At 70.1% G+C, this 110780-nt stretch carries 111 protein-coding genes and 3 tRNA genes (2 of these 114 running past the window's edge); 38 read left to right on the top strand and 76 right to left on the bottom strand.

Annotated features, from left to right (window positions below; translation table 11 throughout):
- Both ASF28_RS21345 and ASF28_RS02865 read right to left on the bottom strand, forming a co-directional pair.
- Positions 1-360, bottom strand: the 5' portion of a protein-coding gene (locus ASF28_RS21345; protein ID WP_162239973.1) for a beta strand repeat-containing protein. 3285 nt of this gene lie to the left of the window's left edge; 360 of the gene's 3645 nt are visible here — the first part of the coding sequence; its start codon is at positions 358-360; its stop codon lies beyond the left edge, outside the window.
- Positions 361-998: 638 nt separating this feature from the next.
- Entirely contained in the window at positions 999-1466 is a 468-nt protein-coding gene (locus ASF28_RS02865; RefSeq protein ID WP_056087378.1) for a MucR family transcriptional regulator, read from the bottom strand.
- Positions 1467-1771: 305 nt separating this feature from the next.
- Here ASF28_RS02865 and ASF28_RS22175 point away from each other — a divergent pair, with 305 nt between their 5' ends.
- Entirely contained in the window at positions 1772-1945 is a 174-nt protein-coding gene (locus ASF28_RS22175) for a hypothetical protein (RefSeq protein ID WP_157085293.1), read from the top strand.
- 507 nt (positions 1946-2452) lie between these two features.
- Here ASF28_RS22175 and ASF28_RS23530 read toward each other — a convergent pair.
- From ASF28_RS23530 to ASF28_RS02855, 7 genes are all read right to left on the bottom strand, one after another.
- The gene (locus ASF28_RS23530; RefSeq protein WP_274533117.1) at positions 2453-2620 is read right to left on the bottom strand and encodes a hypothetical protein; all 168 of its coding nucleotides are present in this window, start codon (positions 2618-2620) and stop codon (positions 2453-2455) included.
- Positions 2574-3383, bottom strand: a complete 810-nt coding sequence (locus tag ASF28_RS22170) for a hypothetical protein (protein WP_157085292.1) — start codon at positions 3381-3383, stop codon at positions 2574-2576. Before ASF28_RS22170 ends, ASF28_RS23530 begins: the two co-directional genes overlap by 47 nt.
- Positions 3384-3385: 2 nt before the next feature.
- Positions 3386-3856 carry a hypothetical protein gene (locus tag ASF28_RS22165; protein ID WP_157085290.1) on the bottom strand — a complete coding sequence of 157 codons (471 nt, stop codon included), beginning with the start codon at positions 3854-3856 and terminating at the stop codon, positions 3386-3388.
- Positions 3857-4080: 224 nt separating this feature from the next.
- Positions 4081-5439, bottom strand: coding sequence for a phage/plasmid primase, P4 family (locus tag ASF28_RS21335; RefSeq protein ID WP_082475956.1), 1359 nt, complete (start codon positions 5437-5439; stop codon positions 4081-4083).
- A 4-nt stretch (positions 5440-5443) separates the two neighbouring features.
- Positions 5444-5656 carry a helix-turn-helix domain-containing protein gene (locus ASF28_RS21330; protein WP_082475955.1) on the bottom strand — a complete coding sequence of 71 codons (213 nt, stop codon included), beginning with the start codon at positions 5654-5656 and terminating at the stop codon, positions 5444-5446.
- A gap of 96 nt (positions 5657-5752) precedes the next feature.
- On the bottom strand, positions 5753-6469 hold the full coding sequence (locus tag ASF28_RS22160; RefSeq protein WP_157085288.1) for a hypothetical protein: 717 nt from the start codon (positions 6467-6469) through the stop codon (positions 5753-5755).
- A gap of 53 nt (positions 6470-6522) precedes the next feature.
- Entirely contained in the window at positions 6523-7692 is a 1170-nt protein-coding gene (locus ASF28_RS02855) for a tyrosine-type recombinase/integrase (RefSeq protein WP_056087371.1), read from the bottom strand.
- 452 nt (positions 7693-8144) lie between these two features.
- Here ASF28_RS02855 and ASF28_RS02850 point away from each other — a divergent pair, with 452 nt between their 5' ends.
- The 3 genes from ASF28_RS02850 (at position 8145) to ASF28_RS02840 (ending at position 11515) form a co-directional block, all read left to right on the top strand.
- Positions 8145-9281, top strand: coding sequence for an alpha/beta hydrolase (locus ASF28_RS02850; RefSeq protein ID WP_082475954.1), 1137 nt, complete (start codon positions 8145-8147; stop codon positions 9279-9281).
- A gap of 370 nt (positions 9282-9651) precedes the next feature.
- The gene (locus tag ASF28_RS02845; RefSeq protein ID WP_056087368.1) at positions 9652-10323 is read left to right on the top strand and encodes a haloacid dehalogenase type II; all 672 of its coding nucleotides are present in this window, start codon (positions 9652-9654) and stop codon (positions 10321-10323) included.
- A gap of 325 nt (positions 10324-10648) precedes the next feature.
- Complete coding sequence (locus tag ASF28_RS02840) at positions 10649-11515, top strand: GGDEF domain-containing protein (RefSeq protein WP_162239972.1); 867 nt, start codon at positions 10649-10651, stop codon at positions 11513-11515.
- Between the two features lie 123 nt (positions 11516-11638).
- On the opposite strand, the gene ASF28_RS02835 is transcribed toward ASF28_RS02840, so the two are convergent.
- The 19 genes from ASF28_RS02835 to ASF28_RS02750 all read right to left on the bottom strand — a co-directional run bounded on the left by ASF28_RS02835 (position 11639) and on the right by ASF28_RS02750 (position 36555).
- The gene (locus tag ASF28_RS02835) at positions 11639-12130 is read right to left on the bottom strand and encodes a YidB family protein (RefSeq protein ID WP_056087363.1); all 492 of its coding nucleotides are present in this window, start codon (positions 12128-12130) and stop codon (positions 11639-11641) included.
- A gap of 303 nt (positions 12131-12433) precedes the next feature.
- A complete protein-coding gene (locus ASF28_RS02830) occupies positions 12434-12871 on the bottom strand; it encodes a CsbD family protein (RefSeq protein WP_056087360.1) in 438 nt (145 codons plus the stop codon).
- 76 nt (positions 12872-12947) lie between these two features.
- The gene (locus tag ASF28_RS02825) at positions 12948-13151 is read right to left on the bottom strand and encodes a CsbD family protein (RefSeq protein WP_056087357.1); all 204 of its coding nucleotides are present in this window, start codon (positions 13149-13151) and stop codon (positions 12948-12950) included.
- Positions 13152-13245: 94 nt separating this feature from the next.
- Complete coding sequence (locus ASF28_RS02820; RefSeq protein ID WP_244474952.1) at positions 13246-14103, bottom strand: PhnA-like protein; 858 nt, start codon at positions 14101-14103, stop codon at positions 13246-13248.
- 203 nt (positions 14104-14306) lie between these two features.
- Entirely contained in the window at positions 14307-14810 is a 504-nt protein-coding gene (locus ASF28_RS02815; protein WP_056087352.1) for a CsbD family protein, read from the bottom strand.
- A 59-nt stretch (positions 14811-14869) separates the two neighbouring features.
- Positions 14870-15031 carry a CsbD family protein gene (locus tag ASF28_RS22155; RefSeq protein ID WP_157085286.1) on the bottom strand — a complete coding sequence of 54 codons (162 nt, stop codon included), beginning with the start codon at positions 15029-15031 and terminating at the stop codon, positions 14870-14872.
- Between the two features lie 119 nt (positions 15032-15150).
- On the bottom strand, positions 15151-16608 hold the full coding sequence (locus ASF28_RS02810) for a helix-turn-helix transcriptional regulator (RefSeq protein WP_056087349.1): 1458 nt from the start codon (positions 16606-16608) through the stop codon (positions 15151-15153).
- Between the two features lie 323 nt (positions 16609-16931).
- Positions 16932-19151 carry an aldehyde oxidoreductase molybdenum-binding subunit PaoC gene (gene paoC / locus ASF28_RS02805; RefSeq protein WP_056087346.1) on the bottom strand — a complete coding sequence of 740 codons (2220 nt, stop codon included), beginning with the start codon at positions 19149-19151 and terminating at the stop codon, positions 16932-16934.
- Positions 19152-19154: 3 nt separating this feature from the next.
- Complete coding sequence (locus tag ASF28_RS02800) at positions 19155-20105, bottom strand: FAD binding domain-containing protein (protein ID WP_056087343.1); 951 nt, start codon at positions 20103-20105, stop codon at positions 19155-19157.
- Positions 20102-20701, bottom strand: coding sequence for an aldehyde dehydrogenase iron-sulfur subunit PaoA (paoA, locus tag ASF28_RS02795; RefSeq protein WP_056087340.1), 600 nt, complete (start codon positions 20699-20701; stop codon positions 20102-20104). The genes ASF28_RS02800 and paoA overlap by 4 nt, the downstream gene beginning before the upstream one ends.
- Positions 20702-20864: 163 nt before the next feature.
- Positions 20865-21887 carry a substrate-binding domain-containing protein gene (locus ASF28_RS02790; protein ID WP_056087339.1) on the bottom strand — a complete coding sequence of 341 codons (1023 nt, stop codon included), beginning with the start codon at positions 21885-21887 and terminating at the stop codon, positions 20865-20867.
- A gap of 14 nt (positions 21888-21901) precedes the next feature.
- The gene (locus tag ASF28_RS02785) at positions 21902-23092 is read right to left on the bottom strand and encodes a YncE family protein (protein WP_056087336.1); all 1191 of its coding nucleotides are present in this window, start codon (positions 23090-23092) and stop codon (positions 21902-21904) included.
- A gap of 82 nt (positions 23093-23174) precedes the next feature.
- Positions 23175-24170 (bottom strand): cellulose biosynthesis protein BcsN, encoded by a 996-nt coding sequence (gene bcsN, locus ASF28_RS02780; protein ID WP_244474868.1) that lies wholly within the window; start codon positions 24168-24170, stop codon positions 23175-23177.
- On the bottom strand, positions 24167-26164 hold the full coding sequence (locus ASF28_RS02775) for a hypothetical protein (protein WP_056087333.1): 1998 nt from the start codon (positions 26162-26164) through the stop codon (positions 24167-24169). The genes bcsN and ASF28_RS02775 overlap by 4 nt, the downstream gene beginning before the upstream one ends.
- A complete protein-coding gene (locus ASF28_RS02770) occupies positions 26149-27402 on the bottom strand; it encodes a glycosyl hydrolase family 8 (RefSeq protein ID WP_200912636.1) in 1254 nt (417 codons plus the stop codon). The genes ASF28_RS02775 and ASF28_RS02770 overlap by 16 nt, the downstream gene beginning before the upstream one ends.
- The gene (locus ASF28_RS02765) at positions 27399-30017 is read right to left on the bottom strand and encodes a cellulose biosynthesis cyclic di-GMP-binding regulatory protein BcsB (RefSeq protein ID WP_056087330.1); all 2619 of its coding nucleotides are present in this window, start codon (positions 30015-30017) and stop codon (positions 27399-27401) included. The genes ASF28_RS02770 and ASF28_RS02765 overlap by 4 nt, the downstream gene beginning before the upstream one ends.
- On the bottom strand, positions 30017-32464 hold the full coding sequence (bcsA, locus tag ASF28_RS02760) for a UDP-forming cellulose synthase catalytic subunit (protein ID WP_056087327.1): 2448 nt from the start codon (positions 32462-32464) through the stop codon (positions 30017-30019). The genes ASF28_RS02765 and bcsA overlap by 1 nt, the downstream gene beginning before the upstream one ends.
- Positions 32465-33084: 620 nt before the next feature.
- Entirely contained in the window at positions 33085-33861 is a 777-nt protein-coding gene (bcsS, locus tag ASF28_RS02755) for a cellulose biosynthesis protein BcsS (RefSeq protein ID WP_056087324.1), read from the bottom strand.
- 240 nt (positions 33862-34101) lie between these two features.
- Positions 34102-36555: a response regulator gene (locus tag ASF28_RS02750; protein ID WP_056087322.1), complete on the bottom strand. Its 2454-nt coding sequence runs from the start codon at positions 36553-36555 to the stop codon at positions 34102-34104.
- A gap of 215 nt (positions 36556-36770) precedes the next feature.
- Here ASF28_RS02750 and ASF28_RS02745 point away from each other — a divergent pair, with 215 nt between their 5' ends.
- On the top strand, positions 36771-37814 hold the full coding sequence (locus ASF28_RS02745; protein WP_056087319.1) for a zinc ribbon domain-containing protein: 1044 nt from the start codon (positions 36771-36773) through the stop codon (positions 37812-37814).
- A gap of 12 nt (positions 37815-37826) precedes the next feature.
- Here the strand turns inward: ASF28_RS02745 and ASF28_RS02740 are convergent, their stop codons facing one another.
- Positions 37827-38657: a 3-keto-5-aminohexanoate cleavage protein gene (locus tag ASF28_RS02740; RefSeq protein WP_056087316.1), complete on the bottom strand. Its 831-nt coding sequence runs from the start codon at positions 38655-38657 to the stop codon at positions 37827-37829.
- 258 nt (positions 38658-38915) lie between these two features.
- Between ASF28_RS02740 and hemP the strand changes: the two genes are divergently transcribed.
- The 5 genes from hemP (at position 38916) to ASF28_RS02715 (ending at position 44241) form a co-directional block, all read left to right on the top strand.
- Positions 38916-39128 carry a hemin uptake protein HemP gene (gene hemP, locus ASF28_RS02735; RefSeq protein ID WP_082476109.1) on the top strand — a complete coding sequence of 71 codons (213 nt, stop codon included), beginning with the start codon at positions 38916-38918 and terminating at the stop codon, positions 39126-39128.
- Positions 39125-40006 (top strand): heme/hemin ABC transporter substrate-binding protein, encoded by an 882-nt coding sequence (locus ASF28_RS02730; protein WP_056087312.1) that lies wholly within the window; start codon positions 39125-39127, stop codon positions 40004-40006. The genes hemP and ASF28_RS02730 overlap by 4 nt, the downstream gene beginning before the upstream one ends.
- Before the next feature lie 61 nt (positions 40007-40067).
- A complete protein-coding gene (locus tag ASF28_RS02725; protein WP_443189723.1) occupies positions 40068-41087 on the top strand; it encodes a FecCD family ABC transporter permease in 1020 nt (339 codons plus the stop codon).
- Complete coding sequence (locus ASF28_RS02720) at positions 41080-41904, top strand: heme ABC transporter ATP-binding protein (protein ID WP_056087310.1); 825 nt, start codon at positions 41080-41082, stop codon at positions 41902-41904. The genes ASF28_RS02725 and ASF28_RS02720 overlap by 8 nt, the downstream gene beginning before the upstream one ends.
- Positions 41905-42087: 183 nt before the next feature.
- A complete protein-coding gene (locus ASF28_RS02715) occupies positions 42088-44241 on the top strand; it encodes a TonB-dependent hemoglobin/transferrin/lactoferrin family receptor (RefSeq protein ID WP_056087308.1) in 2154 nt (717 codons plus the stop codon).
- A gap of 10 nt (positions 44242-44251) precedes the next feature.
- On the opposite strand, the gene ASF28_RS02710 is transcribed toward ASF28_RS02715, so the two are convergent.
- Positions 44252-44650, bottom strand: a complete 399-nt coding sequence (locus ASF28_RS02710) for a VOC family protein (RefSeq protein WP_056087304.1) — start codon at positions 44648-44650, stop codon at positions 44252-44254.
- A 139-nt stretch (positions 44651-44789) separates the two neighbouring features.
- A complete protein-coding gene (locus tag ASF28_RS02705) occupies positions 44790-45095 on the bottom strand; it encodes a hypothetical protein (RefSeq protein ID WP_056087301.1) in 306 nt (101 codons plus the stop codon).
- 124 nt (positions 45096-45219) lie between these two features.
- On the opposite strand from ASF28_RS02705, the gene ASF28_RS02700 reads away from it, so the two are divergent.
- Positions 45220-45507 carry a hypothetical protein gene (locus ASF28_RS02700; RefSeq protein ID WP_056087298.1) on the top strand — a complete coding sequence of 96 codons (288 nt, stop codon included), beginning with the start codon at positions 45220-45222 and terminating at the stop codon, positions 45505-45507.
- A 60-nt stretch (positions 45508-45567) separates the two neighbouring features.
- Complete coding sequence (locus tag ASF28_RS02695; RefSeq protein WP_056087295.1) at positions 45568-45918, top strand: 4-fold beta flower protein; 351 nt, start codon at positions 45568-45570, stop codon at positions 45916-45918.
- A 19-nt stretch (positions 45919-45937) separates the two neighbouring features.
- Here the strand turns inward: ASF28_RS02695 and ASF28_RS02690 are convergent, their stop codons facing one another.
- The 8 genes from ASF28_RS02690 to ASF28_RS02660 all read right to left on the bottom strand — a co-directional run bounded on the left by ASF28_RS02690 (position 45938) and on the right by ASF28_RS02660 (position 51830).
- Positions 45938-46312 carry a YciI family protein gene (locus ASF28_RS02690; protein ID WP_056087292.1) on the bottom strand — a complete coding sequence of 125 codons (375 nt, stop codon included), beginning with the start codon at positions 46310-46312 and terminating at the stop codon, positions 45938-45940.
- Positions 46313-46708: 396 nt separating this feature from the next.
- Positions 46709-46960, bottom strand: coding sequence for a hypothetical protein (locus ASF28_RS02685; RefSeq protein WP_056087289.1), 252 nt, complete (start codon positions 46958-46960; stop codon positions 46709-46711).
- A 4-nt stretch (positions 46961-46964) separates the two neighbouring features.
- Complete coding sequence (locus ASF28_RS02680) at positions 46965-47303, bottom strand: hypothetical protein (RefSeq protein WP_056087287.1); 339 nt, start codon at positions 47301-47303, stop codon at positions 46965-46967.
- Positions 47304-47355: 52 nt separating this feature from the next.
- Positions 47356-48609, bottom strand: a complete 1254-nt coding sequence (locus tag ASF28_RS02675) for a DUF2254 domain-containing protein (protein ID WP_056087283.1) — start codon at positions 48607-48609, stop codon at positions 47356-47358.
- Positions 48610-48723: 114 nt separating this feature from the next.
- Entirely contained in the window at positions 48724-49698 is a 975-nt protein-coding gene (gene cysK / locus ASF28_RS02670; RefSeq protein ID WP_056087281.1) for a cysteine synthase A, read from the bottom strand.
- A gap of 135 nt (positions 49699-49833) precedes the next feature.
- Entirely contained in the window at positions 49834-50958 is a 1125-nt protein-coding gene (locus tag ASF28_RS02665) for a glycosyltransferase (RefSeq protein ID WP_056087278.1), read from the bottom strand.
- Positions 50959-51010: 52 nt separating this feature from the next.
- A complete protein-coding gene (locus tag ASF28_RS22150; RefSeq protein ID WP_157085284.1) occupies positions 51011-51184 on the bottom strand; it encodes a hypothetical protein in 174 nt (57 codons plus the stop codon).
- A 142-nt stretch (positions 51185-51326) separates the two neighbouring features.
- On the bottom strand, positions 51327-51830 hold the full coding sequence (locus ASF28_RS02660) for an META domain-containing protein (protein ID WP_056087276.1): 504 nt from the start codon (positions 51828-51830) through the stop codon (positions 51327-51329).
- A 287-nt stretch (positions 51831-52117) separates the two neighbouring features.
- On the opposite strand from ASF28_RS02660, the gene ASF28_RS02655 reads away from it, so the two are divergent.
- Positions 52118-52468 (top strand): helix-turn-helix domain-containing protein, encoded by a 351-nt coding sequence (locus ASF28_RS02655; RefSeq protein ID WP_244474867.1) that lies wholly within the window; start codon positions 52118-52120, stop codon positions 52466-52468.
- A gap of 3 nt (positions 52469-52471) precedes the next feature.
- Here ASF28_RS02655 and ASF28_RS02650 read toward each other — a convergent pair whose 3' ends face one another.
- Genes ASF28_RS02650 through ASF28_RS02640 form a run of 3 tightly spaced genes read right to left on the bottom strand, consistent with a single transcriptional unit; the run spans position 52472 to position 56007 of the window.
- Entirely contained in the window at positions 52472-53803 is a 1332-nt protein-coding gene (locus tag ASF28_RS02650; RefSeq protein WP_244474866.1) for a Fic family protein, read from the bottom strand.
- 30 nt (positions 53804-53833) lie between these two features.
- The gene (locus ASF28_RS02645; RefSeq protein ID WP_056087270.1) at positions 53834-55054 is read right to left on the bottom strand and encodes an NAD(P)/FAD-dependent oxidoreductase; all 1221 of its coding nucleotides are present in this window, start codon (positions 55052-55054) and stop codon (positions 53834-53836) included.
- Positions 55051-56007, bottom strand: coding sequence for a LysR family transcriptional regulator (locus ASF28_RS02640; RefSeq protein ID WP_056087266.1), 957 nt, complete (start codon positions 56005-56007; stop codon positions 55051-55053). The genes ASF28_RS02645 and ASF28_RS02640 overlap by 4 nt, the downstream gene beginning before the upstream one ends.
- Positions 56008-56197: 190 nt before the next feature.
- On the opposite strand from ASF28_RS02640, the gene ASF28_RS02635 reads away from it, so the two are divergent.
- The 4 genes from ASF28_RS02635 (at position 56198) to ASF28_RS02620 (ending at position 59642) form a co-directional block, all read left to right on the top strand.
- On the top strand, positions 56198-57256 hold the full coding sequence (locus ASF28_RS02635) for a class 1 fructose-bisphosphatase (RefSeq protein ID WP_056087264.1): 1059 nt from the start codon (positions 56198-56200) through the stop codon (positions 57254-57256).
- A gap of 23 nt (positions 57257-57279) precedes the next feature.
- Positions 57280-58140, top strand: a complete 861-nt coding sequence (locus ASF28_RS02630) for a phosphoribulokinase (protein WP_056087262.1) — start codon at positions 57280-57282, stop codon at positions 58138-58140.
- A gap of 72 nt (positions 58141-58212) precedes the next feature.
- Positions 58213-58890 (top strand): ribulose-phosphate 3-epimerase, encoded by a 678-nt coding sequence (rpe, locus tag ASF28_RS02625; protein WP_056087258.1) that lies wholly within the window; start codon positions 58213-58215, stop codon positions 58888-58890.
- Positions 58884-59642: an HAD-IA family hydrolase gene (locus ASF28_RS02620; RefSeq protein ID WP_056087255.1), complete on the top strand. Its 759-nt coding sequence runs from the start codon at positions 58884-58886 to the stop codon at positions 59640-59642. Before rpe ends, ASF28_RS02620 begins: the two co-directional genes overlap by 7 nt.
- Before the next feature lie 49 nt (positions 59643-59691).
- On the opposite strand, the gene ASF28_RS02615 is transcribed toward ASF28_RS02620, so the two are convergent.
- The 3 genes from ASF28_RS02615 to ASF28_RS02605 all read right to left on the bottom strand — a co-directional run bounded on the left by ASF28_RS02615 (position 59692) and on the right by ASF28_RS02605 (position 61137).
- On the bottom strand, positions 59692-59955 hold the full coding sequence (locus ASF28_RS02615) for a hypothetical protein (protein ID WP_056091103.1): 264 nt from the start codon (positions 59953-59955) through the stop codon (positions 59692-59694).
- A gap of 295 nt (positions 59956-60250) precedes the next feature.
- The gene (locus ASF28_RS02610; RefSeq protein ID WP_056087251.1) at positions 60251-60628 is read right to left on the bottom strand and encodes a hypothetical protein; all 378 of its coding nucleotides are present in this window, start codon (positions 60626-60628) and stop codon (positions 60251-60253) included.
- Positions 60629-61061: 433 nt separating this feature from the next.
- Positions 61062-61137: transfer RNA gene (locus ASF28_RS02605), tRNA-Thr, on the bottom strand.
- A gap of 386 nt (positions 61138-61523) precedes the next feature.
- Between ASF28_RS02605 and ASF28_RS02600 the strand changes: the two genes are divergently transcribed.
- The 6 genes from ASF28_RS02600 (at position 61524) to ASF28_RS02575 (ending at position 66041) form a co-directional block, all read left to right on the top strand.
- Positions 61524-61820: a NepR family anti-sigma factor gene (locus tag ASF28_RS02600; RefSeq protein WP_056087248.1), complete on the top strand. Its 297-nt coding sequence runs from the start codon at positions 61524-61526 to the stop codon at positions 61818-61820.
- Entirely contained in the window at positions 61817-62398 is a 582-nt protein-coding gene (locus ASF28_RS02595) for a sigma-70 family RNA polymerase sigma factor (protein WP_056087245.1), read from the top strand. The genes ASF28_RS02600 and ASF28_RS02595 overlap by 4 nt, the downstream gene beginning before the upstream one ends.
- A 185-nt stretch (positions 62399-62583) precedes the next feature.
- A complete protein-coding gene (locus tag ASF28_RS02590; RefSeq protein ID WP_056087243.1) occupies positions 62584-64359 on the top strand; it encodes an ABC transporter ATP-binding protein in 1776 nt (591 codons plus the stop codon).
- 221 nt (positions 64360-64580) lie between these two features.
- Complete coding sequence (locus tag ASF28_RS02585; RefSeq protein ID WP_056087240.1) at positions 64581-65048, top strand: MarR family winged helix-turn-helix transcriptional regulator; 468 nt, start codon at positions 64581-64583, stop codon at positions 65046-65048.
- A gap of 330 nt (positions 65049-65378) precedes the next feature.
- Entirely contained in the window at positions 65379-65837 is a 459-nt protein-coding gene (locus ASF28_RS02580; protein WP_056087235.1) for an NUDIX hydrolase, read from the top strand.
- A gap of 129 nt (positions 65838-65966) precedes the next feature.
- Positions 65967-66041: transfer RNA gene (locus tag ASF28_RS02575), tRNA-Thr, on the top strand.
- Between the two features lie 507 nt (positions 66042-66548).
- On the opposite strand, the gene ASF28_RS02570 is transcribed toward ASF28_RS02575, so the two are convergent.
- The 4 genes from ASF28_RS02570 to ASF28_RS02555 all read right to left on the bottom strand — a co-directional run bounded on the left by ASF28_RS02570 (position 66549) and on the right by ASF28_RS02555 (position 68759).
- A tRNA-Pro gene (locus ASF28_RS02570) sits at positions 66549-66625 on the bottom strand.
- A 104-nt stretch (positions 66626-66729) separates the two neighbouring features.
- Entirely contained in the window at positions 66730-67428 is a 699-nt protein-coding gene (locus ASF28_RS02565; RefSeq protein WP_056087233.1) for a 4'-phosphopantetheinyl transferase family protein, read from the bottom strand.
- A gap of 89 nt (positions 67429-67517) precedes the next feature.
- A complete protein-coding gene (locus ASF28_RS02560; protein ID WP_056087231.1) occupies positions 67518-67760 on the bottom strand; it encodes a hypothetical protein in 243 nt (80 codons plus the stop codon).
- Positions 67761-67886: 126 nt separating this feature from the next.
- Complete coding sequence (locus ASF28_RS02555; RefSeq protein ID WP_056087229.1) at positions 67887-68759, bottom strand: RNA polymerase factor sigma-32; 873 nt, start codon at positions 68757-68759, stop codon at positions 67887-67889.
- Here ASF28_RS02555 and ASF28_RS22145 point away from each other — a divergent pair.
- The gene (locus tag ASF28_RS22145; protein WP_157085283.1) at positions 68749-69021 is read left to right on the top strand and encodes a hypothetical protein; all 273 of its coding nucleotides are present in this window, start codon (positions 68749-68751) and stop codon (positions 69019-69021) included. The two genes, ASF28_RS02555 and ASF28_RS22145, sit on opposite strands and share 11 nt — an antisense overlap.
- 12 nt (positions 69022-69033) lie before the next feature.
- Here ASF28_RS22145 and ASF28_RS02550 read toward each other — a convergent pair whose 3' ends face one another.
- From ASF28_RS02550 to ASF28_RS02525, 6 genes are all read right to left on the bottom strand, one after another.
- A complete protein-coding gene (locus tag ASF28_RS02550; protein WP_056087226.1) occupies positions 69034-69630 on the bottom strand; it encodes a CarD family transcriptional regulator in 597 nt (198 codons plus the stop codon).
- Positions 69631-70185: 555 nt separating this feature from the next.
- On the bottom strand, positions 70186-70524 hold the full coding sequence (gene fdxA, locus ASF28_RS02545) for a ferredoxin FdxA (protein WP_056087222.1): 339 nt from the start codon (positions 70522-70524) through the stop codon (positions 70186-70188).
- Between the two features lie 214 nt (positions 70525-70738).
- Positions 70739-71014, bottom strand: a complete 276-nt coding sequence (locus ASF28_RS02540) for an RNA-binding S4 domain-containing protein (protein WP_056087220.1) — start codon at positions 71012-71014, stop codon at positions 70739-70741.
- A gap of 84 nt (positions 71015-71098) precedes the next feature.
- Entirely contained in the window at positions 71099-74575 is a 3477-nt protein-coding gene (locus ASF28_RS02535; protein WP_056087217.1) for a helicase-related protein, read from the bottom strand.
- Between the two features lie 68 nt (positions 74576-74643).
- Entirely contained in the window at positions 74644-74982 is a 339-nt protein-coding gene (locus ASF28_RS02530) for a hypothetical protein (protein ID WP_056087214.1), read from the bottom strand.
- A gap of 7 nt (positions 74983-74989) precedes the next feature.
- A complete protein-coding gene (locus tag ASF28_RS02525; RefSeq protein ID WP_056087210.1) occupies positions 74990-75868 on the bottom strand; it encodes a DUF3108 domain-containing protein in 879 nt (292 codons plus the stop codon).
- Between the two features lie 284 nt (positions 75869-76152).
- Between ASF28_RS02525 and rpmB the strand changes: the two genes are divergently transcribed.
- The 3 genes from rpmB (at position 76153) to ASF28_RS02510 (ending at position 77656) form a co-directional block, all read left to right on the top strand.
- Positions 76153-76458, top strand: a complete 306-nt coding sequence (gene rpmB, locus ASF28_RS02520) for a 50S ribosomal protein L28 (protein WP_056087207.1) — start codon at positions 76153-76155, stop codon at positions 76456-76458.
- Positions 76459-76628: 170 nt separating this feature from the next.
- Positions 76629-77102 (top strand): nuclear transport factor 2 family protein, encoded by a 474-nt coding sequence (locus tag ASF28_RS02515; RefSeq protein WP_056087204.1) that lies wholly within the window; start codon positions 76629-76631, stop codon positions 77100-77102.
- A complete protein-coding gene (locus ASF28_RS02510; protein ID WP_056087201.1) occupies positions 77099-77656 on the top strand; it encodes a TetR/AcrR family transcriptional regulator in 558 nt (185 codons plus the stop codon). The genes ASF28_RS02515 and ASF28_RS02510 overlap by 4 nt, the downstream gene beginning before the upstream one ends.
- 46 nt (positions 77657-77702) lie before the next feature.
- Here the strand turns inward: ASF28_RS02510 and ASF28_RS02505 are convergent, their stop codons facing one another.
- The 5 genes from ASF28_RS02505 to ASF28_RS02485 form a co-directional block, all read right to left on the bottom strand.
- Positions 77703-78395 carry a DUF2268 domain-containing putative Zn-dependent protease gene (locus ASF28_RS02505; protein WP_244474864.1) on the bottom strand — a complete coding sequence of 231 codons (693 nt, stop codon included), beginning with the start codon at positions 78393-78395 and terminating at the stop codon, positions 77703-77705.
- A gap of 119 nt (positions 78396-78514) precedes the next feature.
- Positions 78515-80422 carry a cobaltochelatase subunit CobT gene (gene cobT, locus ASF28_RS02500; protein ID WP_056087198.1) on the bottom strand — a complete coding sequence of 636 codons (1908 nt, stop codon included), beginning with the start codon at positions 80420-80422 and terminating at the stop codon, positions 78515-78517.
- Positions 80419-80925 carry a DUF29 domain-containing protein gene (locus tag ASF28_RS02495; RefSeq protein ID WP_056087196.1) on the bottom strand — a complete coding sequence of 169 codons (507 nt, stop codon included), beginning with the start codon at positions 80923-80925 and terminating at the stop codon, positions 80419-80421. Before ASF28_RS02495 ends, cobT begins: the two co-directional genes overlap by 4 nt.
- A gap of 22 nt (positions 80926-80947) precedes the next feature.
- Positions 80948-81931 (bottom strand): cobaltochelatase subunit CobS, encoded by a 984-nt coding sequence (gene cobS, locus ASF28_RS02490; RefSeq protein WP_056087193.1) that lies wholly within the window; start codon positions 81929-81931, stop codon positions 80948-80950.
- Positions 81932-82174: 243 nt separating this feature from the next.
- Positions 82175-82801 (bottom strand): J domain-containing protein, encoded by a 627-nt coding sequence (locus ASF28_RS02485; RefSeq protein ID WP_056087190.1) that lies wholly within the window; start codon positions 82799-82801, stop codon positions 82175-82177.
- Between the two features lie 151 nt (positions 82802-82952).
- Between ASF28_RS02485 and ASF28_RS02480 the strand changes: the two genes are divergently transcribed.
- Both ASF28_RS02480 and arfB read left to right on the top strand, forming a co-directional pair.
- The gene (locus tag ASF28_RS02480) at positions 82953-83228 is read left to right on the top strand and encodes a BolA family protein (protein WP_056087187.1); all 276 of its coding nucleotides are present in this window, start codon (positions 82953-82955) and stop codon (positions 83226-83228) included.
- 24 nt (positions 83229-83252) lie between these two features.
- A complete protein-coding gene (gene arfB / locus ASF28_RS02475) occupies positions 83253-83675 on the top strand; it encodes an alternative ribosome rescue aminoacyl-tRNA hydrolase ArfB (protein WP_056087184.1) in 423 nt (140 codons plus the stop codon).
- Between the two features lie 17 nt (positions 83676-83692).
- Here arfB and ASF28_RS02470 read toward each other — a convergent pair whose 3' ends face one another.
- Together ASF28_RS02470 and ASF28_RS02465 are read right to left on the bottom strand one after the other, a co-directional pair.
- On the bottom strand, positions 83693-84430 hold the full coding sequence (locus ASF28_RS02470) for a YoaK family protein (RefSeq protein WP_147709810.1): 738 nt from the start codon (positions 84428-84430) through the stop codon (positions 83693-83695).
- A 210-nt stretch (positions 84431-84640) separates the two neighbouring features.
- Positions 84641-85579, bottom strand: a complete 939-nt coding sequence (locus ASF28_RS02465) for a class I SAM-dependent DNA methyltransferase (RefSeq protein WP_056087179.1) — start codon at positions 85577-85579, stop codon at positions 84641-84643.
- Between the two features lie 55 nt (positions 85580-85634).
- Between ASF28_RS02465 and ASF28_RS02460 the strand changes: the two genes are divergently transcribed.
- The 3 genes from ASF28_RS02460 to ASF28_RS02450 are packed head-to-tail and all read left to right on the top strand — an operon-like array spanning position 85635 to position 89046.
- On the top strand, positions 85635-86675 hold the full coding sequence (locus ASF28_RS02460) for a ligase-associated DNA damage response exonuclease (RefSeq protein WP_056087176.1): 1041 nt from the start codon (positions 85635-85637) through the stop codon (positions 86673-86675).
- Complete coding sequence (locus ASF28_RS02455) at positions 86672-88579, top strand: cisplatin damage response ATP-dependent DNA ligase (protein ID WP_056087174.1); 1908 nt, start codon at positions 86672-86674, stop codon at positions 88577-88579. Before ASF28_RS02460 ends, ASF28_RS02455 begins: the two co-directional genes overlap by 4 nt.
- Complete coding sequence (locus tag ASF28_RS02450; RefSeq protein WP_056087172.1) at positions 88576-89046, top strand: secondary thiamine-phosphate synthase enzyme YjbQ; 471 nt, start codon at positions 88576-88578, stop codon at positions 89044-89046. The genes ASF28_RS02455 and ASF28_RS02450 overlap by 4 nt, the downstream gene beginning before the upstream one ends.
- A gap of 105 nt (positions 89047-89151) precedes the next feature.
- Here ASF28_RS02450 and ASF28_RS02445 read toward each other — a convergent pair whose 3' ends face one another.
- The 5 genes from ASF28_RS02445 to queE form a co-directional block, all read right to left on the bottom strand.
- Entirely contained in the window at positions 89152-89541 is a 390-nt protein-coding gene (locus ASF28_RS02445; protein ID WP_162239971.1) for a helix-turn-helix domain-containing protein, read from the bottom strand.
- A gap of 10 nt (positions 89542-89551) precedes the next feature.
- Complete coding sequence (locus ASF28_RS22810; RefSeq protein WP_162239970.1) at positions 89552-89893, bottom strand: hypothetical protein; 342 nt, start codon at positions 89891-89893, stop codon at positions 89552-89554.
- A gap of 75 nt (positions 89894-89968) precedes the next feature.
- Entirely contained in the window at positions 89969-90673 is a 705-nt protein-coding gene (queC, locus tag ASF28_RS02435) for a 7-cyano-7-deazaguanine synthase QueC (protein WP_056087162.1), read from the bottom strand.
- Positions 90670-91035 (bottom strand): 6-carboxytetrahydropterin synthase QueD, encoded by a 366-nt coding sequence (gene queD, locus ASF28_RS02430; protein ID WP_056087159.1) that lies wholly within the window; start codon positions 91033-91035, stop codon positions 90670-90672. Before queD ends, queC begins: the two co-directional genes overlap by 4 nt.
- Positions 91036-91088: 53 nt before the next feature.
- Positions 91089-91727, bottom strand: coding sequence for a 7-carboxy-7-deazaguanine synthase (gene queE / locus ASF28_RS02425; protein ID WP_056087156.1), 639 nt, complete (start codon positions 91725-91727; stop codon positions 91089-91091).
- Between the two features lie 273 nt (positions 91728-92000).
- Here queE and ASF28_RS02420 point away from each other — a divergent pair, with 273 nt between their 5' ends.
- The 3 genes from ASF28_RS02420 to ASF28_RS02410 all read left to right on the top strand — a co-directional run bounded on the left by ASF28_RS02420 (position 92001) and on the right by ASF28_RS02410 (position 95708).
- Complete coding sequence (locus ASF28_RS02420; RefSeq protein ID WP_056087153.1) at positions 92001-93524, top strand: serine hydrolase; 1524 nt, start codon at positions 92001-92003, stop codon at positions 93522-93524.
- Between the two features lie 62 nt (positions 93525-93586).
- Positions 93587-94708 carry a CobW family GTP-binding protein gene (locus tag ASF28_RS02415; RefSeq protein ID WP_056087150.1) on the top strand — a complete coding sequence of 374 codons (1122 nt, stop codon included), beginning with the start codon at positions 93587-93589 and terminating at the stop codon, positions 94706-94708.
- Positions 94709-94832: 124 nt separating this feature from the next.
- Complete coding sequence (locus ASF28_RS02410) at positions 94833-95708, top strand: hypothetical protein (protein WP_056087147.1); 876 nt, start codon at positions 94833-94835, stop codon at positions 95706-95708.
- A 65-nt stretch (positions 95709-95773) separates the two neighbouring features.
- Here ASF28_RS02410 and ASF28_RS02405 read toward each other — a convergent pair whose 3' ends face one another.
- The 5 genes from ASF28_RS02405 to ASF28_RS02385 all read right to left on the bottom strand — a co-directional run bounded on the left by ASF28_RS02405 (position 95774) and on the right by ASF28_RS02385 (position 99835).
- Positions 95774-96094 (bottom strand): HPr family phosphocarrier protein, encoded by a 321-nt coding sequence (locus ASF28_RS02405; protein WP_056087144.1) that lies wholly within the window; start codon positions 96092-96094, stop codon positions 95774-95776.
- Positions 96095-96261: 167 nt separating this feature from the next.
- Positions 96262-96663 (bottom strand): PTS sugar transporter subunit IIA, encoded by a 402-nt coding sequence (locus tag ASF28_RS02400; protein WP_056087142.1) that lies wholly within the window; start codon positions 96661-96663, stop codon positions 96262-96264.
- A 125-nt stretch (positions 96664-96788) separates the two neighbouring features.
- Complete coding sequence (locus tag ASF28_RS02395) at positions 96789-97283, bottom strand: HPr kinase/phosphorylase (protein WP_056087138.1); 495 nt, start codon at positions 97281-97283, stop codon at positions 96789-96791.
- Between the two features lie 7 nt (positions 97284-97290).
- Positions 97291-99003, bottom strand: coding sequence for a sensor histidine kinase (locus ASF28_RS02390; RefSeq protein WP_147709821.1), 1713 nt, complete (start codon positions 99001-99003; stop codon positions 97291-97293).
- A 121-nt stretch (positions 99004-99124) separates the two neighbouring features.
- Entirely contained in the window at positions 99125-99835 is a 711-nt protein-coding gene (locus ASF28_RS02385; protein WP_056087136.1) for a response regulator transcription factor, read from the bottom strand.
- Between the two features lie 314 nt (positions 99836-100149).
- Between ASF28_RS02385 and ASF28_RS02380 the strand changes: the two genes are divergently transcribed.
- Positions 100150-100968: a HugZ family pyridoxamine 5'-phosphate oxidase gene (locus tag ASF28_RS02380; RefSeq protein ID WP_082475948.1), complete on the top strand. Its 819-nt coding sequence runs from the start codon at positions 100150-100152 to the stop codon at positions 100966-100968.
- On the opposite strand, the gene ASF28_RS02375 is transcribed toward ASF28_RS02380, so the two are convergent.
- Positions 100965-101261 (bottom strand): hypothetical protein, encoded by a 297-nt coding sequence (locus ASF28_RS02375; protein WP_244474863.1) that lies wholly within the window; start codon positions 101259-101261, stop codon positions 100965-100967. The two genes, ASF28_RS02380 and ASF28_RS02375, sit on opposite strands and share 4 nt — an antisense overlap.
- Before the next feature lie 216 nt (positions 101262-101477).
- Between ASF28_RS02375 and lepA the strand changes: the two genes are divergently transcribed.
- On the top strand, positions 101478-103283 hold the full coding sequence (gene lepA, locus ASF28_RS02370; protein ID WP_056087133.1) for a translation elongation factor 4: 1806 nt from the start codon (positions 101478-101480) through the stop codon (positions 103281-103283).
- 148 nt (positions 103284-103431) lie between these two features.
- Here lepA and ASF28_RS02365 read toward each other — a convergent pair whose 3' ends face one another.
- Positions 103432-104919, bottom strand: coding sequence for a methyl-accepting chemotaxis protein (locus ASF28_RS02365; protein ID WP_056087131.1), 1488 nt, complete (start codon positions 104917-104919; stop codon positions 103432-103434).
- Between the two features lie 275 nt (positions 104920-105194).
- Between ASF28_RS02365 and ASF28_RS23525 the strand changes: the two genes are divergently transcribed.
- On the top strand, positions 105195-108269 hold the full coding sequence (locus tag ASF28_RS23525) for an N-6 DNA methylase (protein ID WP_056087128.1): 3075 nt from the start codon (positions 105195-105197) through the stop codon (positions 108267-108269).
- A gap of 628 nt (positions 108270-108897) precedes the next feature.
- On the opposite strand, the gene ASF28_RS02355 is transcribed toward ASF28_RS23525, so the two are convergent.
- The gene (locus ASF28_RS02355; RefSeq protein ID WP_443189722.1) at positions 108898-110586 is read right to left on the bottom strand and encodes a response regulator; all 1689 of its coding nucleotides are present in this window, start codon (positions 110584-110586) and stop codon (positions 108898-108900) included.
- Positions 110587-110606: 20 nt separating this feature from the next.
- Positions 110607-110780, bottom strand: partial view of a response regulator gene (locus ASF28_RS02350; protein ID WP_056087121.1) — the end only. Its footprint extends 288 nt past the window's final position; the window shows 174 of its 462 coding nt (coding positions 289-462); its start codon lies off the right edge, out of view; it ends in the stop codon at positions 110607-110609.

Genomic DNA, 110780 nt, shown 5'->3' with positions numbered 1-110780 from the left:
TGTGTAATCGGTAGCAGGTGCTCCAGATGCGCCGAGCGCAGCATTGTAGGTGATGGCAAAGCCAGTGCCTGGATTTGTACCACCCACCTGTGGGGTAAAGGGAGTCGTGCTAGAAATAATTTGACCTAAGTTGGTCAAATTGGTTGTGCCATTAACCGACTGGGAGCGGATCGCATCGTTGTTGAACGATTGAATAACGCCGTTCGCCCCAACAATGATTTGGCCTAATCCGAGCGTTGCGTTAACCGCGCGCAGCGTAGCTGCACCGACCAGCGTTCCCTCGATGTCAATTGTAGTGGATCCGAATGGTACTGCTGCAGTTATCCCAACGCCCGATGTCTGTGTCCGCGTTTCACCCATGGCAAGGGTATATATATCTGCAGATGTAATTGAGTACGACGTAGAAAAAGATCCGGCGGGAATTGGTTGGGCCACGAGCGTGCTTTCACCTAAAAGACAAAACGCTCGTAAAACAGCGTTTGGCATGTCTTACGGCCGGCAAGTCATTAAAGTGCTTGTATGACGCTTCCGTGAAATGGCCGGTCACCGCGCGCGGGGTAGACCCTGAAACGGCTACGGCCTGAGCGCGTATCGTCACGATAGGTGGAGGCGGCAGAGCTATGTTCAGGGCGTATCCGGCCGGGGCCAAAGAACGAACGCCCGACCTATCTATTTTGCGGTGGGGCCCGCCATGATCCAGCCATGGCTTAAGTCAAGACCCGTGCCCTCTTCCTCAGAGCTGAGGCGACAGATGGGCCGGAGATCGAATGGGCATGGGCGATCCACCGCCTTCCCAGTCGAACGCTCATCCTACGATATACCTCAGCCAACGCTGACTGCCCTCAAGCGCTCGCGGCGGGAGGTATCGTAGCGGATGACATCGGCCGACGGCCCCGCGCCGCCCTTGTCGGTGGCGCCGCATAAGAACTTCACCAGAAACGACGAAGCCCCGCGCCGGTGAGGCTGCGGGGCTTCGAACGCTAGGGGCAGTTGAGCGATCAGGCCGCTTTCTTGCGGCCCTGGGACTTGGGCTGCTCGCTGTCGGTGCGAGCGGCGACCCGGCCAAGACCGATCGACTTCGCCAACGCCGAGCGCTGTGCCGCGTAGCTCGAAGCGACCATCGGGTAGTCGGCCGGCAGACCGAAGCGCTCGCGGTAGCTCCGCGGGTCGAAGCCCTTCGTGGTGAGGTGCCGCTTCAGGGTCTTGTAGGTCTTGCCGTCGACGAAGCTGACGATGCCGCCGGGTGTCACGGACTTGCGGATCTGCGCGGCCGTCGGCTTCTCGATCTCGGCTTTCGGTGCGGCTGCTGCAGCCCCGTCAGCGAGACCGTTGAGCGCAGCGTGGACGTTGCGGATAAGGTCGGACAGATCGGAAGGTCGAACGGGGTTGTTCGACACATACGCAGCGACGATGTCGCCCGTCATATCGACGAAATCAGTCGTTTGGGTTTCAGCGTTTTCAGGCATTCGGATTTTCACTTTATGCGCCCCCGCTCACGCGAGGTCGTACTAATGGAACCCACAATCAAGCACTAAATCAGAAAATAGACAATCTCATACCTGTGTTGCATATACGATAAACCACGAATAAATTCGGCTAAGCAATGCTGGCGATTCGGTAAAATGGGCCAATCTTATCAAGGCGCTTGTACCTGCTGCGGTCCAACTCGCCCCACGCGTACACTGTCTCGCGGGTAGCGGCCGGTATCAGGCCAACGGCGCGCTGGTGCAGAAACGCGAGAGCTTAGCGAGCAAGGACACCGACGTTTGCCGTGATTCGCCTCCACGTCGAACGGGTCGTTCTGGACCTCATGGCCCGGGCCGCGCGGCTCGATTGGTCTGCCTGGCAGGTCGAGGTCTACAACGAGAAAGGCCGGACGGTGCTGGCTAAAGCGTTCACCGACGGACGGTATGACCGCCGCGTTAAACGAAGTTTTGGGGCATAACAATATTAAAACTTACAAAGACAGGCGGTGAAGGTAATGTTCATCGTCATCATCATAGTAGTCACAATCCTCTAATAATTAAGGAAATGTACTGAATGAAATACCTAAAGCTCACGATGATACTATCAATTACATTAATACGATCTTCCCCCTCATACTCCATGGATGCTGCAGATTATTTGAATGGATACGATTTGGATCGAAGAACATTTGGCGTTTTCATATCTGGAATGGGCGAAAGCATGAGTTGGTACAATGCTGCGTTAGCAGCGGAGAACAAAGATAGAATATACTGCCCTCCAGCAAGCATAGCAATAACGACCGATCAATATGTCTCCATTATGAAATCATTCATTTTAAAAAGGCCGGAACTATCCAAATCTTCAGTAGGTCTTGTGCTTGTCATGTCATTAAGAAATGAATTTCCCTGTCGATAGATTTTCTGGGATGGCAGAAAGTATTGCAATATTTTGTGTTCAGGAACAATGACATGGCTTAACAGAAGACTCATTTTATCAGTTGCCTTGCGCTGCGTAGCTGGTCGCAGCACCACTTCCGGAGCGCTAATGCTTCGGTTGTACAATGGCCGTGCGTAAATGCACCATTTCGCTTTCCTCTAGGCGCTCCACTACCCTGTGCGCCGCCGTGCATTCGGCACCGCTTCTTCCCCCGCACTGCTGGCGACTGGCACTCCGTTCCCTGCCGGGTCTTGGCGCAGCAGCGAGCGGCAATCCGGAAGGGCGTTGGCTGTCGGTCCAGTGAGTTCATGGGCTTGTCCTCCATTTCCGTACTGCCCCCCTCCCGGGGCGCTCGCGTTCCCGACGATCGCCTGGGCACCTTGGTAGACGTGGACGTGCTCAACGGTCACTTTTTGGCTGCCCCCTCTGCGGAGTTTGGTGAGCGTTTCAAGCTGCAACGCGTAGGTGCGCAGAAGCTTGGTTGCGAGTACCCCATTGGCTTCGAGCTCAAGGAAATTGCTGGCCCTACTCGTTCGGGCCAGGCACTCCATCGCCACATGATGCGTAGAGGCCATCTGGACGGCCAGCATGCCTTCCGCCTCATTCAGTGGCCTGATGCCCTCCACGGCCGCCAGGAGGCTGTTCAGGATCGTTTGAGGGGCATTGTCCGTTGGAGGCAGCATCCCCACCAGAAGCCGCAACTGAGCCAGGGCAAAATGGTCCGACCCGGTTCCCAGCGCGTCCGTCAGGCGAGCGAGCCAGCCTTGTCCGTCGTTGTGCGGAGGCTCGAAGTCGAGCTTGCCTTCCGGAGTACGGGCAGCTGAAACTGAGACCGGCTCCCGCCGCCCCTGCCGTCGCGCGCGAGCCTCGTTGATCCGCTGTAGCTCGTCCTGAGACCGAGCCGGACGTCGAGGCTTGGGGGGGATTGCTTCCGGCATCTCTGGTGCTTCCTGCCCAGTGCTCTCGACGTTGGCAGCCATCGCTAAATGACCTCATCGCGGTCAGTCGGCTGCGCACGCTTCAGACAGTCTTCAAGGAAATCTTGCCAGTGGTCGAAGGTACCCGTTGGTCCGGTGCACCGACCGGTTGGGTCTTGGATAGTATACAGCTCGCCTAGTTTTGGCTGAAGTTCTCCAGCAGCCGTGATCGGAACAGGAACTGCGCTTCCTCCCCGGTGTCGGAATGCAATGATCGTTTCCGTCGTGATACGACGCCCGTCTAGTTGTTGTAAATCAAGCGATAGGTTTGGCCTTGTTAGAAAGAAACCTTCAGGCGCAGGGGTGATAGTGCCGCACAGCTTACCAAGCGATGCAATGCTTGCCTCAATGACTTTTTCCGATCCGTCCGACATCGTCACGTAACACGATGGCTTTCCCGCGGTACGTTCAGGATTCTCTCGAATAAATCGAACTTGATCGGTGTTAAGAATTCCATTCGGCGTGGTGATGAACATGGAGCTATCCTTCGAGGGTGGAGTGACGCGTTAGGAAGGGCCGGCAGGGAAGGCCGTCATTCTATTTCTGCCGGCGGCCTTCAGCGTGCGGGGCTCAAGCGAGCTGGTGTTTGAACGTGACGGGTGACGGATCGTGACGCCACAAACCCTTTTCACTGTGTATGCGCGCGCGTGTACGTGCGTATGAAGTGAAATAGACATTTGCCGTCACCTACCGTCACACGTCACCTTTCGGGCGGCGGCGGGGATTTGAGCCTTACCCCTTTAAAGCCGCGTGCTGAGTTCGTGCGATGAGGCAGCAGTCCGTGTCTGAGCATGGCTGGGCCGAACGATTTCATCGTGCCAGGCGCGTCTCCGGCTGCGCGGGCGTAAGCGGACCAGTCTGCAAAAAGATCTGTTGTCCTATCCCAAACGTTTGAATCACCCAGTCTTAGACCGCACTTTTCACTTAGCCACTGGCCCAAGAGATCCTGTTCGGCGAAGTATGCCTCGGTTGCCTCGGCAACACTCTCAGGGCGCGATAGCCCATTCATCTGCCAATCGAGGCAGCCATTGATCATCCACCGGAGAATTGAGGGCCACTCGTTCCTAAGTTTTTCTTCCAGACTCATATCTGGTGCTTTGGGCTTATGAACGAATGGCACCATGCTGAACCGTCGCCGGGCTGCGTCGTCGACATTGCGCAGCATCGGTTGGTGATTGCCGACGATCGTAAGTTTAAAGTTCGGGACAAAAGTGAAGAAATCTTGCCGCATGAAGCGAGCTGCGACCGGATCGCCGCCGGTGAGTTGCTTAATCCGTGCCTCGTCCCAAGCCCGATCCTCCGAGGTCTCGGACGCCGTAACAAGGCGGGCGCCACGAAGCATCGCCATATCCGTGGGATGCTTATCTCCCCTGGAAGCGGTAAAAGTGTCCATTGCTGCGACCTTGGCGTAATCAGCCAAAATACCCATCAGCACGTTGATAAAAACACTCTTACCGTTGCCTCCTGGTCCATAAACAAAAACTAGAGCATGTTGACGCGTCGATCCAGTTAGCGAGTACCCACACCACTGTTGCAGGAAACGGATTAGGCCAGCATCTGATTTTGTGGCTTGATCAAGGAACGCAAGCCAGCATGGGCAACTCATGGTTGGTGCTGGAGCAACAGCTGTCAACTTGGTGATCCGATTTCTCGGATTAGCAGGTTGCAGCACGCCAGTGCGCAGATCGACTGTACCTCTCGGCGTCCCCAGCATCCAAGGATCGGGATCCCAAGTATCTGAAGTGACAGCAAAGTCAGAGTCTGACTGGCTAAACCGTTCGACTCCGGCGGCAAACGATGTCTTGCCTGCTGTTACACGTGCTCCCGGTTTTTGACTCTCACCAAGTTCTCGACATATAATACGAGCCCATTGAAATGCTAATCCAACGTGGTTTTGTACCCACGCAGCGCCTGTCCATACATACCAAGTGCTGGAGCTATGGCAATAAAGGAGCTTGCCGGCATGGCGCTCTCTAAAAATTCGAGCGGCATAGTCTTCTGTAATTAGATCGTCGGTGTATAGGCCCCGAAAAGCGTGAATTGGCTTGATCTCTGCCATGACGCTACGGGGCAACGGCGCTGCGGTGAGGTAGGTTTGCTAGCCAAGCGGCGAGATCGTCTCTGAGAATTAGTGTGCGTCGCCCAGCCTTTCGAGCCTTTAAACGGCCAGCGTTGATCTCTTCGAAAACCGTTGATCGACCAATTCCAGCAGCCTGTGCTGCCTCAACGATACCAAAAGCTAGAGTTGTGGCGCTTATGGAAAGCTCGTCGGCCATAGGAGTCTCCGCAAATCCGAGCGTGATCGCTTGAATGCAATGTCCTCCTTCAGTGCGTTCGATGTACACTCCCCCTAAAACCGATCTCAGATGGGTTTATCCCCCTGGCTTTTTACCCGTACGATTTCGATATCGCTTTGCTTCATTCATGCTAATAACGTATAATCTATTCAGCATATCAATTCTTGTGTCTCCGCTTAGATTGTTTGCTATAGAAATTTGATCGTTCATAATTCGGAAATAATCTGCATGAATATCGTCGAATGAAATCTTACCGCTTTTAAAATTAGCTCGCCAATCTACGAGTCGTTTTGCTGCATTCTTATTGCTTACGCTTCGATCATCGACTATATCAAATTCTTTAGAGATATGTGTTGACGAATTTAGAATAGACTCGCCAAGTTTTATGCGAGCTTCCAATGCGGCGGATAAATATGCCCGAGCGCACCACTCAGAGACAGTTTCACCCGTCCGGTTATTTATCTTTTCAGCTTGCAAAACTGGGTCAATCTTGCCATTTTCCAGATCTCCTAATGCGTGAAAGAGATGTACTAGCGGTTCGAGCTCGTTATGAGGAGCTCGAAGTGCGCTTAGCATCTCGATAACCGCTGAAACACTCATCATTATCGCGTCGCGTTGCGATCCACTTTTGTGGTGAAGATTAGCTAACGCAAGCTTTTCTCCGAGTGACGATAAAGCTTGAATAACAAACAGTCCATCGAGGGAAACTCCTGCGGCTTGAGCTTCCACTATGTGTTCTTGTGTTGAAAAGATCGTCCGCTTTGTAGCCGTATTTCCATTTTCATCGATCATATTATCTATCTTTTTTGATGTATTCGTTATGAGGTCGTGGCGGCCTTTGTCAGCTAGGAAGCTAAGTAACAACTCCACGCGTCCATCAGCGCTCGTCGCTTCTCGAGCGCATCACCCCGGCGGTAAGCCCTTTCAGTTGCATCGCCGACGACGTGCGCCAGTGCCGTTTCAGCAATCTCACGTGGGAATGCCGTCCGCTCGCCAACCCAGTCGCGGAAGGAGGAGCGAAAGCCGTGGACCGTCACCTCCACCTTCATCCGTCTGAGCATCATCTCCATGGCCATGATTGAAAGGGGGCGATCCGGTTTTTGTCCGGGAAACACGTACTCGCCGCGCCTAACCGTTTCGGCTTGGTTGAGAATCGCGAGTGCAGCATCGGTGAGGGGCACACGGTGCTCAACGCCGGCCTTCATACGCATCGCCGGGATTGTCCAGACCCTGGCCTTGCGGTCGATCTCAATCCAACGCGCGCCCAGCACCTCGCCGGAGCGGGACGCGTTCAGAACGCAGAACTGCAAAGCTAGGCCCGCCATCGCATCGCGGGATCGGAGGTCGGCCATGAAGCCCGGCACGTCGTCGAATGGCATAGCCGCGTGATGACCGCGTGTCAGCTTCCGACGAGCCGGCAGTAGTTTGTCGAGGTGGCCCCGCCAAAGCGCCGGATTCTCGCCCGCCCGCAGGCCCTTGGCTTTAGCGGCATCAAGCACCCGCTCGATGCGTCCACGTACGCGGGAGGCGGTCTCGCTCTTGGTGTGCCAAATCGGCGTCAGAACACCCAGGACATCATCGGTGCCGATCTCATCGATCGGTTTGTGCCAGAGCGAGCTGGCGTACGTCGTCAGCGTCGAGGACCATTGCGCCTTGTGCTTGTCGTTGCGAAAGCCCTGAGAAAGGGATTTTACGACCTCCTCAGCGAACGAGCCGAAAGTGACTGCCGTCAGCCGCTCTTCCTTGGCCGTCCTGCGCTGCTCAATGGGATTCTTGCCGGCTTTGAGGATCTGACGTGCCGCCGCTGCTTTCTCGCGGGCTTCAGCCAGCGAAACGGCAGACAGGCCACCCAGACCCATCTCCTTGAGCTTTCCCTGCCAACGGAAGAGGAAAAGCCAGCGTCTGGCGCCACTAGTATCCACGACGAGGTAGAGGCCATCCCCATCGGAGTGACGGCCAGGAGCAGCCAGCGTCGCGGCAGCTCTCGCACTCAGCTTCTTCACCGCGCGTGCCATACGCTACCCCAACGTTTACCCCAACGCAGAACGTGGATCGTAGCGGATGCTGGTGGACTATGGTAGACGCATCGAGGCCTAAGAGTCTGAAATTGTTGGGATGCGTGGACTTTCGGAAACATGCCCGGACTAGGGTATGGCGGACCCCCTCTCCGCCAAAATGCCTGATCCAATTCACCAGATCCATCGCACGTCACGATCCCTTCGGTTGGCGTGTCCCGCACGAGCCCTCGTATCGGTCGCCGGCTTGTCCCGGTTCAGCCTGCGCGGAGGCGGGTGCGAACGAGGCTGGCCGCGGGGTTGATCGGGACGCGGGTTCACCATGGCTTCCGTTCGGGCGCCTCCGTTCGGGGACGGGCGGGGCTGGGAACGAGACGGGACAGGGGTCGTTCCCTTGGTCGAGGACCTGCCCGCCGGACGGGCGGTCCGTTTCACGAACCCAAGGACATTCCATGATCGTCGGACCGAAGTCGCACGCCCTGGCCGCCTTGCTCGCGGGCACCGCCCTCCTGTCGGGCGCGTCCGCCCGGGCCCAGGGTGCGCCGACCCTGAAGGATCGTCTGGACGGGGCGGTGTCGGCGGTGACCGGCTCGCCGATGGCGAACCTCGACGTCGATATGAAGCACGTCCTCGACGCCATGAAGAAGCTCGACCCGAAGCCGCTCCCGAAGCTGTCGCCCGCCGAAGCCCGCACGCAGCCGAGCGCCGCCGACGGCGTGAAGGCGCTCCTGACGGAGCAGGGCCGGAACACCGCGCCCGAGCCCGGCGTCAGCACCAGGGATCTGGCCTACGACACGGCGGGCGGCTCCCAGAAGGTCCGGATCTACGCGCCGGACGGCGCCACCGGTCCGCTGCCGGTCGTGGTCTACTACCACGGCGGCGGCTTCGTGATCGCGGACCTCGACACCTACGATGCCACCCCGCGCGCCATCGCCAAGGGCGCCAAGGCCATCGTGGTCTCCGTCGAGTACCGCCACGCGCCGGAGGCCAAGTTCCCGGCCCAGCAGGAGGACGCCTTCGCCGCCTACACGTGGGCGCTGGCCAACGCGAAAAGCTTCGGCGGGGACCCGTCTAGGGTCGCCCTGCTGGGGGAATCGGCCGGCGGCAATCTCGCGACCAACGTGGCCGTCACGGCCCGCGACGGCAACGTCGAGAAGCCGGTCCGGGTCGTAGCGGTCTACCCGATGGCCGGCACCAACCTCGACACGCAGTCCTACAAGGACAACGCCGCGGCCAAGCCCCTCGACAAGCCGATGATGGCCTGGTTCTACGACCAGACCGTGCGCACCGACGCCGACCGGTCCGACCCGCGCCTCGACATCGTCGGCAAGGCCGACCTGAAGGGCCTGCCGCCGTTCACGGTGGTGACCGCGCAGATCGATCCGCTGCACGACGACGGCAAGATGCTGGCCGACAAGATCAAGGCCGCCGGCGGTCAGGTGACGTACCGCGACTATCCCGGCGTGACCCACGAGTTCTTTGGAATGGCCAGCGTGGTCGCCAAGGCCAAGGAGGCCGAGACCGCCGTGATCGAAGACCTCAAGGGGGCCTTTGCCGCGGCCGTCACCGGCACGGCGGGCAGCAAGTAGCAGGGTCGCGCGTCGCGGGACTGCGACCTGCCCGGAAGAGCGGGGCGGCCTCCCGTGAGGGCGCCCCGCTCTCTTCGGTCCTCGATCGAATGTCCCTGAGGGACCCGGGAGCGAACCGGCCCCTCCTGGCAACCGCCCTTCCGCCGATGTCGGCCCAGCGTCCGTCCCCTCCGGTGCCCGTGCGTGATGGGGCGGCTGGCGGCGGGGCTTTGCGTTTCCAGTTCGGGATCGCGGTCATGCCGGATCGCGGTCACGCGGGATCGCGGTCACGCGGAATCGCCGTCACGCGGAATCGCCGTCACGGGTCGTGATGCAGCCATGGCCGGCCCCCGGCGTTGCCCCGGCGAACACGACGACGGAGCGTCACCCCATGCCCACGAGACCCAAGGTCGTCGCCTTCGACATCATCGGCACCGTCTTCACCCTGGAGCCCATGCGGCCGGCCCTGGTGGCCCTGGGCTTGCCGCCCATGGCCCTGGATTTCCTCTACACGGCCGGCCTGCGGGACACCTTCGCCCTGGCGGCGACGGGCACCTTCGCGCCCTTCCAGTCCGTCCTGTCGGGATGCCTCGACGAACTGCTCGCCATGCACGCCCTGGACGTCGCCCCGCAGGACAGGGCGGCCGTGCTCGGCATGATGAAGGCCTTGCCCCCGCACGGCGATGCGAAGGCCGCCTTCGCGGTTCTCGCCGAGGCCGGCATCAGGGTCTTCGCCCTGAGCAACGGGGCGACCCAGACCACGGAGGGATTGCTGGCGGCCGCAGGCCTGGACGGTCTCGTCGAGCAGGTTCTATCCGTCGAGGATGTCGGGCTGTCGAAGCCACGCTCCGAGGTGTACGGCCATGCCGTGCAGGCCGCCGGGGTCGCTCCGCACGAGATGGCCCTGGTCGCGACCCATCCGTGGGACCTGCACGGCGCCAAGGTCGCCGGCCTGCTGACGGGCTACGTCGCCCGTGGTCTTCCGTACTCCGCCGTCCTGCGCGCGCCGGACGTGTCCGGCGAGACCCTGCGCGATGTCGCCCGGGCCCTGGCGCGGATCTAGGGCGCTCTTCGACGCTGCGGGTGCCGGTTCGTCAAGAACTCGGGTCGCCGTCGGGATGGCCGCCGTCGGTTCGGCCCGACGACAAGCTTGTCCATCGCTCGAATGGGGCTGCGAAGATCTTGCGCCCCCCATCGCAAACCACCGCGCGGCCTGACGAAGTGTCACGATGTCTTATTTGTAATTCAGATATCAATAGCCAAAGGTTGCTCGATCGACTGTGGAAATCTCTCGAATGGCTCTACAAATATAAATACTCACCCGACGGCGAAACGCTCTCTTCACGGTTGCGTGCCACATTCAGCCTATGGCGTGGCTCAGTTCCCTCATGATCCTGATCGGCATTGCGTTGCTGGCTGCATCGCTGAAGCCGATCTCAGAGATCCTTGCGATGGTGCGCGAAGGGCGGCTGCATCGACTGTGGCGTGTCCTCAGCTCGCTCATCATGCTCTTCATGGTGGGCTATGCCGCTTTCGGTATCCTCAGTTCCGCCAGTCATACCGTTCGAATCGCCGATATCATCGTCTCGGCCATCCTGCTCGCGGGTGGGGCCTTCGTCCTCATCGTCGCCCAACTGTCCGCGTCCACGACCCGCGACATCGTCCGCATCGCGAAACTCGAGAGCGATGTCATCCGCGATCCCCTGACCGGCGCTTTCAATCGCCGGTATCTCGACCAGATGATCGACGCGGAGGTGGCGATCGCAAGGCGGACGGAGCGGTCCCTGTCCGCCCTGCTCATCGACCTCGATCACTTCAAGCACGTCAACGACACCTATGGTCATCCCGTCGGCGACCTCGTCCTCAAGCACGTCGCCGGACTGATCCTCCACTCCTGTCGAACCTCCGACCGGGTCGTGCGGTACGGGGGCGAGGAATTTCTGGTGGTCGCCCTCGACAGTGATCTCGACGACGTGTCGACGCTCGGCGAGCGCCTGCTCCACCAGATCGCCGGCGGCTCGATCCTCCTGCCGGACAACACGCAGTTGAAGGTCACCGCCAGCATCGGCGCCGCCTGCTTGAGAAAAGACACCGATGGGGACGATTTTATCACCCGCGCCGACGAAGCCCTCTACGTTGCCAAGCAAACCGGGCGAAATCGTCTCTGCACTTCGCCTGCGGTCGCCAGTCAGGTCAGTGCCAAGCCGGAACACGTGGGGATTCTGCGCGATCCCTGGCTTGCCCAGGCGATCTGATCCGCGACCGGCTCAGCGTCCCCTCCGGGGAGCCCGTCGGCAGTTCATCGGGGCACATGCCGGCGCATCCCGACCCAGCTGAAAAAACCCGCCTGGCGCGGCGCAGGCGGGTTCCGACGTTCCTCAGGCGGGTTTGCGTCCGTCCGCGGCGTAGCGGTCGATGGCCGAGGGCAGTTCGCGGGACAGGCGCGACAGAAGGGCAGGGCGGCTCAGGCCGGTCTGCCGGGTGAGATGATCCAGGGTGTCGGACCCGATGGCCCGCTCCAGATCGATCTCGGGGATCTCGCGGTTCGGCCCGTGATTGACCCAGGAGCTCGCCGTCTCGCCGTGACCGCCCTTGGTGAAGTGCTCCACCAGCTCGCTGAGACCGCTGGCGATGACGCCGCCGATGCCGGCCGTGCCGACGCCGCCGATGAGGCCGGCGAGATTCCCGAGGCCGCCCCCGGTGGACGCCGACGGGGCGCCGGACCCGTGCGGGACGGCGCCCTGCGCCGGGGTCGTGTCGTGACCCGTATCAGGACCCTTGAGAAGCTCGGCGAGCTTGTCGCGGTTCTGGTAGCCGGCCACGGCCAGCAGGCCCAGCAGCGCGGTCATCGAGGGGTAGCCCTTGCTCATGGGTGAACCTTTCGTGGGGTTCCGGGCTCGGCCGGGGCGGCGGTCCCGGTCTGCGTCCGGTCTAGGGGACAGGGGGCAGGCACCGGCGACGATCGCGCCCGCCCAGCCGCCGGGGCCGCGCACGGACGCGCCCCGGGGCCGGTTCCCGGGAGATCGGCCCGCCGATGGCGGTCAGTGGCCGCGGCGGTTCGGCGGGGTCGCGGCCCGGCCGCCGAAGCGGCGGCTGACATAGGCGATGACCTTCGGGAGGAGGAAGGCGGTCAGGAGCTTGCGGATCATGGGATCTCTCCGGATGCGTGCGGGTCAGCGCCTGGAACGGGACAGCCAGCCGACGGCGAAGGCCACGGCGGCGAGGCCGAGCAGGGCGGAGGTGCGGTTGTCGTCGGCGTAGCGGACGGCCTGTCGGCCATAGGTGGTGCCGCGCTTGGCCGCGTGACGGGCGAAGTCGCGGCCGTCCTCGATGAGGTTTCCCGCGCGGTCGCGCGCCTCGCCGACGAGGTGACGGCCGTCATCGATCAGGTTGCCGGCACGGTCCCGTACTTCGTGGGCGAGATGCCGGCCGTCCTCGGCGAAATCCTCGGCGCGGTCGCGGGCGCGACCGTAGGCGTACTGCGCCCCGCCGGCCACCTGGTTGACGGCGCCGCGGACCTGGCGGGCCGGATCGCCGGTAACGCCGCCCAGGGCGGTCTGGGCGCGACCCTTGAGGTGACGGGACGCGCCACTGAACTGATCGCGATTCATGGCATTCTCCTGGGTTCGAAAGGCACGGGGTGGCGGGTCCGGAATCCGGTCGCCCGCCACGGGAAGGGCGTCCGGCTCAGCGCTTGCCGGTGACCTTGTCGACGACGGAGGCGACGCCGTCCTTGGCTTCGCCCACCGTCTTCTGGGCCTCGCCCTTGAGTTCCTGGGCCTTGCCCTCGGCGACGAGCTTGTCGTTGCCGGTGACGTTGCCGACGCCCTGCTTGACGTTGCCGACGGCTTCGTTGGCCAGACCCTTGATCTTGTCGGTGGTGCTGCTCATCGGGGTGCCCCTGTGCTGTGGGTGAATGACAACCGGCCGAGTTCGACCGGTGACCGGCCCCGGCGAACCGGGACCGGCAGGATCGGCGAACCGTTCAGACGCGGCGGGCGTCGTAGCCGGCGACCAGGGTGGCGGGCTGCGGGGCGCCCAGGCGACCGCCGAGGAAGCCCGCGAGGGCGCCGAGGATCAGGGCCAGCGCGCCGTAGAAGGCGCCCTGGGTGGCGGCGGACTTGGCGGCGACGGCGGCCTGCTCGGCCTTCACCTTGGCGGTGGCGACGGTCTCGTCGTACTGCTTCTTGTAGTCCTGGATCTGCGCCTTGGCCTGATCGGCCGGGATGCCCTGGGCCTTGGCCAGGGCGTCGGCGGCGCGGGTCTCGGCCTGGGCCTTCTGGGCCGGGTCACCGGTGAAAAGGGCGCGGATCGCCGCGACGGCGGCGTCCTTGGCGGCCTGCGGGTCCTGGCCGGCGGCCTGGTTGCGGACCGACTGCTCGATGCCGTCGAGGGGATTCGAGATCTTCGACAGGGACGGAGCCGCCGCCTGGGCCGCCGTCTGCACGGTGCCGCCCACGAGGGAGCCGGCGCCGCCCAGTGTGCTGGTCACGCCCGAGAAGGCGCCGCCGATGAGGCCGCCGGCCGCCGAGGTCAGCAGGTACAGGACCACGAGGGTGGTCACCGCCCAGGAGACGAGGCCGTGCAGGCCGGCGGTGCCGGCAACGGGCTTGCCCGAGAGGCGGCCGGCGAGGACGCCGCCGGCCAGCGCCGCGACGATGCCGGAGCCGATGAACCAGATCCCGGCGCCCATGGACAGGGTCGAGGCGGCCGGGTTGTCGGCGGCGGTGGTGCCGACGCTCGACAGGCCGACGCCGACGCCGATCATGTTGAGGATGACCTGGGTCACCAGGGCGGTGACGGCGCCGGCGAAGATCGCGCCCCACGACACCGAGTTGAGCATGACGGTGCGGGTGTCGGCCGAGGCCGCGGGGGTCGCGAGGATGGGGGAAGTGGACACGTGACAGGTACTCCGGGTGGTCGGTCGTCGAAGAAATTCGCTCGTCCGAGAAGTTCGGTCGTTCGAGGGAAAGTGGGGGGTGGAACGCGAGGGTCCGACCGCGCGGTCCCGGCGCGGTCGGACCCATCGATGGTGGGCCTGCGGGTTCAGTCGCGGCCGTGGATGAGGAGGCCGAGGCCGTAGCCGAGGAGGCCGGCCACCAGCAGGGCGGCGACGGGGTGCTCCGCGATCTGATGGGTCAGCTCGCGGCCGCCCTGGCGCACGGAACGGCCCGAATTTTCGTAGGCGTCCTCGGCATAGTCGTAGGCTTCGCGGCCGGCGCTGCGAACCGAGCGCTCGGCGCGCTCGTAGGTGTCCGCCGCGGCGCCCTGGGCGCGGCGCGCGCGGTCCTCGACGTCGCCCGAACCGACGAGGTTGCCGACCGTGTCGCGGACCTTGCTACCGAGGTCGCGGGCGGTGTCGGCGACGTGGTCGGCCGCATCGCGCACGGTGTCCTTGGCCTGGCCGTACAGGTTCTCGGCGGTCCCCTGCGCCTCGCGGGCCCGGCCCTCGACGGAGTCGCGCTTCGAGCCGGTGAGGTCGCCCACGGCGCCCTGAACCTTGCCGCCGAGTTCCTTGGCGGCGCCGGTGATGCGGTCCGTATCGACCATGATGTCTCTCCTTCTTTTTCGTGACGTTCGTGTTCGTCGGGGGTGACGTTCGACCAAAGCTACGTTTTGGAAGTAGCCTTTGGTCGAACGTCTGACTTCGGTAGTTTCTGCTGAGTTTTTCCCTCAGCAGTGAGTTTTTCGTCGCCAATCAACTTGCCGATGGCTTCCTTGACCGATCCCTTGAGCTTGTCGGCCGCCGAAGACGTCTGCTGCGGGCTCACGAAGATCTCCAGGATGCCGGGGCAAGAGGTGGGCAAAAGGTGGGAAAGAGTGCCGGCTCTCAAGTGGCCCGTGATCGGCGCCCGGCAATGGTGCAGATGTACCGGTAGGGGGATTTCTTTTACCCGGGGGAGGCGAGGGGGAAGCCGTTGTCGCGTCCCCAGACGATGGCCTCGGAGCGCTTGTGGACGCCGAGCTTCCGGTAGAGCGAAGCGGAGTGGTTGCGGACCGTGTTGCGGGACAGGTTCAGGCGCCGCGCGATGGCGTCGTCGTCCAGGCCCTGGCAGATGTGGTCCAGGATCTGGCGTTCCCGCACGGTGACGTTCGGGACGAGGCCGTCCTTGTGCTCGCTGCCCGGCCGGCGCAGGTTGGCGAGCTTCTCGATGAGCCCGCGGCTGAACCAGGACGTGTCGGCCATCACCGCCTCGATGGCGTCGAACAGGTCCCGCTCGGTCCGTTTGCGTTCGGTGATGTCCTGCAGGACCAGCAGGGCGAAGGCTTCGTCGCCGATCTCGACCCGTTCGGCCGAGATCAGGCAATCGAGGTTCGTCCCGTCCTCGTGGCGCAGGCAGACCTCGAGGCCGAGGACGTAGCCGGTGCGCGCCACGGCGGTCTCGAACTTGTCCCGGGCGCCCTCGTGCACCCAGAGGCGAAGGTCGGACGGCGAGCGCCCCGCGACCTTGTCGGCGCCGTAGCCGAAGACCCGCGAGAACGCCTCGTTCACCGCCGTGATGGAGAAGCCGTCGGCCCGCGCGAGAACCGTCGGCACGGGGGTGAGCCGGAACGCCTTGGCGAACCGCTCCTCGCTCTGCTTGAGGGCGGTCTCGGCCTTCCGCCGCAGCTCGAGGTCGGCGAAGGTGAAGAGCATGCAGGGCTCGTCGCCGAGGTCCATCGGCTGGCCGGCGACGATGACGAAGCGGGTGCTTCCGTCCGGCAAGTCGAGGCAGGCCTCCATCTGAGGGATGGTCCCGCCCGCATGGAGCCGCGCGATGGCGAGGTCGCGGCTGCGGGCACCGGCGAGCACGTCGACCTCGTAGACGCTGCGGCCGATGACGGCGTCGCGGGTGTAGCCGGTCATCTCCAGGAAGCCGAGGTTGACCTTGACGTGGCGCAGGTCCGACAGCCGGCAGATCACGGCCGGTGCCGGATTGGCGTTGAACGTCGTCTCGAAACGTTCCTCGGCCTCGAACTGCCCGGAGACATCCTTCAGGATGAGGGCGAGGCAGCTCGGATTGCCGTCGCGGTCGGTGGCGACGAGGCTCCGGAGCGAGTGGACGAAGTCGACCTCCGGCTTGTCCGAGCGCCGGACCTCGACGATGACGTCGTGGAACTTCTCGCCGGAGACGACTCGCTCCATGGGGTAGCGGTTCGGCGCCTGATTGTTGCGGTAGCGCAGGGCGTAGCGCTCCCGGTAGGCGTCGACGGTGCCGCCCAGCTCGTCGAGGGTCTCGGCCCCATGCATCGCCAGGGCCGCCGTGTTGGCATAGGCGATGGACTGATCGGGCTCGATCAGGATCACCCCCTCGGTGAGACCGGCGATGATCTGCCGGAGCTCGTGCCTGTCGACGCCCTCCACCACCTTCGATCACCCCGCCCGCCGCTCGTATCGAGCCAAGCCGTAACGGGGACGTGCGACGGCGGTTCCGGGGAGAACCGGATCGCGGCTGGTATAACCATACCACTGACGTGAACGTGAACGATCAGGCCCGTCCGCGGCGACGATGGCGGTGCGGATGGCGACGGTGGCACGGCGGCGGTCTTCACGGCGCGGGGGCGTGCGATCACCGGCGATTCCGGTCTCACGCCTTCCTGCCACTTCCTTCGGATCGATGGTATGCGGTTCCGCTCGAGCGCCGCGACGGCCCGGTATCCGCCGCGGCGGCGATGGAACGGAGGCGGGGCCTAGGCGGCGTCCGGCATGGCGTCGAGGAGCTTGTCGAGGGTGATGGGATAATTCCGCACCCGGATGCCGGTGGCGTTGTAGATCGCGTTCGCCACCGCGGCGCCGACGCCGCAGATGCCGAGCTCGCCGACCCCCTTGGCCTTCATCGGCGAGGACATCGGGTCGACCTCGTCGAGGAAGATCACCTCCTGGTGCGGGATGTCGGCGTGGACGGGGACCTCGTAGCCGGCCAGATCGTGGTTGGCGAAGAAGCCGCGCTTCGTGTCGACGGCGAGTTCCTCCATCAGGGCGGCGCCGGTGCCCATGGTCATCCCGCCGATGACCTGGCTGCGGGCGGATTTCGGGTTGAGGATGCGCCCGGCCGCGCACACCGCCAGCATCCGCCGGACCCGGATTTCGGCCGTGTCGGCATCGACGCCGACCTCGACGAAGTGGGCGCCGAAGGTCGATTGCTGCTGCTTCTTCGAGATGTCGCCGAACTCGATGCTGTCCTCGGCGGTGAGCGCCCCCGCCGCCGCGGCCTCGCCGAGGGGCACGGCGCGGTTGCCGGCCCGCACCTGCCCGTCCGCGAACACGGCGTCCGCCGAGTTGATGCCGAGGCGCTGGGCCACCGCCTCGCGCAGCTTCACGCAGGCCGCGTAGACGCCCGCCGTCGACGAGTTGCCGCCGAACTGCCCGCCCGAGCCCGAGGAGACCGGGAAGGCCGAGTCGCCGAGGCGCACCACCACCCTGTCGAGGGGCACGCCCATCATCTCGGCGGCCGTCTGGGCGATGATGGTGTAGCTGCCGGTGCCGATGTCGGTCATGTCGGTCTCAACCGTGACCGTGCCGGCGCCGTCCAGGCGAACCCGCGCGCCGGACTTCATCACCATGTTGTTGCGGAAGGCCGCGGCCATGCCCATTCCGACGAGCCATTGCCCGTCGCGGACCCGGCCGGGCTTCGCGCTGCGCTTGGACCAGCCGAATGTCTCCGCACCGAGGGTGAGGCAGCCGACGAGGTCGCGGTGGGAGAACGGACGCTCCGGCGCGTGCGGATCGACCTGGGTGTCGTTCCGGATGCGGAACGCGACGGGATCGATTCCGAGCTTCTCCGCCATCTCGTCCATGGCCACCTCCAGCACCATCAGGCCGGGCGCCTCGCCGGGGGCCCGCATGGCGTTGCCCTCGGGCAGGTCGAGGTGGGCGAGCTTCATGGCGGTGAGGCGGTTGGCGCCGGCATAGAGCAGCTTGGTCTGGCTCACCGCCGTCTCGGGATCGCCGTCGGGCAGGTTGCCCGACGTGCTCTCGTGGGCGATGGCCGTGATGGTGCCGTCCTGCGTCGCGCCGATGCGCACGCGCTGGATGGTGGCGGGCCGGTGGGTGGTGTTGTTGGCGATGAGCGGGCGGGTCAGCGCCACCTTGACCGGGCGTCCCGCCGCCTTCGCGGCCAGTGCCGCCAGCACCGCATCGGCCCGCACGAACAGCTTGCCGCCGAATCCGCCGCCGACGTAGGGCGAATCGAGCCGGACGTTCTCCTTGGGGATACCGAGGATCTTGGCGAGGCTGCCGTGGCCCCAGGCGATCATCTGGTTCGAGGTCCAGAGCGTGACCTTGTCGCCGTCCCAGGCCGCGATGGTCGCGTGCGGCTCCATCATCGCGTGGCTCTCGTCGGCGGTGGTGTAGGTCTCGTCGAACGTCAGCGGCGCCTGCGCGAAGGCGCCCTCGAAATCGCCGACCCGCTCCTCGCCGTTGCCGCCGCTGCCCTCGCCGCTGTCGCCGGGGACCGGCTTGGCGCCCTTCGCCTCGGCGGCGAGGTCGAACTTGCCCGGCGCCGCGGCATAGTCGACCTTCACCAGGAAGGCGGCGGCCCGGGCCTGCTCGAAGGTCTCCGCCACCACCACGGCGATGGCCTGATGGTAGTGCTGGATCTCGTCGCCGCCGAAGAGGTAGGCGGCATTCATCATGCCGCGCTCCATCCGGGGCGTCTCGAGGGTCGTGACGATCGTCAGGACCCCGGGGGCTTTCCTGGCCGCGGTGGTGTCGATGCGGCGCACGCGGCCCTTGGCGATGCCGGACCCGAGCACGTAGCCGTAGGCCTGGTTCGCCACGACGTCGTGGCGCTCGTAGGCGTAGGGCGCGGTCCCGGTGGTCTTGTACTTGCCGTCGATCCGGTCGGTGGCCTTGCCGACGACCTTGAGCTGGTCGATGGGGTTCTGGCCGGCGGGGGTGTCGAACTTCATGGCTCAGGCCCTCGCTTGGTTGAGCGCCGCCGTGAGCGTGCGCTCGGCGAGCTTCAGCTTGTAGGCGTTCTCGTGGGTGGGCTTGGCCCCGGCGAAGACCTGGTCGGTCACCGCCTTGGCGCCCTTGGGCAGGGCGGCTTCGGCCGCCTCGACGCGCCAGGGACGCGGCGCCACGCCGCCGAAAGCGACGTGCCCGGTGCCGTCCCTGCCGAGGATGGCGGCGACCGAGACCAGCGCGTAGGCGTAGGAGGCGCGGTCGCGGACCTTGCGGTAGATGTGCGTGCCCGCCACGGGCTTCGGCAGCGTCACCGCGGTGATGAGTTCGCCGGCCCGGAGGGTGGTGTCCACCTCCGGCCTGTCGCCCGGCAGGCGATGGAACTCGGCCACCGGGATGTTTCGCGTGGCGCCCTTGCCGTCGACGGTTTCGACGGTGGCGTCGAGGACCCGCATGGCCACGGCCATGTCGCCTGGATGGGTGGCGATGCAGGCGTCGCTGCCGCCGATGACGGCAAGCTGCCGGGAAACACCGTCGAGGGCCGAGCAGCCGGAGCCGGGCTGGCGTTTGTTGCAGGCCTGGGCGGTGTCGTAGAAATACGGGCACCGGGTCCGCTGCAGCAGGTTGCCGGCGGTGGTCGCCTTGTTGCGGAGCTGGCCCGAGGCGCCCGCGAGCAGGGCGCGCGAGAGCACGGCGTAGTCCTTGCGGACCCGCGCATCGGCGGCCAGATCGGTGTTGCGCACGAGGGCGCCGACGCGCAGGCCGCCCTCGTCCGTCGGCTCGATCCGGTCGAGGCCGAGGCCGTTCACGTCGACGAGGTGGGCCGGCGTCTCGATCTGCAGCTTCATCAGGTCGAGGAGGTTGGTACCCCCGGCGATGAACTTGGCGTTCGGCGTGGCGGCGACGGCGGCGGCCGCCTCGGCGGGCGAGCTCGGGCGCTCGTAGGTGAAGGACTTCATGCCGGCTTCCCCGCGACTTCGGTCATCGCCTCGACGATGTTGGAGTAGGCGCCGCAGCGGCAGATGTTGCCGCTCATGCGCTCGCGGATCTCGGCCTCGGTCACCGCAAGGGTGGCGTTGAGATCGGCGGTGACGTGGCTCGGGATGCCGGCCTTGATCTCGGCCAGCACCGCCACGCCCGAGCAGATCTGGCCCGGGGTGCAGTAGCCGCACTGGTAGCCGTCGTGCTTGATGAAGGCCGCCTGCATCGGGTGCAGGTTTTCGGGCTGGCCCAGCCCCTCGATGGTGATGATCTCCGAGCCCTGGTGCATGACCGCAAGGGTCAGGCACGCGTTGATGCGCCGCCCGTCGACGATCATGGTGCAGGCGCCGCACTGGCCGTGGTCGCAGCCCTTCTTCGAACCGGTCAGGTGAAGGTGCTCGCGCGCCGCGTCGAGCAGGCTGGTGCGGGTGTCGAGGTCGAGGTCGCGGCGCTGACCGTTCACGGTCAGCGACACCTTCGCCATCACCGGTCTGCCGGTGCCGGCGGGGCTGGCATCGGCGCGGGCGCCGTTCGGCGCGGCGGCGAGGGCCGCGGCGGCGGATGCTCCGACCATCAGGTCTCTCCGATTCAGTTCGAGGTCTTCGGGACGTCCCATCTGGGTCTCCGAGGGGGGCCGACCGGCGATGATCGGCCACGGGCCGGCCATCGACGGCGCGTACCCTGGGCAACACCGCCAGCCTGGATTGGCTCCAAGGTAGCGCGCAAATGCAGGAGGATCAGGACGTCGCACGCCGGTAACCCGGCATCCGCCCGGCCCGTTCGGCCAGGGCATGCGCGAGGTCGTCGAAGGCCGCGTCCGGCACGGAGACGGCGGTGGCGAGGTAGTAGCGCTCCCAGCCGATGGACAGGAAATCGAGGCCGAAGCGGGCGGCCGCCGCGCGGGCGCCCAGTCCGGCATCGGCCGCGCCGTAGGCGATGACGGCGGCGACGGCCTGGTGGGTGAACTCTTCCGTGGCGTAGCCCCGGATGCTCGCCGCCGGGATGCCGTGCTGCTCCAGAAGGCGGTCGAACCAGACCCGGGTTCCCGATCCCCCCTGGCGGTTGACGTAGCGGATTCCGCGCCCGGCGAGGTCCGCCACCGCGCGGATGCCGAGGGGGTTGCCGGGGCCGAGCATCAAGCCCTGTTCGCGCTCGAACAGGGGGCGGACCCGGAAGCCCGGATCGCCGGCGATTTCCGCGAAGGCGGGTCCCCCGGCGACGAGATCGAGGGGGCCGCAATGGAACCCCGCCGCGTCGGCGCGCCCGTCCGAGAGGCGCGCGAGGGCGTCCTCGCTGCCGGCGACGGTGAGGGCGAGACCGGGCCGGTTCGCCCCGACCTCCATGAGCAGCAGGTCGTGGCTCGCCACCATCGCGAGGGGGGGCGCGTCGCCGCCCAGGACGGGACCGAGGCGCGCCCGGAGGGTCCGTCCCTCGCGGGCCAGCGGTGCGGCGAGGCTGGACGCCGCGGCGGCCAGGGACTCGCGCAGGAGCAGGCCGGTCGGCGTCAGGGTGCTGCCATGCCCCCGCGTCTTCTGCACGAGCCGATGCCCGAACGCGGCCTCGAGCACCCGCAGCCGCTCCCAGGCCGCCCGGTAGGACAGGCCGAGCCCCGTTGCGATGCCCTGGACCGAACTCGTTTCCGCGATCGCCCCGAGGACGGCGGCCGCTTCCGACACCGAGATCCGGTGAGGGCCGACCACGATCGTGCCGCCGAGGCCGAGCTCGATGGTGAGGGGCGTTTCGTCGGACGGTTGCGTCATGTCGTTCGCGCCGCCTAGCGTCCGCCGAGGGAGGCCGGCTGGCCGGGCAGGTCGAGCCGGTAGCCCGTGTCGGCGAGGGCATCCCCGGTGACCCGATAGACCCCGAGGATGCGATCGACGTAGTTGCCGATATAGACGTAGGCGCCCGACGGGCTGAACACGATGCCCTGGGTCACCGCCCCGGCCTCCGCCTCCGCCACGCGCCGGACCGTGCCGTCGGATTCGAGGGAGAGCAGCGCCACGGCGCCCGTCGGCGTGTAGCCCGGGGCGCCGTGCGGCGCGCTCGCCCCGCGCACCACCGACACGGCGGCGTGGCGGCCGTCGGGGGCGATGGCCAGGGCCTCCGGGGTGTCGCCGATGCCGAGATGGTCGATGACCACCGGTCGCGCCGCGTCGGCGCGGATGACGCTCACGCTGTCGGCATGGCCGTCGCTCGGCTCGGCGCCGGTGTTGCCCGTGAGCGCGAGGGACCCGTCGGGCGTGACGGCGAGGCCGTAGACGCCCGGGCCGACGGGGAGGTCGAGGCCGGGATCGTAGCGCATCTCCGTGCCGTCGAGGGACAGAACCCCGATCCGGCCGGCCTTGTTCTTGGCGACGAAGGCCCGCCGCCCGTCGGGGGCGAACGCCACCGCCGCCGCCTCGTCGCCGACATCGACGGTGGCGACGGGGCGCACGACGGTTCCCGCGATGGTCAGCAGGGTGACGCTGCGGCCCTCGCGGTTGGCGATGAGGGCGCGGCCGCCGCTCCCGTCGATGGCGAGGCCGGAGGGCTGGCGTCCGACCCGGACCGTCTCGACGAGGCGGGGCGGGACGGCGGCGAGGTCGATGACGTGGAGCCGGTCGTCGGCCTGCGCGTACCAGGCCGTGCCCTCCCGGCGCATGACGACCGAACTCGCCACGAGCCCGAGGCGGCCGTCCGGCGTGACCTTCAGGTTGGTCGGCGGTCCGTAGACGGAGTTGTCGAGGGGCAGGGTGTGGGCGAGCCGGGGCCGCGCCTCGTCGCTCACGTCGAGGACGCCGATGGCATCGTGGCCGTTCGGACCGTTCCGGCCGCCCTCGGGGGCGAAGAAGGTCTTGCCGTCGAGCCCGACGAGGATGAAGGCCGGCGCCTCGGCCGCCGGCGCGGCGGAGGCGACCGAGGGGGCCACCAAGGGGGCGACCAGGAGGGCGATGGCCCGAAGGGTGCCGATCAGGAGTCGTTTCATGATCCCGACATAGGGGGCATTCGCCGAAAGTCCCCCCGCCGGGCCACCGCGACGGGCCGATCGCCCCGGTGGCAGGGGTCGTTCAGCGCCGGTTGCGCGGCGCGGGTTCGATGGCCTGGATCGGCAGGTCCGGCGAGACGCCCTCGGGGCTCGACGGCCGGCCGGCGGGACTGGGCGAGGGGGTGCTGACCGCCCGGTCCGGGGTCTCGGGGGGGCGGATGACGTCGGTGATGTAGCGTGCGCCCGCGGGCGGAGCCACGGCCGGACGCGCCACCGGCGGAGCGGGGGAGGGCGGCGCGACGGTGTTGGAAGTCGGCGGCGCGAGGAAGCGCCGGCCCGCCGATTCGGGCGGGGCGGCGCTGTCGGGCTGTGCCGCGACCCGCTCCGTTGCCGTCGCCGGAGCCTTTCGCCGGGGTGCGGCCACGGCCGCGGGGCGCGGGGCCGGCCGGCGGGTTCGGACGATCGGCGCCGGGACGTCCAGCCGGGGCCGCGCGGCGAGATCGAGGCTCAGGCCCTCCACGGCCGCGATGAGATCGGGCAGGCTCGCCCGCTCGGTACGGCACAGGCGGATGCGCAGGGAGACCGCCCCCACGGGATCGGGCCGGCTCAGGCTCCCGAACAGCCGCGGCCGGCCGCCGGACCCCCCCATCATGGCGGGCGTCAGGTCGATCCATTGCCAGGCGTAGAGGCAGTCGGCCCCCACCGCCATGCCGACGGGGCCGTAGGCGTTGCGGCGCGGGACGGCCAGCACCCGCAGGACCTGGCCGGGGAACAGGGCGGCGATCTCGGCGTCGATGCCGGCGCGGTTCGGCCGCGCCAGGTTCGCCGGGAAGGCCAGGACGAGGTCGGCGGTCTGGGTGCGCAGGCCGAGGTTGGCCGCATTGGTTCCGGCGCCGCCGCCGAACTGGATGCGCTGGTCGAAGCCGTCGCGCACGGGGGTGTCGCTGGTGGCGACCACCCGTCCGGCCCCGGGCAGGCGCAGCACCGGCGCCGCCTGGGCCACGGCCCCGGCAAGAAGGGCCGCGAGGACGCCGAGGCAAGCCGCGACGGCCGGGGGAACTGGCGAACGGCGGATCACGGCAGGCCCCGCTGGGCGTTCGCTCCGGCGGCCTCCAGGGCCGAGGCGCGGCCCGGCGCCGCGAAGCGATCGTCCTCGGACACCGACCGGCCCGGCACCGACGACCGCTCCGCCTCCTGCTGGCGCCACAGGGTCCCGGCGGGCGGAAGCGGCAGGGTGCTGGGCTTGTCGCTGCCGCCGTAGCTCGGCAGCAGGGTGAAGCCGTAGCGCTCGTAGGGCATCGGCCCGGCGCCGGGCACGCGCCGGGCGACGAGGGGCGCCGGGGGGAGCGACGGGTCCGGCACGTAGGTGCCGGGCTGGGCCTCGGCCACGAGGCGCTGCGCCGAAGGGGCGGGAAAGCGCAGGGGATTGTCGAGGGCGACGGGAATCGGAAACTCCTTGCGCTGGATCGCGGCCGGCAGGGCGGTGCCGGCGGCGGCCGGGCCGCCGGGCTTCGGCACGCGGCCATAACTGGATTCGGGCGCCGGCGTCGCGGCGGGGGCCGCCTGTCGCGGGGCGGCCTGGGGGGAGGCCGCGGCTTGGCACGGCAGGGGCGGGCCGCCGGCATCCTCGCGGAAGAGCAGGTCCACCACCTTCGGGAACAGGCCGTCGTAGCGGTTGATGGTCTCGACGTACTCGCGCTGGCGCTTGAGCCGCTGCAGGGTCAGGGCGTAGCCGAGGACCGTGGTCTCGCCCGGAAGCCAGGCGACGCCGCGCTGGAACCACTCGAGGGCGGCCTCGAACTGGCAGGAATTGTAGGCGTACCAGCCGAGGGCCTGGGCGCCCTCGCCCGAGCCTGAGGCGGCGACGACCTTGGCGTAGCGCTCGATCCGGCCCGGCTCGATGAAGGGCGGGTTGGCCTGGGTCAGCCGGCGCTCCAGCAGGTCGACGTAGAGGATCTCGTTGCCGATGAAGCGGTCGCGCCACGCATAGGCGACCTCCTCGGCATCGCGCATCCGGTTGAGCGCCCGCAGGGTGTGGGCGAGGCCGTGCGCCACCATGGCGTCGCCGCCCTGGCTGATGGCGAGCTTGAACCAGTCGAGGGCGTCGCGGTACTGGCGCCGCTTGTAGCCGTACCAGCCGAGCAGGCCGGTCTGGCCGGCCTCGTTCGACGCCTTGGCGTAGGCCTGGAACGCCACGAGATCCGCGGTCTTCGGCTCCTCGGCCGGATCGTCGTGCAGGAACGCCGCGATCCGCGCGCGGGTGATGTCGAGGCGGATGGGGTCGAACTCCGCCTTCCCGTCCGGCTTCCCGTCCGACTTGCGCTCGGCCTCGCCGCGGCCGAGGGCGATGAGGTCCTCGGCCAGCGCCATCTTGAGGTGGGCCATGGCCTTCAGGATCGTGGCGCGCCGGGCGCCCGCGTCGGCGTTGCCCTCCAGCACCGAGCGGTAGAGCCCTTGCGCTTCCTCGCCGCTGCCCATCACCGCGAGGCCGTCGGCGATGGTCCAGATGCTCTCGACATCGGACGGGTCGAGGGCGCCGGGATCGTCCCGGTAGAGGCCGACCACGTCCTCCGCGCCCTTCCGTCCCAGCGCCGTGACGCGGTTGCGGAACTCGGCCCGACGCAGCTTGCGGTTGAGTTCCTCGGAGGGCTGCCAGGCCGGGTTCGAGGCGCGCCGGTTGGCGATGGCGTCGCGCAGGTCGTCGAACCGGCCCGCGGTGAACAGGTCCCAGAGGGGCGCTTCCTCCGGGGGGCTCGGCTTCAGGGTGTCGAGGTCCTGCGGCTCGGTCCAGCCGGGATAGAGGCGCTTGAGGCGCCCGATCTCGGCCTTCATCCGGGCCGTCTGCTTCTGGGACGCGTAGTAGCGCAGGGCGCTCTCGTCGACCATGCCGGGGGTCGCGGCGGTGGTCGGCGCCGCCAGGATCGCGGGCGCGCGCGCGCCGTCGCCGTAGACCACCTGCCCCCGCGACGCGGGGGTCTGGGCGGCGGCGGCCCCGGCGAAGCCGACGGCCAGGAGCAGGCCCGAGCAGGCCTTCGCGACCCTGGCGGCATCACGCACTAGCGCTTCAGGCATGATGCGTACCTCATCCGGACCGCGACCATGCTGAGGAGCTGCAGGGTCGTCGGATAGTAATTCTCGCTGTCGCGCACGGTCTCGAAATCCGCCGGCACGGCCTTGCCGGCGGCGGCGCAGTCCACGAGGCTGGACAGGGAAGCGTAGCCCTTTTCGCTCAGCCATTCCACGGCCCGGCCGTCGCGCGTGTCGACGATGGGCAGGCGATCCTGGGCGGCGCCGCTCCACAGGGTGACGAAGGGGGCGTAGTCGGCCTCGCGCCCGATCCCCGCCCAGGCGAGGTAGAGCGGCACCCGGATGGCGTTGTAGGAGAACAGCGCCGGAAAGCCGTCGGCGGGGCGGGGCTCCGCCTTGAGGGAGATCCATTCCGTGGGCAGGCGCGACGGCCCGAACCGGGCCTGGCGCAGGAGGTCGAGGCCGCTGCGGATCAGGCCCTGCCAGTCGTATTCCGGCGCGACGAGACCGAGGCGCTGGAAGGCCGGGAACACCCAGTAGGACAGGTTCACCAGGGGGCCGTCCGGGCGGTCGGCCGCCGAGAACCCCGCCACCGCCGGCAGCAGCAGGGCCCCGTGCGGGTCCTTGAACAGCATCGCCTTGCGGCCGACCTCGACGGCGATGCGGCGCGCCGCCGTCCGGTAGGCGCCTTCGCCCCAGGCTTCGGCCGCCTCGGTCAGGGCCCAGGCGACGAGGAGATCGCCGTCCGTGGCGTCGTTGAGGTCGCCCACGGCGGGGCGCTGGTCGGGCGCCCAGCGCCAGGCCAGCAGGGCGTCGGAGCGCACCATCAGGTTGGCGCGGGTCCAGCCCCAGATCCGCTCGAATGTGGCCCGGTCGTCGGCGGCCACCGCCAGCAGCATGCCGTAGCCCTGACCCTCGCTGTGGCTGATGGACCCGTTCGCCGTATCGACGACGCGCCCCTGCGCCGTGACGAAGCGGGCGCGGTAGGTCGGCCAGCCGGGCGATTCCGCCAGGATGCCCGCCAGGGACGGCGCCGCCTCTGCGCGCCCGCTTCCCGGGCCGGAGGGCAACGCGACGGCGGGCGGTACCGCCGGGTTGGCGGACGGACCGGGACGGGTCGTCTCGCGCCGGGTCTCCGTCTCACGCATGGGTTCCTCCACCGGGTCCTGCCTCTGGCCCTGCGCCGGCTTCGGCGTGGTCTGCCCGAGCGCCATCGCGGGCAACAGGCCGAGGGCCGCCGCGAGGACGAGGAGTGCGAGGCGGTGCGGAACGGTCGAATTCATCGGTTGCTCCGGCCGACGTCGCGCACCAGGGCCGCCGTCGCCAGGCCGAGGCACAGGGCCGCCAGGAGCATGAGGGCCACGTAGACGGCGGGGTTGAGGGACAGCCATGCGGCGGCCAGCAGCCACAGGTTCGACAGGCTGCGGGACTGGGTCTCGATGACGCTGACGGTGTCGGGCTGATCGATGGTGAAGGTGCCGTCCGCCGCGTCGAGGAAGGCGGCGCGGCCGAGGAGGTTCGTCCACACCCGGGGGTCGACGAGGCAGGACGCCGACGCCTTCAGGATCCAGGCGTTCGGGGCCGTCACCAGGACGACGCTCGAATCGAGGGCCGCCCCGGCGCCCTGGGCCACGATGAGCGAGGCGCGGGAATCGAAGGTCTCGACGGGCTTGTCCCGGGCCATGCCGATTCCGTCCAGGGCCGCGTGCCAGATCTGGCGGGCGCGGTCCGACACGGCGCCGCCCGCGTTGGCGAGGCTGTCGAGGGAGGACGGACCGCCGCGCAGGCGCTGGTCCCACTTGGCCACGAGGTCCCCGGAGGTGGCCCCGGTGGTGTCCTCGTCGGCGGCCGGCGGCATGCCGGCGGCGGACGCCGTTTGGGGGATCGGCATCGATGCCGGCACGGGGCGGCGTTCGCGGGCCCGCGCCTCCGCGCCCTCGGCCAGGCGCAGGGGCATCACGGCGGAGGGCAGGGCGCAGCGGATCGGAACGTTGCGGCGAAGCCGGTCGAGGGTCAGGATGCCCTCGGCCCCCGCCGGCCCCGGGGCGGCGACGGACTCCGCCCGGCCTTCCCAGCCCTGCCGGATGCGGTCGGCATCGAGACCGACGGTGGCGATGGTGGCCGGATCGAGGGCGCGGGCGGGCGCGACCACCAGGGTCGGGCCGTGCCCGGTCTGCTGGTCGCTGGTCACCTCGAAATCGATGACCCGCTTGGCCGCGATGGCGAGGCGGGCGGCGATCACCGCCGCGGCGGCGGCCGAATCCCGGTCCGGGGTCGGCAGGACGAGCCGGGGCCGGCCGGTGGCGGAGACGAACGGGATCGCCCCGCCCTTCACGGCGGCGAGATCCGGATTGCGCACGCCGCGGGCGAGGCGCGGGACGACGATGCGGGTCTTCTGGAGCATGAGGAAGCGGGCCTGGGTCGAGCCCGGGCTCAGGGTGTCGCAGGTGCGGTCGGCCTCCGTCGGCACCTGGGCCGAGATGTCGATCTGGTTGAGGCCGGGCCGCCACAGGTTGAGGGGCAGGGGGATCGCGCTGTCCTCGAACAGCTCACCCTTGCCGTAGGCGAGGGGCACGCTGGCGGCGTTGCGGCCGTTCACGTCGACGATGACCCGCGCCTCCGGCGACAGGCCGGCGGCGGAGGCCCCCGCGAGGTGGAGCATCACCTTGCCGTAATCGGCCGGGATGAAATCCGCCGGCATGCGGAGCTCGAAGCGCGTGCGCAGGAGGCGTCCGTTGAATTCCTGCGACGCGACGCCGACGGCGTCGAGGCTCAGGGTCTCGCCGCCCTGGACCTCGTACCCCCGGTTGAGCTTCGCCAGATCCTCCGTACCCGGGTCCTCGGCGGGCCGCACGCGCGACAGGGTCTGGATCGCCTCGGCCACGTCGCCGTCGCTGGCGCCGGTGACCACGAGGGTGGGCGCGCGCTCGCCCCGGTCCGGCAGCAGGGCGAGCTTGGGGCCCGTGACCGCGCCGAGCTCGGCGATGCCCTCGACGCCGCGAAGTTCCTCGACGGTGCCGACCACGAGGGTCACGCCGGCGCGTCCCGCCAGGGGCGCGCCGAACTCGACGGACGGCCGCGCGAGGCGTCCGACCAGGGCGATGGCCTGCACCGCCCCGATCATGCGCTGCAGGCGCCTCAGGCCCGGCTTCTCCGTGAGGAGGACGCGCACGGGCAGGGCCCCGCTCTCGTCCGGTTCGAGGGCCGCGAGATTGCGCAGGTCGAGGTCCTGACCGGCGGGCGGGACGACGAGCCCCGTGCGCGACGGATCGATCTGGGTCCACAATTCGTAGGTCGCGCCCACCGAGCAGTCGACGCGGTGGCGCTGGCTCACGCTCAGCCGGACGGCGTTGTAGCCCGGCGTCAGGCGGCCATCGGGAATGGCGAACTCCACCACCTTCACGGCACCCGGCGCCTGGATACGGGTCCAGCCGACCTTCTCGCCGTTGATCGTGACGGACAGGTCGGAGGATTCCGGCGCCACCGAGATCGCCGACAGGTAGGAGACCCGCATCCGGGCCGGGCCGCGGGCCTGCCCGGCGGTGAGGAACACCGGGTATTGCAGGCTGTCGAACTCGCCGGAGAGGCGCATGCCGCGCGTGCCCGAGGGCAGCCGCCGCGCCGATGCGAGGCTCGACCCGCCCTCGTTGACCCGGCCCTGGGTCGGCTCGCCCGGCGCCACGGGCGATGGGGCGGTGACCGGGCGCTGCGTCTCGACGCTCGGCGGACCCCCGAACCGGTCGGACGGCCGCCCGCCGAGGAACGTCTGCGCCTGCGCCGCGCCGGCGAGCCCGACGGCGCAGAGGCCGGCGGCCGCGAGCCTCCGGACGCCGGGGCGGCCGGTCGCGCCCGTTACGGCGGGGGTCGGCGAGTTCGGGCTCGGCGAGGTCGTGCGCATCAGGAGACCGCCGGCCGGCGACGATCGGCACGCCCGCCCGAGAGCCGACGCTCGTTCTCGAATTCGAGCATGAGACGCACCCACTCGCCGGCTCCCTCATCCTGCGCGGCGGCGGGCGCGGGCCGGATCGGTGCCGGTCCCGCCGGATTCGGGGCCGGGCCGAACGGGTCCGGGTCTGGCCGCGTCGGGTCGGGCCTCGTGGGATCGGGCCGGGACGGCGCGAAGGCGAGCCGCGGGGTCTCGCCGGGTCGAGACGGAGCGGCCGGCCGTTCCGCCGTCGCCGGCGCGGGGACGGGTTTCGGCAGGAAGGCGTAGCGCAGGGCCCGCACCGGCTCGACCAGGCCCCACCAGACGAATTGCAGCGTGCCGGTGAACAGGTCCTTGTGCCGGCGCCGGCGCAGCTGGAACCGGCGCATGGCCTCGGCCTCGCCGTACATCAGGCTCGACAGGGCGACGTAGTCCTGGGTGGTCAGGTTGGGAAAGCCGAGGTGGCAGACCGCCTCGTCGCGGGTGCGCTCGACGCCCAGGAGGGTGACGGGGAGGGGACCCGCCGCCCGTGCCCCCGCCACCGGCACCACGGACAGGTTGCCGGGCAGGGGCGTCAGCCCCATGCCGGGGGCGAGGAAGGCCGCGTTCAGCCGCACGGTGCAGGCCTCGGCCGAGACGCGCTCCACCGTCACGTCGGTGACGCGGCCGCCGAGGGTCAGGGCGCCCTGGCGGTCGATGGGCAGGGACGGCGTCCGCTCCGTCACCTTGCGCTCGGCGCAGACGCCCAAGGCCGCGCCCGCCGTGATCAGGTTGAAGAAGGTCCACAGGCCCACCACCAGCATCAGGTTGGTGACGCCGGGCTCGAACAGGTAGCGATAGGCGGCGACCCCGCAGCCGGCGAGGAGCAGCAGGTAGACCGCGACGAACGGGCCGGCCAGGGCCGAGAGGTGGTCGTGGTCGAGGGTCGCGCCCTTGTTGGTGACGTTGAAGGTCGGTTTGCGGGGCGAGATCGCGACGGAGACAATGGCTTTGGCCAGGAACAGCCCCTGGATGTACTCATACAGTTCCGAGACGAAGGGCCAGCGGAATTTTCCGTAGACGTAGTTCTGCAGCATCAGGTTGATGACGATGTAGGTCGCCGTGTAGGCGATGGACTCGTCGACGCTGGCGACGAAGATCTTCAGGTCGAAGAAGATGTGCAGCAGGGGCGCGAACATGAAGATCAGCCGCGGCACCGGGAAGAACCAGAACGTCATGCTCGACAGGTAGGCGACCTTCTGGATCGGCTTGAGACCCTTCTGGAACAGCGGGTTCTTCAGGATCATGATCTGGAACATGCCCTGGCACCACCGCGAGCGCTGACCGATGAAGTCGGTGAGCGTGTCGGGCTGGAGGCCGGCGATGAGGGGCGTGTCGACGTAGACGCTGGTCCAGCCGCGCGAATGCAGCTCGAACGCCGTCTCGCAATCCTCCGTGATGGTGATGCCGGAGAAGCCGCCAGCCTCGTCGAGGGCCGTGCGCCGCAGGAGGGCCGCCGACCCGCAGAAGAACGAGCCGTTCCACTTGTCGAGGCCGCGCTGGGTCACCGAGTAGAACATCTCGTTCTCCGACGGCATCCGGTCGAAGGTGCGCAGGTTCCGCTCGATGGGGTCGGGATTCAGGAAGGCGTGCGGCGTCTGGACCAGGAACAGCCTCGGGTCCTGCGCGAAGTGCCCGATCGTCTCCGTGAGGAACGAGCGGAACGGGACGTGGTCGGCGTCGAACACGACGACGACGTCGCCGCGCGCATGGGCGAGGCCGTTGTTGAGGTTGCCCGCCTTGGCGTGCTCGTTGCGCTCGCGGGTGAGGTAGTGGCAGCCGAGGTCGCCGCAGAGCCGCTGCAGGTCGATGCGGCGCTGGCGCGCCGCCGCGGCCTTGGCGGGGTCGGCATCGGCGCATTTCTGGTCGGTGCCGCCGTCGTCGAGGAGCCAGACGATGAGCTTGTCCGCCGGATAGTCCATCTGCCGCGCGGCCGCGAGGGTCATGGCGAGGATGCCCTCGTCCTCGTTGTAGGTCGGCACGAACACGTCGACCTCGGGCAGCTCCGCCGCCGGCGGCAGGGCGGGCGCGGGCCGCTTGAGGGGGTCGGCGTTGATGATGAGGCTGACGAAGAGGATGAAGACGCAGTAGAGTTCGCCGAGCAGCAGCACGAGGCCGAAGCCGAAGCCGACGGGATCACCCGGGGATGGCAGCGTGTTCGTCACCCGCCACAGGACGTAGCGCAGGACCACCAGGGAGCCGAGCGCCAGGAAGACGAAGCGCGCCCGCGGGCCGTCGAAGAACACCCACAGCACGATCATCGCCAGCATCGCGGCGAGACTCATGGCGAGCTGGTTCTGGGCGGCCACGGGTTGGCCGAGCAGGACGAGACCGGACACGGTCGCGACGATCCATGTCAGCCACCGGACCCCGATCCTCAATGCCGTGCTCCTTCGTTGCCCACCGCACACGGGGTCGGCTCCGGGTTCCGTTATGGCCCCGGGTTCTTTCCAAAGAAGCAAGAGAAGCCGTTAATCGAGGCTTGTTTACGTCCCCGGAGGCGGGGGGAAGCTATGCGCGGCGCAAGCGTCAGACTCGGGCGACGACGCGCCGAGATGTGATCGCAGCGCACAAAAGAAGATCTGTAGGCGGTGCGGTTCGCCGGAGACGCCCGGCAGGGGCGAAATCGCCACGATGGTAGGGACGTGATTTGCGTGATCTGTTTGCGCGAGCCAGATGTATTGCTGTCGACGATTGCGCTTCGGGGCTTCCCAAGGAATGAGAACCGAAGTGCAACTGCACATGACTTCATAAGAAGGATTATCGTCCTCGCGGGACCGGCGGTGCCGTGGGGGATGACGCACTCGGCTGGCGGGCTTCGTCCTCCCGATGCGGCGGCGGTCGAGCCTGTGGTCGAATGTCGCGCCCAGTCGAGAGCGCCGGCATCCTCCGCGCGCCGCTCCCGGAGCCGCGCCCGATCCGGTTGGATCGGATCACGCCGCCAATCCTTTTAGTGGTGCTCTGTCGCGACGAACCGGTATCCGCTTCGTCGGAGACCACCCTAGAACTGCATGCGGGCCTCGAGGCTCGAATAGTACCCGCTGCCCTGGATGCGGTCCTGGACGAAGCCCGCCGCCACCGACATGGCCACGGGACCGAAGCGGAGGCCGGTGAGGTGCGCGCCGATGCGGTACTGGCGGAAGAAGTCGTCGCCGAGGAACAGCGCCTCGGGGCCGAGATAGACGCCGTCGGCGACCATGTATCCGGCCCGCACGCGCGAGTAGTAGGCGTTGAACTTGGTCGAGTACGAGCCGTAGGCCGAGACCATGGTCCGGTCCGTGGGCGTCGCGTAGAAGTTGGCCGCGACCTTGAGGCCGACGCCGGTGCCGACGACGGGGTTGCCCGGATCGGCGATGGAGAGCTGGTTGCTGCGGACGTTGAAGCCGAGATAGCCGGCCAGGGCCGCATCGGCCCAGATCCACTCGTAGCCGATGAGGCCCGCGCCCTCCTGCTGGTAGCCGGTGACCCGCTGGGCGACGCCCTGGCCGGGATAGGAGTAGGTGCCCGCCGTGCCGTCGATGCGCACGCGCGGACCGCTCTGGGTCAGGGTGCCGGCGGCCGCGATGGTCCCGGTCACCGAGCCGAAGGCAGAGCTGTTGGAGGTGACGCTGGTGGAGCCGTCCACGGCGACGCGCCAGCTGTCGTCGATGCCCTGCGCCTCGGCCCCCGTGTACCATTCGGTGCTGGTGGTGCGGGGATTGGGCAGATCGGCGGAGGCGGCGCTCGTCGGAAACGCGACGAGGATGCCGAGGACGGTCGTGGCCTTCAGGCGATGCATGGATCGAGGCTCGCTCTGTGCTTGCAAAAACTTGGGCTCAGATCCTTGAGAGCCGCACGCACAGATTCATGATCGATGAAGGTTAATATTCGTCCGTAACGAACAGTATTCCGGGGCGTTGTCTGTGCCGCCGTGAGACACCGGTCCGGTTCCCGCCGCCCCGATTCTTGCCGCCTGATCCTTGCCGCCTGATCCTTGGCCGTCCGCATGCGATCCGGCGTGACCCGACCCCGCCCCGGTTCAGGCGGCGCGGGCCATGGGGGCGGCGGCGATGGTCGCCAGCATCGCGGCGAGGTCTTCGGGATGGAACGGCTTGTCCAGCTGCGTGAACCGGCCGGCGGTCCGGGGCAGGTGGCCGTGCGGACCGGCGATGATCACCCGCACCGCCGGATGGTGCTCCACCACCGCGGCGGCGAGCTGAAGGCCGGACATCACCGGCATGGCGTAGTCGGTGATCATCGCGTCGAAGGCGCCCTCGCCCGCGAGTGCCTCGAGGGCGTGGCTCCCTGAGGCGGCCTGGACCACGGTGTGGCCGAGATCGGCCAGGATCTCGGACAGGCAGGCGCGCACGAGGCTGTCGCTCTCGACGAGGAGGATGCGCAGGGGACGCACCGTAATGGGCACGCAAGCGGGCCTTCCCTGCGCCGGCGTCGCTTCGGCGGACGCGGCGCGGGGCGGTTCGGCCGGAAGCCAGATCTCGGCGAGGAAGGGCTGCGTACCGGTTCCGTCCGACTCGATCGCGAGGCGGCCGCCGACGGCTTCCACGAGTTCGGCGACGGCGTCGAGGGGGGGGACCCCGGCGGGCGTCGTGCCGGGGAAAGCATGCGGCATAGCCCGTGCCCGTGCCGGCCGGCCGCTCGCCAGGACGAGCCGCACATGGGGGCCGGCGGCGAGGCCCGGAGGGATCTCCGGGCCGGCCTCGTGGGCGCTGCCCGCCACGGCGAAGCCGTCGAAGCCGCCATCGCGGAAGTGGAAGCCGAGGTTGAGGAGGAGGACCTCGATCGTCGCCTCGCCGCAGCGCACGGCGGGCAGATCGGCCGGCAGCCGGTTCATCACCGGCATGTCCCCCAGCACCTGCGACTGCAGGAACGGGAGGAACGCGGCCACGGTGGCTGCGAGGTCGGCTTCCGCGAGGCTGTGGGTGTCGGTGCGGACGAGGCCGGCCATGCGGCGGGTCAGGCCGGCGCCGCGTGCGGCCCCGGCCAGGGCGGCATCCACCAGCCGCGCCTCGGCCGGGCCGAGGGCATGGCGCCGCTTCAGGATGCCGAGGTTGGCGGTCACCACGGTGAGGGCGTTGTTGACGTCGTGCACGATGCCGTCGGTGACCCGCCGCAGGGTGCCGTCGCGGCGGCGCTCGTTGACGGCGACGGTGGGCTCGTCGCCCTCGCCCATCTCGCGGCTGAGGGCGAGCAGGCGCACGCCGCCTTCGTCGCGGGCCTCGCCGCGCCGGAACCGCACGAGCAGGCGGCGCTCGCCGCCCTCGGGCGCAGCGCGGACGGTGCGCAGGATCACGTCGTGCGGGCCGTCCTCGGCCATGGCGGCCTCCATGGTCAGCCGCATCAGGGATCGGTCGGCCGGCAGGATGCCGTCGATGAGCTCGTTCAATTCGATGGAGCGGTCGCCGCTGAAGGCGGCTTCGCGGCCGGGGTCGGTCCAGATGACCTGCCGGGTCGCGGGGTCGACCTCCCACAGGGTCCAGCCCGACATGGCCTCGAAGGTGCGCAGGCGTGCCCGGACCCGGCCGAGCCCCGTGCGGGCCTCCCGGAGGCCGCGATCCTCGCCCGGTCCGGCGGAGCCCCGGGCCCGTTCGAGGGCGTCGATCTCGGCGATGGGCGCGGCGCCCGTCGCCCCGTGGTCGGTCTCGAGGGGCCGCGCGAGGCGGCGCAGGCGGCGGGCCGGCCGGGCGGCGGCGGCGTATCCCAGTCCGGCGCCGCCGACCATCATGGCGAGGACGAGGAGGGCGAAATTGCGGTCGGGCCGGCGGAACCCCCCTGCGGGAACCGCCATCACCGAGGTCACCGCCCAGCCCGCGCTCGCCAGATCGCGCGAGCCGCCGGTCTGCACCGTGGCCTCGACGGCGGTCTCCGGCAGCGGACGCGGCGGCGTGACACCGGCGAGCAGGACGCCGTCGGCGCCGGTGACGCCGAGGGCGAGGGCAGGTGCCGGGGCCGCCAGGCCGCCGCGCACGCGGGCTTCGAGCTCTTCGAACCAGGCAGGGCCGACCCGCAGGACGAGGTGCTCGCCGCCCAGGGCGACGCTGAGATGGACGGTGCCGCCCTCCGTCGCGATGGCGGTCTCGGCCCCGCGCGCCCGGCGGAACCAGGCTTGTCCGAGCGGGGTGCCGCCGCCGGCCACCCGCACGGTCCCGTCGGACCCCACCAGCATGGCGTCGGCGTAGGCCGGATGCAGGCCGAGCCAGCGGCGCAGGAGATCGGTACGGCGCGCCTCGTCCGGCGCCGCCTCGTGGGCCTGCAGCAGAAGGGCCGCCGAACGGGCGTCGGTCTCGATGGCCTTGAGGCCCTGGTCGATGGCTCCGGCGAGGTTGCGGGCCGCGGTTCGCGCCGTCTCGGCCGCCTCCAGGGCCGGCCGGCCCTCGGGCAGGGCCAGCCATGCGCCGGCGCAGGCCAGACCGGCCACGAGACCGAGCTGCACGCCGTTCACGACCGTCAGCGGAATCCGCAATCTCTCGAACATGCGTGTCCGGTTCCACCTTGTCCGGGCTCGAAGCGTATCCGAGTCGCCCGGTTCCATGGGAGGCCCGAGGATTGAAAGGCGCGTTAACAATCCGACCGGTCGGGGACCGGATCGTGCAATCTTCGGACGGCTCGGCGCCGGAACCTGATACGGGTTTCCGGTCGAGGCGCCGATCGGGTCGGAATCGCCCCGGTTCACGTCTGGGGGATAAGCCGTTGCGATCCAGTTCGAGACTGTCCGAGCGGTGGTTCAATTTCGTCCTCTGGCTCGTGGCCCTCGCCTTCGCGGTGTTCCTCATCGGCCTCGGCGCCCTCGTCGTCGGGGACCTGCCGCAGGTCGAGCATCGCTTCACCCTCGCGCAGTTCCTCGACAAGGACGCGGCGCAGGCATCCACCGACGCCCTGAAGCGGATCCGCCGGGAGCAGGACGACGTCCGGCGCCAGGCCGAGCAGGCGCAGCTCGCCCTCGACGCGGCGCGCTCCGCCTCCGAAGCGGCGCGGGAGACCTTCGCGAACTGGCTCAAGACTCGGGACGCCACCCAGCGCGTCGATCAGGACCCGGCCCTCGTCGCCCGCACGGAGGGGCTCGACGCCCTGAAGGCGGCGGAGCGCGCGGTGGAGGAGCGCCTCGAAGGGCTGAGCCGGTCCGGCCTGGACCTCTCCGAACGCGAGAGCGCGCAGGACGGCATCGAGGCGGAGCTGCGGGCGGCGGGCCAGCAGAAGCTCGACGCGGCCGAGGCCGGCCAGGAATTGCGGGTCTTCGGCTACCGCCTCGCCCTCACCCTGCCGCTCCTGGCGCTCGCCGGATGGCTGCTGGCGAAGCGCCGGCACACCCGCAACTGGCCCTTCGTCTGGGGCTTCGCCTTCGCCGCGGCCTTCGCGTTCTTCGTCGAGCTGGTGCCCTACCTGCCGAGCTACGGCGGCTACGTGCATTACGGCGTCGGCGTCCTCGCGACGTTCTTCGTCGGGCGCGGGGCGATCAATGCGCTCCACGCCTACAACGAACGGCAGAAGGCGGCCGAGGCGCGGCCCGACGCGGAACGCCGGACGGAGATCGCCACGGACCAGGCCCTGCAGCGCCTGGCGAAGAAGGTCTGTCCCGGCTGCGAGCGGCCCATCGACCTCGCCAACCCGGCGGCGAATTACTGCCCCCATTGCGGCATCGGCGTCTTCGAGCGCTGCCCTTCCTGCGAGCATCGCAAGAGCACCTTCGAGCGGTTCTGCTACGCCTGCGGCACGCCGGGGCCCAATCCCGCCTGACCGGGGGCCGGATCAGCCGGCCAGCCCCAGTACGGCGCGGGCCTCGGCGGGCGTGGCGACCCGCCGGCCGTGCCCCGCGACCGCCGCCACGGCGAGGCCCACCAGTTCGGCGTTGCTCGCGGCGAGCCGGGTTCTCGTGATGCGGATGTTGTCCTCGAGCCCGGTGCGGACGGCGTCGGCGCCGCGGGCCAGGGCCCAGTCCATCACCGGCGCCTGATGGCGGCCGATGCCGGCCGCCGTCCACGTCGCCCTCGGCAGCACGCGCCGCAATTCGGCGAGCAGGAGGTCGAGGAGGTGTTCCTCGGCCGGCATGGCGTTGTGCACGCCGAGGACGAACTGGACGTGGGGCCGGTCGTCCATCAGCCCGGCCTCTACGAGGCGCCGGGCGCCGTGCAGGTGCGAGAGGTCGAAGATCTCGATCTCGGGCCGCGTGCCGACGCGCTGCATCTGTGCGGCGAGATCCTGCACCAGGGTGGCGTGGTTCTCGTACACGATGGTGGGGAAGTTGACCGACCCCGTCGACAGGGAAGCCATGTCCGGCGCGTGCCGGAGCGACAGGCCGCGGCTCGCCGGATCGCGCCCGCGCCCGCCGGTGGAGAACTGCACGATCATGCCCGGGCAGTGCGTGCGCAGGCCCGCCTGCACGGCGGCGAACCGGTCGGGATCGGAGGACGGACTCTCGTCGTCGTTGCGGACGTGGATATGGGCCAACGTCGCGCCGGCCTCGTAGGCGGCGTGGGTCGATTCGATCTGCTCGGCCACCGTGACGGGCAAAGCCGGGTTGTCGGCCTTGCGCGGCACGGAGCCGGTGATCGCGACGGCGACGACGACGGGTGGGCTCATGGCGTTTGTCTCCCGCGCTTGGTGTCAGATCGGGTTTTCCCCGGTCCGATCGTTGCGTGTCACCCCTCCAACGTCCAGGGGCGCACGGCCGTTCTGCGCCCATCCTCCCGACCGGTCGAGCCGCATCGCCGGCCCGGTCGACGAAAACGCCTTTGTCTCGTCTGGCATCCAATTGGGAAGGTCTTTATGGTGATGGGACCGCATCGGTACTTTGGATCGATCGTAGAGATGCCGATGACGACTTGGAATTATTACAATATGTCCGACGTGAGCGAGCGTGGCCGGGGCGATCCCATGCGGGAACCGGCGTCGGGCCCCCTGAGCGTGACACGCGATGCTTCCGCGGCGCCGGAGGGCGGCATCCCCTCGGCGGTCCTCCTGCAGGGCCGCCGCGAGATCGTCATCCTGCATGCGGGCGCGCTCTACCGCCTCCGGGTGACCGCCAACGACAAGCTGATCCTCACCAAATGACCGCGCTCCGCCATCTGTCCCCCTCACGGCGCGCCGTGCTGGCGGGCGCCCTGGGCTGCGCCCTGGCCCCGCCCGCCCGCGCGGCCGCCGCCACCCGCATCGCCTCCCTCGGCGGGGCCGTCACGGAGATCCTGTGGCGCCTCGGCGCCGGCCCCCGCATCGCCATCGTCGACACCACCAGCGTCTATCCGGCCGAGGTGCTGCGCGAGCGGCCCAATGCCGGCTATCTCCGGGCCCTCTCGGCCGAGGGTCTGCTCTCCGTCGGGCCAGATCTCGTCATCGCCGCCGAGGGCGCCGGTCCGCCCGCCGTGCTGGCCCTGCTGCGGGAGGCCGGCGTCCCCGTGGAGCTGGTCCGCGAGCCGCCCACCGCCGAGGGGGTGCTGGACAAGATCGCCACCGTGGGCCGCCTCGCGGGACTGGAGGCGCCGGCCGCCGACCTCGGCCGCACGGTCGCCGACCGGTTCGCCGCCCTCGGCCGGCAGCGCGCCCGCGTGGTGCGGCCGGTCCGCGCCCTCGTGGTGCTGTCGCAGACCGGCGGCCGCGTCATGGTCGGCGGCCGGGGCAGCACGGCGGACGGCATCCTGGCCCTGGCCGGTCTCGTCAACGCGGCGGACGGGATCGAGGGCTTCAAGCCCATCACCGACGAGGCCATCGTCGGCGCCGCCCCGGACGCCGTGATCATGATGACCACGGATGGAAAGAGTCCCACCCCCGAGGCGGTGTTCGCGAGCGGGACGGCGCTCGGCCAGACGCCGGCCGCCGCCCGGCGTGCCCTCGTCGCCATGGACGGCCTCACCCTCCTGGGCTTCGGGCCCCGGACCCCGGAGGCGGCGGGCGAGCTCATGCGGGCGGTCTACCCGGACCTGCCGCGTGACTGACGGTCCCGCGCCGGGCCGGCCCGGCGCTACCATCACCCCTTCGCCGGGCCGGCCCGGCGCCATCGTCTTCGCGGGACTCGGCGGCCTGCTCGTCCTCGCCGTCCTGCTCTCCCTCGGTCTCGGGGCGGTGCGGATCGCACCGGGCCGCATCCTCGACATCCTCACCCCTGGTACGGTTGAGCCGGGCTTGGCCCGCGATGCCCTCGTGGTGCTCAACATCCGCCTGCCACGCACCCTGCTCGGACTCATGGTCGGCGCCGGCCTCGCCGTGTCGGGCGCCCTCATGCAGGGCCTTTTCCGCAATCCCCTCGCCGACCCGGCCCTCGTCGGCGTCTCGGCGGGGTCGGGCCTCGCCGCCACGACGGTGATCGTCCTCGGCGACCGGCTTCTGGCCGGGGCGGGCCTGCCGGGACCGGTGCCCTACGCCGCACTCCCCGTCGCGGCCTTCCTCGGCGGGCTCACGGTGACCCTCGGGCTCTACCGGATCGCCACGCGGGCCGGCCGCACCTCCGTCGCCACCCTGCTGCTGGCGGGAATCGCGCTCGGGGCCCTCAGCGGAGCGCTGACGGGCCTCCTCGTCTATGCCAGCGACGACCGGCAGCTGCGCGACCTCACCTTCTGGTCCCTCGGGAGCCTCGGCGGCGCCACCTGGACCAAGGTGGGGGCGACGGCGCCGGCCCTGCTGCCCGTCCTCGTCCTCGTGCCCTTCCTCGGCCGGGGCCTCAACGCCCTGGTGCTCGGCGAGGCCGAGGCGTTTCACCTCGGGGTGGCGGTGGAGCGATTGAAGCGCCTCGCCATCCTCCTCGTCGCCGTGGCGGTGGGGGCCGGCGTCGCGGCGAGCGGGGTGATCGGCTTCGTCGGCCTCGTCGTGCCGCACGCCCTGCGCCTCGTCATCGGCCCGGACCACCGCCGGCTGCTCCCGGCGAGCGCGCTCCTCGGGGCCGCCTTCCTGGTGCTGGCGGACGTCGCCGCGCGCCTCGTCGTCGCGCCGGCCGAACTGCCCATCGGCATCGTCACCGCCTTCGTCGGCGCGCCGGTCTTCCTGTGGCTGCTGCTGGGTCGCGGGCGAGGCGATGTCTGAGCCCGCGCTCCTCGTCGCCCGCGACCTCACCTACGCCACGGGCGGCAGGCGGCTCGTGGACGGGGTCTCGTTCGAGGCCCGGCCCGGCACGCTGCAGATCATCGTCGGTCCGAACGGAGCCGGCAAGTCCACGCTCCTGAAGCTGCTCAGCGGAGAGCTCAACCCCACCCACGGCACCGTCGCGTATGCGGGCGAGCCGGTGGCGGCGATTCCACCCTGGCGGCTCGCGGCCCTGCGCGCCGTGCTGCCCCAGGCCGCCCACCTCGCGTTTCCGTTCTCCGCCGCGGAAGTCGCCCGGATCGGCCTCGACGGCATCGGCCGCGGCCTCGGCCGGCGCGACCGTGAAACCATCCTGGCCGAGGCCCTCGCCCGCGCCGACGCGACCCACCTCGCCGCCCGCGCCTACCCGACCCTCTCGGGCGGCGAGCAGGCGCGGGTGCAGTTCGCCCGGGTGCTGTGCCAGCTCGCCGCCGGCCGGACCCTCGCCGAAGGGCAGGTGCTGCTCCTCGACGAGCCGACCGCCAGCCTCGATCTCCGCCACCAGGGCGCGCTCCTCGACGCCGCCGGGGACCTCGCCCGCCGGGGTGCGGCCGTGATCGCGATCCTGCACGACCTGAACCTCGCCGCCGCCTACGCCGACGCCATGCTGGTGCTGGCGGACGGCCGCCTCGTCGCCCATGGTCCCCCGGCCGAGGTCATGCGCGATGGCCTCATCGCACGGGTCTTCGGCGTGTCGTGGCCCGTCGGCCGGGTTCCGGAGGGGGAACAGCCCTTCCTCCTGCCTCGTCGGACTGTTGCGGGCCGGCAACGTTCCTGATCGATGACTTGGGAAATCTGGAACGTCTTCAGGAACGTGCGACGTTAGATTGGAGTCGCGATAATCTAGGCTGTTCCCCCTGCCGTTGACCCTCCGCCATCCGGCGCGACAGGTGGGAATCAGCCAGCCAGCCCTTCGCCAGCCAGCCAATCCTGTTCGACTGTGCTTCTGGCGGATGCGTCCATGTCCCGATCGTCCCACCGCGCCTGGCTGGCGCTCGGCGCCTCGTTCCTCGCCGTGTCCGTGGCCCAGGCCCAAACGCGGGCCCCAACCGCGCCGCCGGTCCGTCCGGTCCCGGCCGCGGCCGATGTCAGCCTCGACACCATCTCGGTCACCTCGACCAAGACCCCGGGCAGCGCCGTCGATGCCCTCTCGGGCACGAGCGTGGTGACGCGCGAGCAGATCGAGCGCATCCAGCCGAGCCGCCTGTCGGACGTCCTGCGCGACGTGCCGGGCGTGACCACGCAGGAGAACCAGAACGATCCGGCCCAGGCGATCAACATCCGCGGCCTGCAGGATTTCGGCCGCGTCAACGTCCTCGTCGACGGCGCGCGCCAGGACTTCCAGACCTCGGGCCACAGCGCCAACGGGGTGTTCTACCTCGATCCGGAACTCGTCGGCGGCGTCGACATCACCCGGGGGCCGACCGCCACCATCTACGGCTCGGGCGCCATCGGCGGCGTCGCCGCCTTCCGCACCCGCTCCATCGACGACATCCTCGCCCCCGACGAGAAAGCCGGCGCCGTACAGAAGCAGGGTTTTGGGACCAACGGCCAGAAGTTCATCAACTCGACGGCGCTCGGCGCCCGCATCGGCACGGCGGCGGATGTGTTCGGACAGTTCGTGTTCCGCAACAACGGGCCGTACCGCGACGGCCTCGGCATCCCGGTGCGCGACACCGGCAACGAACTCAGCTCGGGGCTGGCCAAGTTCAACCTCCGGCCCGCCGACGGCCACGAACTCGGCGGCACGGCGCTGCTGCAGCGCTTCGATTTCGCCAATGCGGGCACCAGCAATGCCGGCGCCCGCTTCGCCAACGCGGTGCAGGCCGACACGTATACGCTGGGCTACCGCTTCGCCCGGCCGGATGTCCCGCTGATCGATTTCAGCATCAAGGGCTACACCACCACCACGCACAACGACCTGACCTTCCTGCAGGACACGGCGAGCGGCCTCTACGGCCGCCTCGGCACGCGGGCGGGCGACCGGATCACCTACGACATCGGCACCACGGGCTTCGACGTCCACAACACCGCGCGCTTCGACACCTGGGCGCTCAGCCACGCCGTCACGGCCGGCGGCGATTTCGTCCGCAACGACGTCCGCACCACCGACAACGCCGGCGGGTTCGGCGGCGCGTTCACGCCGTCCGGCCGGCGCAGCCTCGCCGGCGCCTTCGTGCAGGACGAGATCCGCTACGCCGGATGGCTCCGGGTGATCGGGGCCCTGCGCTACGACACCTACGACCTGTCGGGCGGCGCCTTCCGCTCCAGCGGCGACCGGGTCTCGCCGAAGATCACCGTCGGCGTCTCGCCGTTGCCCGGCATCGAGGTCTACGGCACCTACGCCGAGGGCTACCGCGCGCCCTCGACCACCGAGACCCTGGTCCAGGGCATCCACCCGTTCCCGGCCTTCAGCATCCTGCCGAACCCGACCCTGCGCCCCGAGGTCGCCCGCACGGTGGAGGGCGGCGTCAACCTGAAATACGACGAGGTGTTCGCGCCGGGCGACGTGGTCCGGGCGAAGGTCAACGTCTTTCAGAACGCGATCGACGACTTCATCAACATCCAGGCGGTGGGGCCGACCTACTTCGTGCCGGCCATCGCCGGCATTCCGGCCTCGGCCTGCGCCCGGATTCCGGGGCGCTTCCCCTGCGTCATCCCGGTCCAGTCGTTCCAGTACCTCAACATCGCCCGGGCCGAGTTGTCGGGCGTGGAACTCGAAGGCGCTTACGATTGGGGCCGCGGCTTCGTCTCCCTGGCCGCCACCCACACGGAGGGTCGCGACCGGGCCACGCGCCAGAGCCTGATCACCGTGCCGCCGGACCGGATCAGCACCACCCTGGGCCTGCGCTTCCTCGACGGGCGCCTGACGGTGGGCACCCGCCTGAACCTCGTCGATGCCCGCACCGACGTGCCCGCCGGCGCCACCATCCTGGCGACCAAGGCCTACGCCCTGGTGGATGTCTTCGCCTCCTACCGCGTCAACGACCGGATCAAGGCGGACTTCATCCTGCAGAACGCCTTCGACAAGCGCTACACCCAGTACCTCAACGCCCTGCCCAATCCCGGCCTCGTCGCCAAGGCGGCGATCAGCATCGCGTTCGCCACGCGGTGAGGCGGGCGGATCAGGGGGCGTCGGAGCGCTGCAGGAACTCGATGCGGACGGCGTCCGGCCCCTCGATGAAGAGGACCCGCAGTCCGGCGCGCACGTCGGTGATGCCGGAGACGATGGTGGCGTTGCGGCGGCGCAGATCCGCGTGGGTCGCCTCGATGTCTTCGACGGCAAGACCGATGTGCTCGATGCCGAGGTGCGGCGCCTGCGCCGACGGCGCGAGGCCGTCCGGCGCCTGCTCGATGAACAGGGTCAGGCCGCCGATGTCGAGGATCACCCGGCTCACCGGCACACCCTCGCGGCCGATCTCCCGTGCGCCGAGGATCTCCACGTAGAAGGCCCCGGCGGCGACGGCATCGCGGCTGCGCAGGTGGACATGGTCGCAGCGGTAGCGTGTCCGAGGGATCGTCATGGTCCGGCTTCTCCGTGGAGCGGCGAGGGTAGACCGGAACCGCTCGGCCCGGCCACGCCCTTCGCGTGACGGGGTCGATCGACGGCAGGCCCGCGCCCGGCCGGGGACGAGCCCCCGACGGGCCCTGGCACGCTGACTCTTACCGGTTGCCCAGGGACGGGCCGCCGGAGGTGCCGCCGGTTCCGGGCGGACCGCTGGTGGGCGTGCCGCCGACGTTCACCCCGGGGGTGCTGCCGGGGACCGAGGACGGGCTCGGATTGCCGACCACGTTCGGCGCGGGGCGCAGGCTCGGCTCCTTGGACTGGAGCTCCTCGTCGGGGGCCATGGACGGGGTCGTCACGCCGGTGTTGCCGGCGCCCCCCGTCGGCGCCAGCGTCTGGGCGAAGGCCGGACCGGCCAGGGACAGGCCGAGGGCGGTGGCGAGGATCAGGGCTTTACGCGTCATGGGGCGGTCCGTTGGGTGAGGGGTCGTCAGGCAACAGCCGAGCGACCCGGGAGTTCATTGCGCGCGGCGCGCCCGATCCCAGCTTCCGGTTGTCGGTCCCGCCCCGGCCTGCCATGGTCGCGCCATGGCCCATTCCACACCCCAACGCTACACCGCCGCCGAACTCGTCGAGGAACTGCGCGAGGCGGCCGAAGAGATCGTCCCCGAACTCAACGGCATCCGCGCCGAGGAAACCCTGGAGGGCGAGGCGGCCCAGATGATCGAGGAGATGGTGGACGCCCTGAAGCGCATCGCCGCCGGCGCGCCGCGGCCCCAGGATCTGGCCCGCATCGCCCTCGAAGCCAACACGCCGCTCAAGCCGTTCGGCCGCCCCAAGAACACCGTCGTGAAGATGCAGAAGCCCCGTCGCTAGGGTCCGGCACGGCGTTCGTTCGGTTTCACCACAATCGTCACCAAGGCAGGGAGTCGCGAAATGATCGAATTTTTTGATCGAGAGGGTCGTGAGACCGCGTTCTGTCGCGACGGACACTCGGTTTATCTCTGGAACGGCACGCCGGCGGCGTTCATCGACGACGATCAGGTGTTCGCCTATTCCGGCCGCTTCATCGGCGTGGCCAAGGACGGCTGGATCTGGGACGAGAACGGCGGGCGGCTCCTGTTCGAGTTCGACGCCGTCGGCGGACCGGCCAAGCCCAAGCGCCAGACGAAGACGGCCGCCGGACCACGGCTCGCGAACCCGGCGCGGGGCGTGCCCGATCGGATGCCCACGCGGCCAGCACCGTCGCCCGCCTGGTCTGGCCGCTCCTTCGCCGACCTGATCTGAACCCGGCCGCGTCCGTCCGTCAGTCCGTCGACGCGGCCAGGAAATCGGCCTCCTCGAACAGGGGGCGGATCTCGATCTCGCTCGGTCCGGGCATGGGATTGGGGCAGCGCTTGACCCAGGCCACCGCCTCGTCGAGGTCGGCCACGTTCCAGATCCAGAACCCCGCGAGGAGACCGTCCGTGTCCCCGAACGGGCCTTCGGTCACCGACCGCTCCGGCCCGTCGAAGGCCACCCGCCGCCCACGCGCGGACGGGTGCAGCCCATCGCCCGAGAGCAGGATGCCGGCCTGGATCAGGTCCGTGTTGAACTGACCCATGGCCTGAAGCAGCTCCAGGGACGGCATGAGGCCCGCCTCGCTGTCGGCGGTGGCCTTGACCAGGATCATCACACGCATCGATCGCTCCTCGCCGGGACGTTTCGGACGGTTCCGCATGCAGGCTAGAGTATTCGTCAGAAAAGCGAAATCCGGTTTTTGGAGCGGACGGGTGCGAGAGTACGTGGATGCAAGACCGTGGGCCGGTCGTTCCGGGATGATCTGACGTATCGGGCCGGAACGACCACGCCTGATCTGGTCCCGCTGGCGGATCGGCGGATCTCTACGCCAGGGCGATCGGCAATGCTTCGACGGGCCGCCGGGCCGGCCGGATGCGAGGTCCGAAGCGATCATGGAGGAGGGGACGCGCTTCCGGACGGCGCGCGCCGTACCAGGGTCGAACAGGAGGCGGTCCGTTTCACGTCGCCCCGCGAGACGCGCCCGCCCCATCGGGCGGGCGCCGGGCAGTCCCAAGGGTCAGGAGCGCTTGCGGTCGGATTGCCCGTCCGACGAGCCGCCGACGGGGGCGGGGTTGCGGCCGGGGGGTGCCCCGTCCTTGTCCCAGTCCGCCTTGCGGTCGTGATCGGTCTGGCCGCCGGCACCCATGTCGGTGATGGCGGATTGGTCGGCGGTGTGGCCGCCGCCGGCGACGGCGGGCTCGCCCGGCGTGCCGACATCGTCGTCGGGCTTGCGGGTGGCGGCGTCGGTGGGATTGGTCTTGTCGGCCATGGCGTCAGGCGTCCCCATCGGTCCCGACGGGGGCGGTCGCCCGGTCGATGGCCTCGGCGGCGGCGCCCTTCGGACCCCCGGTCTTCTGCGCGGCGTCGCCGATGCGGCGCAGGTTCTCCGGGGGCGTCTCGGCCTCGGTGGCGTCGGTGGCGTCGGAGCCCGGGGTGCCGGAGGCGATGCGGGCGGTCTCGGCTTCGCCGGAGGGGTCGCTCTTGAGGTCGCCCTGCGTGCGGGCGGGCAGGCCGATGTCGCGGGCGTTGTCCTGGCCGAGATCCTGGCCGTTGCGGTCGGCGTAGGCGTCGAAATCCTTGAGCGAGGGGCGTTCGCGGGGCGCGTCGGTCATGGGTGTCCTCCGTGGTTGTGAGGACAACGGCGCCTGAGCCCGCCCGGTTGCTTCAGTCCGGACGGCCGAGATCGTCGCGGGCCGCCCGCAGGACCGCGAGATCGGCCGGGATGGACAGCACCGCTTCCGCCCGCACGAGGGCGAGGTCGGCGTGATGCCGCGCCGCGCGGGCGAACTCCGCGTCACCGATCGCGTGCAGGGCCGAAAGGGCCTTCTGCAGGCGCAGGCCGACCACCACCGTGCCGGCCCCGTCGCGGGCGATGGGGGCGAACGCGTCCTCGAACAGCTCGTCCGTCGTGATGCCGGGCACGCGCAGGCGCGGGTGGAGGGGCGCCGCCGGGGCCATGGCCCGTCGCTCGCTCCACAGGGCGAGGACGCGCACCAGGGCTCCGAGCACGTCCACGACGGTGCCGGGATCGTTGATGGCGCTCGACAGCCCCCGGGAGGCCACCTCCGTGAGGACGATGACACCGAAGCGTGGATCGTCGTCGAAGGTGCGGCGGCCCCCGATGACGAAGGCGGCGGCGAGGCGCGTCCGCGTCTCCGCGTCGGTGGGGCCGTCGACCTCCGCCAGCAGGCGGCCGGCGTGGACGAAGCGGCCCGGCAGCGCGGCGACGTGTACGGTGAGCCCGTCCGCCTCGGCGACGGCTTGCAGGCCGGCGGCGTCGACATGCTGGACGTAGCCCGTGTCTGCCGCCACGATCCGGGTGGCCCCGGCGGGGGCTGGGCACCAGGGCAGGCCGCCGAGATGGGGCGCGTCCGCCCGCCGCCGGATGGCGTCGCACGCGGCGGCCTCGATGGCGTCGATGGTCTCCCCGACGCGACCGAGATGTGACAGGGTGTCGATCCAGCGCACCAGCGTCACCACCACCAGGGCAATGACGAGGAGGGTGAGGCCGAACAGGATCACGCGGCCCTGCTCGCCGTAGATATGCGTCTTGAGGGCGATGAGGCCGACGACGCCGTAGACGAAGGCGCCGATGAAGCTGCCCACCGCCGTCTGGGCGCGGGTGTCCTCCATCAGCAGGGTCACGGCCCGCGGGGTCGCGGTGTTGGTGGCGCCGCCATAGGCCTGGACCAGGGTGGCGAGGGAGAACGTCGCCACTGGCAGCATGCTGGTGGCGAGCAGCGAGAGGATCTGATCGACGGCGTCGGCGCCGATGGACTTGCCGAGGTCGGGCGGGATCAGGGGAGCGAGCAGGGCCGAAGCCAGGGCCGCGCCGACACCCGCCACGCTGAACAGGGCGACGCGCACCCATGGGCGGCGGGCGCCGCGCCGCAGACGATAGAACACCGTGGAAGCCAAGAAATCACGCTGCTTTCGGTCGCGGGGCCGGTGGGCCCGGACGGGTCGCTCGACCGGAACCGGCGGGCGGGACGCGGGGCCGGTGCGAGCCGGCCGCGCCCCGCCCGCGGGCGATCAGATCCCCTCGAACAGGGCCGACGAGATGTAGCGCTCGGCGAACGAGCAGGCGACGGTGACGATGCGCTTGCCCTTGAACTCCGGGCGGGCGGCGAGTTCGAGGGCGGCGGCGACGTTGCCGCCCGTGGAGATGCCGCCGGGAATGCCCTCGAGCTTGGCGAGCAGGCGGGCGGTGTCGAAGGCGGTCTGGTTCGAGACGGTGATCACCTCGTCGATGACGGAGCGGTCGAGGTTGTCCGGGATGAAGCCGGCGCCGATGCCCTGGATCTTGTGGGGGCCGGGCTGGCCGCCGGAGATGACGGGCGAATCCGTCGGCTCCACGGCCACGACCTTGAGGCCGGGCAGGCGCGGCTTGAGGACCGAGCCGACGCCCGTGATGGTGCCGCCGGTGCCGACCCCCGCCACGAAGGCGTCGAGCTGGCCCTGCGTGTCGTTCCAGATCTCCTCGGCCGTGGTCTTGCGGTGGATCTCGGGGTTGGCCGGGTTCGAGAATTGCTGGGGCATGATCGCGCCCGGGATCTCGGCGATGAGCTCCTCGGCCTTGGCGATGGCGCCCTTCATGCCCTGGGGGCCGGGGGTGAGGGCGAGCTCGGCACCGAGGAAGGCCAGCATCTTGCGGCGCTCCAGGGACATGGTCTCGGGCATGACCAGGATGAGGCGGTAGCCCCGCGCCGCCGCCACGAAGGCGAGCGCGATGCCGGTGTTGCCGGAGGTCGGCTCCACCAGGGTGCCGCCGGGCTTCAGCTTGCCCGAGGCCTCGAGGGCGTCGATCATGTTGACGCCGATGCGGTCCTTGACGCTGGCGATGGGGTTGAAGAACTCGAGCTTCAGCAGGATCTCGGCGTCGATCCCGCGCTCCTTGGTGATGCGGTTCAGGCGCACCAGGGGCGTGTTGCCGATGGTTTCGGTGATGGAGCCGAAGATATGGCCGTGGCCGGGCGTGCGGACGGGGCTCTGGGTGGACTCGGCCATGGGAATCTCCTGTCGCGGGCGTTTCGGTGTCGGGCCGGGAGATATCGCGTCGACGGGAGCGAGGCAATCGGCAACAGCCTGCGCGCAAAGGGAAATCTTCTCCCTCGCCAGGGTTTCATTCCGGGCCTGGAAACTTCATGTCGCCCGGCGGGCCGAAGGGGGAATTTCATTCTCCAGGCCCGCGCCCGCCCCGCGCCAGGCGGCCAGGAACCGCTCGGCCATGGCCCCGACGCCGTAGGTCGACTCGATTCGCGCCCGGGCCGCGAGGCCCGCCGCCCGGCGGACCGGCGGCGGCAGGGCCGCGACGCCGGCGAGGGCGTCGGCGAGGGCGGCCGGATCGCGGGGCGGCACGAGGCGGCCGAGACCGCCGAGGATCGCGCCGGCATCGCCCACGGATGTCGCCACCGGCATCAGCCCGGCGGCCATGCCTTCGGCCACGGCATTGGAAAACCCCTCGCCGAAGGCCGAGGACGACACGGCGATGTCCCCGGCGGCCTGGATGCGGGCGAAGTCGTCGCGCCGGCCGAGCGCCAGGGCGTTCCCCGGCAGGGCGAGGCCCCGCGTCCCCTCGCCGGCGAGGAGGAACCGCAGGTCCGGCAGGCGCGCCGCGGCGGCCAGGAGGGTGGCGTGGTCCTTCATCGGATCGAGGCGGGCGGCGTGGACCGCCACCACGGCGTCGTCGGGCAGGCCGAGTTCCCGGCGCAGGGCCGCGCGGGCGGCGGGATCGGGCCGGAATCGGGCCGTGTCGATGCCGTTGGGGATGACGGCGAGGCGGCGCGGGCGGTAGCCCTCGGCCCGGTGGAAATCCGCCCCCGCCTGGCTGTTCGACACGACGAGGCCGGGCCAGCCGGACAGGCGCCGGCCGATGGCGAGGAGCCGGCCGTAGCGGGCGTGATCGATGTCGGAGTTGCGCAGGCCCCAGGCCAGGAGGGTTCCGCGCGGTGCGCCGGCGAGGCGGTGCGCGCCGGCGGCGAACAGGTCGCCGTGGTAGAGCCAGCCCTGGATCACCGCCGGACGGAGGGACCGGATCAGGCGGGCGAGGCGGATGAGCGCGAGGGCGGACCCGGCGGCCCCGCGCGGGGCGAGGCGGTGGACGGTGACGCCGAGGCGCTCCAGGGCGGCGGCGTTGGGCCCGTCGCCGGTCAGGCTCACCACGTGCTGGGGCATGCTCGCCGCCGTCAGGGCGCCGCACAGGGCGACCAGCATGGTCTCGGCCCCGCCCGTGCGCAGGCCGGAGATGACGTGGAGGGCGGGCCGCACGGCGTCAGGCGGGGCGGATCACGCCCGCACGGGCCTCAGGCCCGCACGGGCCTCAGGCCCGCAGGAGGGCGGCGCACAGGACGGCGAGGGTGGCGAAGGCTCCGCTCGCCGAAGCGATGACGAGGGCACTCGGATGCGGGCCGGACAGGAAGGTGTAGCGGGTGTCCTCACGTGCGCCGTGCCGCAAGCCCTGGCTGCCGGTCGTCCATTCCAGTCGCGTTCCCATGGGGTTCCCCGTGCCTGCCATGGGGGGCAGCAGGCGCCGGGGGCGTTGAACGAGGGGTAAACCCGGGCCGGGGAGTCCGGATCGTCCTCAATACCGGCTTAACGCGAAGGCGGCGAAAACCCGCGCGGAGAACGGGCGACGATCAGAGAGCCCGGTCGAAGCGCAACTCGCCCTTCTGGCTCTTGATGACGAGCTGCGAACCGACGAGGTCCCACTGGCCGGCCGTGCGGAGCGCGATGAAGAAATCCTGCTCGCTGGCGCCGAGGCCCTTGTCGCAGGGCTTCTTGGTCAGGGCGAGGGGGCCGACGGCGAGGTGCTGGTCCTTCAGCGGGAAGGCCGTCGCCGCGAAGGTGTTGCAGCCGCCGTAGCCGCGGGCGCGGTACTGCTTGTCGACGATGAAGCTCGGCCGGTCGTTGCCGCTGAACACCTTGCCGTTGAGGCTGATGGCGGTCCAGGTCGCGTCGAGGGGGAAGATCTTCTCCTGCGCCTTGGCGCCGGGGACGTACTGCTTCTTCTCCGGCTTCTCGCGGGCGTCCTTGCCGAAGCCGGTGACGTTGCCGCCCATCTGGGCCTGCACCCGCGTCGCGGTGGTGACCGCAAGGGCCGCGATGGCACCGGCCATTGCGGCGATCAGGATCGCTCTCATCCTCGGGGCCCTTCTCAAGTTCAAGCGCGCACGCGCCGCGTCGGTGGACGTAGTTCGCCCGCTTCCCGTGGGGACTGCGCGGCGCGAAAGCGCGCGAGACCTGTCGCGGAGCGAGCCTGCGCCAGGGCCAATCGGATAAGATTCCAGCACAAATATGGTCAAGGCCCCGTGAAGGGCGTTTTCCGGCCGTCCACCGGCCATCGCACCGGTTCGGGTTGAACGGAAGCCGCATATCCTCCGTTGTCGGGTCAGGCATCAGGGCCGGAACAGCGGATGGAGGCACCACGGTGACGGGATCGGACGAGGGCGGGGCGAGCGGCATGAATTCGAGCGGCATGAATTCGAGTGGCATGAATCCGAACACCATGAGTCCGGCGCAGTCGCGCGCGGCCCGCGCGCTCCTCGACTGGTCGTCGGGCGACCTCGCCGCCAAGGTCGGCCTCGGCGAGGATGTGGTGACGGGCTTCGAAGCGGGGACGGGCGACCTCGCCTCCGGCCAGATCGAGGCCCTGCGCAGCGCCCTGATGAATGCGGGCGTGGTGTTCGCCGAGGACGGCTCGGCCGGTGTCCGCCTGAGCGGCCGGGGCGGCGACGAGGGCACCCGCCTCGGCGCCCTGACCACGGAGAACGATCGCTGACGGTCAGGACGCGGCTCGGCCTCCGAGCCTGAAGGCCGGGGGCTCGGGCGCGTCGATCCAGTGATCCGCGAAGAGATTGGGGAAGAGTCGATCCCGGTAGTCCAGGGGAAAGGCGACGCGCACCGGTGATTTCGGGGTGCCCGATTTCAGAAATCCCCCGGCCACCAACCGGGACACCACGGTGCGTGCGGTGCGCTCCGAAGTACCCAGGAGGAAAGATGCTTTGCCGCGCTCCATCTCGCCGTAGCGGATGACGGTCGAAACGAGGTCGCCGGACCGTGCGTCGTATCCGAGGTCGGCAAGGAGTTTCCGATAGCGGGACTCCAGCGTGTCGAGCCTGAAGGCCGCTGCGGTGAACTGGATCTGATCGAGGACGACGGATAGGAACCATTCGCAGAACTCGCGCAACGCGGCCTCCGAGAGGTTTCCGCGACCATCGCGTGAGCCTTGGCGCGGCGTATCGGCATGGTCCATCATCCGCTTGTATTCGTTCCTCTCCTTGAGCCCGCGCGCCAAGCCACGGGAGATCGACCAGAGACCGCCCGCGCCGATGCCGGACTTCAAAGCCATGGCGTGCGAGACGAGGCGGCTCACGCGACCGTTCCCGTCGATGAAGGGATGGATGTAATTCAGCCGATGGTGGGCCGCCGCCATCGCGATGAGCCGGACACTCGGCCACGCCTCAGCCATGCCGAAGCGTCCGGCGAAGTAATCCATGAAGGGGGCGACGACCTCGGACGAGGGCGGATGGTGTCGTCCGACAACCACGTCCTCATCGGGTCGGCTGCGGAAGGCGCCCGGCACGACCGCGCCGGTCCGTCCGCCGGGAAGGCCGACGGTTCTGAACGTGTCGGGCATCGCCTCGTAGAAGCGACGGTGCGCCCATTGAATGAACGCGGTGGAGGTGGGCGAAGCAAGCTTGCCGGCAAGGTACAGGGCATCGATCTCACGGTGGACCTCGACATGTGCGCGGGCCTCCAGGGCCAGGGGGCGCCGGGTCTCGTCCAGTTCCGCCCCGGCCAAGGCCCGCTCGATGTCCTTGGGTCGGGTGTCGTGTCCCTCGATCAGATTCGAGTAGTAGCAGTTCATCACGCGCACGAACTCGGCGAGTTCGGAGGCCGCATGGGGATGCAGACCCCGCCCAAGATCGGCGGCGGCGGCGTGGATGCTCGTGGTGAGATCGGCCAAGCCCCGCGGGATGTCGTTCTCGTAGAAGCACGGCTCGATCCGGAACGGTGTCTCTAGAACCCCCGTCATCCTGCCGATCTCCACGAGACAGAAAATCCTTGTCTCACCGTGCGTTGTTCGTCGCATCGGCACAAGGTTGCCGATCATGCCTGCCGATTGTCTTCGCCCGGACGAGCGTCAGCGTCCCGTCGCCAGGGCCTTGAGATCGTGGCCCGGGTCCGCCGCGTCCTCCGGGCTCAGGGCGCGGCCCTGCGCGAGGATGCGCCGGGCGGCCATGTGGTCGCCGGGGCGGTCCACCGTCTCGACGGCGGACAGGCGGCCGTCGCGGAACCGGAACACGCAGAGCCCCGCCGGAAGCGGTCGGACGACGGCCAGGTCCGACGGGGTGGCGAGACCGGCGATCTGAAGCTTGTGCGGGCCCTGGTCGCTCCAGAACCACGGCACCGCGTCGTAGGCGGCGGGCCGACCGGCGAGGCGGGCGGCGAGGCAGCGGCCCTGGTCGAGGGCGTTCTGCACGGATTCGATCCGGACGGGCGCACCGTCGGCGAAGCGGCTCGGGGCCCGGGCGCAATCGCCGATGGCGGAGACGGCGGGGTCGTCGGTGGCGAGGAACGCATCGACCAGGATGCCGTCTCCGACCGCGAGGCCGGCCGCCTCGGCCAGCTCCTGGTTCGGCACCACGCCGATGCCGACGAGGACGAGGTCGGCCGCGATGGCGGTGCCGTCGCTCAGATGGACGGCCTCGGCCCGCTCCGCCCCCGCGACGGCGACGACGCCCGACCCGAAGACGAAACGGATGCCGGCGGCCCCGTGCGCGTGGACGAAGAACGCGCCCGTGTCGGTCGAGACCGCCCGCGCCATCGGCCGGTCGGCCGCCTCGATCACCGTGACGGCGAGGCCGCGCGCGGCACAGATGCCGGCGAATTCGAGTCCGATGAAGCCGGCCCCGACGATGGCGACGGCGCGCGCTTCGCCGAGGGCCGCCTTCAGCGCGTCGGCGTCCGCGCGGCCGCGCAGCTGGAACACGCCGGGCCGGTCCGCCCCCGGCACCGGCAGCACCCGGTTGCGCGCGCCCGTGGCGAGGACGAGGTGCTCGTAGGCCACGGCCTCCCCGCCCGCGCAGAGCAGGCGCCGTCCGGGCCGGTCGATGGACGCGACCCGCAGGGAGGGGCGGTGGCGGATGTGGTGGTCGGAGAAGTACGCGGCCGGACGCAGTTCGAGGCCGGCCGCGTCGGTCCTGCCCGCGAGGTAGGCCTTCGACAGGGGCGGGCGCTGATAGGGAAGGTCCGCCTCGTCGCCGATCAGCGTGACGGGATCGGCGTAGCCGGCCTCGCGCAGGGAGGCGGCGAGCTGGAAGCCGGCTTGGCCGGCGCCCACCACCACCACGCCGGCGCTCACGCCTCGAACTCCGCGGTCACCGCCGAGACCCGGTGGGCCAGGGCGAGCTGGGGCAGCCAGCGCCCGCCATCCTTGACCACGTAGTCCCAGCACGCGGCGGCGGCGGGGCCCAGCACCTTGTCGGCCCGGCGCACGGCGTACCAGTCGCGCCGGATCGGCAGGCCGTCGACCTCGAGGAGGATGAGGCGGCCGCTCCCGAGCTCCGCCGCCACCGTGTGGGCCGAGATGAGGGCGATGCCGAGCCCCGCCATCACCGCCTGCTTGATGGTCTCGTTGGAGCCCGCATCGATGCCGAGGCGCGCCCGCTTGATCATGATGCCGTTCATGAATTCCTCGAACACCGTGCGGGTGCCCGAGCCCTCCTCGCGCACGAGGAAGGATTCCTGGGCCAGATCCTCGCGGGTCAACCGGGTCCGGCCGGCGAAGGGGTGGCTCGGGGCGGCGACGATGACGATGGGATGCACGCCGAAGGTCTCGGCCTCGATGGCGAAATCCCGCGGCGGCCGGCCCATGATGGCGAAATCGATCTCGTAGTTGCGCAGGGCCTCGACCATGGTGCCGCGATTGCCCACCGCGAGGTTGATCTCCACGGCCGGATGCGTGCCGACGAACCCGGAAATGATGCCGGGCGCGAAATATTTCGCGGTGGAGACCACACCCATGGCGACCCGCCCGCCGGCGCCGCCCTTCAGGGTTTCCAGGCGGTCGGCACAGGTTTCCAGCACGGTGTTGATGCTGTCGATGGCCCACAGCATCTCCCGGCCCGCATCCGTGGGCCGGAGGCCCGTGGGCGTCCGGTCGAACAAGAGCAGGCCCGCCTCCTCCTCCAGCTGGCGGATGCGGGCATAGAGGGCGGCGGAGGTGACGTTGAGTTCCTGAGCCGCTCGGGTCATCGTGCCCAGGCGGGCGACGGCCGCGACGGCCTGGAGCTGTTTCAGGGACAGGTTGCGCATGGGCTGGTTTTAGTTTTTTTGGAACCGCCCGCAAGTTTTTTCAAATTCCTTGTTTCATGGGGACGCGCCGTCTGGCGCTCCGGTTGCGCCAGGCCCTATCGTGGTCAGGTCCTGTCGTGGCAAGGAGACGGGCGCGCGAAGCGGGCGGTGGCCCGCGTGCGGATGATGAGTTTTGAGGGAAGGTGAGCCGATGTCGATGGGGTCTCTGGAGATCGGGTCTCGCCTCGATGCGTGTCTCGCCGCCGCCGTCGCCGCCGATCAGGGTCTGGCCGATGTCGCCAAGGTGATCGAAGCCTGTGCGCGCGCGGCCATCGAGGTAAGCACGGTGATCGGGCGCGGGGCCCTCGCCGGCGACCTCGCCGCGCAGGGCGAGCAGAACAGCGACGGCGACGTCCAGAAATTCCTCGACGTCTTCGCCCACGAGCGCTTCACCGAGGCCCTGCGCGGGGCGCCGGTGTCGGAGGTCGCCTCGGAGGAGGCGGAGGGGGTGATGCTCCTCAACTCCGGCGCGCCCCTCGCCGTCGCCATCGACCCCCTCGACGGCTCGTCGAACATCGGCGTCAACATGGCGGTGGGCTCGATCTTCGGCATCCGCCCCACGGCCTCGACGCCGGAGAATCCCCTCGGCTCGTTCACGGGTCCGGGCACGCTGCAGCTCGCTGCCGGCTTCGTCACCTACGGCCCGGCCACCTCCCTGGTGCTGACCCTGGGCCAGGGCACGCAGACCTACACCCTCGACCGGGCGGAGGGCGTCTTCCGCCTCACCCACCCGCGCATGGAGGTGGTGGCCGCGGCCAAGGAATACGCCATCAACGCGTCCAACGCCCGCCACTGGGACACCCCCGTGAAGGCCTACATCGAGGATTGCCTGCGCGGCGCGGAAGGCCCCCTGGACAAGGACTTCAACATGCGCTGGCTCGGCTCCCTCGTGTCCGACGCCCAGCGCGTGCTCCTGCGCGGCGGCGTGTTCCTGTACCCGGGCGACAACCGCAAGGGCTACGCGCAGGGGCGCCTGCGCCTCCTCTACGAGGCCGCCCCCATCGCCTTCCTCATGGAGCAGGCGGGGGCCGGCGCCATCGACGGCGAGCGCCGCATCCTCGACATCTGCGCCACCGGCATCCACGAGCGCGTGCCGCTGATCTTCGGCTCGGCCGACGAGGTCGCGTGCGTGGCGAAGTACTATGGCGGCCGCAATCCGGCCGCCGGCCGCTCGCCCCTGTTCGGGCAGCGCGGCCTGATGCGCGGCTAGAGGGGGTCGTCGGGCCAGAACGCATGTCGTCGCGTCATCCCATCATCTCGGTCACGGGCTCGTCGGGGTCGGGCACCACCTCGGTGCGCAACACCTTCGAGCAGATCTTTCGCCGCGAGGACGTGAGCGCCGTCTACATCGAGGGCGACGCGTTCCACGCCCTCGACCGCATCGCCATGCGCAAGGCCATGGCGGCGGAGCCGACGCTGAGTCACTTCGCGCCCCGCGCCAACCTCCTGCCCGAACTCGAAGAGGTTTTTCGCACCTACGCCGAATCGGGCACGGGCCGTACCCGGCACTACGTCCACGACGCCGCCGCGGCGGAACTCTACGGCACGCGGCCCGGCACCTTCACCCCGTGGGAGAGCTTCGCGTCGGGCTCCGACCTGTTGTTCTACGAGGGCCTGCACGGCTGCGTCGTCGACGACAACGTCGATCTCGCCCGCTACGCCGACCTCAAGATCGGCGTCGTGCCGGTGATCAACCTCGAATGGATCCAGAAGCTGCACCGGGACCGCTCGACCCGGGGCTACTCGACGGAGGCCGTCACCGACGTGATCCTGCGGCGGATGCCCGACTACGTGCAGACCATCTGCCCGCAATTCACCTGGACGGACATCAACTTCCAGCGGGTGCCGACCGTGGACACCTCGAACCCGTTCATCGCCCGGTGGATTCCCACCGCCGACGAATCCCTCGTGGTGATCCGGTTCAAGGACCCCAAGGGCATCGACTTCTCCTACCTGATCTCGATGATCCAGGGCTCGTTCATGAGCCGGGCGAACTCCATCGTGATCCCGGGCGGCAAGCTCGATCTCGCCATGCAGCTCATCCTGACCCCGATCATCATGCAACTCGTCGAGCGCAAGCGCCGTATGGCGTAGGAACCGCACCGCCTGGCGTGAGGCGCACGCCGCACGCGTTGAAGGGCGCCGCGCGCCCGAGAGGACAGAACCGTGACCAGCCCGATCATCTCGCCCTCGATCCTCTCGGCGGATTTCGCCCAGCTCGGCGCGGAGGTGCGCGCCGTCTCGGAGGCCGGCGCCGACTGGATCCACCTCGACGTCATGGACGGGCATTTCGTGCCCAACCTCACCTTCGGCCCCGCCGTGGTGAAGGCCCTCAGGCCCCACAGCACCAAGCCGTTCGACGTCCACCTCATGATCGCCCCGGCCGATCCCTACCTCGCCGCCTTCGCCGAGGCCGGGGCCGACACCATCTCGGTCCATGTCGAGGCGGGGCCCCACATCCACCGCTCGCTCCAGACCATCCGGGATCTCGGCAAGCGCGCCGGCATCGCGCTGAATCCCGGCACCCCGGCCGGCGCGGTGGAGCCCCTCCTCGACATGGTCGACCTCGTCCTGGTGATGACGGTCAATCCGGGCTTCGGCGGCCAGAGCTTCATTCCCTCGACCCTGGAGACCATCGCCCGCATCCGCGCCATGGCGGCCGGACGGGCGCTGGATATCGAGGTCGACGGCGGCATCACCCCCGAGACCGTCGGCCTCGCCGCGCGGGTCGGCGCCAACGCGTTCGTGGCCGGCAACGCCGTGTTCAAGGGTGGCCCGGCCGGCTACGCCGACCGCATCGCGGCGATCCGCGCGGGTGCCGGCGGCGAAGCGGTGTCATGCTGAGGGCGCTGATCTTCGACGTCGACGGGACGCTCGCCGAGACCGAGGACCTCCACCGGCAGGCGTTCAACGATGCCTTCGCCGAGATGGACCTGCCCTGGATCTGGAGCTCGGCCTTCTACGCCGACCTCCTGGCCGTGATGGGCGGCAAGGAACGCCTCGCCCACTACGTCGAGACCCACCATGCCGGGGACCTGCCGACCCTGCGTCCGCGCTTGGCCGAGATCCACGACCGCAAGACCCGGATCTACGGCGAGCTGGTGGCAGCCGGGCGCCTCGGCCTGCGTCCGGGCGTCGCCCGCCTCGTCGCCGAGGCCCGCGCCGGAGGGGTGCGCCTGGCCGTGGCCTCCACCACGAGCCGGCCCAACGTCGAAGCCCTGCTGCGCATGAACTTCCCGCGCGGCGACGTGCCGTTCGACGTGATCGCCTGCGGCGACGAGGCCGCCCGCAAGAAGCCGGCGCCCGACGTGTTCGAACTCGCCCTGGCGCGCCTCGGCGTCGCCGCCGCCGAGGCCATCGCGTTCGAGGATTCCGTGGCCGGCATCCGCTCGGCCCTCGATGCCGGGCTGCCGGTCATCGCCACCCGCAGCCGCTACACCGAGACCCACCGCCTCGACGGGGCGTTCTCGGCCCTGTCGGATCTCGGCGAGCCTAGCGCGCCGCACACCCTGCTGTCCGGCATCCCCTGGCCCGGCGGCGCGGTCACCCTCGCGGGCTTGAAGGCGTGGCAGACCCGACGCGAGGCGGGGTCCTAGCGCACCGTCCCTTTTCCGAAAGCCGGCGACCACCGTTCGGGCCGATGCCCTATTCCCGCTCGGGCCGGGCCTGCAGGATGGCGGCGCGCACGAACGGTCGCTTGAGCTGGGGGCCGGCGTCGGAGCGGTGGACGAAGTCGTTGGCCCCCGGGTGCCGGCGGATGGCCTTGCCGAGATTGAGCCGATAGCCCGCTTCGAACACGAAGGGCAGGGCCATCGCATCGGCCATGAACGCCGCGATGGCGGCCTCCACCTCCGCGTCGGTGATGAGTCCGAGGTCGCACAGGGCGAGGATCGTCAACTTTTCGGTCATGGCGCTGGATAGGCCGGAACGGCCGGCCACGGCAACGCGCGCACCGTCTCCGGGTCGAAACTCTTTTGGCGGGTTTCAACGCGCGTCGGAAAAAGTGGTGCCTGTTGCGGGACTTGAACTCGCGACTGACCGCTTACGGGAGATTACCCGCCGCTGGGCTGGCGTGCCCGGCGCCTGTCGCCCTTCGGCTTGCCGTACTTCTCGTCAAAGGCCCGAACGGTGCCAAAGAGATAGGCGGAAACGCCCACCAGAACGGTAGCAATCAGTTTTAGGAGCGCGAACGATTCCATAGTTGCTACCCTTCGCTTCTCATGAACCGCAGAGAGCCATGCCCCACAATATGTAGCGCTGCGCCGAACAAACCCCAAACGAAGGCTGGCGCGTCCAAACTCGTGTTGTGCTGCGTGAGGTACGGAACGATCAGGGCGGCGCCGATGATCGCCGCGCCCACCGTGTTGCAGAAGCTCGCGAACAGCTTGAGATGCTCATTCGTCCGTTTGGCGGCCAGCTTCTTCGCTTCCGCCTCATCGAGGGCCGGCCCTTTGATCCACTCGCTGATTCGGGTGCTGTACCGTCCGGAAAAGTAACCGGCCGCTCCGACGACCAGCGGGATCAGGTAGAACGCGAGGCCTTTGACATCGAAGGCCTGAAGCAAAATTGCTTCAAGTCCCATGCCTGTAGACGGCAACGGCGCCCCCTTCGTTCGGCCATGTCAGGCGTTTCGCTCACGACAGATGGCCCTTCGCCATCGGTTGCGGTCAAATCTAATACAACCTTTGATACCCATCAGGGAAGCGGCGCGCTGGAGGCAATTCCCTGCGGACACTCCCTCTTCGCCTCGGGGCGAGTCGGTCATCCGCTCATGCCCCTGGAGGATCGGCGGGCAGAAGACAGAATCTTGCCCCTCACGGCTCCTAGAGCATCGTCCTGGATATCAGATTCAGGACGATGCTCTCGTCCATTGTCGTGGCATCGATTTTTTGCCGAAACCCGGCGAGCACCTTTCGGGCCGATGCTCTAGCCCGGGCTGAATGGTGTGAGAGGAAACCGGATTCCGATGCCGAGTTGAAACGTCTGGCGCCCGTTTCAACGCGCGTCGGAAAAAGTGGTGCCGGTTGCGGGACTTGAACTCGCGACCTACCGCTTACAAGGCGGTTGCTCTACCAGCTGAGCTAAACCGGCGCTGAGCCTTGCGCTACCAGCACGCCCCGGTCCGCGCAAGCCCCGCTCGGCCGTCCGCGCAAGCCCCGCTCGGGCGTCCACGCAAGCCGCGCTCGGCCGTCCGCGCAAGCCGCGCGCGTTCAGCGATTGGACATCTCGATACGCTTAAGCCTGCCGTATGGCCGAGCTTGATCGCCTTATGATTTCGCTCAGCAACAGTTCGGAAACAAGGGCCCGAATTCAGGGGCTTAAGATCCGATGAATGCATTTTTCAGTACTCGTTAAATCGCTCCTCGGTAGCACCGCCGTCGAATAGGACTGCGGATACGGCCCCGATATGCGGGGCCGGCGGCGCGTGCCTCGCGAAAGCACGGCGCCACGCATCCGCCCTCGGACAATGGGCTGCGATGACCAAACACGCGAGCGATTCAGGCCTCGATACCGTCCTCGAAACCGTTCTTGCGACGGTCGCTCCGCGTGACGGGGCGGGGGTCCGCACGGCCCCGCCGCTCGCAGTGCGAGAACCGGCACCGCCGCGCCCCGGCAAGGCCCCGGCGCCGCCCCTCGGCCGCGAGGCGCGGCGGCGGATCGGTCGCGACCTGCGCCTGCTCTACGCCGATGTCCTGAACCAGCCGCTGCCGGACCGCTTCGCGGCGCTCCTCGACGGCCTGTCGTCGCAATCCGATTCGCGGGGGTCCCAATGACGTACCCATCGATCCGGCCGGCCGTCACGCCCGGCGGCGCCGACACCGAGATGCGCGACCTCCTCCTCGGGGCGATTCCGGCCCTGCGGGCCTTCGCGTTCTCCCTCACCTACAACCTCGACCGCAGCGACGACCTCGTCCAGGACACCCTCGTGCGGGCCTGGACCAAGGCCGACAGCTTCCAGCGCGGCACCAACCTGACCGCGTGGCTGTTCACCATCCTGCGCAACCTGTTCTATTCCGAGCAGCGCAAGCGCAAGCGCGAGGTCGAGGATGCCGACGGCGTCCATGCGGCCCGCCTCACCAGCCTGCCCGAGCAGGAGATCCGGGTGGAGATGCGCGAGTTCCAGGAAGCCCTCGACGGCCTGCCCCTGAGCCAGCGCGAGGCCCTGGTCCTCGTCGGCGCCCAGAGCTTCACCTACGAGGAGGCCGCCGCCATCTGCGGCGTGGCGGTCGGCACCATGAAGAGTCGGGTCAGCCGCGCGCGGGGCCGTCTCATCGAGACCCTGGGCATGACCGGCACCGGCGATATCGGCGCCGATGCCCTCACCCGGGCGGCGGCCGGCTCGGGCCCCTGACCGGGCGGGCCGGGCCGGACCGACGATTCATCGGCCCGGCCGGCTCCCACGGGCCGCGAAATCCTCTATGGGGCAGGGCACAGGGGCTCCGCGCCCGCTCGTGACGGCCGCAGGGTCCGGGGGCCTCCGGGTCCGAAGGCCCCACGGTCCGGGCGGGCCGGAGTCCTCCCCCGAGGACCTCCGCCATGCGCGCCCTGATCGACCTCGTGCGCGTCCTGCGACCGCGCGACCGGCGCCGCCTCGCCCTCATCGCCCTGGGGCTCGCCTGCGCCGCCCTGTTCGAGGTGGTGGGCGTCGCCTCCGTGGTGCCGTTCCTCACCCTGGTCGGCGACCCCTCCGCCGCCGGCCGCATCCCCTACCTCGCGGCCCTGCGCGACGGCCTCGGGCTGACCGACGACCGCGCCTTCCTCATGGCCACGGGCGTGGCGGCGCTCGCCGCCATCCTCACCACCAGCGTGGTGAATGCCGGCCTCACCTTCGCGCAGCTCCTGTTCACCAACCTCACGGGCTACGGCCTCGCCCGGCGCCTGCTCGCCCGCTACATCGACCGCGAGCGCCTGTTCTTCGCCCACGCCAACAGCGCCGAGCTCGCCAAGAACGTCCTCAGCGAGACCGACCGCCTCGTCGTCGGCGTCCTCACCCCGACCACGGTCATCGCCTCACGCAGCGTCTCGGCGCTGGCCGTCGTCACCTTCCTGATCTTCTACGCGCCCCGCCTCGCCCTGATCCTCGGCGGCGGCTTCGGCGGCCTCTACGTCGGGCTCTACCTCGTCATGCGGGTGCGCCTCGCCCGCCTCGGCGCCCGGGCGGTGGCCGACAACGAGCGGCGCTACCGGGTGGTGCAGGAGACCTTCGGGGCGCTCACCGAACTCAAGCTCTACGGCCGGGCCGAGGCCTTCGCCGCCGGCTTCGATGCGCCCGCCCGGGCCTACGCGAAGGCCACGGCCGCGAGCCTGCTCACGGGCCAGCTGCCGCGCTTCGTCATCGAATCCCTCGCCTTCGGCGGCGTCGTCGTCGTCGTGCTGTTCGCCCTGTCGCAGGGCCTCGACACCGCCGGGCTGCTGCCCCTCCTCGGGCTGTTCGCCTTTGCCGGCTACCGGATGCTGCCGGCCTTCCAGAACATCTTCACCTCGCTCGCCCTCCTGCGCTTCTACCTGCCGGCCGTGCGCGTGGTGGTGGACGAACTCGCGGGCGAGCGGGTGCCCCGGCCACGGAATGCCGCGTGCCTGCCGTTCCGGCACGAGATCCGCCTCACGGGGGTGGGCTTCGACTACGAACCGGGGCGCCCGACCCTGCGGGGCATCGATCTGACGATCCCCGCCCACACCACCGTCGGCCTCGTCGGCCGCACGGGATCGGGCAAGTCGACCCTCGTCGGCCTGATCCTCGGCCTGCTCACGCCAACGGCGGGTACCGTCACGGTGGACGGCGTCGCCCTCGACGCCGAGACCCTGCCCGCCTGGCAGAACCGCATCGGCTACGTGCCGCAGGACGTGTTCCTCATCGACGCCTCCGTGCGCGAGAACATCGCCCTCGGCGTGCCCCCCGAGGCCGTCGACGGGGCGGCGGTGGAGCGGGCGGCGCGGCTCGCCGGCTTCCACGCCGTCGCCCTCGGCCTCGACGGCGGCTACGATGCCGGGGTCGGCGAGCGCGGCGTGCGCCTGAGCGGGGGTCAGCGCCAGCGCCTCGGCATCGCCCGCGCCCTCTACCACGACCCCGACGTGATCGTGTTCGACGAGGCCACCAGCGCCCTCGACGGCGAGACCGAGGCGGCGGTGATGGCCGCCCTCGCCACCTTGGGCGGGACCCGCACCCTCATCCTCATCGCCCACCGCCTCACCAGCCTCGCGGCGGCGGATACGGTCCATGTCCTCGATGCGGGGCGCCTCGTCGCCTCCGGTCCCCTCGCGGCGGTGATGCCGGATGCCGCCGCGCACGTATCCGTACCGACCGACGCCTGACGGGGCCCGATCAGCGAAAAAACCGTGTTTGGTCCGAGATATGCGTGCATTCGGCCGGGATCGGGACGGATGGCCCATATACCGGAACGTCCCGCGTCGGCTATCCTGTTCAGCCGGACAGGCCCGGTCAGCCGGTTTTCCCCCCACGCGGGTTTTCCCGGCGTCGTTCGTCCTGGCGCAGGTTCCCGGTACAGGCTTCCGGGACAGATGGCATGGTTTGCATGATCGACGCACGCGCTCAGACGACTCCCCCGCTGACCGATCCCCTGCTTCTCGACAATCAGCTCTGCTACGCCCTCTACGCGGCGGCCCATCGCATGACGAAATCGTATCGTCCGATGCTGGAGCGCATGGGCCTGACCTATCCGCAATATCTCGTCCTCCTCGTGCTGTGGGAGACGGACGGCGTCACCGTGTCGGAGATCGGCCGGCGCCTGCGCCTCGATTCCGGAACCCTGACACCGGTCCTGAAGCGCCTCGAGGCGGCGGGCTTCCTCCTGCGCAGCCGGCGGCGGACGGACGAGCGCGAGGTGGAGATCGCCCTCACGCCGCAGGGGCGGGCCCTGCGGGAAGAGGCGACCGCCGTTCGGGAAGCGGTGATGTGCCAGCTCCACATGTCCGAGCCCGAAGTCCAGGCCATGCGCGCCGACCTGAACGCCCTCATCGAGAACCTCAGCGCCGCCGGCTGAACCCCCGCTTGCATCGCCGCCGTCCGGCCCTGGCGCTGGGCCCGGCGCGTCCGGCTCGGCCGGGCGCGTTTGGTCGCACGGGTGCCGGCACCCCGCCGAACGCCCTATTTTAGCCGGATAAGTTTCGCCCTGGAGCCTGCAGCGGGCAACGGCTCATCACCCCCGCCCGTCCATCGATCGCCAGGGAAGAACGGTGCGGAAGCAGGACACGAACCATGCCGGCCCCCGGGTCGCTCCGGACTTCATGGTGGGGCGTGCCTTCGCCCGGCGGCGACGTCCGGGAATGCACCCGTCCGGCGAACCGGCACGGCTTCCGGGCGTTTCTTCCCGATGAATACGACCTTGGCCGAGACGGACCGCGAGCCCCGGCGACAGGTCGGCGCGCTGCCGTATCGACGGATGCGCGACGGAAGCTACACCATCCTGCTCATCACCTCCCGCGAGAGCCGGCGCTGGGTGATCCCGAAGGGCTGGCCCATGAAGGGACGCAAGCCCTTCGACGCCGCCGCCCGCGAGGCCTACGAGGAAGCCGGTCTCCTCGGCTCCATCGGCAAGCGCCCCCTCGGGTTCTACCTCTACGAGAAGCGTCTCAAGAGCCGCGACTCCGTCCTGTGTCAGGTCAAGGTCTTCCCCCTCGAGGTCCGCAAGCAGCTCAAGACCTGGCCGGAGAAGAAGGAGCGGGAGGACCGCTGGTTCTCGCCGGCCGAGGCCGCCGATGCCGTGGCCGAGCCGGGCCTGGCCGCCATCATCCGCGCCGCGTGCAAGCGCGACGCGGACGTGTTGCGCTGAAAGGGGAGCCGACACGAAACTTCGCCGCCCGGTGCGATTGAGGCGGCGCAGGTGATTGCCAAGCCGGAAACGATGGGCTAATCCCCCGCTCGTCCAGACGGAGACGCCGCGGCGAACCCCGGACGACCCGCTGCTGTAGCTCAGTGGTAGAGCACCTCATTGGTAATGAGGAGGTCGACAGTTCAATCCTGTCCAGCAGCACCACGCTCTTCCCGATAGACTTGATGATTTCGATGACGCGACGGCCTTCGGCCCGTCGTCTTCATCGGGCGGCAGGCGGACTGCACGCGCCTTCGCCCCTCATTCGACCGAACCCCCTCGACCGACCCGAGCCTGCCCGAACCGGCTCTCCGCACGGACCTGGCGAGCGCTGAACGCGCCTTCAGTGCCGGGCAGCGGCGTGGCGGTCCCCTTGGGCCATCGGCCCGGTCCCGGTCGGCTCCGCGGTCGCCGGTGAGGTGGCGACGGCGTCCAGGGCGGGCGTGGGCGGCCGAGGAACCCCTGCCGCTCGAACCCGACCTGCCGCCGCTTGAGGGTGCCATATCACGCGCCCCCGCGTCCGGCGCGCGGACCGCAGGAAGGTCCGGGAGGCGGTGTGATAGACGATCGGACTGTGGTCCGAAAACGCAAAAAGGCCCGACCCCCGTGTGGTCGAACCTTCGCTCGGCGATCTGCTCTCTGAGCCGGGAAGACCGCTCCCTTGAGGGAAGCTGGTCGGAGTGGCAGGATTTGAACCTGCGACCCCCACGTCCCGAACGTGGTGCGCTACCAGACTGCGCTACACTCCGAAGGCCGGTGCGCTGCACCGACGAGCGGACCTATAGCGGGGCGGGCGGCGGCCCGCAAGCGGATCGTTGGCGTGGGGACGCGCTTTCTTCGAAGGTCCGGATCGTCACGGGCCGGGCAGGCGGTCGGCCCAATCGGGGCGAAGGCGTCTCAGGGCACAGGCGGCACAGGGGGCCTCGATGGCCACGGCGCCGGGTAAGCCCGGTGCGGGCGCGAGGGTGGCCAGGGTCCAGCCCGCCGCCGGGGCGCGAAGGCCGCCGATCTCGAGGATCGCCGGGGGGGCCGGCGGGATCGCGACGGCGAAGCCGTCGAGGGGCATCGACAGACCGGCGCCCACGGCCTTCACGAAGGCTTCCTTGCCGGTCCAGCACGCGAAGAAGGCCGCCTCGACCGCCCGTCCGCAGGCGGCGAGGGCCGCGACCTCGCGGGGGTGGAAATGCGCCCGTGCGATCCGCAGGGCGTCCGGCATCGGGCGGGGTACCTCGACATCGACGCCGATCCGCGCCGTCGTCGACACCGCCACGAGGGCATGCCCGCCCGAATGCGACAGGTTGAAGCGCAGGCGGCCGACCTCGGGGCCGGCGAGCTCCGGCTTCCCGGTCATGGAGGTCGAGAAAGCGAGGGCGCGTGCGTCCGCATCGAGGAACCCGGCCAGGACGAGTCGCAGGGCCGCATGGCTCGCGACGAAGCGATCCCGGTCCTCGGCCCGCAGGAACCGATCGGACCGCGCCCGTTCCTCGCCGTCGAGCACGGACAGGCATGCTGCGCACCGGGCGGCGGAGAGGCGAAGCCCGACGCTCCACACCGTGTGACCGTCGCGCCAAGCCGGCTCGCCGACGGACCATTCGTCCGCGCCCGTGGCTGCAACGGTTTCCGGAAAAAGGGATCGACCTGTCACCGCTCCCGCGAAGCGCGAACCCATGGGTCACGCAAAGCTTCGACCCGTCTGCTCATCGCGATCAGGACCAGGAGATACCCGATCTCCATCACGGTCAGCACGCCGATGAGAAGGCCGAGCCCCCCATGCAGCGACAGCCGCTGGTTCCAGGCGACGGCGAGCACGGCCAAGGCCGAGGTGGCGATCAGGGCGGGCAGCACCATGATCGACTTCCAGGTGAGGGGAGTCGTCTCGTTCATTGGTCCGTCACGCCGCCATGGACGAATCCTAACGCGGCGGACCGGACGGTCAATGGCGGCAGGGGCGGCCGGAGCAGCCTCGATCCGGCCCTGTTGCCCCGGCGCCACGAACGCGACCGGAATCGCCTACGCGTAGACGTTGCCGGCGGTCTGCGGGAAGCGCTCCGCCAGGGCCCGGCGCAGCTTTTCCAGCGCCCGGTTCTCGATCTGCCGCACCCGCTCCTTCGAGATGCCGAGGCGCAGTCCCAGGGCTTCCAGGGTGGCCTGATCCTCGGCCAGACGACGCTCCTTGAGGATGCGAAGCTCGCGTTCGGACAGGACCGCCAGGGCCTCGTTGAGCCAGGTCAAGCGCCGCTCGCCGTCAACCTGGGCCGACACGGTCTCGTCGGGGAGGGCGGCGCCGTCCACGAGGAAATCCATGCGCTCGGACGAGGCCTCGCTCTCCTCGCCGACGGGGGCGTTGAGGGACATGTCCGGCCCCGACAGGCGCGCATCCATGAGGGCGACGTCCTCGCGGGAGACGCCGATGGCGGTGGCGATGCGGCGGTGGATCTCGTCGCCGACATGCTCTTCGGTGGATTGCATGAGGCGCGCGCGCAGGCGCCGCAGGTTGAAGAACAGGGCCTTCTGGGCCGAACTCGTGCCGCCGCGGACGATGGACCAGTTGCGCAGGATGTAATCCTGGATCGAGGCCCGGATCCACCACGTCGCGTAGGTGGAGAACCGGACTTCCCGCTCCGGCTCGAACCGGGCGGCGGCCTCCATCAGGCCGACATGCCCTTCCTGGATGAGGTCGGCCATAGGCAGGCCGTAGTGCCGGAAGCGGCCGGCGATGGCGATGACGAGGCGCATATGGGCCTCGATCAGGCCGTGCAGGGCGCGCTCGTCGCGCTTGTCCTTCCAGCGGACGGCAAGACCACGTTCCTCGTCGCGCGCGAGAAAGGGCGCCTCCATCGCCGTGCGTATGAACTGACGCCGTATTCCAGCGATGTCCGCCATCCCCGCCTCCGCCACAATGAAACGTTTGCTTCTGCTGCAAGGCCCGGCCCGTCCCATCATGGAAGACGGCCGCGATACCTTTGCATGGCGACTGACAACGGGACCGCGACTGCGATGGTTCCCCGAGCGCGGCGGGCCGATCCTGCCCGCCCTGTTACCCGCCCTCTTGCCCAATCTCTTGCCCACCCTCGGCGACGGGCCGGTGACGGAAACGAAAAAGCCCGGCGCTGCTGCGCCGGGCTCGAAGAAGGGAGCGTTTTGAGGACGATGCGGCTCAGGCCGCCTCTTCCTGGATGGTCTCTTCGCCCTCGGCCTCGCCCTCGGCCTCCGCTTCGCCCTTGGCGCGGCGCGGCGACTTGGCGAGGCTCTGCTCGATGAGCTTCAGGGCCTCGGTCTCGGTGATGCGGTTGACCGCGGAGATCTCGCGCACGATCCGGTCGAGGGCGGCCTCGTAGAGCTGGCGCTCGCTGTAGGACTGCTCCGGCTGGGCCTCGGAGCGGAACAGGTCGCGCACCACCTCGGTGACCGAGAGCAGGTCGCCCGAATTGATCTTGGCCTCGTATTCCTGGGCCCGGCGCGACCACATGGTGCGCTTGATCCGGGCGCGGCCGGTGAGCACGTCGAGGGCCTTCTTGACCAGTTCGGGTTCGGCGAGCTTGCGCATGCCGACGCTGTTGGCCTTCGCGGTGGGCACGCGCAGGACCATCTTGTCCTTCTCGAACGAGACGACGAACAGCTCGAGCTTGTAGCCGGCGATCTCCTGCTCCTCGATGGCGGTGATGCGACCGACCCCATGCGCCGGATACACGACCGCTTCGCCGGTCTTGAAGCCTTGGCGGCCCGATGCCGTCGTCTTCTTGGCTGTGGTCATGCGAGAAGCGCCTCCAGAACATCGCGCGGATTTGATCGCCGCGCCGAACGGTAATCCCGGGATGGGTCACCCGGTCTCGGCCCCTTGGCCGTTGGCTCGGACATCCGAACGATGCCGAACCCACGGTTTCCCGGGCCAGCCGACACAGCGCAACGAAGGATCGCCCGCCGAGGGTGTCGGACACCCCAGGCGGTCGATCGCATGCGACCTCGTTTTCTCAAGCTAGCGAGAGAGCCATCTGTCGAGGGCCGGAGGCAGCACGTCGGGCACGAACGACGGCAGACGTCATGCATAGCACAATCATGCCGCCGAATCAAAGGATTGCCGGCGCAGGCTCGCCCTGCATGCGGGATGAATCCCTGTTGATCGTGCGCGCCGTGCCCGGTCTTCTTCCGCGTCGACGCCCCGAGTTCTTCCCGGTCCCGTCCCGAAACGGAGGGAAGGCGGGAGTTGCCGGGGGCGTCGGCACGGGCCGGGTGTCTATCCCGGAACGCCCTTCGCGCCATCGCGCCCGTGGCGCGGATTAGCCGTGACCGGGAGCCGCGTGGGCCAAGCCTAGTCGCCGGTGCCGGGATTGGCCGAGAAGTGGGCCTCGAGCTTGCCGGACACCCCGTCCCACTCCTTGGCGTCGCCGGGGGCGTCCTTCTTCTGGGTGATGTTGGGCCAGGTCTTGGCGTAGTCGGCGTTGAGCTTCAGCCAGGTCTCGAGGTTCGGCTCGGTGTCGGGCTTGATCGCCTCGGCCGGGCATTCCGGCTCGCAGACACCGCAATCGATACACTCGTCGGGATGGATGACGAGCATGTTGTCGCCCTCGTAGAAGCAGTCCACCGGACACACCTCGACGCAGTCCATGTACTTGCACTTGATGCAGTTGTCGGTGACGACGTAGGTCATGGGGCCTTCAAGTCCTCGATCCGCGCCGGCCCGGGCAATGCGGGGAAACCCCGCCAGCCCGATGGCCTTGCAAATCCGTTGACGCTTTGGCTGGTGCTGTGTCCGCTCCGCCTGATGGGGCAGGCTCTAGACCCTGTCCGATGGGCTGACAAGCGTGGTGGCCGGGGCCCGCGCAGTCGACGGCACCGGTGTCGTCCGCGGGACACGGGGGGGTTCAGCCCGGTGGGGCGTCGAGGGCGGCATAGAGCGTCTGGGCTTCCGGGGCTCCGCCGCGCCGTTCGCCGAGGTCGAGGACCCGGACGAGGGCGGTGGTGTGGGCCGCCGCCACGGTGACGACGTCGCCGACCGCGATGGCCGTCGCCGCCGCCTCGGCCCGGCGTCCGTTGACCCGGACGTACCCCTCCTCGACGAGGCGCGCCGCGAGGGTCCGGGTCCGCGCGAAGCGCGCGAACCACAGCCATTTGTCGAGACGCTGACGCCCCGGCTTCATGGCCCTGGCGCCGCGGCGCTTGGCATGACGGGCGCCGCGGCGCTTGGCATCAGGGGCGCTGCGGCGCTTGGCGTCATATGCGCATCAGCGCTTGTTGCCGTCGCCCGCCTCGAGCTGCGCCTTGAGGGCGGCGAGCTTGGCGAAGGGCGAATCCGGGTCCGGGGCCCGTTCGCGGCGCTGCGGGCGCGGCTCGTCGCGCGGGGCCGCACGGGGCTCGTCGCGCCGCTCGGGGCGGGTGCGGCCGGGCTCGAAGCGCTCGCGGCGCTGGGGGCGGCCGTTCTCGGGACGTCCGCCCTCGCGGCGTCCCCCGTCCGGCCGCTCGCCGCCGGGCGCGCCGCCGCGCGGACGGGCCGGTCCGTCGGGGGCCCCGGCCTGCCGGCGCTGGTCCGGCCGGCCTTCGCCGGGGGCGCGGCTCGCTGGCGCACCGTCCCGGTCGCGGCCACCGCCGCGCGGGCGGTTCTGACGCGGGGCGCTGCGCTGCTGGCGCTGGAGCCGCCAGACCTCGACGGTGGCGATCTCGGCGGGGATTTCTTCGCCTTCGACCGTGCCGCCTTCGGCCGTTTGGTCCTCGGGGATTGGGTCCTCGGAGACTTGGTCCTCGGAGACTTGGCCCTCGGAGACCTGCTCCGAAGCGCCGTCGGCCGGGGCCGTCTCAGGGGCCTCCTCGGTCAAGCCGGCGAGGCTCGCGGCCTCCGCCACGGGCTCGGGCGATGCCTCCGTCGCGGCGGCCTCCTCGACCGGAGCCGCCGGCTCGGCGGTCCCGTCCGGCGTTTGCGCCGCAGTCGCCTCGGACGAATCCGGCGTGGACTCGGGCGGCGTCTCCTCGATGGGGTTCTCGACGTCCGGCGTAGCGACGGCGTCGGCCGTGGAGCCGGGCGCGACGGCCGGCTCCTCGATCTCGGCGGGCGTTTCAGCCGTCACCGACTCCCCGCCCTCCGTGCCGCCTTCGGCCTCCCGGGACGTCTCCGTGGTACCTGCGGCGTCGTCGGCCGGAGCCTCATCGGCCGCGGTCCCGTCGCCGGCCGCATCCTGCGCCGGGGTAGGGGCCTGGACCGGCTGGGTCGCGGCCGCCGGCAGCAGCGGCACGGTGATGGCCGGGCCGGGCCGGGTCTCGGCGGCGTAGCCGAGGGACTTCAGGATCGAGGCGAAATCCTCACCCGAGCAGCCAACCAGGGAGGTCATGCCGACGGTGGCGACGAAGGCGTCGCCATCGGCGCTGCCCACGGGCGCCTCGCCCGGCGTGGTGCCGGGGCGATAGGCGATGGCCGGGCGGATGAGGTCGGCCAGGCGCTCCAGGATGTCGACGCGCACGGCGCGCTCGCCGCACACCCGGAAACCGGCGGCGCGGTAGAGGCCCTTGGCGATCTCGGGATCGACCTTGATGGAGGTGCGGCCGGAACTCGCCAGATGCGCGATCTCGTCGAGGCCGCGCTGGTCGAGGCCGCCGTTCTTCAGGGCCCAGAGCTGGGCCGCGAGGGTGCGGGGGGCCGGCTTCAGCAGGGCCGGCAGGAAGATGTGGTAGGCGCCGAAGCGCACGCCGTGGCGGCGGAGCGCCCCGCGTCCCTCCTGATCGAGGGTGCGCATCTCGTGCATCACCTTGGACCGCTCGAGGACGCCGAGGGATTCGACCACCTGGTAGCCGATGCCCTTGGCGAGGCCGATGAGGTCGGCCGCCGTCTCGATCTCCATGAGGGGACCGAGGAGGCGGACCACGTGGGCCTTCACCCAGGCGACGAGGCGGGCCTCGACCTTGTCGCGGGCCGGACCCGTGAGCTGCTCGTCGGCGAGCAGGCGCACGTGCGGCTCGAACAGCTTGTCGCCGGGGACGAGCTTGGCCACCGGATCGCCGGTCCAGCGCACGACGCCGTCGTGGCTGAGGACCAGGGACGCGTCGGCGGCCGCCGAGAACCGCTCGGCGCGGGCCTCGATCTCGCCGGCGAGCGCCTTCTCGGCCGCGCTGCGGAGGGTCTTGGCCTCATGCCCCTCCGCGCCGGGGTCCGGGACGAACTGGAAGCCATGCAGATGGCCGACATGCTGTCCCTCGACGGTAACGTCCCCGCCGGCGGTGATCTCAGCTTCCAACATCGTATTCTCTCTCAAGCGCCGCATCAGGACGCTGGTACGCCGATCGACGAAACGGCTGGCAAGGCGCTCGTGCAGGGCGTCGGACAGCCTGTCCTCTACCCGACGCGTCTCGCCCTGCCAATGCACCGGATCGATGAGCCAATCCGGCCGGTTCGCCACGAAGGTCCAGGTCCGCCCCTGCGCGATGCGCTGGGAGAGCGCGTCGATGTCGCCGTCGGTGCGGTCGATCATGGCGACGTGCTTGGCGAACCAGTCGTTGGGGATGCGTCCGGCCATGCCCCGCATGAGGAAGCGGAACAGCTGGGCGACGAGGTCGGCATGGGTCTGGGGATGGACCTTGCGGTAGTCCGGCACGCCGCAGACGTCCCACAGGCGCTTCACGTTGGCGGGCGTGGAGGCCATGTCGCGGATGTCGTCCTCGCGCATGAGGATTTCCAGGGCCGACTGGTCCTCGCCCATGGGCGCCCGGGTGAGGCCGCGTTCGCGCGGGTGCTCGTCCAGGCTCTCCTGCAGGGCCTTCAGGGACGAGAAGTTGAGGTCCGGATTGCGCCACTGCAGGACGCGCAGGGGTTCGAAATCGTGGGTCTCCAGGGCCTCGATCATCTCGGGCTCGAACGGCGCGCAGCGCCCGGTGGAGCCGAAGGTGCCGTCGGAGAGGTGGCGCCCGGCGCGTCCCGCGATCTGGCCCATCTCCGGGGGCGTGAGCTTGCGGAAGCGGGTGCCGTCGTACTTCCAGTTCGCCGCGAAGGCGACGTGGTCGACGTCGAGGTTCAACCCCATGCCCACCGCGTCCGTGGCGATGAGGTAGTCGACCTCGCCCGACTGGTAGAGCTCGACCTGGGCGTTGCGGGTGCGCGGCGACAGGGCGCCGAGCACCACCGCCGCCCCGCCGCGCTGGCGCCGGATCAGCTCGGCGATGGCGTAAACTTCTTCCGCCGAGAAGGCCACGATGGCCGTGCGCCGGGGCAGGCGCCCGAGCTTCTTTTCACCCGCGAAGGTGAGTTTCGACAGGCGCGGGCGGGTCGTCGTGTGCACGCCGGGGATGAGGGACTGGACGAGCGGCAGCATGGTCGAGGAGCCGATGAGCAGGGTCTCCTCGCGGCCGCGCTGGTGCAGCAGGCGGTCGGTGAAGACGTGGCCCCGGTCCATGTCGGCGGCCAATTGGATCTCGTCGATGGCCACGTAGGCGACGTCGAGGTCCCGCGGCATCGCCTCGATGGTGGAGATCCAGTAGCGCGGCCGGTCGGGTTTTATCTTTTCCTCACCCGTGACCAGGGCGACCTTGTCGGCCCCGACCTTGGCGACGACGCGCAGGTAGACCTCGCGCGCCAGCAGCCGCAGGGGCAGGCCGATCATGCCCGTGGGGTGGGCGAGCATCCGCTCGATGGCGAGGTGGGTCTTGCCGGTGTTGGTCGGCCCGAGCACCGCCGTGACGCCGCGTGCGCGGGCCTGCGGGGGGAGGGAGGGGCGGAGCATGGGCGCGGGGCGGTCCCTTCGGCGAGACAGGCCGGCGACGATAAGCGTGTCGCGCGGGAGAGGCCCGGTCAGTCGTCCCGGCGCGGGCGACGTGGCAGGCGACGCTCATATGGGGCGCCATCCCCGTCGCCGCCAAGCCCATCACGGCCGAGTCGGCCCGCGTCGTAACCGCCGCCCGGGACACCCGGCACGCCGTAGATCTCGATGCGGGTCCGGCCCGGGGGCGCCGCGAGATCGGCGCAGAGGGTGTCGGGCACGGCCGTGAGCGGTCCGCGCCGGGAGCGGCCCTTCACCACTTCGGCGGACGAGTAGGCGTCGCCGCCGCAGCCGGCGTCGTCCGTGCTCAGGGGCGCACCGAGGACGGGGCCGGCGGCCAGAACGGCCACGAGGGCGAGGACGCCGCGCATGCCCGTGTCAGCGCTGGTCGCCGAGGCTCGCGAAGGTTCCGGCCGGGGCGGCCTCGGCCGTGGTGGTACCGCCGCTGCGGGCCCAGCGCGTCGCCTCGATGATGTTGGTGCCGATGGTGGTACGCACGGAGATGCGGATGGGCAGGAGCACGCGGGTGCCCTCCACGGGGGCGAGCCACACGGACATCTCGCGGTTGTCCTCCATGAACTTCACCCCCGGCCGGTCGGGCCGGTGGCCGGCGATGGCCTGATAGCGGGCGTTGCAGACGAGGACCGGCCCGGCATAGCCCGGCTTCTCGACGGCGCGGGTCTCGCCGTAGCTCAGCACCACGTCGAATCGGGTCGCGCCGTCGAAGACCGGCAGGGTGCGGTTGCAGTTGGCCGGGTCGATGAGCTCGCCCCGCGCCACCGCCGGCATCATCAGGGCGCTGGCCGGATCGATGACGCCGCGCTTGTTCTCCGCCGTGATCGGCACCCGGTCGCCCATGTCGACCAGGGGCGGGGTGATCTCGGCCTGGGTGACGGTGCCGCGCGCCAGGGCCATGCGCACGGCGATGCCGGAATTCGAGGTCTTCGTGGAAATGGCGAAGGCGCTGGGTTGCGGGCCGGTGGCGATGAGGCCGCTGGCGCGGGCCGAGCCCATGCCGCCCGTCACCGCGCCGACGAGGCCCGTGAGCCGGGCCGAGACGTCCATGCGGTAGCGCGTGCTCTCGAAGGCCCCCGTCACCTGGGCGGTGCCGATGGGGATGCCCGCGAGGGCGATGCCGTAATCCACGGTGACGTTGGCCGGGGCGGCCGCCTTGGGGCGGGCCTGGGCCGCCGGCATCGCCAGGGCGAGGGCCGCTGCGGGGAGGAGGCTGGCGCTGAGGAGGCGCATGGCGCACATGTGAGGAACTCGGGTGCTGGCGAGGATGCCCGGTCGAGACGCGTCCGGGTCCGTATTCCGGCATCGTCCGCCCCCATGGTTAACACATCGTTGGAGGGCGGTCAGCTTGACCGTGCCGCGTGCGAAAAAACGCACGCTGCCTTGACGGCGGGGGCACCCTTCCCCTATAGGCTCGCGCCTTCAATGAGAACGCCGCTCCACCGGGCTTGGCGTGCGTGAGACCCTTTTCCGGGTGTCCCGCCATCGCCCTGTCGGACACGCGGAACGAACCGGGAAGTCAAATTATGTCGCGCCGTTGCGAACTCACGGGCAAAGCCGTGCAGACCGGCCACCTCGTGAGCCACTCGAACCGCAAGACCAAGTGCCGGTTCCTGCCGAACCTGTGCCAGGTCACCCTGCAGTCGGACGCCCTCAAGCGCCGGGTACGCCTGCGCGTCACCGCCCACGCCCTGCGCTCCGTGGAGCACCGCGGCGGCCTCGATGCCTTCCTGATCAAGGCCCGCGAGATCGAGCTGTCGCAGACGGCCCGCCTGATCAAGCGCGAGCTGCACAAGAAGCTCGCCGAGGTCGAGACCCCCGTCGCCGCCTGAGGCCGGCGGGCCGGCCCTCGGGCCGGGCCATGTGATTCCATCTCCAAGCCGCCGTCCGCTTGAATGCGGGCGGCGGCTTCGTCGTGTTCGCAGACCTTCGGATTGACCTTGCTCCGCGATGTCTGTACCGATCGGTACAGCGCCGGCGCATCGGCGCCCGAGGAGCCCGCATGCCCGACGCCCGTCCGCCCCTGCCGCCGTTCACCAAGCTGACCGCGATCGAGAAGGTCCGCGCCGCCGAGAACGGCTGGAACGGCCGCAACCCCGAACGCGTCGCCCTGGCCTACACGGCCGACAGCCGCTGGCGGAACCGCTCGGAGTTCTTCGAAGGCCGCCCGGCCATCGTGGCGTTCCTGACGGCGAAGTGGGCGCGCGAGCACGAATACCGGCTGATCAAGGAGATCTGGGCCCATGGCGACGACTGCATCGCCGTGCGCTTCGCTTACGAGTTCCACGACGCCGGGGGGGCGTGGTTTCGCGCCTACGGCAACGAGAACTGGGAATTCGACGCCCACGGCCTGATGCGGGTGCGCCATGCCAGCATCAATGACCGGCCCATCGCCGAATCGGAGCGCCTGTTCCGCTGGGACGCTTCAGGCCCGCGCCCGGACGATCATCCCGGGCTCACCGAACTCGGGCTGTGACGAAGCCCGTCGGCGCGCGGGAGGCCGCGATCCCCGCCCTCGCGGAAGTGTTCCGCGAGCACGGCTACGCGGGCGCCAGCCTCGCCCTTCTCGGCGAACGCGCCGGGCTCGGCAAGGGCAGCCTCTACCACGCGTTCCCGGGCGGCAAGGCCGAGATGGCGGACGCCGTCCTCGACAGCATCGGCGCGTGGTTCGAGACGGAGATCTACTCAGCCCTCAGGGACGATCCCGACCCGCACGCCGCCATCCGCCGCATGCTGGCGGAGACCGACGCGTATTTCCGCTCGGGCCGAAGGGTCTGCCTCGTCGGCGCCTTCGCCCTGTCGGACGGCCGCGACCGGTTCGCGGAACGGATCGCCGGGTACTTTTTCGCGTGGCGGGACGCCCTGGCGGGAGCACTGAAGCGCGCCGGCCGGGCGGAGGCGGAGACCCTGGCCGAGGACGCCGTCCTGGCGATCCAGGGCGGCCTCGTCCTCGCCCGTGCCCTCGACGATCCGGGCGTGTTCGCGCGCCTGCTCGGCCGCCTGGAGCGGCGGCTGTGCGGGGCGCCGTGATCCAGGCGCGCGGGACTCCGTGCGGGCGCGTCTCGCGCCCGTCCGCTCAGGCCGCCAGGGTACGGCCACGGGCCGCCGCGAGGACCGCGTCGGCCGGGACGTTCACCCAGGTGTCGCCGTCGGCATCCGGATTGGCCCGCACCCAGTCGCCCGCGATCCGGTAGCCGAGGGTGTAGCCGAGCCAGCGCGGATACCGGCCGCCGATGCCGTAGAACCACGCCGCGTGATCGTGGCTACGCGCCGCCAGGGTTGCCGCATCGGGACGATGGGCCGCGAGGGCGGCGTCGTCGACGGCGCATTCCCACGGTTCGGGGTCCGAGCCGAACAGGCGCTGCACGAACCGGCCCGCCAACCCTTCGCTGACCAGGGCCTCGCCGAGGGTCCAGCCGTAGCCGGGTCCGGCCATGCGCAGGCAGTGATGTGCCTCGTGCGCCACGGTCCGGTGGATGTCCCCGTCCGTCAGCGCGCGTTCGAAGTTGGGATTGGCGGGGTCGATGGTCAGGGCGAACAGGCCCGCATGGTAGGCCCGGCCGCCCGTGCCGGTCTCGGGAATCACTCCGCCGGCGTGGCGCTGCACGAGGATGTCGAGGGGCCGCAGGGGCATCAGGCCGGCGATGGCGCGGCGGGCGACCGCTACCTCCGCGGTGATGGCGTCGCGCCAGGGTCCGAGGTCGCCCGAGGCTTCGAGCCAGTGCAGGTGCCACGTCATCGCCAAGTTCGACATCGCCAAGTTCGACATCGCCAAGTCCGGATCGGTTTCGATGCCCAGGTGAGAGAGCACCGAGTTTGACCGACCGGAACCGATCCCGCAACGTCCGCGTGTGGCCGGACGCGGCTGAAACCGCGTGCAGGAGCGGTCTAGCGCCGTCCGCCCGCCCGTGCGGCCTTGCGGGACGTGCCGCCGCCGGCATCCTCCTCGAACAGCTCCGCCAGCTTCTCCGTCATGGCGCCGCCGAGTTCCTCGGCGTCGATGATGGTCACGGCCCGGCGGTAGTAGCGCGTCACGTCGTGGCCGATGCCGATGGCCAGGAGCTCCACGGGGGAGCGGGTCTCGATGTCCTCGATCATCCAGCGCAGGTGGCGCTCGAGGTAGTTGCCCGGATTGACCGAGAGGGTCGAATCGTCGACCGGCGCCCCGTCGGAGATCACCATGAGGATTTTGCGCTGCTCAGGGCGGGCGATGAGGCGCTTGTGGGCCCAGTCGAGGGCCTCGCCGTCGATGTTCTCCTTCAGGAGCCCCTCGCGCATCATCAGTCCGAGGTTCTTTCGCGCCCGGCGCCAGGGGGCGTCGGCGGACTTGTAGACGATGTGGCGCAGGTCGTTGAGGCGGCCCGGGGCGTTGGGCTTGCCCGAGGCCAGCCACGCCTCGCGGGACTGCCCGCCCTTCCAGGCGCGGGTGGTGAAGCCCAGAATCTCCACCTTCACGCCGCAGCGCTCCAGGGTCCGCGCCAGGATGTCGGCGCAGGTGGCCGCCACGGTGATCGGCCGGCCGCGCATGGAGCCCGAATTGTCGAGCAGGAGCGTCACCACCGTATCGCGAAAGTTGGTGTCCTTCTCCTGCTTGAAGGAGAGGGGCTGGAACGGGTCGGTGACGACGCGGACGAGGCGGGCCGGATCGAGCTGGCCCTCTTCGAGGTCGAAGTCCCACGCCCGGTTCTGCTGGGCCAGCAGCCGGCGCTGCAGCCGGTTGGCGAGGCGTCCGACCACGCCCTGGAGGTGGGCGAGCTGCTTGTCGAGGTAGGTCCGCAGGCGCGCGAGTTCCTCGGCGTCGCAGAGCTCCTCGGCGTGGATCACCTCGTCGAAGCGGGGATTGAACACCTTGTATTCGGGGCCGCGCGCCTCGTTGCCCCGTGACGACGGCGGACGCCAGGCTTCCGAAGCCTCCTCCGATTCGGCGTTCTCGGCTTCCTCCGGCAACTCGCCGGACGGCGCGTCGGCGGATTCGGTGGCGCCCTCCTGGAGGTCGTCGGAGGCCTCTTCCGAGACCTCCATCTCGGCGCGGTCGCCCTGGGACTGTTCCTCGGCCTCGCCCTCGCTCGGGGTCTGCTCGTCGTCCTGGGACTCGCCCTCGTCGTCGTCGTTGTCGTCGTCCTCGGGGTCGAACGGCGTCTCGTCGGCCATGTCGAGGGAGGTGAGGAGATCGCGCACGGAGCGGGCGAAGGCGCGCTGGTTCTCCAGCGTCCCGATGAGCCCGTCGAGGTTCGGCCCGGCCTTGTCCTCGATATGGGCCCGCCACAGGTCGACGATCTTCTGGGCCGCCGGCGGCGGCGCCTGTCCGGTGAGGCGCTCGCGCACCATCAGGGCGACGGCGTCCTCCATGGGGGCGTCGGCCCGGTCGGTGATCTCTTCGTACTTGCCGCCGCGGTGGTAGCGGTCCTCCAGCATGGCCGAGAGGTTGGAGGCCACCCCCGACATCCGGCGTGCGCCGATGGCCTCGACGCGGGCCTGCTCGACGGCGTCGAACACCGCCCGCGCCCCGGAATTCTCTGGGGCCAGGCGGCGGTGGACGGCGACGTCGTGACAGCCGAGCCGCAGGGCCATGGAATCGGCGTTGCCGCGCAGGATCGCCACGTCCGCCGCGGTGAGCTTGCGCGGCGGTTCGGGCAGGCGCGCCTTGTCGCCCGTGAGCGCCGGGCGGTCGCTGGCATAGACCACCTCGATCTCGGAGCGCTTGGCGATGGCGCGCAGGCACCCTGCCACCGAGCGCTTCAGTGGCTCGGCGACGGGCTCGCGGCGGTCGCCGGCTTTGCGGTTGGAGATGCTCACGGGCGCTGCTTTTTCACTGAGTCGAAATCGAAGGGCCGGTTCAGGATGTCGTCCCATTCGTAAGGGCATTCGGGTGGAAACTCATCCGGCGGGAGATGGGTCTCGTCGGACGCCCAATCGCGCGCATTCGGATAGGCTGCATCCCGTGCCTCATCGAGGCTGGATTTCAGCCCCGGGTTCTTCTTCAGGAGCCGCGCATAGCGCCGACGCTGTTCACGGATCGAGAAAATCCAGCTCGGCGTGCGCTTCTCGGGCTGCTGGTCCCACTTGAGCATATGCATCATCAGCACGCGCAACGCACTTTCCAGCTGGTTGTACTGCGCGTTCCCCACGTCGCTCAGCTCCTCGGCGATCTGTTCGAGATCGAGAGCGTCAATCTTACCGGCCCGGAGGAAGGCGACCTGCTCCTGCACCCAGGTGTAGAGATCGTCCTCGTAGCGCGTCCGATTGGGAAGGGATGACCCTCCCCCCGTCGTCCCGCCCTTCCAAGCCGGCTCGCCCATCGCGTCCTCCGCCAAAGATTCCCTAGCTCAGGGCCACGTTCGACGCGCTCTCGGGCAGGTCCTTGCCGAAGGCGCGCTGGTAGAATTCCGCCACCAGGGTGCGCTCGAGCTCGTCGCACTTGTTGAGGAACGTCACCCGGAAGGCGAAGCCGATATCCTGGAAGATGTCGGCGTTCTCGGCCCAGGTGATCACCGTGCGGGGGCTCATGACCGTCGAGAGGTCGCCGTTCATGAACGCGTTGCGGGTGAGATCGGCGACGCGGACCATCTTGCTGACGATCTCGCGGCCGCCGTCGCGCTGGTAGTGCAGGGCCTTCGACAGGACGATGTCGACCTCGCGGTCGTGGGGCAGGTAGTTCAGGGTCGTGACGATGGACCAGCGGTCCATCTGGCCCTGATTGATCTGCTGGGTGCCGTGATAGAGGCCGGACGTGTCGCCGAGGCCGACGGTGTTGGCGGTGGCGAAGAGGCGGAAGGCCGGGTGCGGGCGGATGACCCGCTTCTGGTCCAGCAGGGTCAGGCGGCCGGAGAGTTCGAGGACGCGCTGGATCACGAACATCACGTCGGGCCGGCCGGCATCGTACTCGTCGAACACCAGGGCGACGTTGTTCTGCAGGGCCCAGGGCAGGATGCCGTCCTGGAAGGCGGTCACTTGTTTCCCGTCCTGCAGCACGATGGCATCCTTGCCGACGAGGTCGATGCGCGAGACGTGGCTGTCGAGGTTGATCCGGATGCAGGGCCAGTTCAGGCGGGCGGCGACCTGCTCGATATGGGTCGACTTGCCGGTGCCGTGATAGCCGGTGACCATGACGCGGCGGTTGCGGGCGAAGCCTGCCAGGATGGCGAGGGTGGTCTCGCGGTCGAAGATGTAGTCCGGGTCGAGGTCGGGCACATGCTCGTCGGTCTTCGTGAAGGCCGGCACCATGAGGTCCAGATCGATGCCGAAGGCCTCGCGCACGGAGACGGTCCGGTCGGGCAGCGAGGCGGGCGAGACGTCAGAGAGCATACGGGACCTCGTGGAGCGGGCGCCGGCGGGGCCGGAACACGCGGGGCTGTGTCGGGCGAGAGGGGGCGCGGCCCGTGCGGAGCCGCGTTCGCCCCGTCATCTAGGGGACGGCGCCGGGGGACGCCAAGGGTGGATGCCACACGAAAGAGACGTGATCCGGCACGATATAGGGCGGCTTGCGCCGATTACCGCCCCGGATCGGACCCGACGGACCGGCAAAACCACGCAGGGTTCGTGCCGCGCTCAGCACAGACCGGCGGCGCGGAGCGCATCGTGGGCGCGGATGATGTCGCGCAGGCGCTCCTCGAACGAGCGGTCGCCGCCGTTGGCATCGGGGTGGAAGCGCTTCACCAGCACCTTGTACTGCGCCTTGATCGCCGCCGAATCGGCGTTCTCGTCAAGGCCCAGCACGTCCAGGGCCTTGAGGGTGGCCGCCGAATGGCGCGGCCGGCGCGGCTCGGGCTCGCGCTTGCGCCGGGCGGTCTCGCCCACGCCCTCGGCGCGCAGGATGTCGAGGGGATCGACGTAGGCCCAGTCGCGGGTGGCCTCGGGCTTCGGCTTCGCCGCGGCGGTCGCCGGGTTCACCCCCATGGCCCAGGTCGGGCGGTGGCCGATGATGGCGTCCTTCTGGAAGGCCTGCACGGCGGCGTCGTTCATGCCGTCGAAGTAGTTGTACGTGGCGTTGTAGGCCTTCACGTGGTCCATGCAGAAGCGCCAGTACTGCCCCTCCGCCTTGCGGCCCTTGGGGGCGCGGTAGAGGCCGGGGTTCTTGCAGCCGGGCGTGTCGCAGCCCTGCGCCGACGCCTTCTTCGGCTCGTCGCAGGACGGCTTGATGCGGATGCTGTCGAACAGGGGCGAGTTGAGATCCATGATGGGGCGATTATGAGAGGGCGGGTCGCAGACACAAGGGCGCCGGGCCTGATGCCGCATGCGGACATCGGGGGTTGACGGGAGCGGCGCGCGAAGCCCGAACAGGCGGGCGCCGCACGGGGCCGCCCATCCGGCCGGAGGAGACCGCACGATGACGACCATGAGGGACTGGATCGACGAGACCCTGCGGAGCGCGCTCGCGCCGACGCATCTCGACGTGATCGACGAATCGCACCTGCACGCGGGCCATTCCGGGGCGCGGCCCGAGGGCGAGACGCATTTCCGACTCGACGTCGTCTCGGCGGCCTTCGACGGCAAGAGCCGGGTCGAGCGCCACCGCATCGTCAACGGCGCCCTCGATCCGGCGTTCAAGCGCGGCCTGCACGCCCTCGCCGTGCGGGCGCGGACGCCGTCCGAAGCCGCCTGATCCCTCGGGTCGGAGACCGCTGCCGTGGCGCTTCAGTGCACGCCCCAGATCGCCATCGACGAGGCGGAGCTCGACGAGACCTTCGTGCGCGCCTCGGGGCCGGGCGGGCAGAACGTCAACAAGCTCTCCACCGCCGTGCAGCTGCGCTTCGACGCGCGGCGCTCGCCGTCCCTGCCCAACGCCGTGGCGGTGCGGCTCATGCGCCTCGCCGGCCGGCGCCTGACCCTGGACGGCATCATCGTCATCTCGGCCCAGCAGCACCGGACCCAGGACCGCAACCGGGCCGATGCCCGCGAGCGCCTCGCCGCCCTGGTGGCGGAGGCCGCCGTGCCGCCGACCCCGCGCCGGGCGACGCGCCCGACGCTCGCCTCGAAGAAGCGGCGCCTCGAGGACAAGTCGAAGCGCGGCGACACCAAGCGCCTGCGCGGGGACCGCGGCGACGGGTGACCGCGGCTCCGTCCGCCTCAGGGCTTCGGGGCGGCGGCGCCGTCCGGCGGATGGTGCTCGACCTCGCCGCTGACATAGGCGCTGCCGGGCCTGGCGATGGTGAGCACCAGGGCGATCATCGCCAGCAGGGCCGCCAGGGCCGCCGGGAACAGGAACGCGTCCTCGCCGTACTGGGTCTGCAGGAAGCCGCCGATGACGGCGCCGGTGCTGAGTGCCGCCCACAGGGGGGCCTGGATCCAGAACGAGGGCGCCACGGTGCCGAGGATGAGGTTCGCGAGCCCCGTCCCGAACCGCACCACGGCGCCGGTGACGTAGGTGAGCGCGAGGCTGCGCCCGCCCTCGTCCTGCAGGGTCGCGTTCTGGAGACCCAGCGCGATGACGATGGGATAGGCGTGGAGCGGGAACGCGAAGGTGCCGTGCGGCACGATGAGCCCGACGGTGAGCAGCACCGCCTGGAGCAGCAGCAGGACCGACAGGCGCCAGCGTCCGACCCAGGCGGCGATGAGCGTGCCCGCGAAGGCTCCGAAGCAGAACAGGATGATGACGGAGGCGACGCGGGACGCGCCCTCCCAGTCGAACCGGCTCACCGACACGCCGAACCGGGTCGTGTTTCCGCTCATGAACGACATGAACAGCTGCGAGAATTCCAGGAACCCGATGGAATCGGCGCAGCCCGCCACGGCTGACAGGGCGAGGGCGAACGGGATGCGCGTTCGCGCGCTGGCGGGAAACGACTTGTTCTGCGGGTCTGCCATGGGGTCTCCGAGAGACGGCTGATGCGGGGGAAGGCCGGACTCCATACGCGCCCGGACGCGCGAAAGGTTCGTGGGCGTCGCGGATTGCGCCCATGGCGTGCCACGCGGCACCTGTCCACCATTCCGGCTCACCGGAGCGGGATGAGGCGCTGACGTTCTCGTGAGCGGGGCCGATCCCGCGAACGCCGCTCGACCGCGCCGATGGACGGATCAGGCGGGCCGGCGCGCGACGACGATGCGCCCCGGAACCGGCAGGCCGCGTTCGCGCCGGAGGGTCGCCGCCTCGAAGTGGTCGAGGGTGAGGCCGGCCCGGGCCACGGCGTCCCGCACCAGGGCATCGCCGTGGGCGTAGCGGGCATCCGCCCCGAGGACGAGGCCGTCGCCCGCATGCGACTGCACGCTGAAGGCGAGGCGCCCGTTCGGCCGCAGCACCCGGACGGCCCCCGCCAGGAGCCCGGTGAGCGCCCCGACATAGATCATCACGTCGGCGGCGGTGACGAGGTCGGTCGCCGCCTCGGCTTCGGCCATGATCCCGGCGACGAGGTCGCCCTCGACGAGGCGGGCATAGCGCTTCCCCCGGGCGGCCTCGGCCAGCATGAGGGGCGAGAGGTCGATGCCGGTGAGGTGACGCGCCCGGTCCCCCAGGGCCGCGCCCATCAGGCCGGTGCCGCAGCCGAGGTCGAGCACGGACTCGTAGGCCGCCGGCGCCTCCGGGAGGGCGTCGAGGGCCGCCACCATGAGTTCCGGCGCGCGATAGGCGAGATCGTCGACGAGATGGCGCTCGAACCGGGCGGCATAGGCGTCGAACAGGGTGCGGATGTAGGCCGGCGAGATCGCCGCGAGAACGCCGCCGTCGCCGATCTGCGCCAGCGCCAGCCGGGCGCCCTGGTTGTCGTCGGGGTCGAGGTCGAGGGCCGCCGCGTAGGCGCGCAGGGCCGCGTGGTGGTCGCGCAAGTCGCCATGGCTGACGTAGCGGGCCTCCCGTGCCCGGCCGAGGAGGAACCAGGCCGGGGCGTAGCGGGGCGCGATCTCCAGGGTCTGCTCCGCCATCTCGGCCGACCCCAGGGCGTCGCCCTCGGCGAGGCACGCTTCGGCGTAGGCGTAGCGTCTGTCGGCGAGGAACTCGCCGGAACCGGAAGGGCGCGACATGCTGGGTGGGGGAGTCCGCTTCGCTCGGGGATCGGGCGCCCTATATGCCGCGCCGATGACCTTCAGCGCCAGCGATCTCCTCACCCTGACCCGCGAGGGGCTGTACTGCCCCCTCGGCGACTTCCACGTCGATCCGACCTGGCCCGTGCCCCGGGCCCTGATCACCCACGGCCATGCCGACCATGCCCGCGCCGGCCACGGACAGGTGCTCGCCACCGGCCAGACCCTGCGGATCATGGCCGTGCGCTACGGCGAGGACTTTTGCACGACGCGCCAGGAGGCGCACCTGGGGGAGGACATCCGCATCGGCGACGTCACCGTGCGCTTCGCGCCGGCCGGCCACGTCCTCGGCTCGGCCCAGATCGCGATCCAGGCGCGGGGCGTGCGCGTCGTGGTCTCGGGCGACTACAAGCGCGCGCCCGACCCGACCTGCCTGCCGTTCGAGGTCATGCCCTGCGACGTGTTCATCACCGAGGCGACCTTCGGCCTGCCGGTGTTCCGGATGCCCGACACCCGCGACGAGGTCCAGAAACTCCTCGATTCCGTGGCGCTGTTTCCCGAGCGCGCCCACATCGTCGGCGCCTACGCCCTCGGCAAGGCCCAGCGGGTGATGGCCCTGCTGCGGCAGGCCGGCTACGACCGTCCCATCTACCTCCATGGCGCCATGGAGAAACTGACGGAGCTCTACAAGCAGGAGGGCATCCCCCTGGGTGAGACCCCGAAGGTGGTGGCGGCCGAGCGCGGAAAACTCCACGGCGCCATCGTGCTGTGCCCGCCCTCCGCCATCCAGGACGTGTGGTCGCGAAAATTCCCCGACCCCGTCGCCTCGTTCGCGTCGGGCTGGATGCGGGTGCGGGCCCGCGCCCGCCAGAAGGGCGCCGAACTGCCCCTGTGCATCTCCGACCATTCCGACTGGCCCGACCTCTGCCGCACGATCCGGGAGACCGGGGCCGGCGAGGTCTGGGTCACCCACGGGCAGGAGGACGCCCTGGTGCACTGGTGCGGGACGCAAGGGATCAAGGCCAAGCCCCTGCACCTGCTGGGCTACGGCGACGACGGCGAGGCCGAGCCGGGCGTCGCGGAGGTCGCCGCGTGAACGAGTTCGCCCACCTCCTCGACCGCCTCGCCTACGAGCCGCGCCGCAACGCCAAGCTGCGCCTGCTGCAGGATTACTTTTCGCGGGCGCCCGACCCGGAGCGCGGATTCGCCCTCGCGGCCATGACCGGCAACCTGACGTTTCGCGAGGCCAAGCCCGCGATGATCCGGGGGCTGGTGGAGGCGCGGGTCGATCCGGTGCTGTTCGCCCTGTCGCACAACTACGTCGGCGATCTCGCCGAGACCACGGCGCTGATCTGGCCGGCGCCGGAACATCCCCTGGCCTCGACGGCTCCCAGTCCTCCGGCATCGGGCGGGCAGCGCGGGTCCCCTCTCCTGGAAGGAGAGGGACAGGGTGAGGTGTGCGAACTCTCCGGAGATGTCCCACACCTCACCCCAACCCTCTCCTTCCAGGAGAGGGAGCCTGCGCCTCACGCCGACACGTCGGGCACCCCTCCGGCATGGGGAGGGTCAGCGCCGCCGCCCCCCGGCCACAACAACCCGCCGCCCCACATCCCCACCCTCTCGGAGGTGGTCGAGACCCTCGCCACCATCAAGAAGGCCGACCTGCCGGGGCACATCGCCACCTGGCTCGATGCCCTCGACGAGACCGGGCGCTGGGCGCTCCTGAAGCTCATCACCGGGGCCCTGCGCGTCGGCGTCTCGGCCCGCCTCGCCAAGACCGCCGTGGGCGCGCTCGGCGGCCACGAGGCCGACGCCGTGGAGGAGGTCTGGCACGGGATGGTGCCGCCCTATCTCAGCCTGTTCGCCTGGGTCGAGGGCCGGGCCGAGCGTCCGACGACGCTGAACCCGGCGCCGTTCCGGCCACCGATGCTGTCCCACCCCATCGACGAAAACGGAGATTTCGAAAAACTCGATCCGGCGGCGTTCTCCGGCGAGTGGAAGTGGGACGGCATCCGCGTCCAGCTCTCGGGCGGGCGCGACGAGGCCGGGGCCCAGGTCGCGAAGGTCTATTCGCGCACGGGCGAGGACATCACCGACGCGTTCCCGGACCTGGCGCAGGCCATCACCTTCACGGGGACCCTGGACGGCGAGCTGCTGATCCTGAAGGAATCCCGCGTGCAGAGCTTCAACGTCCTGCAGCAGCGCCTCAACCGCAAGGCCGTGACCCCGAAGCTCCTGGAGGAATTCCCGGCCCATGTCCGGGCCTACGACCTCCTCACGGCGGAGGGCGAGGACCTGCGCCCGCTCCCCTTCGCCGAGCGCCGCGCCCGCCTCGAGACCTTCGTCGCCGCCCTCGACCATGCCCGCATCGACCTGTCGCCCCTGGTGCCGTTCGCGACCTGGGAGGATCTGGCCGAGGCCCGCGCCGACCCGGCCGCCGTGGGGGCGGGAGAGGATGCCGACGCCATCGAGGGCGTGATGCTGAAACTGCGCGACAGCCCGTACCTGCCCGGTCGCCCGAAGGGGCCGTGGTGGAAGTGGAAGCGCGAGCCCCACCTCGTCGACGCCGTGATGATGTACGCCCAGCGCGGCCACGGGAAGCGCTCGTCGTTCTACTCGGACTACACCTTCGGGGTCTGGCGCCCCCGCGAGGACGGCAGCCCGGAACTCGTGCCCGTGGGCAAGGCCTATCACGGCTTCACCGACGCGGAGCTGGCCAAGCTCGACCGCTACGTCCGCAACCACACCACCAAGCGCTTCGGCCCCGTGCGCGAGGTCGCGTATGGCCTTGAGGAAGGCCTGGTGCTGGAGATCGCCTTCGAGGGGGTGCAGCGCTCGACCCGGCACAAGTCCGGCGTGGCGCTCCGCTTCCCCCGGGTCCACCGTATCCGCTGGGACAAGCCGGCGGCCGAGGCCGACGGGATCGCTGTCCTGGAGACCATCCTGGCCCGGGGGACGAGCAAGATCGCCCCGGGCGCCACCCCGGAGAATTCCCCATGACGCGCGGAGCCAGGATCGGCGGACTCGACGGGTTTCGGGCGGGCGCCGTGAGTGCCCAGGCGAGCGCCCGCCTCGTGGTCTCGACGCCCGGACCGGGATTCACCGACATCACCGCCCGCGTGGCCGAGTTCGTGCAGCAGAGCGGGATCAGCCAGGGCGTGCTGAGCGTGTTCTGCCGGCACACCTCGGCCTCCCTGACCATCCAGGAGAACGCCGACCCCGACGTCCAGACCGACCTGATGACGGCGCTGGACGGGCTCGCCCCGCGCCACGGCGCCTACATCCACGGCAGCGAGGGGCCGGACGACATGCCGGCCCATATCCGCACGATGGTGACGGAATCCGGGCTCACCGTGCCGGTGTTGGACGGCCGGCTGGCCCTGGGCACGTGGCAGGGGATCTACCTCATCGAGCACCACGACCGGCCGTACCGGCGGGAGCTTGTTTTGGCGGTGGTGGGGGCGTGAGGCGGCTCCAGGGCCCTGGCCGCGGAAGCGCATCACCGCCGGGGCTCAAGACCTCGGCCTTCACCCCGGCTCCGCGCGAACCTGCTGCCGACAGGCCGCGGCGGCTCAGCCGGTCGTGGTTCCACCCCTGGCAAGGGCATCCACGACGGCCTCCGGGTGGCGATGGATCGTCCAGATCAGGGTCATGGCCGTGGCGTTCGGCTTCGACTTGCCCTGCTCCCAGTTCTTGACCGTCGCTTCCTCTAGCCCGAACCGCAGGGCGAACTGACTTTGCGAGAGATGCAGGGCCTCCCGCACGATCCGGACGGAGATCTGGTCCGGCCAATGCCTTCGGGCTTCGATGCCCAGAGCTGTCAGCTCCGATATCAGATGGTTCAGGCTCTCGACCTTCGGCACCTCGACATAGGCCTCGTCCGTATCGAACAGTTCCGTCATGACCGCGTGGGCGGCCTTCACCGGGAGATGCCGACGCACCAGGGCACGGGCCGCCGCCACCGTGTTCAGGTCAGCGTCCGGCCGTCGCTTGAGGCTGAGGCGTTCTGCGGAGCCTTCGCGGACGGGCTGCTCGTCCCGGATTTGCACCCGTGGTCCGAACGCCGCCAACAATGTGGATCTCGTCGACATCCAGCTCCTCCATGACGCCCTGCGCGATGTCCCGGAGCCCGGCCGCGCCCCATTGCTTCATGGAATCGCCACCGATGTGCAGGCCGGTCAACGTCAGGATTCGGCCCGAGACCGACACCTCGGCCATCACGTCGAGCGACCCACAAGGGGTCTGCACCTCGACGGTGAAGATCGGGTCATCGCTGTTGGCGTGATCGACGACGATCCTGACTTCGCGAGCCACTGAGCAGCCTATGCCATACGCAACTTGCGTACAAGATGCGACAGGTCCTCTCCACGGAAAGTCTGGCGGCGAGCCTCAGACCGCCTCCGCCACGAACGCCCGATACCCCTTCGCCCGCAACGCGCAGGCCGGGCACGTCCCGCAGCCGTACCCCCAGTCATGCCGCGCCCCGCGCTCCCCGAGGTAGCAGGTGTGGCTTGCCTCGACGACGAGGTCGACCAGGGGCCGGCCGCCAAGGTCTTCGGCGAGGCGCCAGGTCGCGGCCTTGTCGATCCACATGAGCGGGGTGTGGAGGACGAAGCGGCGGGCCATGCCGAGGTTGAGGGCCACCTGCAGGGCCTTGATGGTGTCGTCGCGGCAATCCGGGTAGCCGGAGTAATCCGTCTCGCACATGCCGCCGACGATGTGGCGCAGGCCCCGGCGATAGGCCAGGGCCGCCGCGAAGGTGAGGAACACGAGGTTGCGGCCCGGCACGAAGGTGTTGGGCAGGCCGTCCGCCGTCATGGCGATTTCCGTGTCGCGGGTGAGCGCGGTGTCGGAGACGGCGCCGAGCGCCGCGAGGTCGAGGGTGTGGTCGGGGCCGAGGCGGCGCGCCCAGGCCGGGTTCAGGGCGCTCATGCCCGCGCGCAGGGCGGCGCGGCCGTCGAGCTCGATGCGGTGGCGCTGGCCATAATCGAAGCCGAGGGTCTCGACGCGGGGGAAGCGGTCCAGGGCCCAGGCGAGGCAGGTGGCCGAATCCTGGCCGCCGGAGAACAGGACCAGGGCGCCGTCGTCGCTCATGGTTGCCCGTCGCCCTCGTACTCGGCCCACGACATCGGGGTCTCGTACACCTTCACGGCGGACAGGGCCGGCAGGGCCGCCTTGGTCCGCGCCCAGATCCAGGCGGCGATGTGCTCGGCCGTGGGGTTCTCCAACCCTTCGATGTCGTTGAGGCAGTAATGGTCGAGCTGCAGCAGCACCGGCGCGAAGGCGTGCTCGACGTCGAAGAAGTCCACCACCCAGCCGGTCTGCGGATCGACGGCGCCGGTGAGGGTCAACTCGACCCGGTAGGAATGCCCGTGCATGCGGTGGCAGCGATGGGTCTCGGGCACGTTGGGCAGGCGGTGGGCCGCCTCGAAGGTGAAGGCTTGGGTGATCTTCATGGGTCGCACTCTCGTCCGGTTCGCACGCTATCCGATTCGCACGCGCTGGCCCCCTACGGGATGCCGATGATCTTGTGGGTCTGCAGGGACAGGCGCCAGCGCGCGTCGGCCCGGCAATAGGCCACCGCCGCCTCGGTGTTGGCGAGGCGCGCCGGCCCGTCCATGGGCTGGAGCCAGTGGTGGCGGAAGGCGAGGTCGGCGAAACGGGCCGGATCGGCCTCGGCCTCGGCCTGGGGGAAGACCAGCTTCAGCTCGTGGCCCGTGGTCTGCACGAGGGGATTGCCGGCCTTGGGGCTGACGCAGATCCAGTCGATGCCCTCGGGGGCCGCCAGGGTGCCGTTGGTCTCCACCGCGATCTCGAAGCCGCGCGCATGCACCGCCGCGATGAGGGCGGGATCGAGCTGGAGCAGGGGCTCGCCGCCGGTGAAGACCACGTAAAGGTGATGCGGCCCGCCGGCCCAGGTCCCGGCGATGGCGTCGGCGAGGAGTTCGGGCGTGGCGAACCGGCCGCCGCCCTCGCCGTCCATGCCGATGAAGTCCGTGTCGCAGAAGCGGCAGGCGGCCGTGGCGCGGTCCTGCTCGCGGCCGGACCACAGGTTGCAGCCGGCGAACCGGCAGAACACCGCGGCGCGGCCCGCCTGCGCGCCTTCGCCCTGGAGGGTGTGGAAGAGTTCCTTGACCGCGTAAGCCATGCTGTCCCTGGGCACCCGCCGGGTGCGACTGTCTCGTTCGCACATAGGCCGGGTCTGGCCGCGAGGCCACCGCTTCGCGCGGGGAGGGGGCATGCCACGCCCGGCTGGCCCGTGCACCGCGAAAGGCTTCGCCATGCTCTCGCCACGGAGGCCGGGTTGTTGGCGGGGGAACCGGGGCACGCGACGCCTCGCACAAGCTTTGCCGTTACCCTACTGTGTCCCGCGCGGTCCGAGTCCCCTCGGGCCGGACCGGACCCTTCCGAGACAGGCCTGATGTCGAACCCCCTGATGAGGCGCCTCGCCCTTGGTTTCGCGGCGTGCGCCGGCCTGCTCGGCGCGAGTTCCGCCGGTGCGGTCACGGCGCCGATCCTCGTGGTCGAGGTCGATTCCGGCAAGGTGATCTACGCCCAGGGCGCCACCGACCCGTGGTTTCCCGCCTCCATCACCAAGCTGATGACCGCCTACGTCGCCCTCGATCTCGTGCGCCAGGGCAAGGTCTCGCTGGATTCGCTGATCACCATCTCGGCCGCCGCCGCCGCCGAGCCGCCCTCGAAGATGGGTTTTCGCCCCGGCACCCAGCTTACCCTCGACAACGCCCTGAAGATCATCATGGTGAAGTCGGCCAACGACGTCGCCTGGGCCATCGGCGAGAACCTCGGCGGCTCCATCGACGGCTTCTCCGCCCTGATGAACGAGACCGCCGCCCGCATCGGCATGCGCGAGAGCCGCTGGACCAACCCCAACGGCCTGCCCGATGCCCGGCAATGGACCTCGGCCCGCGACATGGCGGTCCTCGGCCGCGCCCTGATCCGCGACTTTCCCGACAGCCGAGGCTTGTTCTCCATCTCGGCGATCCAGTTCGGCAAGTCGATCATGGCCAACCACAACGGCCTGCTCGGGCGCTACGCCGGCGCCGACGGCATGAAGACCGGCTTCATCTGCTCGGGCGGCTTCAACGTGGTGTCGAGCGCCACCCGCAACGGGCGCCGCCTCATCACCGTGGTCATGGGCCAGCCGAGCGCCCGCGAGCGCGACCTCAAGGCCTCCGACCTGTTCGATTACGGCTTCGGCCAATCGACGGGCTGGACCGCCCAGACCCTCGAATCCCTGCCGGCCTCCGCCATCTCCGAGCCGCCGGACCTGCGCCCCTACATCTGCGACCGGAAGAAGCCCATGCCGGTGGACGAGGGTCCGGGCGCCATCGCGGGCAACACTGACAGCTCCAACGCCCAGATCCTCGCCGCCGCCGCCCTGCCGGGCTCGGCCCTGGCCCTCGCCACCCTCAACAACGGCGCCATGCGGGGCCGCGCCCTGCCGGCCCGCGCCCCGCTCCAGCCGATCCCCGTCTGGATCGGCCGCGATCCGGCCGAGGGTGCCATCGCGCTGAACGCCCAGGCGGAGGCCGACAAGGCCGAGCGCGCCCAGACCCTGGCCGCCGCCCGCAAGGCCCGCCTCGACACCGTCGCGGCCCGCCGCGAGGCGGCCAAGGAGGCCCGCCAGGCGCAGATGAAGGGTGGGGCCAAGACACCGGAAGTGAAGAAGGCCCTGGCGCGCGGCAAAGCCGCCGTGCCGTCCACCGCCAGCGCCTACGCCCCCGTCGAGGCGACGCCGGTGATGGAGGGCGCCCCGAAGCTCAAGGTGAACACCCTGCGCAAGCCCGCCGCCAAGGTGCAGCCCAAGGCCGCGAAGCCCGAGGCGAAGGCGGAGACCAAGCCGGTCAAGGCTGCCGCCAAGCCCGCCATCAAGTCCGCAGCCAAGCCGGCCGGCCGCTCGGCGAAGGCGGCGGAGGACGAGTAGCGCGGGCCCGATCCGACCGCGCGGCGATTGAGCCCGGCGCCGTGCCGGGGTAGGTCATCGCCATGACCGATTCCTCCGCGTCCGTCCTCTCGGCCCCCGATCCCCGCGCGCCCGAGCCGATCCCGCTCACCGTCCTCACGGGCTTCCTCGGGGCCGGCAAGACCACCCTGCTCAACCGGATGCTCAAGGAGCCGGCGCTCGCCGACACCGTGGTCATCGTCAACGAGTTCGGCGAGATCGGCCTCGACCACCTCCTCATCGAGACGGTGGACGAGGGCATGATCCTGCTGGGTGCCGGCTGCCTGTGCTGCACCGTGCGCGGCGACCTCATCGCCACCCTGGAAGACCTCCTGCGCAAGCGCGACAACGGCCGCATCCCGCCGTTCCGCCGCGTGGTCATCGAGACCACGGGGCTCGCCGACCCGGCCCCGATCCTCCACGCCCTGATCTACCACCCCTACCTCGTCATGCGGTACCGGCTGCAGGGCGTCGTCACGGTGGTGGACGCGGTCAACGGCGACGCGACCCTCGACGCCCACCCGGAGGCCGTCCGCCAGGCGGCGGTGGCCGACCGGCTGGTGCTGACGAAGGCGGATCTCGCCGAGGGCGGGACCGAACCCCTCGAGGCGCGCCTGCGCGCCCTCAACCCCGCCGCCGCGATCCACGGGCCCGACGTGGCGCCGGCCGACCTCCTCGGCGGGTTCTTCGGCCTCGACGGCAAGGGCGCCGACGTCGCCGCCTGGCTCGGGGCCGAGGCGGTGGACGCGCACCACCACCATCATCACGGCCACCACCATCACGACGTGAACCGCCACGACGCCGCGATCCGCGCCTTCACCCTGACCCATGACGCCCCGGTGCCGCGCGCCCGGTTCGAGATGTTCCTCGACCTCGTGCGCTCGGCCCACGGACCGAAGCTCCTGCGCCTCAAGGGCCTCGTGGCGCTGGCCGACGCGCCGGACAACCCCGTCGTCGTCCACGGGGTTCAGCACATCGTCCACGCGCCCGTGCACCTCGACGCCTGGCCCGACGACGACCGGCGCTCGCGCCTCGTCCTCATCGTGCGCGACCTCGATCCGGCCTTCGTCACCGGCCTGTGGGACGCCTTCCTCGGCCGTCCGCGCATCGACGCCCCCGACATGGCGGCGCTGACCGACAACCCCCTGGCGATCCCGGGCGGTTGAGGGCCGCCCGATTCCCGGTCCGGGGCGGACCGGCGCGGCCCCGATCTTGAACCCGAGACCGCAATGGGGCGCCCCCGGGCGCCGGACCGTCCCGAACCGGGACGCGGGTGGGACTTGTTTCTTGATGGCGGCACGGCGGTTCACGGTGATCACGGGTGGCGTTTTCGGGGATGCGCCGGGGTTCGACGGGGCGGGGCTTGCCGACACCGACGCCCGGCCCATGGAATCCTGGTCCATCGACCTGTGCCGTCCGGGGCAGGTCGTGCCCGAGGCGGAAGCGGCGTGGCGCGCCGTCCTGACCCGGACGGGCGTGTCGGACCCGTTCGCCGACCCCGACTATCTCCAGGCTGCCGCCCGGCACGGGGCGGGCGGGCGCGAGGTGGTGTTCGCCCTCGCCTGGGGCCGGACGGGGGCGCGGCGCACCCTGTGCGGCGCGATCCCCCTGACGATACCGAACCCGATGTGGGGCCACGGGCGCATCGGCCCGTGGCAGCCCTACGGCTGCGCGGTGACGCCGGCCGTCGAGGCTCCGCACGGGGACGCGGTGCAGGCGGCCTTGCTCGCGCATCTCCGGACCCTGCGCCGGGGCGCGAGCCTCGACCTCGCCCTCGCGGCGCCGGCGACCCGTCCGGTCCTCAGGCCGGTGCCCGATGCGGTCCGCATCCCGGCCCACAACCTGCTCGACGTCGGCGGCGCCGGTGCGTCGTCCCGCGAGCGCATCGTCGCGCCGGATCGCATCCGCGACGCCGTGGAGGAATTCCTGATCCTCGACGCCGCCCATGCGGCGGCCCCGATCATCGGCGACCCCTCGGAGGCGGCCCTGGTCCGGGTGGTCACCCGCCTGTTCGCCCGCCGCCGCCAGGCCGCCGTCGACCTGACCCGCCGGGACGGCCGCGTCGTCGCCGCCGCCCTGCACCTCGGCACGGGCCCGCACGCCGTCGTCTGGCGCCGGGCCTCCGAGGGGATGGCGGGGACGGCCCGCCTCGACCGCTCGGCGTAGGAGCTTCGCCGGCCGGCGTTCCGGTGGGAAGGGCGCTCGCACGTCCGCGAGAGTGCCCGCCGTCCCTACTCGTCCTCGCCGAACCTGTTGGCGAGGAGATCGGTGATCGCCTGCAGGCTGGCTTCGGCCTCCGGGCCCGAGGTCACCACCGCGATGGTGGTGCCCTGCGCGGCGCCGAGGGTCAGCAGGCCCATGATCGAGCGTCCCCCCACCGTCTCGCCCGCGCGGGTGACCGTGACGGCGGCGTCGTAGCGTTCGACGGTCTGGACGAACTTCGCCGAAGCCCTGGCGTGCAGGCCGCGCCGGTTGACGATGGGAAGCACCCGCAACAGCCCGCCCTCGGGGACGGGGGGCAGGGCCTCTTCGGAATCCTCGTCGTCGATCATGCGCTTGTCGCCAATCCTCGCCCGCCGGCGCGCCGTTGTGTCGGCGCCGGAACCATCACACTGGCCTGTAGGCGGTTGCCACGGCGTAAGGAAGGCAGGCGCGCGGCCGCGACGTTTCGGGACACCGCGCGCCGGACGCGCGTTGCCGGATGCCGCTTGGCCCGACGCTACTTGCCGGCCAGGACCCGCGAGGCGACGTTGATGTACTTCCGGCCCGCCTCCTGGGCGTGCAGCACCGCGTCGCCCAGGGGCTCGGCGTCGCGCACGCTGGCGAGCTTGATCAGCATGGGCAGGTTGATCCCGGCCACGACCTCGACCTGGCCGCCGTTCATGCACGACAGGGCGAGGTTGGAGGGCGTGCCCCCGAACATGTCGGTGAGCACGACGACGCCCTTGCCCGAATTCACGCGGCCGACGGCCGTCATGATGTCGAGCCGCCGCAATTCCATGTCGTCCTCGGGCCCGATCGTGATGGTCTCGATCTGCTTCTGCGGCCCGACGACGTGTTCAAGGGCAGCCTTGAACTCCGTCGCGAGCAGCCCGTGGGTGACGAGCACCATTCCAATCATCGACGCGGATTCCAACGCCCTGTGAGCGGAGTCGCCATCTTGTGCAGCGCAAGGTCGAGCGCAAGGTGATCGTGACGTTTTGTGCGCCTCAACGTCATGATCATGCCACGATGGTGGCCCCCGCGCTACGGTCCGTCCACCCCGGGCAGCCGAAGGACCGCCGCGTGCCGCCCGCCCGTCAGCGCCGCCAGGGCATCGAGGACGAGGCGCGGCGCCAGGCCCGAGCGCAGCAGCCGGCGGTCCAGGACGAGGCGCGGCAGGGAGAGGCCGAGGAGGCCGGCCGGTGCCGGGACCTCCGGCAGGCGGGGCTCGCGGGCCACGAGATCGACCACGAGGCGGATCGGGGCCGCGTCCGCCCCCGCGACGGCGCGGCAGGGGCCGAGGCCGCGCACTTCGATCCGGTCGCCCAGCGCCGGATGCGGCCGGGCCACGAGGGTGTCGCCGTCGCGGTCGAGGCGGATGCGGTCGTCGCCGACGAGGGCGGCCGGCAGGGCCAGGGCGGCCGCCCGGTCGAGGAGCAGGAGGGCGAGGGTCGATTTGCCCGCCCCCGATTCGCCCCGGATCAGCACCCCGGCGCCGTCGAGGACGACGGCGGTGGCGTGGATCGTGTCCCGGTTCACCGGTGCCTCAGCGCACCGCCGGCAGGCGCACGGTGAAGCGCGCGCCCCGCACCGTCGGCTCGCCGTCCTCGTCCGCCGGGCCGGGGCGGTTCTCGGCCCGGATGGTGCCGCGATGGGCCTGGACGATCTGGCGCGAGATCGACAGGCCGAGGCCCGAATTCTGGCCGAACCCCTGCTCGGGCCGGTCGGTGTAGAAGCGCTCGAAGATCCGCTCGAGGGCGTGCTCGGGGATGCCCGGACCCTCGTCCTCCACGACGAGCTCCACGTCGCCGCGCACCCGGCGCAGGGCCACCCGCACCTTGGCGTCGGGGGGCGAGAACGAGCGGGCGTTGTCGAGGAGGTTGTTGACCACCTGGCCCAGGCGCGAATCGTGGCCGAAGATCGCGAACGGCGCCTCGCCCTCGCCCGCCGCCGCGGCGACGTCGAACTGGATCACGGCGTCCTTCGGGCGCCGCCGCTCGTTGGCCACCGACACCACGGTGGTCATCAGCTTGTGCATGTCGACCTTGCGCGCCTCGGCGCGGGCGAGCTCGGCGTCGAGGCGCGAGGCGTCGGAGATGTCCGAGATCAGGCGGTCGAGGCGCTTCACGTCGTGCTGGATGATCTGCAGCAGGCGCGACTTCGAGTCGTCGGATTTCGCCAGCGGCAGGGTCTCGACGGCGCTGCGGAGCGAGGTGAGGGGGTTCTTCAGCTCGTGGGAGACGTCGGCGGCGAAGCTCTCGATGGCGTCGATGCGCCGGTACAGCGCCTGGGTCATGTCGCGCAGGGCCCCCGAGAGGTGGCCGATCTCGTCCGTGCGCCCGGTGAAGTCGGGGATTTCCTCGCGGGACTTGATGCCGAGGCGCACCTTCTCGGCCGCGTCGGCGAGGCGCCGCACCGGCCCCGCGATGGCGCCGGCGAGGAGGATCGACAGGACCAGCATCACGGCCGCCGCCACCAGGAACACCTGCAGCAGGCCGAACCGCTCGGAGGCGATGACCCGGTCGATGTCGCCGCCCTGCGTCGACAGCAGCAGGGCGCCGCGCACGGCGCTGCCGCGCTGGATCGGCACCGCTACGGACACGATGGTCTCGCCGACCTCGTTGCGCCGGACGATGGTGCCGCGGGCGCCGCCCAGGGCCACCTGAACCTCCTTGAGGCCGTGTCCGCTCGCGGGGCCGACCTCGTCGGTCCGCACCGGGCGCTGGCCGCCGAGGATGCGGGTCTGCACGAAGTCGAAGGCCTGCTCCAGGACCGTGCGCTTGCGCTCGCGGGCGTTGCCGTCGCCGCGCCCGATCTCGCCCCGCGCCGGCAGGGTGCGGGAATCGAACAGGAGCCCGCCGTCGCCGTCATAGACCCGGGCGCGGTTGCCCGTGGGCGTGATGAGGCGGCTCAGGAGGGGCGCCACCCGCTCGGGGTTGAGGGAGAAGGCGAGCGGCGAGGGCTCTTCCTCGGCCTCGCCGGCCTGGAGCTGGAGCAGTTTGTCGGGGTCGATGCGGATGGCGCCGGTGTCGCCCGAGGCCGAGGCCGACGACGCGATGGCGCCGGCGATGATCTCGCCCTGGATCAGCAGGCTCTGCACCCGCGCCTGGATCAGCCCCTGGCGGAACTGGTTGAGGTAGAGGAAGCCGAACAGCAGGGCGAACAGCCCGACGAGGTTGAGCACGACGATGCGGCGCGTCAGGCTCGACGAGGCCCTCTGGCCGATGGCGTTCCACAGGGCGCGGGGCCACTCCACCATGCGGAGGGGGCGGTCTTCGGCTTGATCTGTGGTCGCCACGTCGGTCCGGTTCGATGGGGTCGCGGAAATTTTTTCGGAACGGCCCGCCCGGCGGGCTTCGCTCGGGCGGAACGCGCGGGACTCAGCTTTCCTTGAAGCGGTAGCCAACGCCGTAGAGCGTCTCGATCATGTCGAAGTTCGTGTCCGTCACCTTGAACTTCTTGCGCAGGCGCTTGATGTGGCTGTCGATGGTGCGGTCGTCGACGTAGACCTGATCGTCGTAGGCCGCATCCATGAGGGCGTTGCGGCTCTTCACGACGCCGGGGCGGTGGGCCAGGGCCTGCAGGATAAGGAACTCGGTGACCGTCAGGGTCACGGCCTCGCCCTTCCAGGTGCAGGTGTGGCGCTCGGGGTCCATCATCAGGAGGCCGCGCTCCAGGGAGCGGGCGGCGGCATCGGCCTCGCGGACGGCGGCACCGGGCCCGTCCTTCGGGGCGAAGCGGCGCAGGACCGCCTTGACCCGCTCGACCAGCAGGCGCTGCGAGAACGGTTTGTGGATGAAGTCGTCGGCGCCCATCTTGAGGCCGAACAGCTCGTCGATTTCCTCGTCCTTCGAGGTGAGGAAGATCACCGGCAGGTCGGATTTCTGCCGCAGACGCCTGAGAAGCTCCATCCCGTCCATGCGCGGCATCTTGATGTCGAAGATCGCGAGATCGGGCGGGGAATGCTTCAGGCCGTCGAGCGCCGAGGCGCCGTCGGTGTAGGTCTGGATCCGGTACCCCTCCGTCTCCAGGGCGATGGAGACCGAGGTGAGGATGTTTCGATCGTCGTCCACGAGGGCGATGGTTGGCATGCGCGTTCCCTACTGCTCGGATGCGGTCCTTGCGGGTGCCTGTGCGCCCGCATCTCCGCATCCCACCCCGGGGTGAACCGGAGCCGGCGAAAAACGCGCTGGCGGCTTGGCGTCGATGGCGACTTGACCTCGACGGCGACGGCCGCTTTCGCGCGGAGAGTCAGGCTGTGTAAAGGGTCCCCGGGCAAAAAGCGAGCCGGGTCGCATTGGCGCTTGACTGCGGCCAACGGGCCGCACTCCCGGCGCCTCGCAAACCGGACCGTGCCACCGCTATCATCGCAGATCTGAACGAGAGCCGAGACGGGGACGAAACCATGGCCGAAGACGTGGAAATCAGGGACGTCGGAAACACGGGCGAGGGAAACACGGGCGAGCGGCGCGGGCCGGCGGTGCCGCTGCCGGCGGCGGACGCGCCCTTCGACGCCATCGGCCTCGCCCGCCACCTCCTGCGCAGCATCCGGTCGGGGGCGCTCGCCACCCTCGACCCCGAGGACGGCACCCCCTTCGTCTCCCTCGTCACCGTCGCGACGGATGTGGACGGCACGCCCCTGATGCTGCTGTCGCGGCTCTCGGCCCACACCCGCAACCTGCTGGCCGACCCCCGCGCCTCCCTGCTGTTCAGCGCCGGCGGCAAGGGCGATCCCCTGGCCCATCCGCGCCTCACCGTGACGGGCCGCGTGGCGCAGACGCCCGACCCGCGCGCCCGCGCCCGCTTCATCGCCCGCCACCCCAAGGCGAAGCTCTACGCGGACTTTCCCGATTTCGGTTTCTTCGCCCTCGAGCCGAAGGCCGGCCACCTCAACGGCGGCTTTGCCAAGGCCGCCTTCCTGACGGCGGACGAGCTGCGCCTCGACCTCGCCGGCGCCGAGACCCTGGTGGCGGGGGAGGGCAGCGCCGTCGAGCACATGAACGCCGACCACGGCGACGCCCTCGCGCTCTACGCCGTTGCTTCCGGAGCCGAACCCGGCCCGTGGCGCCTCACCGGCCTCGACCCCGAGGGGATGGACCTGCTCGCCGGCGACCGCACGGCGCGGGTGCCGTTTCCCGAGCCCGTGCGCGAGATGGGAGCCTTGCGAAAGGTGCTGGTGGCGATGGCGGCCGAGGCCCGTGCAGGTGCCCCCCCAACCTCCTAGATACTGAGATCGAGGTCTAGGTCGACGGTCCCCTTCACCGCACGAAAAACCTGCGCGAAATCGTCTTCGAGGGCGACGTTCGCCAAGGCGAAGACGACGAGTTCGGTGTCGGATTGAAGCCCGGTCCGGGCCTTCGCGGCGGCGATCAGGGCCGCGCTGACGCGCCCGGCGATGCGGCCATCCTTGGCCTGCGTCAGGCCCCCGTCGGCGGCCTCCCGCATCACGGCCGCGACCCGCTCGGCCGCCGCCCCGGACCGCACCGCCGGTTTGGTTTCCCGCTGATCCTTCGGCATGTCTCGCCTCGTCCGTTCAACGAATACCCGCTCTGGGGTAACGGTCCACGGTCGGTCCCGCCATTCGCCCGACCGGGACGCCCCGTCCCACCCCCGACGCTTGGCGTGGACAACCTGCGCTGCTATCTGCGGCGTTCCAGTTCTCACTCTCAAAAGACCGTGCGCCGGGTCCGTCTCCATGACGGCGGGCCGCGCGCGCCGGAGATCGCATCCTCGATGACCACGTCGCCCATCGACAACATCCGCAACTTCTCCATCGTGGCGCATATCGACCACGGCAAGTCGACTCTGGCCGACCGGCTGATCCAGACCACCGGCACCGTGGCCCTGCGCGACATGAGCGAGCAGATGCTCGACTCCATGGACATCGAGAAGGAGCGCGGCATCACCATCAAGGCGCAGACCGTGCGCCTGGAATACAAGGCGCAGGACGGCAAGGACTACATCCTCAACCTGATGGACACGCCCGGCCACGTCGACTTCGCCTACGAGGTGTCTCGGAGTCTCGCCGCCTGTGAGGGCTCCCTGCTGGTGGTCGACGCGTCCCAGGGTGTCGAGGCCCAGACGCTCGCCAACGTCTACCAGGCGCTGGACGCCAACCACGAGATCGTGCCCGTCCTCAACAAGATCGACCTGCCGGCGGCCGAGCCCGAGCGCATCCGCGCCCAGATCGAGGAGGTGATTGGCATCGACGCCTCCGAGGCCGTGGCGATCTCGGCCAAAAGCGGGCTGAACATCGAGGCGGTGCTGGAGGCCATCGTCACCCGCCTGCCGCCGCCGAAGGGTGATCGCGATGCGCCCCTCAAGGCCCTGCTGGTGGACAGCTGGTACGACGTCTATCTCGGCGTCGTGGTGCTGGTGCGCATCGTCGACGGCGTGCTCAAGAAGGGCATGAACATCCGCATGATGCGGGCCGACGCCGTCCACGGCGTCGACAAGATCGGCGTGTTCCGGCCCAAGATGGCCGATATCGGCGAGCTCGGCCCCGGCGAGGTCGGCTTTTTCACTGGCTCCATCAAGGAGGTCGCCGACACCCGCGTCGGCGATACGCTCACCGAGGACAAGCGCCCGTGCAAGGAGATGCTGGCGGGCTTCAAGGACGTGCAGTCCGTGGTGTTCTGCGGCCTGTTCCCCGTGGATGCCGCCGAGTTCGAGACCCTGCGCAGCGCCATGAGCAAGCTGCGCCTCAACGATGCGTCGTTCTCCTATGAAATGGAGACGAGCGCGGCCCTGGGCTTCGGCTTCCGCTGCGGCTTCCTCGGCCTCCTGCACCTCGAGATCATTCAGGAGCGCCTCGAGCGCGAGTTCAACCTCGACCTCATCTCGACGGCGCCCAGCGTGGTCTATCGCCTGCAGATGACCGACGGGACGACGAAGGAGCTCCATAACCCGGCCGACATGCCGGACGTGATGAAGATCACCACCATCGAGGAGCCGTGGATCCGCGCCACCATCCTCACCCCCGACGAGCATCTCGGCGGCGTGCTGAAGCTGTGCCAGGACCGGCGCGGCGCTCAGGTCGACCTCAACTACGTCGGCAAACGCGCCATGGTCGTGTACGACCTGCCCTTGAACGAAGTGGTGTTCGATTTCTACGACCGCCTGAAATCGATCTCCAAGGGCTACGCCTCGTTCGACTACCACATCTCGGATTACCGCGAGGGCGACCTCGTGAAGATGTCGATCCTCGTCAACGCCGAGCCCGTGGACGCCCTGTCCATGCTCGTCCACCGCACCCGCGCCGAGCATCGCGGCCGCGCCATGTGCGAGAAGCTGAAGGACCTGATCCCCCGCCACCTGTTCCAGATCCCGGTGCAGGCGGCGCTGGGCGGCAAGATCATCGCCCGCGAGACCATCAAGGCCCTGTCCAAGGACGTCACCGCCAAGTGCTACGGCGGCGACATCTCGCGCAAGCGCAAGCTCCTGGACAAGCAGAAGGAGGGCAAGAAGAAGATGCGCCAGTTCGGCAAGGTCGAGATCCCGCAGGAGGCGTTTATTGCGGCGCTGAAGATGGACGATTGAGCCGTCGTCCCGATTCCGGATTCGTCGACGCCAATCCACAGGATCGACCTAGTCTTCTCGAAACTCAGCTCGGGTCCCCGCTTCTTCGACGATCGGGGGCCCTCGCGCTGCCCGATCCGATCCGGTCGAATTCGGGATAGGCCCAGCCCTACCCCGCCGTCCCGGCAAGCGCCCGCGTCGCCTCCCCCAACTCCCGGCCCTGATCCCGCAACTGCCCCGAAGTACCCCCAAGCGTCTGCGACTGGGCCAAAGCCTCGTCCGTGGTGGTCCGCAGGGCATCGAGGTGCTGCGTCGCCGCGCCCAGGGTGGTGCGGACCTGGGCGACCCCGTCGGCGATCCGGCCGGCGGCGTCCCGGTGCGCGCCGCTCACCCGAAGAATGTCGCCGGCGGTGCCCTGCACCGTCTCGATCTCGTCCCGCACCCGCGACAGGGACTCCGTCGAGCGGGCCGCGCCCTGGCGCAGGTGCGCGATCTGCGTGCCGATCTCGGCGGTGGCCTGGCTCACCCGGTTCGATAGGGCCTTCACCTCGGCGGCGACCACGGAGAAGCCGCGTCCGGCCTCCCCCGCCCGCGCCGCTTCGATGGTGGCGTTGAGGGCGAGCAGGTTGGTCTGGCGCGCGATGGTGCCGATGAGGTCGCTGATCCGGCCGACGCCGGCGATGCGGGCCTCCAAATCCGAAAACACCCCCACGGCCTCCCCGAGGCGGGCGGCCGAGCCGCCCGCCAGGGTTCCGACCCGCGCGGCGTGGTCCCCGGCCTCCCGCGACAGGGCCACGAGGTCCTGGGCCGACCGGGCCACGGCGTCGATGTCGCGGGCCGCCTCCGTGGCGGCGCGGTCGACCTCGCCGCGGCGGGCGTCCACGGTCTCGGCGACCCGGAGCACGGCCTGCGCGCCCGCCTCCACCCCCACCGTCGTGCCGGCGAGGCGCTGGCCGATGCCGTCCAGGGCCCGCATGAGCGCGGCGACGCGGCTGCGCTGGGCGTGCTCCGTCAGCGCCAGGGCGAGGCGGTCGGCGACGTAGGCCATCAGTTCGAGGAGGTCGGGCTTGAGTTCGGCAGTCTCCCGCGAAAAGAACTCCAGGACGATCTCGACCCCGTCGCCGACGCGCACGGGGAACATGAAGCAGCCGCGCACGCCGTTCCGGCGGGCGGTGCCGGCTCGGACGAAGCCCGGCAGCACGGTGCAGTCCGGGCAGCTCACCGGGGCCCCGCTCGCCGCCACGCGGCCGACGAGGCCCTGGCCCGGCGCGAACACCGCCTGCTCCGAGGCGGCCACGAAGGCGTCGGCGTGGCGGGGATCGCCCGTCGGCGCGAGGTGCCACACCCGCATGGACGTCATCCCGCCCGGCGTCCCGGCGTCGCCGTCGGGCAGGCGCCGATAGGCGTGGGCGATGGGCCAGCCGGTGAAGCCCGCGACGATGGACAGGCACGATTCCGTCGCGGCCTCGGGCGTCGCCGCCGCCGCGCAGGCGCGCGAGACGGTGTTGAGGAAGGCGAGGACGGAGCCGAGGTCCTGCGGCAGGGCCGCCGCAGGCGCGGCCGGCGCCGGCCGGCCGAACCGCCGCAGGCGCGCGAGCGGGCCGGTCTTCGCCGAAGGGATCGGGCCGGCATCCAGGGAAGAGCTTCTGACGGACACGTCTTCGGTGCTTTCGATGGGCCGCGCGATGCTTCCGCCGATCTCGGCGCCGTTCGAGATTAGCCTCGTCCCACTTGACGAAATCTTTTCAGGTCTCGTCGCTCCTGCCCAAATGAACGGCAGCCCTGGGCGAATTTTAGCCCGGGACCGCGATCAGGTGCCTCGCCGAAATTTCCCGGTGCATCCTGCGCGAATGGCGGCTTCGATCGCTCAATCGTCAATTGAAAGACAACCTGAGGTAATAATAGTGGGCGGGGCCTCATACGGGACCGCCCATGCCGATCGATCCAGATATCCTCGCCGCCATCGTCGCCGAGCTGGCCGGTCGCCCGGGACACGAGAAGGTTCGGGCCCTGCTGTACCGGCTCCTCGTCGACGCCCTCGGGGCCCGCAGCGAGCAGATTGCGTTCGAGCGAAAGATACCTGAGGTTAACGGTCGCGTCGATGCTTTGCTCGGGCGCACGATCATCGAGATCAAGACCGATCTCCGCCGCGAGCGGCCGGCGGCGGAAGCCCAGCTCGCCCGCTACCTGCCCGAGCGCGAGGGGGCGACGGGCCAGCGCTACGTCGGCCTCGCCACGGACGGGGCGACCTTCGCCGCCTATGAGATGCGCGACGGCGCCCTGGTGGCGCTCACGGGCCACGACGTCCGGGTGACCGAGGCGGCCCGCCTCGTCGCGTGGCTCGAGGGCGTCATCGCCGTGCGCGACTGGCTGCCCGCCGACGCCATCGGCATCACCGGCGAGCTCGGGCGCGAGAGCGCCGCCTTCGCCCGGACGCTGGGCCTCCTCGCCGCCGCCTGGGCCGGCCTGGCGCGCCACCCGGAGGCCGTGCTGAAGCGCCAGCTCTGGTCGCGGCACCTCGGCTTCGTCTACGGCCGGGCCATCGACGACAGCACCCTCTGGCTCCAGCACACCTACCTGGTGATCCTGGCCAAGGCGATCGCCGCCGGCACCATGGGCCAGTCGTCCAACCTGGCCCGGTCGACGCCGGCCGATCTCCTGTCCGGCCGGCACTTCCGGGAGGCCGGGGTGCACGGCGCCGTCGAGACCGACTTCTTCGGCTGGGTCCTCGACGCGCCCGGCGGCGACGCCATCGTGGCCGGCCTCGCGGCCCACGCCGCCCGGTTCGACCTCGGCAGCGTCGACGTCGATCTCCTGAAGGTGCTCTACGAATCCCTCATCGATCCCGAGCAGCGCCACGACCTCGGCGAGTACTACACGCCCGACTGGCTCGCCCGGAAGGTTGTGCGCCGGGCCCTCGACGCGCCGGCGGACCAGAGCTGCCTCGATCCGGCCTGCGGCTCCGGCAGCTTCCTGTTCCACGCCGTGCGCCTCAAGCGCGAGGCCCTGCTGGCGGCGGGCGTGCCCCCGGGCCTCGTCGCCGCCCGCTGCTGCGCCGGGGTGACGGGGTTCGACGTCCACCCCGTCGCCGTCATCTTCGCGCGGGTGACCTACCTCCTGGCGCTCGGCGAGGCCCTGCCGCAGCGGGACGGCGACCTGTCGCTGCCGGTCTATCTCGGCGACGCCCTGCAGTGGAACGTCACCCGCGACGGCCTCGAGCGCGACCTCGTCGTCGAGGTGCCGCGCGATCCCCGCGAGGGCCGCAAGGGCGCGCCGCTCCTGCGCTTCCCCCTCGAACTTTGCGCCGACCCCGCCGGGTTCGACCGGGTGATCACCGCGCTCCACGCGGCGAGCGAGGCGGGCTGGAGCGGCGACGCCTTCGCGGCGAGCCTGCCGGGCCTCGGCGTCCCGCCCGATCAGGTCGCGACCCTGCGGGCGACCTACCTCACCTACGACCGCCTGCGCCGGGCCGGGCGCGACCATGTCTGGGGCTTCGTCGCGCGCAACCTCAGCCGGCCCGTGGCCCTGTCCGACGGGGCGCGGGTCGACGTGGTCATCGGCAACCCGCCGTGGCTGTCCTACCGCTTCATGGCGGCGGCGATGCAGCGGCGGTTCCGCGACACCGCCCGGCGCCTCGGCCTCTGGGTCGGCCCCGAGGAGGCCCACCTCGTCACCCAGACCGACCTCTCGGCCCTGTTCTTCGCCCGCGCCGCCGAACTCTACGCCCGCCGCCCGCAGGGGCGCCGGCCGGGCGGGCGCGTCGCCATGGTTCTGCCCCTGGCGGCCCTGAGCCGAGGCCAGTTCCGGGCCTTCCGCACGGGCGACTGGACCGGCCTCTCCGTCGCCTTCACGGAGGGCTGGATGCTCGACAACCAGGCGGTGGCCCCGGTCTTCCGGGTGCCGACCTGCGTCCTGTTCGCCGAGGTGACGGGCGGCCCGGCGCGGCCGACGCCGGACCGGGTGACGGCCTTCGCCGGCCGGCTGCCGTCGAAGGACGCGCCCGAGGCCCTGGCCGACCGGCACCTCGTCCTGCGCGACGCCCCGGCGCCGCTGGCGGCCAACTTCGCCGCCGGCTCGCCCTACCGCGACCGCTTCCGCCAGGGCGCCGCCCTGGTCCCCCGGGTGCTCTGCCTCGTCGAACGCGTCCCCGTGGGCCGCCTCGGCGCCAACCCCGGCGCGCCCCTGGTCCGCAGCCGCCGCTCGTCCCTGGAGAAGCTGCCGTGGCGCGAGCATCCGGGCCAGCAGGGGGCCATCGAGGCCCGCTACCTCCGCGGCGTCCACCTCGGCGCCTCCATCGCCCCGTTCCGCGCCCTGGAGCCGGCCGAGGGGGTGATTCCGGTGGAGCAGGGCGTCCTGCTCGATGCGCGGCAGGCCGCCGGACACGGGGCGCCCCGCCTCGCCGCGTGGCTGCGCGAGGCCGAGGCGGCGTGGACCCAGAAGAGCGCCGGCACCATGACCCTGAAGCAGGGCTGGGACTACAACCGCAAGCTCACGGTCCAGTTTCCCCCGGCGCCCCTGCGGGTGGTGTTCGCCAAGGCCGGCACCCGCCCGGCGGCCTGCCTCCTCGACGGCGACGGCGTCATCGACGACACCCTGTACTGGGCCGCCGTGGCGAGCCGCGCGGAAGGCCGCTACCTCCTCGCCATCCTCAACAGCGAGGCCGCCCGCCGGCGGATCGCCGCCCTGCAGGCCAGGGGCGAGCAGGGGGCCCGGCATTTCGACAAGCTGATGTTCACCCTGCCGATCCCCCTCTTCGACGCCCGCCTGCCCCTGCACGCCGCCCTGGCGGCGGAGGCCGAGGCCGCCGAGGCCGTCGCCGCCGGGGTGGCGATCCCGCCGGGCACGTCGTTCCAGCGGGCGCGCGCCGGGGTCCGGGCGGCCCTGGCGGCGGACGGGATCGCTGCCCGCCTCGACGCCGGGGTCGAGGCGCTGCTCGGGCCGCCCGTCCGAGGCCCCGCCGTGCCGATCCCCGCCGGCAGGCCGGTGCCCGAACCGGCCGAGGTGTGAGACGAGATCCGCCCGATCGCTTCGGACTCAACAGTCCCGACCGGCAGCCTCTCCTTGCAGGCAGGGCGACTGCAGATGGTGGTCGCGGTCTGAAGCCGCCGCAGGAGAGGGTTGTCGACGAAGCGCCGTCCCCCGTGCGCATCCCCTCGCCCCGCCTGCCTACGGCATTCACACATCTCGCGGGCAGCGCAGGTCCCCTCTCCTGGAAGGAGAGGGACAGGGTGAGGTGTGTGACCTTTCCGGAGATGTCCCACACCTCACCCCAACCCTCTCCTTTCAGGAGAGGGAGCCCCGGTGCGCCTCCCGCCCGCATCCGGATGCCTGCCGCTGCATGGAATCGGCCCATTCGCAGTTGTGTGAATCCGGTAGCCCCGCAGGCGGGGAGAGGGGATGCGCGCAGACGCTCTGCACGAAGGGGCAAGGGCCGGCCCGAACGCATGCACCCCTCTGCGATCGCCCTGCCCGAAACGAGTCGCGACCCACGCCTCGTCGTTTCGCGCCAGCGAGACGCGCGATCGACCGAACCGATCGGGGGGAGACGTTGGAAGAGGGTGGTCCCGTCCATGAGCGCCGCACGGGACGCCCGGTCACGGCGAGGTCCCGCGTCGGGTACGGACGCGCGTCCGGGCTACGAACGGTTCGAGACCAGGCGCAATCCCGGTGACATCGGCTCGGCGAGGGCGAGGGCGACCTTGCGTTCGAGCTCGCCGACGCGGAACGGCTTCAGCACGATCCCGTCGGCCCGGTTGACGCCCGCCTTCGTCAGGGCGTCGGTGTCGGCAAAACCGGTGACGAACAGGACGGGCATGTCCGGCCAGCGCCGGCGGATCTCGATGGCCGCCTCGGCGCCGTTCATGCCCGGCATGGCGAAGTCGAGGACGACGAGGTCGATGCACGGGTCCGCTTCGAGGGAGGCCAGGGCCTGCAGGCCGGACGGGGCCTCGCGCACGTCGTAGCCCGCCTCGGCGAGGCGGGTCGTCGTGACCTCGCGGACCTCGGAATCGTCGTCGACCACCAGCAGGACCGGCCGGCCGCCGGGCGGATGCGTCCGCGCGCAGTCGACGGGGCCGGGGCGCGGGGGGGCCGCCGCCGCGTCGCCGGCGACCCGCGGCAGGTAGACCTTGATGGAGGTTCCCTCGCCCGAGACCGTGTCGATGCGGATGCCGCCGCCGGACTGCTTCACGAAGCCGTAGACCTGGGCGAGGCCGAGGCCCGAGCCCTTGCCGACCTCCTTGGTCGTGAAGAACGGCTCGAACACCCGGGCGAGCACCTCCGGCGTCATCCCGGTCCCGGTGTCGCTCACGGAGACCATGACGTACTCCCCGGGCTGGGGCTGCTCCGGCCGCGACGGGGCGCCCGTGATGGTGACGTTGGCGGTCTCGACGGTGAGCCGGCCGCCCACCGCCATGGCGTCGCGGGCGTTGATGGCGAGGTTCAGGATCACCAGCTCGATCTGGGTGGCGTCGACCAGGGCCGGCCACAGGTCCGCCTGGAGCAGGGTCTCGATCTGGACCGCCCCGCCGATGGAGCTCTGCAGCAGGTCGCCCATGGAGGCGACGGTCTGGTTCAGGCCGACGGGGGTCGGCTCCAGGCGCTGGCGCCGCGAGAAGGCGAGGAGCTGCGCCGTGAGGCGGGCGCCGCGGTCGGCGGCCCCCTTCATCATCGCGAGGCGGCGCTTCGAGCGCTCGTCGGACACGGCGCGCTCCAAAAACTCGATGTTGCCGGCGATGACGGTCAGGAGGTTGTTGAAGTCGTGGGCGACGCCGCTGGTCAATTGCCCCACCGCCTCGAGCCGCTGGTTCAGCCGGAGGGCGTCCTCGGCCCGCTCGCGCTCGGCGATCTCGCGCTTGAGCTCGGCATTGGCCTCGGCGAGCTCGCGGGTCCGTTCGACGATGCGGACCTCCAGGGTCTCGTTGACGGCCTGCAGCGCCGCCTCCGCCGCCTGCCGGTCGGCCCGCGCCTTGGCTTCGGCCAGGGCCCGCAGGATGGTGCGGGGCATCCGGTCGAGGCGCTGCTTGGTGATGTAGTCCGTGGCGCCGTTCTTCAGGGCCTCGACGGCGACGTCCTCGCCGAGGGTCCCGGAGCAGAACACGAACGGGGTCTCGGGGCATTGCGCGCGGGCGATGCCCAGGGCGCTGATGCCGTCGAAGGTCGGCAGGACGTAGTCCGCCAGGATGAGGTCGTGCCGGGCGGGCAGGGCCGCGGCGGCGAACGCGTCGCGGGTCATCACCCGCTCGATCACCACCGGGCGGCCGATGGTCTCCAGCTCCGCCTCGATGAGCTCGGCGTCGAGGTCGCTGTCCTCGAGGTGGAGGATGCGCAGGGCACCGCTTCCGGTCAGACGTTGGATGGCCAGCCTCCCCTGTGCGGCGGCGCTTCGTTCAGGACGGCCCAGAACACCCCGAGGTCCTTGATGGCGGCGAAGAACTCGTCGAACCCGACGGGCTTCACCACGAACGCGTTCACCCCGAGGTCGTAAGAGCGCACCACGTCGGTTTCCTCGCGCGACGA

This window comes from Methylobacterium sp. Leaf99, assembly GCF_001422375.1.
GTDB lineage: Bacteria > Pseudomonadota > Alphaproteobacteria > Rhizobiales > Beijerinckiaceae > Methylobacterium.
The sequence above is the reverse complement of the archived record's forward strand: the minus strand, read 5'-3'. Positions and strand labels throughout refer to the sequence as shown.

What these genes read in the sequence shown, in the direction of transcription:
- ASF28_RS02865 (WP_056087378.1), bottom strand. Translation starts at nt 1,466, where the DNA reads ATGCCTGAAAACGCTGAAACCCAAACGACTGATTTCGTCGATATGACG.
- ASF28_RS22170 (WP_157085292.1), bottom strand. Translation starts at nt 3,383, where the DNA reads ATGGCTGCCAACGTCGAGAGCACTGGGCAGGAAGCACCAGAGATGCCG.
- ASF28_RS22165 (WP_157085290.1), bottom strand. Translation starts at nt 3,856, where the DNA reads ATGTTCATCACCACGCCGAATGGAATTCTTAACACCGATCAAGTTCGA.
- ASF28_RS21335 (WP_082475956.1), bottom strand. Translation starts at nt 5,439, where the DNA reads ATGGCAGAGATCAAGCCAATTCACGCTTTTCGGGGCCTATACACCGAC.
- ASF28_RS21330 (WP_082475955.1), bottom strand. Translation starts at nt 5,656, where the DNA reads ATGGCCGACGAGCTTTCCATAAGCGCCACAACTCTAGCTTTTGGTATC.
- ASF28_RS22160 (WP_157085288.1), bottom strand. Translation starts at nt 6,469, where the DNA reads ATGATCGATGAAAATGGAAATACGGCTACAAAGCGGACGATCTTTTCA.
- ASF28_RS02855 (WP_056087371.1), bottom strand. Translation starts at nt 7,692, where the DNA reads ATGGCACGCGCGGTGAAGAAGCTGAGTGCGAGAGCTGCCGCGACGCTG.
- ASF28_RS02850 (WP_082475954.1), top strand. Translation starts at nt 8,145, where the DNA reads ATGATCGTCGGACCGAAGTCGCACGCCCTGGCCGCCTTGCTCGCGGGC.
- ASF28_RS02845 (WP_056087368.1), top strand. Translation starts at nt 9,652, where the DNA reads ATGCCCACGAGACCCAAGGTCGTCGCCTTCGACATCATCGGCACCGTC.
- ASF28_RS02840 (WP_162239972.1), top strand. Translation starts at nt 10,649, where the DNA reads ATGATCCTGATCGGCATTGCGTTGCTGGCTGCATCGCTGAAGCCGATC.
- ASF28_RS02835 (WP_056087363.1), bottom strand. Translation starts at nt 12,130, where the DNA reads ATGAGCAAGGGCTACCCCTCGATGACCGCGCTGCTGGGCCTGCTGGCC.
- ASF28_RS02830 (WP_056087360.1), bottom strand. Translation starts at nt 12,871, where the DNA reads ATGAATCGCGATCAGTTCAGTGGCGCGTCCCGTCACCTCAAGGGTCGC.
- ASF28_RS02825 (WP_056087357.1), bottom strand. Translation starts at nt 13,151, where the DNA reads ATGAGCAGCACCACCGACAAGATCAAGGGTCTGGCCAACGAAGCCGTC.
- ASF28_RS02820 (WP_244474952.1), bottom strand. Translation starts at nt 14,103, where the DNA reads ATGCTCAACTCGGTGTCGTGGGGCGCGATCTTCGCCGGCGCCGTCACC.
- ASF28_RS02815 (WP_056087352.1), bottom strand. Translation starts at nt 14,810, where the DNA reads ATGGTCGATACGGACCGCATCACCGGCGCCGCCAAGGAACTCGGCGGC.
- paoC (WP_056087346.1), bottom strand. Translation starts at nt 19,151, where the DNA reads ATGAAGTTCGACACCCCCGCCGGCCAGAACCCCATCGACCAGCTCAAG.
- ASF28_RS02800 (WP_056087343.1), bottom strand. Translation starts at nt 20,105, where the DNA reads ATGAAGTCCTTCACCTACGAGCGCCCGAGCTCGCCCGCCGAGGCGGCC.
- paoA (WP_056087340.1), bottom strand. Translation starts at nt 20,701, where the DNA reads ATGGTCGGAGCATCCGCCGCCGCGGCCCTCGCCGCCGCGCCGAACGGC.
- ASF28_RS02790 (WP_056087339.1), bottom strand. Translation starts at nt 21,887, where the DNA reads ATGACGCAACCGTCCGACGAAACGCCCCTCACCATCGAGCTCGGCCTC.
- ASF28_RS02785 (WP_056087336.1), bottom strand. Translation starts at nt 23,092, where the DNA reads ATGAAACGACTCCTGATCGGCACCCTTCGGGCCATCGCCCTCCTGGTC.
- ASF28_RS02775 (WP_056087333.1), bottom strand. Translation starts at nt 26,164, where the DNA reads ATGCCTGAAGCGCTAGTGCGTGATGCCGCCAGGGTCGCGAAGGCCTGC.
- ASF28_RS02770 (WP_200912636.1), bottom strand. Translation starts at nt 27,402, where the DNA reads ATGAATTCGACCGTTCCGCACCGCCTCGCACTCCTCGTCCTCGCGGCG.
- ASF28_RS02765 (WP_056087330.1), bottom strand. Translation starts at nt 30,017, where the DNA reads ATGCGCACGACCTCGCCGAGCCCGAACTCGCCGACCCCCGCCGTAACG.
- bcsS (WP_056087324.1), bottom strand. Translation starts at nt 33,861, where the DNA reads ATGCATCGCCTGAAGGCCACGACCGTCCTCGGCATCCTCGTCGCGTTT.
- ASF28_RS02750 (WP_056087322.1), bottom strand. Translation starts at nt 36,555, where the DNA reads ATGTTCGAGAGATTGCGGATTCCGCTGACGGTCGTGAACGGCGTGCAG.
- ASF28_RS02740 (WP_056087316.1), bottom strand. Translation starts at nt 38,657, where the DNA reads ATGAGCCCACCCGTCGTCGTCGCCGTCGCGATCACCGGCTCCGTGCCG.
- hemP (WP_082476109.1), top strand. Translation starts at nt 38,916, where the DNA reads ATGTCCGACGTGAGCGAGCGTGGCCGGGGCGATCCCATGCGGGAACCG.
- ASF28_RS02730 (WP_056087312.1), top strand. Translation starts at nt 39,125, where the DNA reads ATGACCGCGCTCCGCCATCTGTCCCCCTCACGGCGCGCCGTGCTGGCG.
- ASF28_RS02720 (WP_056087310.1), top strand. Translation starts at nt 41,080, where the DNA reads ATGTCTGAGCCCGCGCTCCTCGTCGCCCGCGACCTCACCTACGCCACG.
- ASF28_RS02715 (WP_056087308.1), top strand. Translation starts at nt 42,088, where the DNA reads ATGTCCCGATCGTCCCACCGCGCCTGGCTGGCGCTCGGCGCCTCGTTC.
- ASF28_RS02710 (WP_056087304.1), bottom strand. Translation starts at nt 44,650, where the DNA reads ATGACGATCCCTCGGACACGCTACCGCTGCGACCATGTCCACCTGCGC.
- ASF28_RS02705 (WP_056087301.1), bottom strand. Translation starts at nt 45,095, where the DNA reads ATGACGCGTAAAGCCCTGATCCTCGCCACCGCCCTCGGCCTGTCCCTG.
- ASF28_RS02700 (WP_056087298.1), top strand. Translation starts at nt 45,220, where the DNA reads ATGGCCCATTCCACACCCCAACGCTACACCGCCGCCGAACTCGTCGAG.
- ASF28_RS02695 (WP_056087295.1), top strand. Translation starts at nt 45,568, where the DNA reads ATGATCGAATTTTTTGATCGAGAGGGTCGTGAGACCGCGTTCTGTCGC.
- ASF28_RS02690 (WP_056087292.1), bottom strand. Translation starts at nt 46,312, where the DNA reads ATGCGTGTGATGATCCTGGTCAAGGCCACCGCCGACAGCGAGGCGGGC.
- ASF28_RS02685 (WP_056087289.1), bottom strand. Translation starts at nt 46,960, where the DNA reads ATGGCCGACAAGACCAATCCCACCGACGCCGCCACCCGCAAGCCCGAC.
- ASF28_RS02680 (WP_056087287.1), bottom strand. Translation starts at nt 47,303, where the DNA reads ATGACCGACGCGCCCCGCGAACGCCCCTCGCTCAAGGATTTCGACGCC.
- cysK (WP_056087281.1), bottom strand. Translation starts at nt 49,698, where the DNA reads ATGGCCGAGTCCACCCAGAGCCCCGTCCGCACGCCCGGCCACGGCCAT.
- ASF28_RS22150 (WP_157085284.1), bottom strand. Translation starts at nt 51,184, where the DNA reads ATGGGAACGCGACTGGAATGGACGACCGGCAGCCAGGGCTTGCGGCAC.
- ASF28_RS02660 (WP_056087276.1), bottom strand. Translation starts at nt 51,830, where the DNA reads ATGAGAGCGATCCTGATCGCCGCAATGGCCGGTGCCATCGCGGCCCTT.
- ASF28_RS02650 (WP_244474866.1), bottom strand. Translation starts at nt 53,803, where the DNA reads ATGATCGGCAACCTTGTGCCGATGCGACGAACAACGCACGGTGAGACA.
- ASF28_RS02640 (WP_056087266.1), bottom strand. Translation starts at nt 56,007, where the DNA reads ATGCGCAACCTGTCCCTGAAACAGCTCCAGGCCGTCGCGGCCGTCGCC.
- ASF28_RS02635 (WP_056087264.1), top strand. Translation starts at nt 56,198, where the DNA reads ATGTCGATGGGGTCTCTGGAGATCGGGTCTCGCCTCGATGCGTGTCTC.
- ASF28_RS02630 (WP_056087262.1), top strand. Translation starts at nt 57,280, where the DNA reads ATGTCGTCGCGTCATCCCATCATCTCGGTCACGGGCTCGTCGGGGTCG.
- ASF28_RS02620 (WP_056087255.1), top strand. Translation starts at nt 58,884, where the DNA reads ATGCTGAGGGCGCTGATCTTCGACGTCGACGGGACGCTCGCCGAGACC.
- ASF28_RS02615 (WP_056091103.1), bottom strand. Translation starts at nt 59,955, where the DNA reads ATGACCGAAAAGTTGACGATCCTCGCCCTGTGCGACCTCGGACTCATC.
- ASF28_RS02610 (WP_056087251.1), bottom strand. Translation starts at nt 60,628, where the DNA reads ATGGGACTTGAAGCAATTTTGCTTCAGGCCTTCGATGTCAAAGGCCTC.
- ASF28_RS02600 (WP_056087248.1), top strand. Translation starts at nt 61,524, where the DNA reads ATGACCAAACACGCGAGCGATTCAGGCCTCGATACCGTCCTCGAAACC.
- ASF28_RS02595 (WP_056087245.1), top strand. Translation starts at nt 61,817, where the DNA reads ATGACGTACCCATCGATCCGGCCGGCCGTCACGCCCGGCGGCGCCGAC.
- ASF28_RS02590 (WP_056087243.1), top strand. Translation starts at nt 62,584, where the DNA reads ATGCGCGCCCTGATCGACCTCGTGCGCGTCCTGCGACCGCGCGACCGG.
- ASF28_RS02585 (WP_056087240.1), top strand. Translation starts at nt 64,581, where the DNA reads ATGATCGACGCACGCGCTCAGACGACTCCCCCGCTGACCGATCCCCTG.
- ASF28_RS02580 (WP_056087235.1), top strand. Translation starts at nt 65,379, where the DNA reads ATGAATACGACCTTGGCCGAGACGGACCGCGAGCCCCGGCGACAGGTC.
- ASF28_RS02560 (WP_056087231.1), bottom strand. Translation starts at nt 67,760, where the DNA reads ATGAACGAGACGACTCCCCTCACCTGGAAGTCGATCATGGTGCTGCCC.
- ASF28_RS22145 (WP_157085283.1), top strand. Translation starts at nt 68,749, where the DNA reads ATGTCCGCCATCCCCGCCTCCGCCACAATGAAACGTTTGCTTCTGCTG.
- ASF28_RS02555 (WP_056087229.1), bottom strand. Translation starts at nt 68,759, where the DNA reads ATGGCGGACATCGCTGGAATACGGCGTCAGTTCATACGCACGGCGATG.
- ASF28_RS02550 (WP_056087226.1), bottom strand. Translation starts at nt 69,630, where the DNA reads ATGACCACAGCCAAGAAGACGACGGCATCGGGCCGCCAAGGCTTCAAG.
- fdxA (WP_056087222.1), bottom strand. Translation starts at nt 70,524, where the DNA reads ATGACCTACGTCGTCACCGACAACTGCATCAAGTGCAAGTACATGGAC.
- ASF28_RS02540 (WP_056087220.1), bottom strand. Translation starts at nt 71,014, where the DNA reads ATGAAGCCGGGGCGTCAGCGTCTCGACAAATGGCTGTGGTTCGCGCGC.
- ASF28_RS02535 (WP_056087217.1), bottom strand. Translation starts at nt 74,575, where the DNA reads ATGCTCCGCCCCTCCCTCCCCCCGCAGGCCCGCGCACGCGGCGTCACG.
- ASF28_RS02530 (WP_056087214.1), bottom strand. Translation starts at nt 74,982, where the DNA reads ATGCGCGGCGTCCTCGCCCTCGTGGCCGTTCTGGCCGCCGGCCCCGTC.
- ASF28_RS02525 (WP_056087210.1), bottom strand. Translation starts at nt 75,868, where the DNA reads ATGTGCGCCATGCGCCTCCTCAGCGCCAGCCTCCTCCCCGCAGCGGCC.
- rpmB (WP_056087207.1), top strand. Translation starts at nt 76,153, where the DNA reads ATGTCGCGCCGTTGCGAACTCACGGGCAAAGCCGTGCAGACCGGCCAC.
- ASF28_RS02515 (WP_056087204.1), top strand. Translation starts at nt 76,629, where the DNA reads ATGCCCGACGCCCGTCCGCCCCTGCCGCCGTTCACCAAGCTGACCGCG.
- ASF28_RS02505 (WP_244474864.1), bottom strand. Translation starts at nt 78,395, where the DNA reads ATGTCGAACTTGGCGATGTCGAACTTGGCGATGACGTGGCACCTGCAC.
- ASF28_RS02495 (WP_056087196.1), bottom strand. Translation starts at nt 80,925, where the DNA reads ATGGGCGAGCCGGCTTGGAAGGGCGGGACGACGGGGGGAGGGTCATCC.
- cobS (WP_056087193.1), bottom strand. Translation starts at nt 81,931, where the DNA reads ATGCTCTCTGACGTCTCGCCCGCCTCGCTGCCCGACCGGACCGTCTCC.
- ASF28_RS02485 (WP_056087190.1), bottom strand. Translation starts at nt 82,801, where the DNA reads ATGGATCTCAACTCGCCCCTGTTCGACAGCATCCGCATCAAGCCGTCC.
- ASF28_RS02480 (WP_056087187.1), top strand. Translation starts at nt 82,953, where the DNA reads ATGACGACCATGAGGGACTGGATCGACGAGACCCTGCGGAGCGCGCTC.
- ASF28_RS02470 (WP_147709810.1), bottom strand. Translation starts at nt 84,430, where the DNA reads ATGGCAGACCCGCAGAACAAGTCGTTTCCCGCCAGCGCGCGAACGCGC.
- ASF28_RS02465 (WP_056087179.1), bottom strand. Translation starts at nt 85,579, where the DNA reads ATGTCGCGCCCTTCCGGTTCCGGCGAGTTCCTCGCCGACAGACGCTAC.
- ASF28_RS02460 (WP_056087176.1), top strand. Translation starts at nt 85,635, where the DNA reads ATGACCTTCAGCGCCAGCGATCTCCTCACCCTGACCCGCGAGGGGCTG.
- ASF28_RS02450 (WP_056087172.1), top strand. Translation starts at nt 88,576, where the DNA reads ATGACGCGCGGAGCCAGGATCGGCGGACTCGACGGGTTTCGGGCGGGC.
- queC (WP_056087162.1), bottom strand. Translation starts at nt 90,673, where the DNA reads ATGAGCGACGACGGCGCCCTGGTCCTGTTCTCCGGCGGCCAGGATTCG.
- queD (WP_056087159.1), bottom strand. Translation starts at nt 91,035, where the DNA reads ATGAAGATCACCCAAGCCTTCACCTTCGAGGCGGCCCACCGCCTGCCC.
- queE (WP_056087156.1), bottom strand. Translation starts at nt 91,727, where the DNA reads ATGGCTTACGCGGTCAAGGAACTCTTCCACACCCTCCAGGGCGAAGGC.
- ASF28_RS02420 (WP_056087153.1), top strand. Translation starts at nt 92,001, where the DNA reads ATGTCGAACCCCCTGATGAGGCGCCTCGCCCTTGGTTTCGCGGCGTGC.
- ASF28_RS02415 (WP_056087150.1), top strand. Translation starts at nt 93,587, where the DNA reads ATGACCGATTCCTCCGCGTCCGTCCTCTCGGCCCCCGATCCCCGCGCG.
- ASF28_RS02410 (WP_056087147.1), top strand. Translation starts at nt 94,833, where the DNA reads ATGGCGGCACGGCGGTTCACGGTGATCACGGGTGGCGTTTTCGGGGAT.
- ASF28_RS02405 (WP_056087144.1), bottom strand. Translation starts at nt 96,094, where the DNA reads ATGATCGACGACGAGGATTCCGAAGAGGCCCTGCCCCCCGTCCCCGAG.
- ASF28_RS02400 (WP_056087142.1), bottom strand. Translation starts at nt 96,663, where the DNA reads ATGATTGGAATGGTGCTCGTCACCCACGGGCTGCTCGCGACGGAGTTC.
- ASF28_RS02390 (WP_147709821.1), bottom strand. Translation starts at nt 99,003, where the DNA reads ATGGTGGAGTGGCCCCGCGCCCTGTGGAACGCCATCGGCCAGAGGGCC.
- ASF28_RS02385 (WP_056087136.1), bottom strand. Translation starts at nt 99,835, where the DNA reads ATGCCAACCATCGCCCTCGTGGACGACGATCGAAACATCCTCACCTCG.
- ASF28_RS02380 (WP_082475948.1), top strand. Translation starts at nt 100,150, where the DNA reads ATGGCCGAAGACGTGGAAATCAGGGACGTCGGAAACACGGGCGAGGGA.
- ASF28_RS02375 (WP_244474863.1), bottom strand. Translation starts at nt 101,261, where the DNA reads ATGCCGAAGGATCAGCGGGAAACCAAACCGGCGGTGCGGTCCGGGGCG.
- lepA (WP_056087133.1), top strand. Translation starts at nt 101,478, where the DNA reads ATGACCACGTCGCCCATCGACAACATCCGCAACTTCTCCATCGTGGCG.
- ASF28_RS23525 (WP_056087128.1), top strand. Translation starts at nt 105,195, where the DNA reads ATGCCGATCGATCCAGATATCCTCGCCGCCATCGTCGCCGAGCTGGCC.